Source organism: Hasllibacter halocynthiae, assembly GCF_003003095.1.
Classification (GTDB): Bacteria; Pseudomonadota; Alphaproteobacteria; order Rhodobacterales; family Rhodobacteraceae; genus Hasllibacter; species Hasllibacter halocynthiae.
In genome coordinates, this window is sequence record NZ_PVTT01000001.1 from 987,875 (window position 1) to 1,097,628 (window position 109,754).

The 109,754-nt window shown below is 72.9% G+C and carries 103 protein-coding genes and 1 tRNA gene (2 of these 104 running past the window's edge); 32 read left to right on the forward strand and 72 right to left on the reverse strand.

Going from position 1 to position 109,754, the window contains the following annotated elements; genetic code table 11:
* A protein-coding gene (locus BCF33_RS05015) for a lysophospholipid acyltransferase family protein (RefSeq protein ID WP_106159783.1) crosses the window boundary here: on the forward strand, positions 1-710 show its 3' portion. Its footprint begins 160 nt before the window's first position; only the last 710 of its 870 coding nucleotides appear in the window; its start codon lies beyond the left edge, outside the window; it ends in the stop codon at positions 708-710.
* Here the strand turns inward: BCF33_RS05015 and BCF33_RS05020 are convergent.
* Positions 707-1,387 carry a DUF1223 domain-containing protein gene (locus BCF33_RS05020; protein ID WP_106159784.1) on the reverse strand — a complete coding sequence of 227 codons (681 nt, stop codon included), beginning with the start codon at positions 1,385-1,387 and terminating at the stop codon, positions 707-709. The genes BCF33_RS05015 and BCF33_RS05020 overlap by 4 nt on opposite strands.
* A gap of 215 nt (positions 1,388-1,602) precedes the next feature.
* Between BCF33_RS05020 and acnA the strand changes: the two genes are divergently transcribed.
* Complete coding sequence (gene acnA / locus BCF33_RS05025; RefSeq protein ID WP_106159785.1) at positions 1,603-4,395, forward strand: aconitate hydratase AcnA; 2,793 nt, start codon at positions 1,603-1,605, stop codon at positions 4,393-4,395.
* 73 nt (positions 4,396-4,468) lie between these two features.
* On the opposite strand, the gene ccmD is transcribed toward acnA, so the two are convergent.
* Genes ccmD through yajC form a run of 9 tightly spaced genes read right to left on the reverse strand, consistent with a single transcriptional unit; the run spans position 4,469 to position 10,757 of the window.
* A complete protein-coding gene (ccmD, locus tag BCF33_RS05030; protein WP_106159786.1) occupies positions 4,469-4,597 on the reverse strand; it encodes a heme exporter protein CcmD in 129 nt (42 codons plus the stop codon).
* Positions 4,597-5,325 carry a heme ABC transporter permease gene (locus BCF33_RS05035; protein WP_106159787.1) on the reverse strand — a complete coding sequence of 243 codons (729 nt, stop codon included), beginning with the start codon at positions 5,323-5,325 and terminating at the stop codon, positions 4,597-4,599. Before BCF33_RS05035 ends, ccmD begins: the two co-directional genes overlap by 1 nt.
* A 31-nt stretch (positions 5,326-5,356) precedes the next feature.
* Positions 5,357-6,013: a heme exporter protein CcmB gene (gene ccmB / locus BCF33_RS05040; RefSeq protein ID WP_106159788.1), complete on the reverse strand. Its 657-nt coding sequence runs from the start codon at positions 6,011-6,013 to the stop codon at positions 5,357-5,359.
* Complete coding sequence (ccmA, locus tag BCF33_RS05045) at positions 6,010-6,627, reverse strand: heme ABC exporter ATP-binding protein CcmA (protein WP_106159789.1); 618 nt, start codon at positions 6,625-6,627, stop codon at positions 6,010-6,012. Before ccmA ends, ccmB begins: the two co-directional genes overlap by 4 nt.
* 29 nt (positions 6,628-6,656) lie before the next feature.
* Positions 6,657-7,010: an Mth938-like domain-containing protein gene (locus BCF33_RS05050; RefSeq protein WP_106160220.1), complete on the reverse strand. Its 354-nt coding sequence runs from the start codon at positions 7,008-7,010 to the stop codon at positions 6,657-6,659.
* A gap of 33 nt (positions 7,011-7,043) precedes the next feature.
* A complete protein-coding gene (locus tag BCF33_RS05055; RefSeq protein ID WP_106159790.1) occupies positions 7,044-7,787 on the reverse strand; it encodes a sulfite exporter TauE/SafE family protein in 744 nt (247 codons plus the stop codon).
* Positions 7,780-8,751, reverse strand: coding sequence for a protein translocase subunit SecF (gene secF, locus BCF33_RS05060; protein ID WP_106159791.1), 972 nt, complete (start codon positions 8,749-8,751; stop codon positions 7,780-7,782). Before secF ends, BCF33_RS05055 begins: the two co-directional genes overlap by 8 nt.
* Before the next feature lie 4 nt (positions 8,752-8,755).
* A complete protein-coding gene (gene secD / locus BCF33_RS05065; RefSeq protein ID WP_106159792.1) occupies positions 8,756-10,426 on the reverse strand; it encodes a protein translocase subunit SecD in 1,671 nt (556 codons plus the stop codon).
* A 4-nt stretch (positions 10,427-10,430) separates the two neighbouring features.
* Positions 10,431-10,757, reverse strand: a complete 327-nt coding sequence (gene yajC / locus BCF33_RS05070; protein ID WP_106159793.1) for a preprotein translocase subunit YajC — start codon at positions 10,755-10,757, stop codon at positions 10,431-10,433.
* A 124-nt stretch (positions 10,758-10,881) separates the two neighbouring features.
* On the opposite strand from yajC, the gene serS reads away from it, so the two are divergent.
* Together serS and BCF33_RS05080 are read left to right on the forward strand one after the other, a co-directional pair.
* Positions 10,882-12,186: a serine--tRNA ligase gene (gene serS / locus BCF33_RS05075; RefSeq protein ID WP_106159794.1), complete on the forward strand. Its 1,305-nt coding sequence runs from the start codon at positions 10,882-10,884 to the stop codon at positions 12,184-12,186.
* Between the two features lie 45 nt (positions 12,187-12,231).
* Positions 12,232-12,942 (forward strand): hypothetical protein, encoded by a 711-nt coding sequence (locus BCF33_RS05080; protein WP_106159795.1) that lies wholly within the window; start codon positions 12,232-12,234, stop codon positions 12,940-12,942.
* Here BCF33_RS05080 and der read toward each other — a convergent pair.
* From der to BCF33_RS05095, 3 genes are all read right to left on the reverse strand, one after another.
* Positions 12,939-14,390 carry a ribosome biogenesis GTPase Der gene (gene der / locus BCF33_RS05085; RefSeq protein WP_106159796.1) on the reverse strand — a complete coding sequence of 484 codons (1,452 nt, stop codon included), beginning with the start codon at positions 14,388-14,390 and terminating at the stop codon, positions 12,939-12,941. The genes BCF33_RS05080 and der overlap by 4 nt on opposite strands.
* Positions 14,391-14,976: 586 nt before the next feature.
* Positions 14,977-16,290 carry a PQQ-like beta-propeller repeat protein gene (locus BCF33_RS05090; RefSeq protein ID WP_106159797.1) on the reverse strand — a complete coding sequence of 438 codons (1,314 nt, stop codon included), beginning with the start codon at positions 16,288-16,290 and terminating at the stop codon, positions 14,977-14,979.
* Positions 16,291-16,343: 53 nt separating this feature from the next.
* The gene (locus BCF33_RS05095) at positions 16,344-16,943 is read right to left on the reverse strand and encodes a hypothetical protein (RefSeq protein WP_106159798.1); all 600 of its coding nucleotides are present in this window, start codon (positions 16,941-16,943) and stop codon (positions 16,344-16,346) included.
* Positions 16,944-17,159: 216 nt separating this feature from the next.
* On the opposite strand from BCF33_RS05095, the gene BCF33_RS05100 reads away from it, so the two are divergent.
* The 3 genes from BCF33_RS05100 (at position 17,160) to BCF33_RS05110 (ending at position 23,628) form a co-directional block, all read left to right on the forward strand.
* The gene (locus BCF33_RS05100; protein ID WP_106159799.1) at positions 17,160-18,533 is read left to right on the forward strand and encodes an efflux RND transporter periplasmic adaptor subunit; all 1,374 of its coding nucleotides are present in this window, start codon (positions 17,160-17,162) and stop codon (positions 18,531-18,533) included.
* Positions 18,530-22,522: an efflux RND transporter permease subunit gene (locus BCF33_RS05105; protein ID WP_106159800.1), complete on the forward strand. Its 3,993-nt coding sequence runs from the start codon at positions 18,530-18,532 to the stop codon at positions 22,520-22,522. Before BCF33_RS05100 ends, BCF33_RS05105 begins: the two co-directional genes overlap by 4 nt.
* Before the next feature lie 182 nt (positions 22,523-22,704).
* Positions 22,705-23,628: a calcium-binding protein gene (locus BCF33_RS05110; RefSeq protein WP_106159801.1), complete on the forward strand. Its 924-nt coding sequence runs from the start codon at positions 22,705-22,707 to the stop codon at positions 23,626-23,628.
* Between the two features lie 33 nt (positions 23,629-23,661).
* Here the strand turns inward: BCF33_RS05110 and BCF33_RS05115 are convergent, their stop codons facing one another.
* The 4 genes from BCF33_RS05115 to BCF33_RS14445 all read right to left on the reverse strand — a co-directional run bounded on the left by BCF33_RS05115 (position 23,662) and on the right by BCF33_RS14445 (position 28,519).
* On the reverse strand, positions 23,662-25,428 hold the full coding sequence (locus BCF33_RS05115) for an ABCB family ABC transporter ATP-binding protein/permease (RefSeq protein ID WP_170073285.1): 1,767 nt from the start codon (positions 25,426-25,428) through the stop codon (positions 23,662-23,664).
* A gap of 164 nt (positions 25,429-25,592) precedes the next feature.
* On the reverse strand, positions 25,593-27,488 hold the full coding sequence (locus BCF33_RS05120; protein ID WP_146132784.1) for a LysM peptidoglycan-binding domain-containing protein: 1,896 nt from the start codon (positions 27,486-27,488) through the stop codon (positions 25,593-25,595).
* A 203-nt stretch (positions 27,489-27,691) separates the two neighbouring features.
* The gene (locus BCF33_RS05125; RefSeq protein ID WP_106159804.1) at positions 27,692-28,294 is read right to left on the reverse strand and encodes a superoxide dismutase; all 603 of its coding nucleotides are present in this window, start codon (positions 28,292-28,294) and stop codon (positions 27,692-27,694) included.
* Positions 28,295-28,384: 90 nt separating this feature from the next.
* Positions 28,385-28,519 carry a hypothetical protein gene (locus tag BCF33_RS14445; protein ID WP_281260002.1) on the reverse strand — a complete coding sequence of 45 codons (135 nt, stop codon included), beginning with the start codon at positions 28,517-28,519 and terminating at the stop codon, positions 28,385-28,387.
* A 118-nt stretch (positions 28,520-28,637) separates the two neighbouring features.
* On the opposite strand from BCF33_RS14445, the gene BCF33_RS05130 reads away from it, so the two are divergent.
* Positions 28,638-28,901 (forward strand): hypothetical protein, encoded by a 264-nt coding sequence (locus BCF33_RS05130; RefSeq protein ID WP_106159805.1) that lies wholly within the window; start codon positions 28,638-28,640, stop codon positions 28,899-28,901.
* Between the two features lie 13 nt (positions 28,902-28,914).
* On the opposite strand, the gene BCF33_RS14000 is transcribed toward BCF33_RS05130, so the two are convergent.
* Positions 28,915-29,058, reverse strand: a complete 144-nt coding sequence (locus BCF33_RS14000; protein WP_158259350.1) for a hypothetical protein — start codon at positions 29,056-29,058, stop codon at positions 28,915-28,917.
* 5 nt (positions 29,059-29,063) lie between these two features.
* Positions 29,064-29,237 (reverse strand): hypothetical protein, encoded by a 174-nt coding sequence (locus BCF33_RS14005; protein WP_158259351.1) that lies wholly within the window; start codon positions 29,235-29,237, stop codon positions 29,064-29,066.
* 155 nt (positions 29,238-29,392) lie between these two features.
* Here BCF33_RS14005 and ruvX point away from each other — a divergent pair, with 155 nt between their 5' ends.
* Both ruvX and BCF33_RS05140 read left to right on the forward strand, forming a co-directional pair.
* On the forward strand, positions 29,393-29,860 hold the full coding sequence (gene ruvX, locus BCF33_RS05135; protein WP_106159806.1) for a Holliday junction resolvase RuvX: 468 nt from the start codon (positions 29,393-29,395) through the stop codon (positions 29,858-29,860).
* A complete protein-coding gene (locus tag BCF33_RS05140; RefSeq protein ID WP_106159807.1) occupies positions 29,857-30,084 on the forward strand; it encodes a DUF1289 domain-containing protein in 228 nt (75 codons plus the stop codon). Before ruvX ends, BCF33_RS05140 begins: the two co-directional genes overlap by 4 nt.
* Here the strand turns inward: BCF33_RS05140 and BCF33_RS05145 are convergent.
* From BCF33_RS05145 to BCF33_RS05270, 27 genes are all read right to left on the reverse strand, one after another.
* Positions 30,081-30,890, reverse strand: a complete 810-nt coding sequence (locus tag BCF33_RS05145; protein WP_106159808.1) for a sulfite exporter TauE/SafE family protein — start codon at positions 30,888-30,890, stop codon at positions 30,081-30,083. The genes BCF33_RS05140 and BCF33_RS05145 overlap by 4 nt on opposite strands.
* 37 nt (positions 30,891-30,927) lie before the next feature.
* Positions 30,928-31,893: a tRNA dihydrouridine(20/20a) synthase DusA gene (gene dusA / locus BCF33_RS05150; RefSeq protein WP_106159809.1), complete on the reverse strand. Its 966-nt coding sequence runs from the start codon at positions 31,891-31,893 to the stop codon at positions 30,928-30,930.
* Positions 31,894-31,974: 81 nt separating this feature from the next.
* The gene (locus BCF33_RS05155; RefSeq protein WP_106159810.1) at positions 31,975-32,982 is read right to left on the reverse strand and encodes an ABC transporter substrate-binding protein; all 1,008 of its coding nucleotides are present in this window, start codon (positions 32,980-32,982) and stop codon (positions 31,975-31,977) included.
* Positions 32,979-33,803, reverse strand: coding sequence for an ABC transporter permease (locus BCF33_RS05160; RefSeq protein WP_106160221.1), 825 nt, complete (start codon positions 33,801-33,803; stop codon positions 32,979-32,981). The genes BCF33_RS05155 and BCF33_RS05160 overlap by 4 nt, the downstream gene beginning before the upstream one ends.
* Positions 33,804-33,811: 8 nt before the next feature.
* Positions 33,812-34,816 (reverse strand): ABC transporter permease, encoded by a 1,005-nt coding sequence (locus tag BCF33_RS05165; protein ID WP_106160222.1) that lies wholly within the window; start codon positions 34,814-34,816, stop codon positions 33,812-33,814.
* A 196-nt stretch (positions 34,817-35,012) separates the two neighbouring features.
* Positions 35,013-35,786, reverse strand: coding sequence for an ABC transporter ATP-binding protein (locus BCF33_RS05170; RefSeq protein ID WP_106159811.1), 774 nt, complete (start codon positions 35,784-35,786; stop codon positions 35,013-35,015).
* Positions 35,783-36,445, reverse strand: a complete 663-nt coding sequence (locus BCF33_RS13885; protein ID WP_146132785.1) for a hypothetical protein — start codon at positions 36,443-36,445, stop codon at positions 35,783-35,785. Before BCF33_RS13885 ends, BCF33_RS05170 begins: the two co-directional genes overlap by 4 nt.
* A gap of 193 nt (positions 36,446-36,638) precedes the next feature.
* On the reverse strand, positions 36,639-38,102 hold the full coding sequence (gene hydA, locus BCF33_RS05175) for a dihydropyrimidinase (protein ID WP_106159812.1): 1,464 nt from the start codon (positions 38,100-38,102) through the stop codon (positions 36,639-36,641).
* A gap of 132 nt (positions 38,103-38,234) precedes the next feature.
* Complete coding sequence (locus BCF33_RS05180; RefSeq protein WP_106159813.1) at positions 38,235-38,507, reverse strand: hypothetical protein; 273 nt, start codon at positions 38,505-38,507, stop codon at positions 38,235-38,237.
* The gene (locus tag BCF33_RS05185; protein ID WP_106159814.1) at positions 38,494-38,787 is read right to left on the reverse strand and encodes a hypothetical protein; all 294 of its coding nucleotides are present in this window, start codon (positions 38,785-38,787) and stop codon (positions 38,494-38,496) included. Before BCF33_RS05185 ends, BCF33_RS05180 begins: the two co-directional genes overlap by 14 nt.
* Positions 38,788-38,921: 134 nt before the next feature.
* Positions 38,922-39,236 (reverse strand): hypothetical protein, encoded by a 315-nt coding sequence (locus BCF33_RS05190; RefSeq protein WP_106159815.1) that lies wholly within the window; start codon positions 39,234-39,236, stop codon positions 38,922-38,924.
* A complete protein-coding gene (locus BCF33_RS05195; RefSeq protein ID WP_106160223.1) occupies positions 39,236-40,498 on the reverse strand; it encodes a Zn-dependent hydrolase in 1,263 nt (420 codons plus the stop codon). The genes BCF33_RS05190 and BCF33_RS05195 overlap by 1 nt, the downstream gene beginning before the upstream one ends.
* An 83-nt stretch (positions 40,499-40,581) precedes the next feature.
* Positions 40,582-41,889: an NAD-dependent dihydropyrimidine dehydrogenase subunit PreA gene (gene preA, locus BCF33_RS05200; RefSeq protein WP_106159816.1), complete on the reverse strand. Its 1,308-nt coding sequence runs from the start codon at positions 41,887-41,889 to the stop codon at positions 40,582-40,584.
* Between the two features lie 17 nt (positions 41,890-41,906).
* Positions 41,907-43,328 (reverse strand): NAD(P)-dependent oxidoreductase, encoded by a 1,422-nt coding sequence (locus tag BCF33_RS05205; RefSeq protein ID WP_106159817.1) that lies wholly within the window; start codon positions 43,326-43,328, stop codon positions 41,907-41,909.
* Positions 43,329-43,383: 55 nt separating this feature from the next.
* Complete coding sequence (locus tag BCF33_RS05210) at positions 43,384-44,229, reverse strand: metal ABC transporter permease (protein ID WP_281260003.1); 846 nt, start codon at positions 44,227-44,229, stop codon at positions 43,384-43,386.
* Positions 44,226-45,062, reverse strand: a complete 837-nt coding sequence (locus BCF33_RS05215) for a metal ABC transporter permease (RefSeq protein WP_106159818.1) — start codon at positions 45,060-45,062, stop codon at positions 44,226-44,228. The genes BCF33_RS05210 and BCF33_RS05215 overlap by 4 nt, the downstream gene beginning before the upstream one ends.
* 67 nt (positions 45,063-45,129) lie before the next feature.
* Positions 45,130-46,014, reverse strand: a complete 885-nt coding sequence (locus tag BCF33_RS05220; RefSeq protein ID WP_281260004.1) for a manganese/iron ABC transporter ATP-binding protein — start codon at positions 46,012-46,014, stop codon at positions 45,130-45,132.
* Positions 46,011-46,877, reverse strand: coding sequence for a metal ABC transporter substrate-binding protein (locus BCF33_RS05225; RefSeq protein ID WP_106159819.1), 867 nt, complete (start codon positions 46,875-46,877; stop codon positions 46,011-46,013). Before BCF33_RS05225 ends, BCF33_RS05220 begins: the two co-directional genes overlap by 4 nt.
* A 31-nt stretch (positions 46,878-46,908) precedes the next feature.
* The gene (arsJ, locus tag BCF33_RS05230; protein ID WP_106160226.1) at positions 46,909-48,162 is read right to left on the reverse strand and encodes an organoarsenical effux MFS transporter ArsJ; all 1,254 of its coding nucleotides are present in this window, start codon (positions 48,160-48,162) and stop codon (positions 46,909-46,911) included.
* Entirely contained in the window at positions 48,159-49,139 is a 981-nt protein-coding gene (locus BCF33_RS05235; protein ID WP_106159820.1) for a glyceraldehyde 3-phosphate dehydrogenase NAD-binding domain-containing protein, read from the reverse strand. The genes arsJ and BCF33_RS05235 overlap by 4 nt, the downstream gene beginning before the upstream one ends.
* Positions 49,140-49,203: 64 nt before the next feature.
* A complete protein-coding gene (locus BCF33_RS05240; RefSeq protein WP_106159821.1) occupies positions 49,204-50,109 on the reverse strand; it encodes an ABC transporter permease in 906 nt (301 codons plus the stop codon).
* A gap of 4 nt (positions 50,110-50,113) precedes the next feature.
* Complete coding sequence (locus tag BCF33_RS05245; RefSeq protein ID WP_106159822.1) at positions 50,114-51,475, reverse strand: ABC transporter permease; 1,362 nt, start codon at positions 51,473-51,475, stop codon at positions 50,114-50,116.
* The gene (locus BCF33_RS05250; protein ID WP_106159823.1) at positions 51,472-51,759 is read right to left on the reverse strand and encodes a DUF1330 domain-containing protein; all 288 of its coding nucleotides are present in this window, start codon (positions 51,757-51,759) and stop codon (positions 51,472-51,474) included. Before BCF33_RS05250 ends, BCF33_RS05245 begins: the two co-directional genes overlap by 4 nt.
* A gap of 84 nt (positions 51,760-51,843) precedes the next feature.
* Positions 51,844-52,929, reverse strand: coding sequence for an ABC transporter substrate-binding protein (locus BCF33_RS05255; RefSeq protein WP_106159824.1), 1,086 nt, complete (start codon positions 52,927-52,929; stop codon positions 51,844-51,846).
* Between the two features lie 60 nt (positions 52,930-52,989).
* Complete coding sequence (locus BCF33_RS05260) at positions 52,990-54,108, reverse strand: ABC transporter ATP-binding protein (protein WP_245883758.1); 1,119 nt, start codon at positions 54,106-54,108, stop codon at positions 52,990-52,992.
* 167 nt (positions 54,109-54,275) lie between these two features.
* Positions 54,276-55,337 carry a Gfo/Idh/MocA family protein gene (locus BCF33_RS05265; RefSeq protein WP_106159825.1) on the reverse strand — a complete coding sequence of 354 codons (1,062 nt, stop codon included), beginning with the start codon at positions 55,335-55,337 and terminating at the stop codon, positions 54,276-54,278.
* Entirely contained in the window at positions 55,334-56,047 is a 714-nt protein-coding gene (locus BCF33_RS05270; protein WP_106159826.1) for a GntR family transcriptional regulator, read from the reverse strand. The genes BCF33_RS05265 and BCF33_RS05270 overlap by 4 nt, the downstream gene beginning before the upstream one ends.
* A 60-nt stretch (positions 56,048-56,107) precedes the next feature.
* On the opposite strand from BCF33_RS05270, the gene BCF33_RS05275 reads away from it, so the two are divergent.
* The 8 genes from BCF33_RS05275 to BCF33_RS05310 all read left to right on the forward strand — a co-directional run bounded on the left by BCF33_RS05275 (position 56,108) and on the right by BCF33_RS05310 (position 64,371).
* Positions 56,108-57,262, forward strand: a complete 1,155-nt coding sequence (locus BCF33_RS05275; RefSeq protein ID WP_106159827.1) for an LLM class flavin-dependent oxidoreductase — start codon at positions 56,108-56,110, stop codon at positions 57,260-57,262.
* Entirely contained in the window at positions 57,259-58,155 is an 897-nt protein-coding gene (locus BCF33_RS05280; RefSeq protein WP_106159828.1) for an aldo/keto reductase, read from the forward strand. The genes BCF33_RS05275 and BCF33_RS05280 overlap by 4 nt, the downstream gene beginning before the upstream one ends.
* Positions 58,152-58,622: a flavin reductase family protein gene (locus tag BCF33_RS05285; RefSeq protein ID WP_106159829.1), complete on the forward strand. Its 471-nt coding sequence runs from the start codon at positions 58,152-58,154 to the stop codon at positions 58,620-58,622. The genes BCF33_RS05280 and BCF33_RS05285 overlap by 4 nt, the downstream gene beginning before the upstream one ends.
* A gap of 79 nt (positions 58,623-58,701) precedes the next feature.
* Positions 58,702-59,358, forward strand: a complete 657-nt coding sequence (locus tag BCF33_RS05290; RefSeq protein WP_106159830.1) for a TRAP transporter small permease — start codon at positions 58,702-58,704, stop codon at positions 59,356-59,358.
* A gap of 55 nt (positions 59,359-59,413) precedes the next feature.
* Entirely contained in the window at positions 59,414-60,898 is a 1,485-nt protein-coding gene (locus tag BCF33_RS05295) for a TRAP transporter large permease (RefSeq protein WP_106159831.1), read from the forward strand.
* Between the two features lie 29 nt (positions 60,899-60,927).
* A complete protein-coding gene (gene dctP, locus BCF33_RS05300; protein ID WP_106159832.1) occupies positions 60,928-61,986 on the forward strand; it encodes a TRAP transporter substrate-binding protein DctP in 1,059 nt (352 codons plus the stop codon).
* Positions 61,987-62,192: 206 nt separating this feature from the next.
* The gene (locus tag BCF33_RS05305) at positions 62,193-63,410 is read left to right on the forward strand and encodes a type 2 periplasmic-binding domain-containing protein (RefSeq protein ID WP_245883729.1); all 1,218 of its coding nucleotides are present in this window, start codon (positions 62,193-62,195) and stop codon (positions 63,408-63,410) included.
* Between the two features lie 130 nt (positions 63,411-63,540).
* Positions 63,541-64,371: a manganese catalase family protein gene (locus BCF33_RS05310; protein ID WP_106159833.1), complete on the forward strand. Its 831-nt coding sequence runs from the start codon at positions 63,541-63,543 to the stop codon at positions 64,369-64,371.
* 53 nt (positions 64,372-64,424) lie between these two features.
* Here the strand turns inward: BCF33_RS05310 and BCF33_RS05315 are convergent, their stop codons facing one another.
* Genes BCF33_RS05315 through BCF33_RS05355 form a run of 9 tightly spaced genes read right to left on the reverse strand, consistent with a single transcriptional unit; the run spans position 64,425 to position 73,991 of the window.
* Positions 64,425-65,429 carry a UDP-glucuronic acid decarboxylase family protein gene (locus BCF33_RS05315; RefSeq protein WP_106159834.1) on the reverse strand — a complete coding sequence of 335 codons (1,005 nt, stop codon included), beginning with the start codon at positions 65,427-65,429 and terminating at the stop codon, positions 64,425-64,427.
* Positions 65,430-65,433: 4 nt separating this feature from the next.
* On the reverse strand, positions 65,434-66,237 hold the full coding sequence (locus tag BCF33_RS05320; protein WP_106159835.1) for a TIGR04290 family methyltransferase: 804 nt from the start codon (positions 66,235-66,237) through the stop codon (positions 65,434-65,436).
* Positions 66,234-67,289, reverse strand: a complete 1,056-nt coding sequence (locus BCF33_RS05325; protein ID WP_106159836.1) for a CgeB family protein — start codon at positions 67,287-67,289, stop codon at positions 66,234-66,236. The genes BCF33_RS05320 and BCF33_RS05325 overlap by 4 nt, the downstream gene beginning before the upstream one ends.
* Positions 67,289-68,374, reverse strand: coding sequence for a CgeB family protein (locus BCF33_RS05330; RefSeq protein WP_106159837.1), 1,086 nt, complete (start codon positions 68,372-68,374; stop codon positions 67,289-67,291). Before BCF33_RS05330 ends, BCF33_RS05325 begins: the two co-directional genes overlap by 1 nt.
* Positions 68,371-69,459, reverse strand: a complete 1,089-nt coding sequence (locus BCF33_RS05335) for a CgeB family protein (RefSeq protein WP_106159838.1) — start codon at positions 69,457-69,459, stop codon at positions 68,371-68,373. The genes BCF33_RS05330 and BCF33_RS05335 overlap by 4 nt, the downstream gene beginning before the upstream one ends.
* On the reverse strand, positions 69,459-70,538 hold the full coding sequence (locus BCF33_RS05340; RefSeq protein ID WP_106159839.1) for a glycosyltransferase: 1,080 nt from the start codon (positions 70,536-70,538) through the stop codon (positions 69,459-69,461). Before BCF33_RS05340 ends, BCF33_RS05335 begins: the two co-directional genes overlap by 1 nt.
* On the reverse strand, positions 70,535-71,824 hold the full coding sequence (locus BCF33_RS05345) for a TIGR04295 family B12-binding domain-containing radical SAM protein (protein ID WP_106159840.1): 1,290 nt from the start codon (positions 71,822-71,824) through the stop codon (positions 70,535-70,537). The genes BCF33_RS05340 and BCF33_RS05345 overlap by 4 nt, the downstream gene beginning before the upstream one ends.
* Positions 71,821-72,894, reverse strand: a complete 1,074-nt coding sequence (locus BCF33_RS05350) for an NAD-dependent epimerase/dehydratase family protein (RefSeq protein WP_106159841.1) — start codon at positions 72,892-72,894, stop codon at positions 71,821-71,823. Before BCF33_RS05350 ends, BCF33_RS05345 begins: the two co-directional genes overlap by 4 nt.
* The gene (locus BCF33_RS05355) at positions 72,891-73,991 is read right to left on the reverse strand and encodes an NAD-dependent epimerase/dehydratase family protein (protein WP_106159842.1); all 1,101 of its coding nucleotides are present in this window, start codon (positions 73,989-73,991) and stop codon (positions 72,891-72,893) included. Before BCF33_RS05355 ends, BCF33_RS05350 begins: the two co-directional genes overlap by 4 nt.
* A gap of 119 nt (positions 73,992-74,110) precedes the next feature.
* Between BCF33_RS05355 and BCF33_RS05360 the strand changes: the two genes are divergently transcribed.
* Positions 74,111-74,701: a hypothetical protein gene (locus BCF33_RS05360; protein ID WP_106159843.1), complete on the forward strand. Its 591-nt coding sequence runs from the start codon at positions 74,111-74,113 to the stop codon at positions 74,699-74,701.
* A gap of 44 nt (positions 74,702-74,745) precedes the next feature.
* On the opposite strand, the gene BCF33_RS05365 is transcribed toward BCF33_RS05360, so the two are convergent.
* The gene (locus tag BCF33_RS05365; RefSeq protein WP_106159844.1) at positions 74,746-75,249 is read right to left on the reverse strand and encodes a tetratricopeptide repeat protein; all 504 of its coding nucleotides are present in this window, start codon (positions 75,247-75,249) and stop codon (positions 74,746-74,748) included.
* Here BCF33_RS05365 and BCF33_RS05370 point away from each other — a divergent pair.
* Together BCF33_RS05370 and selD are read left to right on the forward strand one after the other, a co-directional pair.
* Complete coding sequence (locus BCF33_RS05370) at positions 75,248-76,543, forward strand: cytochrome-c peroxidase (protein ID WP_106159845.1); 1,296 nt, start codon at positions 75,248-75,250, stop codon at positions 76,541-76,543. The two genes, BCF33_RS05365 and BCF33_RS05370, sit on opposite strands and share 2 nt — an antisense overlap.
* A 310-nt stretch (positions 76,544-76,853) precedes the next feature.
* On the forward strand, positions 76,854-79,007 hold the full coding sequence (gene selD / locus BCF33_RS05375) for a selenide, water dikinase SelD (RefSeq protein ID WP_158259352.1): 2,154 nt from the start codon (positions 76,854-76,856) through the stop codon (positions 79,005-79,007).
* Between the two features lie 354 nt (positions 79,008-79,361).
* On the opposite strand, the gene mnmH is transcribed toward selD, so the two are convergent.
* From mnmH to BCF33_RS05410, 7 genes are all read right to left on the reverse strand, one after another.
* Positions 79,362-80,435 carry a tRNA 2-selenouridine(34) synthase MnmH gene (gene mnmH / locus BCF33_RS05380; RefSeq protein ID WP_106159847.1) on the reverse strand — a complete coding sequence of 358 codons (1,074 nt, stop codon included), beginning with the start codon at positions 80,433-80,435 and terminating at the stop codon, positions 79,362-79,364.
* 9 nt (positions 80,436-80,444) lie between these two features.
* Positions 80,445-81,227: an NAD(P)-binding protein gene (locus BCF33_RS05385; RefSeq protein WP_245883759.1), complete on the reverse strand. Its 783-nt coding sequence runs from the start codon at positions 81,225-81,227 to the stop codon at positions 80,445-80,447.
* 2 nt (positions 81,228-81,229) lie between these two features.
* Positions 81,230-81,814, reverse strand: a complete 585-nt coding sequence (locus BCF33_RS05390; RefSeq protein WP_245883730.1) for a pyridoxamine 5'-phosphate oxidase family protein — start codon at positions 81,812-81,814, stop codon at positions 81,230-81,232.
* Between the two features lie 70 nt (positions 81,815-81,884).
* Positions 81,885-82,901 (reverse strand): lipocalin-like domain-containing protein, encoded by a 1,017-nt coding sequence (locus BCF33_RS05395; RefSeq protein ID WP_106159849.1) that lies wholly within the window; start codon positions 82,899-82,901, stop codon positions 81,885-81,887.
* Positions 82,901-85,318 (reverse strand): FtsX-like permease family protein, encoded by a 2,418-nt coding sequence (locus tag BCF33_RS05400; protein WP_106159850.1) that lies wholly within the window; start codon positions 85,316-85,318, stop codon positions 82,901-82,903. Before BCF33_RS05400 ends, BCF33_RS05395 begins: the two co-directional genes overlap by 1 nt.
* A 202-nt stretch (positions 85,319-85,520) precedes the next feature.
* On the reverse strand, positions 85,521-86,174 hold the full coding sequence (locus tag BCF33_RS05405) for an ABC transporter ATP-binding protein (protein WP_106159851.1): 654 nt from the start codon (positions 86,172-86,174) through the stop codon (positions 85,521-85,523).
* 106 nt (positions 86,175-86,280) lie between these two features.
* Positions 86,281-86,353, reverse strand: a tRNA-Thr gene (locus BCF33_RS05410).
* 142 nt (positions 86,354-86,495) lie between these two features.
* Here BCF33_RS05410 and BCF33_RS05415 point away from each other — a divergent pair.
* The gene (locus BCF33_RS05415; RefSeq protein ID WP_106159852.1) at positions 86,496-87,380 is read left to right on the forward strand and encodes a hypothetical protein; all 885 of its coding nucleotides are present in this window, start codon (positions 86,496-86,498) and stop codon (positions 87,378-87,380) included.
* Positions 87,381-87,427: 47 nt separating this feature from the next.
* Here the strand turns inward: BCF33_RS05415 and BCF33_RS05420 are convergent, their stop codons facing one another.
* From BCF33_RS05420 to BCF33_RS05430, 3 genes are all read right to left on the reverse strand, one after another.
* Complete coding sequence (locus BCF33_RS05420) at positions 87,428-87,946, reverse strand: RSP_2648 family PIN domain-containing protein (protein WP_106159853.1); 519 nt, start codon at positions 87,944-87,946, stop codon at positions 87,428-87,430.
* Positions 87,943-89,118 carry an RSP_2647 family RNA methyltransferase gene (locus tag BCF33_RS05425; protein WP_106159854.1) on the reverse strand — a complete coding sequence of 392 codons (1,176 nt, stop codon included), beginning with the start codon at positions 89,116-89,118 and terminating at the stop codon, positions 87,943-87,945. The genes BCF33_RS05420 and BCF33_RS05425 overlap by 4 nt, the downstream gene beginning before the upstream one ends.
* 62 nt (positions 89,119-89,180) lie before the next feature.
* Positions 89,181-89,774 (reverse strand): DUF6778 family protein, encoded by a 594-nt coding sequence (locus BCF33_RS05430; RefSeq protein ID WP_106159855.1) that lies wholly within the window; start codon positions 89,772-89,774, stop codon positions 89,181-89,183.
* A gap of 187 nt (positions 89,775-89,961) precedes the next feature.
* Here BCF33_RS05430 and edd point away from each other — a divergent pair, with 187 nt between their 5' ends.
* Positions 89,962-91,758 carry a phosphogluconate dehydratase gene (edd, locus tag BCF33_RS05435; RefSeq protein WP_106159856.1) on the forward strand — a complete coding sequence of 599 codons (1,797 nt, stop codon included), beginning with the start codon at positions 89,962-89,964 and terminating at the stop codon, positions 91,756-91,758.
* Between the two features lie 78 nt (positions 91,759-91,836).
* Positions 91,837-92,463 (forward strand): bifunctional 4-hydroxy-2-oxoglutarate aldolase/2-dehydro-3-deoxy-phosphogluconate aldolase, encoded by a 627-nt coding sequence (gene eda / locus BCF33_RS05440; protein ID WP_106159857.1) that lies wholly within the window; start codon positions 91,837-91,839, stop codon positions 92,461-92,463.
* Here eda and BCF33_RS05445 read toward each other — a convergent pair.
* Both BCF33_RS05445 and BCF33_RS05450 read right to left on the reverse strand, forming a co-directional pair.
* The gene (locus BCF33_RS05445; protein WP_106159858.1) at positions 92,460-92,732 is read right to left on the reverse strand and encodes a hypothetical protein; all 273 of its coding nucleotides are present in this window, start codon (positions 92,730-92,732) and stop codon (positions 92,460-92,462) included. The two genes, eda and BCF33_RS05445, sit on opposite strands and share 4 nt — an antisense overlap.
* Positions 92,733-92,741: 9 nt before the next feature.
* Positions 92,742-95,369, reverse strand: coding sequence for a [protein-PII] uridylyltransferase family protein (locus BCF33_RS05450; RefSeq protein ID WP_106159859.1), 2,628 nt, complete (start codon positions 95,367-95,369; stop codon positions 92,742-92,744).
* Positions 95,370-96,215: 846 nt separating this feature from the next.
* Between BCF33_RS05450 and BCF33_RS05455 the strand changes: the two genes are divergently transcribed.
* The 4 genes from BCF33_RS05455 to BCF33_RS05470 all read left to right on the forward strand — a co-directional run bounded on the left by BCF33_RS05455 (position 96,216) and on the right by BCF33_RS05470 (position 98,395).
* Complete coding sequence (locus tag BCF33_RS05455) at positions 96,216-96,638, forward strand: DUF2852 domain-containing protein (protein WP_106159860.1); 423 nt, start codon at positions 96,216-96,218, stop codon at positions 96,636-96,638.
* A gap of 64 nt (positions 96,639-96,702) precedes the next feature.
* On the forward strand, positions 96,703-97,149 hold the full coding sequence (locus BCF33_RS05460; protein ID WP_106159861.1) for an RDD family protein: 447 nt from the start codon (positions 96,703-96,705) through the stop codon (positions 97,147-97,149).
* 71 nt (positions 97,150-97,220) lie between these two features.
* The gene (locus BCF33_RS05465) at positions 97,221-98,048 is read left to right on the forward strand and encodes an arginyltransferase (protein WP_106159862.1); all 828 of its coding nucleotides are present in this window, start codon (positions 97,221-97,223) and stop codon (positions 98,046-98,048) included.
* The gene (locus tag BCF33_RS05470; RefSeq protein WP_106159863.1) at positions 98,045-98,395 is read left to right on the forward strand and encodes a VOC family protein; all 351 of its coding nucleotides are present in this window, start codon (positions 98,045-98,047) and stop codon (positions 98,393-98,395) included. Before BCF33_RS05465 ends, BCF33_RS05470 begins: the two co-directional genes overlap by 4 nt.
* On the opposite strand, the gene BCF33_RS05475 is transcribed toward BCF33_RS05470, so the two are convergent.
* From BCF33_RS05475 to BCF33_RS05485, 3 genes are all read right to left on the reverse strand, one after another.
* Positions 98,392-100,746 carry a TRAP transporter large permease gene (locus BCF33_RS05475; protein ID WP_106159864.1) on the reverse strand — a complete coding sequence of 785 codons (2,355 nt, stop codon included), beginning with the start codon at positions 100,744-100,746 and terminating at the stop codon, positions 98,392-98,394. The two genes, BCF33_RS05470 and BCF33_RS05475, sit on opposite strands and share 4 nt — an antisense overlap.
* A 16-nt stretch (positions 100,747-100,762) precedes the next feature.
* Positions 100,763-101,653: a TRAP transporter small permease subunit gene (locus tag BCF33_RS05480; protein WP_106159865.1), complete on the reverse strand. Its 891-nt coding sequence runs from the start codon at positions 101,651-101,653 to the stop codon at positions 100,763-100,765.
* Between the two features lie 86 nt (positions 101,654-101,739).
* The gene (locus tag BCF33_RS05485; RefSeq protein ID WP_106159866.1) at positions 101,740-102,822 is read right to left on the reverse strand and encodes a TRAP transporter substrate-binding protein; all 1,083 of its coding nucleotides are present in this window, start codon (positions 102,820-102,822) and stop codon (positions 101,740-101,742) included.
* Between the two features lie 263 nt (positions 102,823-103,085).
* On the opposite strand from BCF33_RS05485, the gene BCF33_RS05490 reads away from it, so the two are divergent.
* A complete protein-coding gene (locus tag BCF33_RS05490; protein WP_106160230.1) occupies positions 103,086-104,516 on the forward strand; it encodes a cache domain-containing protein in 1,431 nt (476 codons plus the stop codon).
* Positions 104,513-105,175 carry a response regulator gene (locus BCF33_RS05495; protein WP_106159867.1) on the forward strand — a complete coding sequence of 221 codons (663 nt, stop codon included), beginning with the start codon at positions 104,513-104,515 and terminating at the stop codon, positions 105,173-105,175. The genes BCF33_RS05490 and BCF33_RS05495 overlap by 4 nt, the downstream gene beginning before the upstream one ends.
* Here BCF33_RS05495 and BCF33_RS05500 read toward each other — a convergent pair.
* Entirely contained in the window at positions 105,172-106,122 is a 951-nt protein-coding gene (locus BCF33_RS05500) for a YihY/virulence factor BrkB family protein (protein ID WP_106159868.1), read from the reverse strand. The two genes, BCF33_RS05495 and BCF33_RS05500, sit on opposite strands and share 4 nt — an antisense overlap.
* A 352-nt stretch (positions 106,123-106,474) precedes the next feature.
* On the opposite strand from BCF33_RS05500, the gene BCF33_RS05505 reads away from it, so the two are divergent.
* Positions 106,475-108,250 carry an acetolactate synthase 3 large subunit gene (locus BCF33_RS05505; protein ID WP_106159869.1) on the forward strand — a complete coding sequence of 592 codons (1,776 nt, stop codon included), beginning with the start codon at positions 106,475-106,477 and terminating at the stop codon, positions 108,248-108,250.
* A 174-nt stretch (positions 108,251-108,424) separates the two neighbouring features.
* Positions 108,425-109,754: the 5' portion of a BCCT family transporter gene (locus BCF33_RS05510; protein ID WP_106159870.1), read on the forward strand. The gene runs 386 nt beyond the window's last position; 1,330 of the gene's 1,716 nt are visible here — the first part of the coding sequence; the start codon lies at positions 108,425-108,427; the stop codon falls past the right edge of the window.

Here is a 109,754-nt window from a genome sequence, read left to right on the forward strand (position 1 = left end):
ACCTCGACCTCGCCTGGCCCGAGCTCTCGCCGCACGAACGCGCGCGCATCGTGCGCGAGGTGCCAGACAACGCCGGCCGCACCATCGCGGAGACTTACGCCGGCGCGCCCTTCCTCCGCCGGGTCCGCGACCTGCCCCTGACCGGCCCCGGCGCGGACGCGTTGGAGAGAGCGCGCGCCGAGGGCCGGCCCGTAGTCGGCGTCACGGCGCATCTGGGCAACTACAACGCCGCCCGCGCGGCGATCGCCGGGACGGGATGGGACTTCGCCGCCCTCTACCGCCCGATGCGCAACCCCTACGTGGAGGCGCACTACAAGGCCGCGATGGAGAGCATCGCCGGACCCGTCCATCCGCGGGGGCGGCAGGGGATGGCGGCGATCATCCGGCACCTGAAGGCCGGCGGGTTCTTCGCGATCCTCGCGGACCTCCACGTCTACGACGCGCCGCTCCTGCGCTTCTTCGGCCGCCCGGCGCGCACGTCGGTCGCGGCGGCCGAGCTGGCGGGGCGGCACGGCGCGCTGCTCGTCCCCTTCTACGGGATCCGGCAGCCGAACGGCCTCGACTTCGAGGTGCGGATCGGCGCCGAGGTGCCCGGCGGGACGCCCGAGGCCCGGATGCAGCACCTCAACGACGACCTCGAGGCGCTGGTGCGCGAGGTGCCGGGGCAGTGGTTCTGGGTGCACCGCCGCTGGAAGGCGGCGGCCCGCTAGCCGGCGACCGCCGCCGCCACGATCCGCCCGGGCCCCGGCTCCTGCAGGAGGAGGACGACCCGCCCCTCGGGCAGCGGCATCTCGTGGACCAGCGGCTCGGCGGCGTCCCAGGCCCCGAGCGTCTCGAACGACGTCACGATGTTCGAGTAGCCCAAGGTGTGCCCGGCGTTCTCGCCCTCCAGGATCGCCACGGTCCGGCCGGGATCGACGCGCGCCATGTGCAGCCGGTAGCGGCCCTGCCCGCCATGGGCCGTCACGCGCAACGTGCCGCCCGACGCCTCGGCGTCCAGCGCGACGGGGCTGGCCTCGGCGGCGGCGGCGCGGATGGCGGCCATGACCTCGCCGGGGCGGTTGCCCGCGACCGCGTGCGTGCCGTTCACGATCATCTGGGGCGTGTAGACCATCTGCCCGCCATGGGCGTGGGCGTAGGCGCGCTGGCGGTCGCCGTTCGCAGGAAGGGCGAACCGGTCTTCCCATCCGATGTAGTCCCAGTAGTCCACATGAAGCGCGAGCGCGACGATGTCGGGGTCGCGCCCCAGCTCGGCCAGCATGGCGTCGGCCGGCGGGCAGGCGTTGCATCCTTGCGAGGTGTAGAGCTCGACCACCACGGGGACGTCGGCGCGCGCCGAAGGGGCGAGCGCGGCGCAGAGCGTGGCGATCAGGGCGATGCGGCGCATGGGCGGGTCCGTCGTCTAGGCTGTCGGCCGCCGCGGGAAGGGCGCGGCGCAGGGGCGCACCATGGCCGCGCCCGCCCGCGGCGTCCACGTCCCCGCCGTTCACAAGCCCGCGCGCGATGCGTCAACGCCGCCGGGCCCCTGCCCTTTCCCTCCGCGGGCCGCGGGCGTAGGGGGTGGCGCGAAAATCCCCCCATCCCGGCAACGAGGAGAGGCAGATGACGGTTCAGGTCGGACAGGACAGCACGAGGGTTCGGCGCGAGCTGGAGGTGGGCGGCTCCACCTACGCCTACTACTCCATCCCCGCCGCCCAGGAGGCGGGCCTCGGCGACTTCGAACGGCTGCCCGCCGCGCTGAAGGTCGTGCTGGAGAACATGCTGCGCTTCGAGGACGGCAAGACCGTCACGACCGACGACATCCGCGCCTTCGCCCAGTGGGCCGAGGGCGGCGGCAAGCACCCGCGCGAGATCGCCTACCGCCCCGCCCGGGTTTTGATGCAGGACTTCACCGGCGTGCCGGCGGTCGTGGACCTCGCCGCGATGCGCGACGGGATCGTGGCCCTCGGCGGGGACGCCGAGCGGATCAACCCGCTGAACCCCGTGGACCTCGTGATCGACCACTCCGTCATGATCGACGAGTTCGGCAACCCCCGGGCCTTCCAGCACAACGTCGAGCGCGAGTACGAGCGCAACATCGAGCGCTACCAGTTCCTCAAATGGGGCCAGGGCGCGTTCGACAACTTCCGCGTGGTGCCCCCCGGCACGGGCATCTGCCACCAGGTGAACCTGGAATACCTCGCCCGCACCGTCTGGACGGATACCGACCAGAACGGCGCCCCGATCGCCTATCCCGACACGCTGGTCGGCACGGACAGCCACACCACGATGGTGAACGGCGCCGCCGTCCTCGGCTGGGGCGTCGGCGGGATCGAGGCCGAGGCCGCGATGCTGGGGCAGCCCATCTCCATGCTGATCCCGGAGGTGGTGGGCTTCAAGCTGACCGGCACCGTGCCGGAGGGGACGACCGCGACGGACCTCGTCCTCAAGGTGGTCGAGATGCTGCGCGGGCACGGCGTCGTCGGCAAGTTCGTCGAGTTCTACGGCGAGGGGCTCGACCGCCTGCCGCTGGCCGACCGCGCGACCATCGGGAACATGGCGCCCGAATACGGCGCGACCTGCGGCTTCTTCCCCATCGACGGCGAGACGCTGCGCTATCTCGAGCTGACGGGCCGCCCCCGCGAGACGGTCGAGCTGGTCGAGGCCTACGCCAAGGCGAACGGCATGTGGCGCGGGGCGGACTACGATCCGGTCTACACGGACACGCTGCATCTCGACATGGGCGACGTGGTTCCCGCCATCTCGGGCCCGAAGCGCCCCCAGGACCACATCCCCCTGAAGGACGCCGCGAAGGAGTTCGGCAAGTACGTCGAAGGGCAGCGCGCCGCCCCCGACACGACCGAGCGCGCCCAGGCCCGCTGGGAGGCGGAGGGCGGCCAGCCCGAGCCGCGCGAGGTTCCCGGCGACGCGGGCCATCACCGCAAGGGCTACCTGACCCTCGACGGCGTGACCGAGCAGCTCCATGACGGGTCCATCGTGATCGCCTCGATCACGTCCTGCACGAATACGTCGAACCCCTACGTGATGATCGGCGCGGGCCTCGTGGCGCGCAAGGCGCGCGAGCTGGGGCTGAACCGCAAGCCGTGGGTCAAGACCTCGCTCGCGCCGGGCAGCCAGGTGGTCTCCGCCTATCTCGAGGCCGCCGGGCTGCAGGACGACCTCGACGCGATCGGGTTCAACCTCGTGGGCTACGGCTGCACGACCTGCATCGGCAACTCGGGGCCCCTGGCGCCCGAGATATCGGAGGCGATCCACGACTACGACCTGATCGGGGTCTCGGTCCTGTCGGGCAACCGCAACTTCGAGGGGCGCATCAGCCCGGACGTGCGGGCCAACTACCTCGCCTCGCCGCCCCTCGTGGTGGCCTACGCGCTAGTGGGCGACATGAACGTCGACATCACCACGCAGCCGCTGGGCAAGGACAAGGACGGGAACGACGTCTTCCTCAAGGACATCTGGCCCGACCAGCAGGAGATCGCGGACCTCGTCGAACGGACCGTCACCCGCGAGGCCTTCCAGGAGAAGTACGCCGAGGTCTTCGAGGGCGACGAGAGGTGGCGCGCGGTCGAGACGACCGATTCCCTCACCTACGACTGGCCGGCCTCTTCGACCTACGTGCAGAACCCGCCCTACTTCCAGGGGATGGACCAGAGGGCCGGCACCATCGACGACGTCGAGGGCGCGCGCATCCTCGCCATCCTGGGCGACATGGTGACGACCGACCACATCTCGCCCGCGGGCTCCTTCAAGGAGACGACGCCCGCCGGCCGCTACCTGACCGAGCGGCAGGTCCAGCCGAGGGAGTTCAACTCCTACGGCTCGCGCCGGGGCAACCACGAGATCATGATGCGCGGCACCTTCGCCAACATCCGCATCCGCAACGAGATGCTCGATGGCGTCGAGGGGGGATACACCCTCGGGCCGGATGGCGGGCAGACCTCGATCTTCGAGGCCGCGATGGCCTGGCAGGAACGGGGGACCCCCCTCGTCATCGTCGCGGGCGAGCAGTACGGCGCCGGCTCATCGCGCGACTGGGCGGCGAAGGGCACCGCCCTCCTCGGGGTGAAGGCCGTCATCGCGGAGAGCTTCGAGCGCATCCACCGCAGCAACCTCGTGGGGATGGGGGTCATCCCGCTGGAGTTCACGGGCGGCGACACCCGCACCTCGCTGGGCCTTACGGGGCAGGAGAGCTTCGACATCACCGGCCTCTCGGCGCCGGACGTGAAGCCCCTGTCGGACGTGCCCTGCACGATCACCTACGCGGACGGCTCGACGAAGGGGATCACGCTGAAGCTGCGCGTCGATACCGAGATCGAGTTCGACTACATCCGCAACGGCGGCGTGCTGCACTACGTGCTGCGCAACCTCGCCCAGCAACCCGTCGCGGCGGAGTGACGGCCAGGGGCGAGGCCCTCGAACGGACCTCGCCCCGCCGCCCTTCGGGACGCCGGACCTCCGCGATCGGCGGCTAGCGTTCCTCGTCCCGCTTGGCGGCGCGCGCCTGCCATAGCGTGACCGCGATCAGCGCGCCGAGGATCGCGCCGCTGGCCCCGTAGGCCAGCAGCACCTCGGCCGCGTACTTACCCAGTTCGGGCATCAGGCGACCCGCGTCCGCAGCATCCGCGCGCGCGCGCGGCGCAGGCGCACGTGCATCCGCGCCCGCGTCAGCACCAGCGCGAGGAACAGCAGGCCGAAGCCCGCCATCGTCGTGACGAGGGGCAGCCAGAACACGTCGGCGATGTTCTCCTCCGCGTCGAGCGAGAGGGTCGCGCCCTGGTGCAGGCCCTGGTTCCAGAAGAGGACGGCATAGCGCGAGAGGATCGCGAACACGCCCCCCACCAGCGCGAGGACGGAGGTCAGGTCGGCGGCGGCGTCCGGATCCTCGATCGCCTGCCAGAGCGCGATGTAGCCGAGGTAGAAGAGGAAGAGGACGAAGAAGCTGGTCAGCCGCGGGTCCCAGACCCACCAGGTGCCCCACATGGGCTGGCCCCAGACCGCCCCCGTGACGAGGCCCACCACCGTCATCACGGCCCCCACGGGCGCCGCGGCGCGGGCCACGAGCGCGGACACGTGGTGCCGCCGGATCAGCCAGATCAGCGAGGCGACGACCATCACGAACCAGCCGTTGATCGCCATGAGGGCCGACGGCACGTGCAGGTAGATGATCTTCACCGTCGATCCCATGCGGAAATCGTCGGGCGTGAAGAAGAACCCCCAGACCAGCCCCCCGACGACCAGCAGCGCCGCCCCGCCCCAGAGCCAGGGCAGGAGGCGCCCGGTCCAGCCCATGAAGCGCACGGGGTTGGCGTATTCCCAGATCGACATGGTCCCCACCTAATCCGCCGAGGCCCGCCGCTCAACGCAAGTTCACGCGAAGCGCCGCGGCGGCCGCCAGGGGCATCAACGCGACGCAGCCCAGGCTGACCGCCCCCAGCAGCATCAGCGGCGTGGCCGGGTCCGCCCCGCGCGCCGCCCGGCCCGCCGCCTCGGCGCCGAAGATCAGCGTCGGCACGTAGAGAGGCAGCACGATCAGCGCCATCAGGAGGCCGCCCCGCTGAACCCCCGCCGTGAGCGCGGCGCCGAACGCCCCGATGAAGGACAGCGCAGGCGTGCCGATCCCCAGCGAGAGGGTCAGCACCCAAGCCCCCTGCCCCGGAAGCGAGAGCAGCACGCCGAGCACCGGCGCCAGCAGCGCCAGGGGCAGGCCGGTCACGATCCAGTGCGCCGCGGCCTTCGCGGCCACGGCCCCCTCCAGCGGCAGGGGCGCGACGGCCAGAAGCTCCAGCGTGCCGTCCGCCGCGTCGAGCGCGAGCAGCCGGTCGAGCGACAGGAGGCATGCGAGCAGCGCGCCCAGCCACAGCACGCCCGGCGCGATCCGCGCGAGGAGCGGGGTCTCCGGCCCCACCGCGAAGGGGGTGAGAACGGCGAGGATCGTGAAGAAGGCCAGCGCCAGCCCGAAGCCGCCCCCCGCCCGCACCGCAAGGCGCAGGTCCCGCAGGAGAAGCGCGATCACCAGCGCTCCTCTGCGCCGGTCGGCACGGGGGCGGGCACGAAGGGCCCAAGGTCCAGCTCGCGCGCGCCGGCCACGGGCAAGTGCGAGGAGAGGAGCGCAGCGCCCCCGCCCGACAGATGGCCCGCGAGCAGCCCCTCGAAGAGGGCGACGGACACCGCGTCGAGCGTGACCGTCGGCTCGTCTAGGATCCAGAAGGGCCGCGCTAGGAGCGGCAGCCGCGCCAGCCCCGCCCGCCGCCGCTGCCCGGCCGAGAGGTCGGCGGCGGCGCGATCCTCCAACCCCGCGAGGTCCAGCGCCGCGAGCGCGCCGACCAAGTCCTGCCGTCCGCCGGGCCGGCCATGGACGCGGGCCCAGAAGGACAGGTTCTCGGCGACGGTCAGGGACGGCTTCAGCCCGTCGAGATGGCCCGCGAAGGCGACAGCGTCGGGATCGACCTCGATCCGCCCCGCCTCGATCCGCCCGAGGCCCGCGACCGCCCGCAGGAGGGTGGTCTTGCCGATCCCGTTGCGGCCCCGCAGCACAAGGGCCTCGCCCCGGCCGACGCGGAACGAGACACCCTCCAGCATGCGGGCGAAGAGGCCCCTTCGGAGGGCGAGGTCCGTGACGGTCAGCATCGCGGGCCGGTGGACCCGATCCGGACCCCTCAGTCCAGAGGCATCAGCGCGACGCCGACGCGCCGCCCCTCGCCCAGAAGGACGTTGTAGGTGCGCGCGGCCTGCGGCGAGGCCATGACCTCGACCCCGACGCCAGCCTTCTCCAGCGCGGCGCGGAAGTCGTGGGGCGCATGCGCGATCCGGGCGCCCGTCCCCAGCAGGAGCACGTCGATGATCTCGGCCGCCGCCAGGAAGGGGGCCGCGTCGCCCGGCGTCCAGCGCGCGGGACCCGTCGGAAGGATCAGCACGGCGCCGTCCCAACGCCGCGCGCCGATGGTCCAGTAGGTCGGCCCGTAGCCGTCCACGGGCACGCCGGACGAATAGGTGACTTCGTTCAGGTTCATCGCCATGCCGCCACAGCTAGGGCCCGCGCCCCGCTAGACGAGCGCCGGCAGCCCGGTCATCGCGGCGAGGGCGGCGGCGACCAGCGCCGCCGCCTGCCAGAGGTCGGCCCGCCGGCGGCGCAGCGCCTGACCCAGCAGCGTCCCGGCCGTCAGGACCGGCAACGCGAGAAGGCCGAGGAGGACCGCCCGTTCGGTCAGGAGGCCGCCCCCCGCGAGCAGCGCCAGCATCAGCCCGTTGAGCATCGGCAGGGCGAGGGCGACGCCTTCGCGCGTTCCCCGGGGCTCGCCCCGGCAGCCGAGGCGGACGAGGGCGACGACCGGGGCGGCCATGCCGAACGCCCCCCAGCTCGTCCCGGCGAGGGTGCCGAGGAGCGCGCGCGACCAGCGCCCGTCCGGCAGGCGGTAGCGCAGTCCCATGCCCAGCGCGACGACCGTAGCCACCCCGAGGACGCAGACGGCGGTCCGCAGGAGGTAGGGCTCCGCGCTGACGAGGATCGGCAGCCCCACCACCATTCCGAGGGCGCCGCAGGCGAGGATCGAGACGGTCGTGCGCCGGTCGGCGGCCGCGGCGTGGCGCGGCGCCGAGGTGGCGAGCGTGCCCAGCGCGGCGATGGTGAAGACCGTCACGGCCTCGACCGGCGGAAGGTGGATCATGGCGAGCGGAAGGAACACGAGCGCGGCGCCGAAACCCGCGATCCCCAACCCGATCCCCGAAACCGCCCCCGCCGCGAGAAGCACGCCCGTCCCCGGCGCGAGGAGGAGCCCGAGGTCAGGCATCCGCGCCGAACTGGGTGCCCGCCGCGGGTCCGTCCGCGGGCGTGTCCCAGTCGCGCTTCACCCCCAGCCAGAGCAGCGCCGCCGAAGCGACGAAGATGGACGAGTAGGTCCCCACGATCACCCCCCAGGTCATCGCGAACACGAAGCCGCGGATCACGTCGCCGCCGAGGACCAGCAGCGAGATCAGCGCGAGGAGGGTGGTTGCGGAGGTCATGAAGGTACGGCTGAGCGTCTCGTTGATGGAGAGATTCAGAACGTCCTTCAATGGCATTTTCTTGTACTTGATGAGGTTTTCCCGAACCCTGTCGAAGACGACGACCGTGTCGTTCAGCGAGTATCCCACGATCGTCAACAATGCCGCGATGATGGCCAAGTCGAACCTGATCTGCAGCTCGGAGAAGATGCCGATGGTCAGGATCACGTCGTGGACGAGGGCGATCACCGCGCCCACGGCGAACTGCCATTCGAAGCGCAGCCAGATGTAGACCAGCACCGCCCCGATCGCGAGGACGACCGCCAGTGCGGCCGTCTGCACCAATTCGCCCGAGACCTTGGGGCCGACCGATTCGACGGCGCCGAAGGTGATGTCGGGCCGGACCTCGCGCAGCGCGTCCTGCATGGCGGCGACGGTGGCGCCGGAGATCGCCTCGTCGCCCTCCTGGACCTGGACGCGGATCATGGCGACGTTCCGCTCCTCGCCGAAGGCGGGGTCGAACACCTCCGAGATGGAGACGTCGCCCAGGCCCAGGGGCTCCAGCGCGGCGCGGTACTCGGCCACGTCCACGGCGCGGGGGGACTCGGTGCGGATCGTGGTGCCGCCCTGGAAGTCGATGCCGTAGTTCAGGCCCTGCACGAGGAACGAGCCGAACGCGAGCACGATCAGGAAGGCCCCAATGCCGAGCCACAGCTTCCACCGGGAGAAGAAGTCGAACGACGTGCTCTCGGGAACGAGGCGGAGTCTCATGGCGCTATACCTCGATGGTGCGCGGGCGGCGCCGCTCGAACCAGGTGACGATCAGCAGGCGTGTGACGTAGATCGCCGTGAAGACGGACGTCACGATCCCGAAGCCCAGCGTGATGGCGAACCCCCGCACCGGGCCCGAGCCCATCGCGAAGAGGATGACGGCCGTGATGAAGGTCGTCACGTTCGCGTCCACGATGGCCGACAGCGCCTTCTCGTAGCCCAGCTCGATGGCGCGGGCGGGACCCTTCGCGGTCTTCAGCTCCTCGCGTATGCGCTCGAACACGAGGACGTTGGCGTCCACCGCCATCCCCACGGTCAGCACGATCCCCGCGATGCCCGGCAGCGTCAGCGTCGCCCCGACGAGCGACAGCAGCCCGAAGAGCAGCGCGATGTTCAGGATCAGCGCCACGTTCGCGAAGAGGCCGAAGAGGCCGTAGGCGAGGGCCATGAACACCAGGACGAAGGCGAAGGCGACCACGGTCGCGATGCGGCCGGCGTCGATGCTGTCCTGGCCCAGCTCGGGCCCGACGGTCCGCTCCTCGACGAAGTCCAGCTCGGCCGGGAGGGCGCCGGCGCGCAGCAGCACAGCGAGGTTCGTCGTCTCCTCGACGGTGAACCGGCCGGTGATGATGCCCGAACCGCCCGGGATGTGGGAGATGATCTCCGGGGCGGAGACGACCTCCTCGTCGAGGACGATCGCGAAGAGCTGGCCGATGTTCTCGAGCGTGTAGTCACCGAAGATGCGCGCGCCCGCCGGGTTGAACTGGAAGGAGACGGCGGGCTCGCCGTTCTGGTCGAAGGCCGGCTGGGCGTTGGTCAGCTGCTCGCCCGTGACGACGGGCGTGGCCTCCAGGAGGTAGAAGAAACCTTCCTGCCGGGGGTCGGCGGAGGGGAGGAACAGCTCCCGCGGGCCGGGCCTGACGTCGGTGTCGGTGGTGCGGCGCAGGACCGGGTGGAAGGTCAGCTGCGCCGTCGTGCCGATCAGCTGGCGCAGCTCCTCCGCGCTGCCGAGGCCGGGCACCTGGATCAGCACGCGCCGTTCGCCCTGGCGCTGGATCGTCGGCTCGCGGGTGCCGACCTCGTCGACGCGGCGGCGGATGATCTCGACCGTCTGGCGCATGGTCTGCTCGTCGACGGCCTGCCGCTCGGCCTCCGAGAGGGTGATGGTCAGCACGTCGCCGGCGCCCGTGACCTCGATGTCGCGCGCGGCGCCCCCCGTCAGCGAGGCGACGGGCCGGGCGAGGCTGCGGGCGATCGCGACCGCGCGGGCCATGCCCGCCTCCTCGGCGATGCGGATGCGGAGGGCGTCGCCCCCTTCGTCGATGCGGCGGATCGGCCCGACCTCGGCGCGGGCCTCGCGCAGAAGGTCCCGCAGCTCGGGCCAGAGGCCGTCGAGGCGCGTCTCGTACACGTCCTCGAGCCGCACCTCGGCCAGGAGGTGCGCCCCGCCCCGCAGGTCGAGCCCGAGGTTCACGAGCCCCGAGGGCAGGAAGTCCGGCCAGAGCGCGGCGTCGCCCTCCAGCGCCGGGGTCGCGACGCCCTCGCGCTCCATCAGGAGGCGGGCGTCGTTCGCCTGCTCGACCCGGCCGTAGAAGACGTTGGGCAGCGCGAGGACGACGCCGATCGCGACCGTCAGCCAGATCAGCCAGCGCTTCCAGGGCTCGATTCGGATCATCGGCTCACTTCGCCGCCGGCTCGGTCTTGGAGAGGACCTGCTGGATCGTGGGGCGCATCACCAGGACGCGCACGTCCTTCGCGATCTCGACCTCGACCTCGGCATCGTCCTCCTTCACGCGGGTCACCTTGCCGACGACGCCGCCCCCTGTGACCACCCGGTCGCCCCGGCGCAGCGCCGCGACCATGGCCTGATGGTCCTTCAGCCGCTTCTGCTGGGGACGGATCAGGAGGAAGTACATGATCCCGAAGATCAGGACGAGCGGGATGAGCGAGCCTAGGGCGCCGGCGCCCCCCCCGGCGGCCTGCGCGTAGGCGGGCGTGACGAACATGGCGGAAATCCCCTGTCGAGCGGTCCGTGGTCCTTTATTGGCAGCCCCCTTCGCCCGCAAGCGCGCCCGGCTTCAAATGCGCGCGGGGGGCCGGTAAGGGGCGCCCGAGCATCAGGAGGCCCCCATGCACGACATCCGCGCCGTCCGGCAGGACCCAGAAGGCTTCGACGCCGCCCTCGCCCGGCGGGGGGAAGGGCCGGTGTCCGCCGAACTCCTGGCGCTGGACGAGGCGCGGCGCGGGGCGATCCAGGGGGCTGAGGCGGCGCTGGCGGATCGGAACGCCGCGTCGAAGGAGGTCGGGAAGGCGAAGGCCGCGGGCGACGAGGAGGGGTTCGAGCGCCTTCGCGCCCTCGTCGCCGCCAAGAAGGACGAGATCGCGACGCTCGAGGTCGAGGCCAGGACGGCGGACGAGGCCCTGGCCGCCCGCCTCCTGGAGCTGCCGAACCTGCCCGACCCTCGCGTTCCCGACGGCGGCTCGGAGGAGGACAACGTCGAGCTGCGCCGCTGGGGCGCCCCCCGCGATATCCTAGCCGCGAGGGAGCATCACGAGATCCCCGCCGTCGTCTCCGGCGAGAACGGGCCCGGCATGGACTTCGAGACCGCCGCGAGGATGTCCGGCAGCCGCTTCGTGCTGCTTCGCGGGGCCGTCGCGCGGGTGCACCGGGCGCTGGCGCAGTTCATGCTGGACGTGCAGACGGGCGAGAACGGGCTGGAGGAGACCATGACCCCCGTCCTCGTCAACGACGCGGCGATGCTGGGGACGGGACAGCTGCCGAAGTTCGCCGAGGACAGCTATCGCACGGAGGAGGGAAAATGGCTGATCCCGACCTCGGAGGTGACGCTGACGAACACGGTCGCGGGCGACGTGCTGGCCGAGGCCGACCTGCCCCGGCGGCTCTGCGCCCATACCCTGTGTTTCCGGTCCGAGGCGGGCAGCGCCGGGCGGGACACGGCCGGGATGCTGCGCCAGCACCAGTTCGAGAAGGTCGAGATGGTGTCGATCACCCATCCGGACGCGTCGCGGGGCGAGCTGGACCGCATGACCGGCTGCGCCGAAGGCATCCTGGAGCGGCTGGGCCTGCCCTACCGCACGGTCGTGCTGTGCACCGGCGACATGGGCTTCGGCGCCCGCCGCACCCACGACATCGAGGTCTGGCTGCCGGGCCAGGACGCCTATCGCGAGATCTCGTCCTGCTCGGACATGGGCGACTTCCAGGCCCGCCGGATGAACGCCCGCTTCAAGCCGGCGGCGGGGGGCAAGCCGGCTTTCGTCCATACCTTGAACGGCTCGGGCCTCGCGGTGGGGCGCTGCCTGATCGCGGTGCTGGAGAACGGGCAGGAGGCGGACGGCTCCGTCACCCTGCCCGAGGCCCTGCTCCCCTGGCTGGGCGGGAAGGGCCGGATCACGGCGGACGGGGTGCTGGAATAGGGGCCGCGGGACGGACCGTTCGGCCTTCTGGCGCGTAGGGGTGGCATGACCTTGCGCGCCGCCCTCGTCCTTCTGCTCGCGCTCGCTTTCGCGATCTCGCCGCTCTTCAGCGATTTCAGCGGGTTCGACCCCGCGCTCTATCCCGTTCCGCAGGAGGACCCGCCCGTCCAGCCCGCGGGGATCGCCTTCTCGATCTGGTCGCTCATCTACCTCTGGCTCGTCATCCACGGGGCCTTCGGCCTCTGGAGGCGGCGCGAGGATCCGGTCTGGGACGCGGTGCGCTGGCCCCTGATCGGCTCGCTCGCGGTGGGGGTGCCGTGGCTGGCGGTGGCGGGCGCCTCCGCGATCTGGGCGACGGCGATGATCTGGGCGATGCTCGTGCTCGCGGTCTGGGCGCTGATGCGCGCGGACCGGCGGGATCGCTGGCTGCTCGCGCCGCCGATCGCGATCTACGCGGGGTGGCTGACGGCGGCGTCCTGCGTGTCGGTGGGCCTGATGCTGGCGGGGTGGGGCGTCACGTCCGAGACGGTAGCCGCATGGATCGGCCTCGCGCTGGCGCTGACGGTGGCCGGGCTGGTGCAGACCGCGAAGCCCTGGGCTTGGGAGTACGGCGCCGCGGTCGTCTGGGCGCTGTTCTGGGTGGTGGTGAAGAACGCCGCCGGCCCCCTGTCGGTCGCGGTGGTGGCGGGGCTGGGGGCGCTGGCGGTGGTGGCGCTGGCCTGGTCGACGAGTCGCCGGGCGGCGCGGACGGCCTAGCGCCCCTCGTCCGCGCGGCCCTTGCCCAGATGCTTGCGAAGGCGGCTGGGTGTGGACTTCTTGCGGTCCTTGTAGGGGTTCTTGTCGCCCTGCCCGCGCAAGGTCAGGCGGATGGGCGTGCCGGGCATGTCGAAATCCTCGCGCAGGCCGCCGACGAGGTAGCGGCGGTAGCTCTCGGGCACCTCCTTGGGAATCGAGGTCATCACCACGAAGGCCGGCGGGCGGGTCTTCACCTGGGTCATGTAGCGCATCTTGATCCGCCGCCCGCCCGGCGCGGGGGGGGGATGCGCCTCGGTCATCCCGGCGAGCCACTGGTTCAGCCGGGCGGTGGGGACGCGGCGGTTCCAGACGTCATGCGCCTTCAGGACCGCTTGAAGAAGCCGGTCCAACCCCCTGCCCGTCCTAGCGGAAACGGTGACGAGCGGCGCACCGCGCAGCTGCGGCAGGAGGCGGTCCATCGCCTCCTTCAGATCGGCGAGCCGGGCCTGCCGGTCCTCGACCGCGTCCCATTTGTTCACCGCGACGACGACCGCCCGCCCCTCGCGCTCGGCCAGGTCGGCGATGCGGAGGTCCTGGCTCTCGAACGGGATGTCCGCGTCGAGGAGGACGACGACGACCTCCGCGAAGCGCACCGCGCGCAGGCCGTCGGAAACGGACAGTTTCTCTAGTTTCTCCTGCACCTTGGCGCGCTTCCGCATTCCCGCGGTATCGAAGATGCGGATCGGGGTTCCGCCCCAGTCGGCGCGCACGGATATGGCATCGCGCGTGATCCCGGCCTCCGGCCCGGTGAGGAGGCGATCCTCGCCCAGTATCGCGTTGATCAACGTCGACTTTCCGGCGTTGGGCCGACCGACGACTGCGATCTGCAGGGGCCGCGAATCGGTCGGGACGCGGGGGGCGTCGTCGTCGCCATCCTCGACCGCGACGTCTGTCTCGGCCTCGTGGGAGACGTGCGCGTCGACGAGGGGCTGCAGCGCGGCGAGCAGCTCGCCCATCCCCTCGCCATGCTCTGCCGAAAGCTCGATCGGATCGCCCAGGCCCAGCGCGTAGGCTTCGAGCGCGCCGGCGGCGCCCTTCGCGCCCTCGGACTTGTTGGCGCCGAGAAGGACGGTCTTCCCGGACTTCCTCAGCAGGTCGGCCAGCGCCTCGTCCACGGGGGTGACGCCGGCGCGGGCGTCGACGAGGAAGAGGGCGGCGTCGGCCTCGGCGATGGCACGCTCGGTCAGGGCGCGCATGCGGCCCTGGAGGCTGTCGTCGGTCGCCTCCTCCAGCCCGGCGGTGTCGACGACGGTGAAGCGCAGGTCGCCAAGCCGCGCCTCGCCCTCGCGGAGGTCACGGGTCACGCCGGGCTGGTCGTCCACCAGGGCGAGACGCTTGCCGACGAGCCGGTTGAAGAGGGTCGACTTGCCCACGTTGGGCCGTCCGACGATGGCGAGGGCGAAGGGCATGGCGCGCCGCTTAGGCAAAGCCGGGGGGCAAGGCAAATCCCGTAGCGCACGGCGCATTGCGCCGGGGCGTTCAGGGCCCTTTCTTTTCGGTCATGTCACACGGTTACGCTGCGAGGCCCGCTGTTTCCCGATTTCCAGCGCGCAATCCCGACGCACGGTAACGGTCCGTCAACACATCCTCCTTATCATGGGCGCTAAGACGGAGGTGCGAGGCAGGATGCTGCGACGAAGCGGCCCCATCGCCGGCCCCGGAAGGGGCACGGCCGCGCGGGAAGCGCGAGGAAGCATCGGCGGCGACGCCGGTGACCGGGAGGGGTATGGCCTGCGGCCGCGACGGGACGGCCCGAACGTCTCGCCCCAGGCGGTGGCGGTGGCTCTGGTCGGACCGGATCCCCTTGCGGGTGGGCGCGGCCGCGCGACGTGGATCGTGGCGGCGGCCGCCGTCGTGCCCGCGACGCCGGCCCGCTGCATCCTCGCCATCGATGCGGTGCTGCGGCGCCTGCCGGTCACGGTGCGCCGGCTTGCAGGCCGTACCCTCCACGCACGACCGGGCGGCAGGCGGGCCGGGCGGCGCCGCGCGCGCCCGTCAGCGGAACGCGTTGAGCACCCCGTCCCGTCCCACGACGTAGAGGGTGCGGCCGGCGACCGTGGGCTGCGCGGCCGCGCCCGACGGGATCGCGACCTGCGCCGAGATCGCCCCCGTGGCCGGGTCGAGGCCGCGCAGCAGCCCGTCCGATCCCGCGACCCAGAGGCGTCCGCCGGCGAGGACGGGGCCGAAATGCGCGACCTCGCCCACGCGCCGGTCGGGACGTCCGGCGGGAATCGGCCCCGGCAGCTCGGTGGACCAGATCGGCCGGCCCGTGGCGCGGTCGAGGCGCACGGCGCGCGAATCGTCCGTGACCGCGAAGACGCTGTCGCCCGCGACGGAGAGGGGGCCGGCCGCGCCCTCGCGCGCGGTCCAGAGCGGCTCGCCCGTGGCCGGGTCGAAGGCGCCGAGGCGTCCCGAGACGTTGCCCGCGAAGATCGTCCCTCCGGAGAGGACCGGCGCGCCGGCGATGTCGGTCAGCGCGGCGTAGGCGGTGCCCGTGCGCGCCCCGGCGAGCGTGCGGGCCCAGCGCTGGGTGCCGCCTTCGCGGAAAGCCGCGACGAGCTGGGTCGAGCGGTAGGGGAAGACCACGAGGTCCTGCGTCACCAGCGGCGCGGGCGCGTGCGTGCGCCCCGAGACATCCGAGACCCCCGCGAGCGTCCAGAGCACGCGCCCCGTGGTGGCATCCACGGCCCAGCCGACCGCGTCGCGCGCGGCGACGTAGACGATCCCGCCGCGCGGGGTCGGCGCGCCCGTGGCGGCCGCCTCGACGTCCTGGCGCCAGAGCTCGCGCCCCGTGGCGGGGTCGAGGGCGTGCAGCCGCCCGTAGCCGGTCGTCACGAAGAGGCGCCCGTCCGCGAAGGCGACGCCGCCGCCCGAAGCCTGCCCCGGCGCGTCGGCGGGGGGCGTCAGCTCGGTCCGCCAGAGCGGCTGGCCCGTGGCCGAGACCGCGGAGACGGCGCTGATCGAGTCCTGCGCGAAGATCCGGCCGCCGGCGACCACGGGCGCGGCGGTGATGACGTGCCGGCGGTCGTTGGCGGCGCCGATCGGCGCCCGCCAGGCCAGTCGCGGCGCGGGCGAGAGGGCGGCATGCCCGGCGTCGTGCTCGGGGCCGCAGCCGATCATGGGGCAGTCCGCGCGGGCGACGGGCGGAGGCGCCGCGAAGGCCCGGGGGCCGAGCTGGGTCGCCGCCGGCGCGTCCTCGGGGCGGATCGGCTCGCGCTGACCGGCGAGCAGGGTCTCGCGCTCCGCGCAGGCGGCGAGGGCCAGGACGGCCAGGAGGGCGGCACGCCGCCCGGCTGCAATGGCCCTCATCCCGCTCCCCCGGTCTTCCCGTCCGTACCGCCCCCAGGCCGCGCGCATGGGCCCTACAGCCCCTCGGGCGTGCCGCCCAGCGCGACGATGGCCTGCGCCGCCCGCGTACGCAAGTCCGCCGATGCCTCGGCGTCCACGAGGATCGCCTGCAGGCGCGTCAGGGCCGTGGCGGGGTTGCCCGCGGCGGCGTCGGCATAGGCCAGCCGCTCCTCCGCGAGGAGGCGGTAGGGCGCCCCGGGCGCGGCGGCCGACAGCAGGAGGTCGTCCACCATCGGGTCGCCCGGCGCCGCATCCGCAAGGCGGATCGCCGCTAGGTCGCGGTAGAGCGCCGGCTGCGCGGGATCGGCCGCGAGGGCGCGCAGCGCGCCCACGTCCCCCGCCCCGCCCGCGAGGAGGAGGGCGACGGGACCGTCGCCGGCCGCCTCGCGCAGGCGGGCGGGGTCGCCGCCGTCGATCGCGGCGGCGAGCGCGTCGCCGCGCGCCTGCATCGCGGTCTGGTCGCGGGCCTTGCGCCATTCGTTCCAGGCGGTGCCGCCGACGATGAGGAGGATGACGAGCACCGCGACCGGCGCCCAGCGCCGCATCGCCGCGAAGAGGCGGTCGCGCCGCAGCTCGTCGGTGACCTCGTCGATGAAGCCGTCGCTCTCGCTCATGGGGCCCTCTCTCGCGCGTCCGGGGGTGCCCTATCGCGGGCACGAGGGGGGGAAAAGGGCCGATGGGCGGGCTTGGCGCTTGACTCAGGCGGGTCGGACCCGCCATCTGGAACTGAACCGAACGGTTCGATATCACCCGTCGGACCGCCGGGGCGCTGCACCTGCGACCGTGCGCCGCGATGCGAAGTGCCGCCCTGGGCGGCGAAGGATACTTGAATGCGATTGATCTCCGTCCTGCTGGCCCTCGCGGTCTCGGTCACGCTCTACGCGTTGGTCTTCGAGCGCGACCGGCTCGTCATGCTGGCGTCGCGCGGGGACGCGGCCGAGGCGGAGATCCCCGTCGCGGCCGTGGCCGATCCGGAAGCCGGGGCGCCCCCCGAGGCGGGGACGGCGCGCCTGGCGGTCGTGGCGGCCCGGATCGAGGCGGAGCCCGTGCGCGACGCGGTCCTCCTGCGGGGGCAGACGGAGGCGAGCCGGCAGGTCGAGGCGCGCGCCGAGACGTCCGGCCTCGTGGTGTCCGAGCCGCTCCGGCGGGGCGCGGAGGTGCGCGCGGGCGAGGCGCTGTGCGCGCTGGACCCCGGCACGCGGCAGGACGACCTGGAGGAGGCGCGCGCCCGCCTGGCGGAGGCACGCGCCCGCCTGCCCGAGGCCGAGGCGCGGGTGCCGGCGGCGCAGGCCCGCCAAGCCGAGGCGGCCGGCCAGGTCCTGGCCGCGGAGGCGGGGCTGATCGAGGCGCGCGCCCGCCTGCGCGAGGCCGAGATCAACGCCAACGCCGCCGAGCGCCTGTCGGAGGGCGGGTTCGCGGCCGACACGCGGGTCGCCAACGCGGAGGCTTCCCTCGAGTCGGCCCGCGCCGGCGTGATCGCCGCCCAGGCGCAGCAGGAGGGGGCGGCGGCCGGCGTGACGGCGGCCGCCGCAGACGTGGACGGGGCGGAGGCCGCCGTGCAGAGCGCGCGCGCCGGCATCCAGGCCGCGCAGGCCTCCGTCGCCGCCGCCGAGCGCGAGCTGGAGCGGCTGGTCATCGAGACGCCCTTCGACGGCCTGCTGGAGACCGACACCGCCGAGCTGGGCGCGCTGCTTCAGCCGGGCGCCGTCTGCGCCACGGTGCTGCAGCTCGACCCGATCAAGCTGGTGGCCTTCCTGCCCGAGACCGAGCTGAACGCCGCGCGCGTGGGCGCGCGGGCCGGCGGCCGGCTGGCCACCGGCGAGCGGGTGGAGGGCGAGGTCGCCTTCGTCGCCCGCAGCGCCGACCCCGCGACCCGCACCTTCCGGGTCGAGGTCGAGATCCCCAACGAGGACGGGCACATCCGCGACGGGCAGACGGTGGAGCTGGTGATCGAGGGCGACGCACGGGCCGGGCACCTGATCCCGCGCTCGGCGATGACGTTGGACGACGACGGCGCGCTCGGGGTGCGGCTGAACGTGGACGGGATCACCCGCTTCGCGCCGGTCGAGATCCTGCGCGACGAGCGGGACGGGGTCTGGGTGACGGGCCTGCCCGACACGGCCGAGGTCATCGTCACCGGCCAGGAATACGTGCGCGACGGGGTGCCGATCGACGTGACGTTCCGCCAGGGGGCGATCCGATGACGGGGATGGTCGACTGGGCGGCGAGCCGGGCGCGGATGGTGCTGGCGTTCATCGCCCTCTCGCTGCTGGTGGGGGGCTTCGCCTACGCCGCGCTTCCCAAGGAGGGCGAGCCGGACATCGAGATCCCGGCGGTCGTCATCTCGCTGCCCTTCCCCGGCATCAGCGCCGAGGACGCGGAGGAGCTGCTGATCCGCCCCATGGAGCAGGAGCTGGGCGAGATCGACGGGCTGGACACGATGACCAGCACCGCCGCCGAGGGCTACGCCAACATCGTGCTGGAGTTCGAGTTCGGCTGGGACAAGACGGCCGTCCTCGCGGACGTGCGCGACGCGATGCAGAAGGCCGAGGCCGACTTCCCCGACGGCTTCGAGCAGTACACGATCGACGAGTTCAACTTCTCGGAGTTCCCGATCGTCATCGTCTCGCTCTCCGGTGCGGTGCCGGAGCGCGAGATGCTGCGCCTCGCCGAGGACCTGCAGGAGCGGCTGGAAGGCCTCGACGCGGTGCTGGAGGCCCCGCTCGCGGGGCATCGCGAGGAGATGGTCGAGGTCGTGATCGACCCGCTCCGGCTCGAATCCTACAACGTCACCGCCGCCGAGCTGGTCGCCGTGGTGCAGAACAACAACGCCCTCGTCGCGGTGGGCGCGCTCGACGGGCCTTCGGGGTCGAACGCCCTGAAGATCGACAGCGCCTTCGACGGGGTCGAGGACATCTACGACCTGCCGGTCAGCACGAACGGCGACCGGACCGTGACGATGGGCGACCTGGCCGACATCCGCCTGACCTTCGAGGACCGCGAGGGCACCGCGCGCTTCGACGGCGACACCACCGTCGCCGTGCAGGTCGTGAAGCGGAAGGGCTTCAACCTGATCGACACGGTCGCCCTGATCCGCGAGGAGGTCGCCGCCGAGGTCGCCGGCTGGCCCGAGGAGCTGCGCGACGCGCTGACGGTCAGCGTCTCGAACGACCAGTCGCGGCAGGTCCGTTCGATGGTGGCGCAGCTGGAGGGGTCGGTGCTGACGGCCATCGCGCTGGTGATGATCGTGGTCCTCGCCTCGCTGGGCCCGCGCTCGGCGCTGCTGGTGGGGTTCGCGATCCCGACCTCGTTCCTCCTGTGCTTCGCGTTCCTCGCGGTGATGGGCGTCTCGATCTCGAACATCGTGATGTTCGGGCTGATCCTCGCGGTGGGGATGCTGGTGGACGGCGCCATCGTGGTGGTCGAGTACGCCGACAAGCGCCTGAAGGAAGGCGCGGGGCCGATGCAGGCCTACACGGACGCGGCCAAGCGAATGTTCTGGCCCATCGTGTCATCGACCGCGACGACGCTGTGCGCGTTCCTTCCCATGCTCTTCTGGCCGGGCGTGCCGGGGGAGTTCATGGGCATGCTTCCGGTCACGCTGATCTTCGTGCTGTCGGCGTCGCTGGTGGTGGCGCTGATCTACCTGCCCGTCATGGGCGGGGTCGCCGGCCGGCTGAGCCGCGTCTTCGACCGCGGCGCGACGTTCCTGCGCGGCGTCCTGCCCTGGATCGTGCGGGCGGCCCTGGTGCCCGTGGCCCTCTATGGGGTGTTCGTGGGCGCCATGTCGATCCTGAACCCGTCCTACGTGCTGGGCGCGCTGGCCCCCGGCGGGATCGCGGGCGTGGCGGTCGGCGGCGCCCTCTTCTGCGCGGCGTCGGCCGCGGCGGCGGTCGTGCTGGGATCGGCCCGGATCGAGCGGGCGCCCCGGCGCATCCGCGCAGGCCATCGCCGCACCGTCTTCGGCGCCTTCATCAAGGGCATCGCGGGCAACCCGGTCATGCCCGTCGTCACGGTCGGCGTGGTGATCTTCTTCGTCGTCTCGGTGTTCGGCTACTTCGGGGAGAACAACAACGGCGTCGAGTTCTTCGTCGAGTCCGAGCCCGAGCAGGCCATCGTCTACGTGCAGGCGCGCGGCAACCTCTCGCTGGAGGAGCAGGACGACCTCCTGCGGCAGGTCGAGGGCGTGGTCCTCGCGGAGGAGGGGGTCGACAGCGCCTTCGCCTTCGCCGGCGCGGGCGGGCTGAACGCCAACACCGGCGGCGCGGGCGGGCCGCTGGACGCGGTGGGCCAGGTGCAGATCGAGCTGGTCCCCTGGGAGGACCGCGCCGCCTTCGCCGCCTCGGGCGAGACGGAGCTGACCCTGGAGGAGCTGGACGGCGACCGCGTGCTCGCGCGGCTGGAGGGGGAGTTGGCGCGCATCCCCGGCATCCGGTTCGAGGTGCTGAACCTCGCGCAGGGGCCGGCCTCGGCCAAGCCGATCCACCTGCGCCTCATGGGCGAGGACCTGGGCGTGCTGGAGGAGGCGGCCGACATCGTGAGCGCGCGCTTCGCCGCCACCCCGGGCGTCGTGCGGCTGGAGGACACGACCCCCCTTCCCGGCATCGACTGGCAGATCGACGTGGACGTCGAGGAGGCCGGGCGCTTCGGGGCGGACGTGCAGACGGTGGGCGCGATGGTCAGCCTGGTCACGCGGGGGCTGTTCCTCGACACGATGCGGGTCCCCTCCTCGGACGAGGAGATCGAGATCCGCGTGCGCCTGCCGGAGGAGGACCGCCTGCTGAGCACGCTGGACACGCTGAAGGTCCGCACCCCCGAGGGGCTGGTGCCGCTGGCGAACTTCGTGACCTACCGGCCGGTGCCGCAGCTCGGCCTCATCACGCGGGTGGACGAGGCGCGCTACTACGACGTGAAGGCCGACGCGGCGGACGGGCTGTCCATCGTGAAGGTCGTGCCCGCCGCGGGCCCCGGGGACGCCGAGGCCCCGCCGCCCGTGGACGTGGGCTTCGGAACCGAGTTGACCGAGGAGGAGGCCCTCGCCCGCGGGGGCGCCGACTGGGCGCTCGCGGTGCCGGGGGGCGGCGGCCTCCTCGGAGGGGGCGGCCCGGACGTGCGCTACTTCGCCTTCGACGAGGTGACGATCCCCGGCGGCCTGGGGGCGGCGGCGGACCTTCTGGGCGAGCCCGCCGACCTCGCCGTGGCGCTACCCGAGGGGCTGCCGGTCGGCGCGGTATCGGCCGTGGAGCCAGCCGACGGGACGGACGTCGAAGCGGTCGTCGTCAACCCGAACGAGCGGATCGCCGTGCTGACCGACTGGCTGGAGACGGACCCCCTGCCCGCGGGCGTGACCTGGGAATGGACCGGCGACCAGGAGGACCAGGCCGAGAGCCAGGCGTTCCTCTCCTCGGCCTTCGCGGCGGCGCTGGGGCTGATGTTCATCATCCTGCTGGCGCAGTTCAACAGCGTCTACAACGCGGTGCTGGTGCTGCTGGCGGTGGTGCTGTCGACGGCCGGGGTCCTGATCGGGATGCTGGTGATGGACCAGGCCTTCTCGATCATCATGACGGGCACGGGGATCGTGGCGCTGGCCGGGATCGTGGTGAACAACAACATCGTGCTGATCGACACCTACCAGGACTACTCGCGCTACATGCCGCGGGTGGAGGCCATCGTCCGCACGGCCGAGGACCGCATCCGTCCGGTGCTGCTGACGACGATCACCACCATGGCGGGCCTGGCGCCGATGATGTTCGGCCTGTCGCTGGACTTCATCGGGGGCGGCTACTCGGTCGATTCGCCGACGGCGCTGTGGTGGAAGCAGCTGGCGACGGCGGTGGTGTTCGGCCTGGGGGTCGCGACGGTGCTGACGCTGGTCTTCACCCCCGCGATGCTGGCGCTGCGGGTCTGGGCGTCTGCCTATGCGGTGGGCATCGGCCGACTGATCGCCCGGCTGGGCGGCGGCGCGGCGGCGCGGGACTGGGCGCTGCGGCGCGCGGCGCGCCGGGTGCCGAAGGGTCAGGAGATCGTGTGGGACTGGGGCGACGAGGCAGCCCCCGCGGCGGCCGAGCCCGAGCTGCCCTTCGACCCGCCGCCGGTGACGGGGCCGGACGACCGGGTGATGCCGCTGGCCGTGGTCGGGGACGATTCGTCCCGGCGGCAGGACTACCCACGGCCCCTGAGGGCGGCCGAATAGGGAACCCGCGGGCGCAGCTGGACGCGCGCAGAGCCGGGGGATTCGGCCCCGCGCGTTTCCAAACCAGCAACATCCTTCGGCACGGAGGTCGCGTCGTATCCCGGGCCCGAACCATCCGACCTGCAGGCTTGCAACGGGTACGGGACGCGCCGATGGTTGGCCCTCATGTTCAGAGGACCCCCATGGAACTTCTCCTTCTCCTGATCCTGCCGCTCGCGCTTCTGCCTCTACTGGGAGGAGACGACGACGATGACGACCGGACGGCCGGTGGCGATGGCGGCGGAGGCGGAGGCGGAGACGAAGGCGGGGGCTTGGATGAGGACGATTCCAGCATCGGCCGAACCGTGATCGAAGGCACGGCCGGGGGTGACGAGATCACCGACGACACGGGGCGCGACCTTCTCGTCAATGCGGGCGAGGGCGACGACGTCATCGACATCGGGGCGGGGAACGACCGGGTGTTCGCCGGCTTCGGCGACGACGAGGTGATGTCGGGCGCGGGCGACGACGAGGTGTTCCTGAGAGGCGGCGACGACCGCTGGGTGGACGATCTCCGCGAGGGTCCGGACGGGACCGTCCTGGCGGATCCCGAGGGGGACGACCTCGTGCGCGGAGGGGACGGTGAGGACGTCCTCGTGAGCATCGGCGGCGAGGACAGGTTGACAGGCGGCCAAGGCAAGGACGTCCTGAACGGGATCGAGGTCGTCTTCGGCGACATGAACGGACAGGACCTGCGCGGCGCGCCGGACGAGCTGAACGGCGGGTTCGGGAACGACGTCCTCTTCGGCGACGACGGCGATTCGCTGACGGGCGGCGAGCAGAGCGACACGTTCCTCGTCATGCGCCCGACGGGGCCGGGCGAGGAGCTGGTCGTAGTGGAGGACGCGGAGCCGGGCGAGGTCGTGGTGCTGGAGGGCACGCCGGACGGCCCGCAGGACGTGTGGCTGCGGAACAACGGGGACGGCGGCGTGACGGTGGCCTTGGGCGACACCGACATGGCCGTCCTGGCGAACCGGAGCGTCGAGGACGTGAACGGAAAGGTGTCCTTCTTGGTGATGAGCTTCGAGGATCTCCTCGAGGCGGCGGAGCTTTCCACGGCAGCGTAAGGCGGGCGGTAAGGCCGCCCGGCGGGGCGCCTCTCAGACGCCCTCCTCCTCCTCCGCCGCCTGGCGGTGCCACATGGCGGCGTAGCGGCCGCCGCGGGCGAGGAGGGCGTCGTGCGTCCCCTCCTCGACCACCACGCCGGCCTCCAGGACCACGATGCGGTCGGCGTCCACGATGGTGGACAGGCGGTGCGCGATGGTCAGCACCGTCCGGCCCTTGGACGCCTCGCGCAGCTCGGCCTGGATCTGCTGCTCGGTCCCGGTGTCGAGGGCGCTCGTCGCCTCGTCGAGGATGAGGATGGGCGGGTCCTTCAGGAGGGTCCGCGCGATGCCGACGCGCTGCTTCTCGCCCCCCGAGAGCTTCAGCCCCCGCTCGCCCACGGGGGTGTCGTAGCCTTCGGGCAGCGTGGCGATGAAATCGTGGAGGCGGGCGGCGCGGGCCGCGCGCTCGACCTCGGCGTCGGAGGCGCCGGGGCGGCCGTAGGCGATGTTGTAGCGGATCGTGTCGTTGAAGAGGACGGTGTCCTGCGGCACGACCCCGATCGCCGCGTGGAGCGAGGTCTGCGTGACCTCGCGCACGTCCTGCCCGTCGATGCGGACGGCGCCGCCCTGGACGTCGTAGAACCGGAAGAGAAGCCGCGCGATGGTCGACTTGCCCGAGCCGGAGGGCCCGACGATGGCGACGGTGCGACCCGGATCGACCCGGATCGTGACGCCCTTCAGGATGGGCCGGCGGGGGTCGTAGCCGAAGCGCACGTCGTCGAGCGCGACGGCCCCGCCCTTCACCCGCAGCGGCCGCGCGCCCGGCGCGTCGGTGACGTCGGCCGGGTGGTCGAGGAGGCCGAACATCTCGCCCATGTCGACGAGGGCCTGGCGTATCTCGCGGTAGACCGTGCCGAGGAAGTTCAGCGGCATGGTGATCTGGATCATGTAGGCGTTGACCATCACGAAGTCGCCCACCGTCAGCGCCCCGCGCGAGACCCCGATGGCCGCCATGATCATCACGGCGACGAGGGCGACGGTGATGATGACCGCCTGGCCCGTGTTCAGGATGCCGAGGGAGACCTGCGTCCGCACGGCCGCGCGCTCGTAGCCGCGCATCGCGTCGTCGTATCGCCCCGCCTCCCACGCCTCGGCGCCGAAATACTTCACCGTCTCGAAGTTCAGGAGCGAGTCGATGGCCTTCTGGTTGGCGTCGGTGTCGCGCTCGTTCATCTCGCGGCGGATGCGGACGCGCCATTCGGTCACGGCGAAGGTGAACCAGACGTAGAGGGCGATCGCCCCGAACACGACGGCGAGATAGGCGAAGTCGAACAGCACCCAGAGGATGATCCCGACGAGCAGCAGCTCGAGGATCAGGGGCGCGATGGAGAAGAGCAGGAAGCGCAGGAGGAAGTCGACGCCCTTCACCCCCCGCTCCATGATGCGGGAGAGGCCGCCGGTGCGCCGGGTGACGTGGTAGCGCATGGAGAGGGCGTGGATATGCTCGAACGTCTCGAGGGCCATGCTGCGCAGCGCGCGCTGGCCCACGGGGGCGAACACCGCGTCCCGAAGCTGCTGGAGGCCCACGTTGAGCAGGCGCGTCACGCCATAGGCGACCGTCAGGCCGACCGCGCCGATCCCCAGCGCCCAGGCCGGGTCGGGCGCGTCCGCCGTCAGCGTGTCGACGGCCGCCTTGTAGAAGAGCGGCGTCGTCACCGCGACGAGCTTGGCGAGGACCAGCGCGGCGAAGGCGACGACGACGCGGCGCTTCACCCAAGCCTGCCCGGGGGGCCAGACATAGGGAAAGACGCGGGCGATGATGGCCCAGCCGCCGCTCTCGCCCGCGGGGACGGGAACGGCGGGCGCCGCGCCGGGGGCAGCGGAATCGTCCGACCCCCCCTCGGGGGGCTTGCTGGCGGTGACGTCGGCCAAGGGACGCTCCTTCGGGGTGAAGGGCACCACCTAGGCCCGCGGGATGGGGAACGCTAGTCCGGGGGGGTCCCGGCGGGCAGGTCCGGGACCGTGAAGACCTGGCCGGGATAGATGAGGTCGGGGTCGCGGATCTGGTCGCGGTTCGCCTCGAACACGGCGGTGTAGCGCAGGCCCGAGCCGAAGCGCCGCTCCGCTATGCCCCAGAGGGTGTAGCCGGGCTGGACGGTGACGATCCGCGCGCCCTGCCCTTCGGCCGCGGCCTGCAGCGCGAGCGCCTCGTCCGTCTCGCGGAGGAAGGGCGTCTGCGCCCGCGCGGTGACGGACCCCGCCGCGTCGAGGCGGTCGGCGCGCAGGACATAGGTGCCGGGATCGATCGCGGGCAGCGAGACCGACCAGTCCCCCCGCGGCGTCGGCGTGGCGTCCGCGACGGCGCGCCCGTCGAGATAGAGGCGCACCGCCCCCTCGCCGCCGCCGGCCCGCCCCGAGAGGCGGACGTCCCCGCCCGCGCCGTAGCTGATGGCGTCGATCGCGACCCCGGCGGGCGGTTCGGGCGCCTGGAGGACGCGCAATCCGTCCGCCTCGGCGAGGAGAACACGCGGCGCCTCGGTCTGCGCGGCGGGCGGCAGGGACGGGTCCGGCGTCGCCGCGCCTTCGGGGCCGACGGGGCCGGCCATGGCGGATGCCGGGGCTTCCCACGCCGCGGCGCCGAAGGGGTCGGCGGGGACGGACGTGGCGGCGCCCGCCATCGTGGCGCCCGGCGCCATCGGGGCGGGGGGCGCGGCAGCGGCAGGCGCGGCGGCACCCGGCGCGGGGGCGACCGGCGGCGTCCGAGGGACGGCGCCCCCGCCGGCGACGACTTGCGAGGTGGCGCCGGGTGAGGGAGATCCCGCTTCGGCGGAGACGATGCCCGCGGGCGCCGGCGCCTGAGGCGCGGCGCCTCCTGTCGCCGGGGTTGCGGCCTGGGAAGACGTCGCGGCACCGTCCGCGTCCGGGCCGGGGACGCCGGCCGATCCCGGCGCGGCGGACGGATCGGAGAGGAGCGCGACCCCGGATGACGCTGGGGACGACCCCGGCGCCGGTGCGCCTGCGGGGTCGCCCGAGGCCGCCGGGGGGTCTTCGTCCGCGACGGGCAGCCGCGCCGCGAGGGCGGCCGGCGGGGGGAGCGGCGGTGCCCCGGCCGGCGCCGCGGCCGCGCCGGGCGGGGATGGGGCGATCCCGGACCGGGCCCCTGTCGCGCCCGGTCCGGCGGTATCCCCCGAAAGGACCGGGCTGTCCTGCGACCGCCGCGACCCAGCCGTCTCCGCCGCGGGCGCGGCGGCCTCGGGGATCGGGGGGGGCGGCCGATCCGGGGCGCCCGCGACCCGTGCGTCCGGCGGGGCGGCCGTGCCCATGGCGGGGGCGTCCGCCACCGGCGCCGAGGGACCTTCGGCCAGGACCACCCGCGCCTCCGGGGCGGAGGCGTCCGCCGTGGGGGGCGGCTGGACGATCACCGTCTGCCCCGATGCCGTGGCCACCCCGTCCAGCTCCGCCAGGAGGGAGAGGGCGGAGGGGCCGTCCAGCGCGACATCGTCCAGCGTGGCGAGGAAGGTTCCGTCCTCCTCGGCGAGCACGACCGCCAGCACGAGGTCGCCGGAGCGGATCGCGACGCGGGCGCCGGGCCGCGCGCGCCCTGCCACGAGGGCGGAGCCGTCCGCCTCGATCCGAACGAGGTCGAAGCCGGGCGCGTCGGGATCCGCGGGGGGGTCGGCGGGCGGCGCTTCGGTGGGACCCGCCCGATACGCCGGCGATGCGTCCGCGCCGGCGCTGACCGGCAATGCGTCCGCGCCGGCATCGGCCATGGGTGGCGCCCCGGCCGGGGCGCGCGCGTCCTGCCGCCCGGCGGCCCACCAGCCCATGACGAGCAGCATGGCTAGGGCGGCGGCCCCGGAAGCCATCGTGCGCGTCGTCATGCCCATGTTCCATCGTTCGGACGCCCCGCGCCCGAACCTCCGTCAGGTCCCCATCCCCTGCCTAGCGCGCAGCGGACGCTAGGTCAAAGCGCGGACCGTCCGCCCAGCTAGCAAGGGGCTGGGCGGGGCTCCGCGTCAGGCGCCGGGGCGGGCAAGGCGCGCGGATGCCTTTGCCCGCCCCGCCGCCGGGGCTCGGCGTCGCGCTACATCCGCGAGGCGACGTTCTCCCAGTCGACGAGGTTGTCGAGGAAGTTCTGCAGGTAGGCGGGGCGCTTGTTGCGGTAGTCGATGTAGTAGGAATGCTCCCACACGTCGCAGCCCAGGAGCGCGGTCTGCCCGAAGCAGAGCGGGTTCACGCCGTTCTCGGTCTTCGTGACCTTCAGCGCGCCGCCCTCGTCCTTCACGAGCCACGCCCAGCCCGAGCCGAACTGCCCGGCGCCGGCGGCCGCGAACTCCTCCTTCATCTTGTCGACCGAACCGAAGGACTCGATCACGGCCGATTGCAGCTCGCCCGGCATGCCCTTGGAATCGGGCGACATCATCTCCCAGAACTGGTTGTGGTTCCACATCTGCGAGGCGTTGTTGAAGAGGCCGGACTGGGCGACGGCGCCCTTCTCGTAGGTGCCGCGCACGATCTCCTCGAGGGGCCGCCCCTCCCACTCGGTGCCTTGGGCGAGCTTCGCGCCGTTGTCGGCATAGGCCTTGTGGTGGAGGTCGTGGTGATACTCCAGCGTCTCCTTCGACATGCCCTTGGGGGCGAGGGCGTCGTGCGCGTAGGGCAGGTCGGGAAGGTCGAAGGCGGCCATGAGGCGTCTCCCTTTGGGTTGCGTCCGGGCCAGACCTGTCCCGCGCCCCCGGGCCCGTCAAGCGTCGCGCGGTCCCGCCGGCACCGGCGGTCAGTAGTCGAAGAGGACGACGGGCTCGGGCACGGTGTCGTCAGCGAGGTAGAGGCCGCTCGTCAGCCAGAGGACGAGCAGCAGGACCGCTGCACCGGCCAAGGCGCCGAGGATGCGGGGATAGGGAATTCGCATGTCGCCCCTCCGGTCTGTGGCGGGACTACGCACGAAAGGGGGATGGGTTCATTTTTGTGGACAGAGGGGGAACACCGAGTTAAGAACGAAGGCGGAACATCTCGCGGAGGGGTTCAAGATGAGGAACATCGGAAGCTACGCGGACCTTCTCGCCGGGGCGCTGGAGGGCGCGCGGACCCTGCAGCGTCATGCGGACGCGAGGGCAGAAGGCGCCGCTCGGGCCTACGCGGCCCGCCCCGAGCAGGGCACGCGCGAGCGTCTCCGCATGGCGGAGATCGCCCGTGCGGCGGCACGGTGCGAGGCCGCCGAGCTGGAGGAGGCGCACCCGTTCCCGGAGCTCATCGAGGAGGACGAGGCGCCGTTCCCGGAGCTCGTCCACTGAGGGAAGGACGGGGTCAATCCTCCGTCACCCCTTCGAGGATCTCGCCCTCGCCGACCGCTTCGACGGCGGGCTCGCCGAAGGTGACGACGCCGAGGGCGATGGCGGCGCCGAAGGCGACGGCGCCGAGGATGGCGATGATGAGGAACGTTCGAAGCATGGCGCCTACTCCGTCGGGACGATGACGACGTCGTCGCCGGCGGGGTCGACCACGACGGGCTCGGGGTCGGGCCGTAGGCCGTCGAAGAGGAAGTCGAGGAACTCGAACGTGCCCCAGAAAGCCAGGACGAGGATGATCGCCACGATGACGAGGGCGACGATGGCGATGCGCTTGAGCACGTGAGGGAACCTTCCCGCGGGTGACTGTCCCGGCCCCAACCGGCCTTGCGCTGCCGGGTTCCCGCCGGAGCCGGCGGCGCGTCGCGCGCGCCTTCCCCGACCGGTGGCGCGGCGGCACCTCGCGGCCGGGCCGGAAAGCGCCTATCGGCCCTTCCATGATCTGCGAGACCGCCGAAGAGTTCGCCGCCCTCCTGCCCCCGGCCGGGGCCCTGATCGGGCTGGACCCGGGGACGAAGACGATAGGCGTCGCGGTGTCGGACGGGCTACGCTCCGTCGCCTCGCCGTTGGAGACGATCCGCCGGACCAAGTTCACGCCGAACGCGGAGCGCATCCTCGTGCTGGCGCAGGGGCGCGGCGTGGCGGGGATCGTGATCGGCCTGCCGCGCAACATGGACGGCACGGAGGGGCCGCGGGCGCAGGCGGCGCGGGGGTTTGCGCGCAACCTCGGGCGGCTCGCCGCCCTGCCGCTGGCCTTCTGGGACGAACGGCTGAGCACGGTCGCCGCCGAGCGCGCGATGATCGAGGCCGACACCTCGCGCGCCAAGCGGGCCGAGCGGATCGACAGCGTCGCCGCGAGCTATATCCTGCAGGGGATGCTGGACCGGCTGAGGTACATCGGATGACCACCGTCTGGGAGCGCGACGAGATCGAATCGCCCTGCGTGAAGGTCTGCCTGATCCACCCCGCGGAGGGGCTTTGCACGGGCTGCCTGCGCACGCGGGACGAGATCGCCGCCTGGTCCCGCATGACGCCGGAGGCCCGGCGGGCGGTGATGGACGAGCTGCCCGGCCGGGCGCCGCGGCTGCGCCGGCGCCGCGGCGGGCGCGCGGCGCGGGTGAAGGGCTAGGCCCCCGTCAGCGCCTCGAAGAGCATGTTCGCCGCCACGAGCAGCAGGAAGACCGCGAAGACGCGCTTGAGCGGCCTGGGGTTCATCCGGTGCGCCAGGGCGGCGCCCAGCGGCGCGGTCAGCAGGGTCATGACGATGGTCAGCGCGAAGGCCGGGGCGTTCACGCTGCCGACCGTCCAGGGCGGCGCCCCGGCCGCGGGCGCGAGGAGGAAGCCGATCACGGACGGCACCGCGATGACCACGCCGAAGCCCGCCGCCGTCGCGACCGCCCGGTGGATCGGCATGCCGTAGAGCGTCATCAGCGGCACGCCGAAGCTGCCGCCGCCGATGCCCATGAGCACCGACAGGAAGCCGGTCGCCGCACCGTAGCCCGCGCGCGGCGCGCCGGTCGGCATCGCCGCGCCCAGCGAAAGGCGGCCGGTGCCCAGCGCCATGTAGGTCCCGACCAGCAGCCCCAGACCCCCGAAGGCCAGCTGGAGCGCCCGGGTGTCGAGCGCGGTAGCCGCCAGCATCCCCCCGATCGCCCCGGCGACGATCCAGGGGGCGAAGCCGCGCAGCACCCCCCATTCGACCGCGCCCTTGCGGTGGTGCGACTGGAGCGAGCGCAGCGAGGTCACGATGATCGTCGCGAGCGAGGTGGCCACGCAGATCCGCATCAGATCCTCGCCGCCGTAGCCCAGCGCGCGGAAGGCATAGAAATAGGCCGGCACGAGGACGATCCCCCCGCCGACGCCCAGAAGACCCGCGAGCAGGCCCGCGAGCGCGCCGATGAGGAGGATCGCGATCGCGAAGAGGATCAGTTCCATCCGCGCCCCCTGCCCCGGCGCCGCGACGCGGGCAAGGTCAGGCGACCTCGGACGAGACGGCCGAGAGGGCTTCGTGCACGAGGCCCTCGTCCGCGCCGGGCCTGCTGGCGCCCTCGGACAGGACGCGCTTCCAGCGGCGCGCGCCCGGCTGCCCGTGGAAGAGGCCGAGCATGTGGCGCGTGACCGAATGCAGCCGTCCCCCTTCGGCCAGATGGGCGCGGATGTGGGGGATCATGGCGAGGGCCGCCTCTTCACGCGCCGGGCCAGCGGCACCGCCCTGCAGCACGTCGGCGCCGGCGAGGACGTCCCAGGGGCGGTGATAGGCGGCGCGGCCGATCATCACGCCGTCCATCCCGGCGCCGAGATGGGCGCGCGCCTCATCCAGCGTCGCGACGCCGCCGTTGATCCAGAGGTCGAGGTCCGGGAACTCCGCCCGCATGGCGTGGACGAGGGCGTGGTCGAGGGGCGGGACCTCGCGGTTCTCCTTCGGGGACAGGCCCTTCAGCCACGCCTTGCGGGCGTGGACGGTGACGCGGGCGGCGCCGGCCCCACGCACGTGCCGGATGAAGTCGGGCAGGACGGTGGCGGGGTCCTGGTCGTCGACGCCGATGCGGCACTTGACCGTGACGGGCACGCCGCAAGCCGCCATGGCCTCGACGCAGCGCGCGACATGGGGGGCGTCCTTCATCAGCACCGCGCCGAAGGTGCCGGATTGGACCCTGCCCGACGGGCAGCCGCAGTTCAGGTCGACCTCGTCGAAGCCCGCCCCGGCGCCCATGCGCGCGGCCTCGGCCAGCTCGGCGGGGTCCGAGCCGCCGAGTTGGAGGGCATGGGGACGCTCGCCCCCGTGGCGCAGGAGGTGGGACGCGCCGCCCCGCACGAGGGCCGGCGCGGTCACCATCTCCGTCACCAGGAGCGTTCGCCTCGACAGGATGCGGTGGAACGCCCGGCAGTGCCGGTCGGTCCAGTCCATCATGGGGGCGACGGCGATCCGCGGGGTCATGCGCCGCCATCTAGGGGGCGGCGCGCCCGAACGGAAGCGGGCGCGGGGGACGTCCGGCCCCTGCGCCCGCCGCCCCGCGGATCACATCTCGCCGGCGGCGTCCGTGACCTGCGCCGTCCACGCCCCCTCGGGCGCGGCGGTGATCACCGGGTCCGAGCCGCCCGCCAGCAGCGTGTCGACCGTGCGCTGGTAGGCCGCCTCGTCCAGCGCGCCCCCCTGCGAGGTGTCCACGAGCTTGGCGATCTCCTCCATCATGGCGAGTTGGTGGTCGTAGGTCTGGGCGCCGGTCTCGTCGTAGTCGATGATGATCTCGGCGGCCTCCTCGGGGTTCTCGACCGCCCATTCCCAGCCGCGCATCGAGGCGCGCACGAAGCGGGCCAGCTTGTCGACCATCTCGGGGTCCTCGAGGTTCTCCTCGAGGGTATAGATCCCGTCCTCGAGGGTCGCGACGCCCTGATCCTCGTAGAGGAAGGTCGTCAGCTCGTCCTCCGCGACGCCGGAGGCGAGGACCTGGTTGTACTCGTTGTAGGTCATGGTCGAGATGCAGTCGGCCTGCCGCTGAAGCAGGGGATCGACGTTGAACCCCTGCTTGAGGACGGTGACGCCGCCTTCGGCGCCTTCCTCGGTCGGGATGCCCTCCTGGCTCATCCAGGAGAGGAAGGGATACTCGTTTCCGAAGAACCAGACGCCGATCGTGCGGCCCGCGAAGTCCTGCGGCCCCTCGATCCCCGTGTCGGCCCAGCAGGTCAGCATCAGCCCCGACGAGGTGAAGGGCTGCGCGATGTTCACCACGGGCACGCCCCGCTCGCGCGCGGCCAGGGCCGAGGGCATCCAGTTCAGCATCACGTCCGCCCCGCCGCCCGCGAGGACCTGGGGCGGCGCGATGTCGGGCCCGCCCGGCAGGATCGTGACGTCGAGGCCCTCGTCCTCGTAGTAGCCGTTCGCGAGCGCGGCGTAGTAGCCGGCGAACTGGGCCTGCGTGACCCACTGGAGCTGCAGCGTCAGCTCGTCGAGGTCCTGCGCGGCGGCGGGCGCGGCGAGGCCGAGGGCCAGGGTTGCGGCGACGGTGGTGGTGAGCAGACGGGTCATGGGCGACCTCCCCTTTGCGACGGATGCCAGAAGCAGAGCCGTTTCTCGATGAGCGCGACGATACCGTAGAACGCCGATCCCGCCAGCGCGGCGACCGCGATCTCGGCCCAGACCATAGGGAGGTTCAAGCGCCCGACCTCCGTGGAGATGCGGAAACCCATCCCGACGGTCGGGCTGCCGAAGAATTCGGCGACGATGGCGCCGATCAGCGCCAGCGTGGTCGCGATCTTCAGGCCGTTGAAGACGAAGGGCAGCGCGGAGGGCGCCGCGAGGTATCGCAGGCGCTGGCCGGGCGAGGCCCCGTAGGTGGCCATCAGGTCGCGCTGCATGGGCTGCGTGTCGGCGAGGCCCGCGACCGTGTTCACGAGGACGGGGAAAAATACCATCGCGACGACCACGGCGGCCTTCGACTCCCACCCGAAGCCCAGCCACATCACGAAGATCGGCGCGGTCCCGACGATCGGGAGGGCGGCGAGGAAGTTGCCCACGGGCAGGACGCCCCGTCGCAGGAAGCCGGAGCGATCAATGACCAGCGCGGTCAGCAGGGCCGCGGCGCAGCCGATCGCCCAGCCGGACAGCGCGCCCTTCACGAAGGTCTGCACGAAGTCCGCCCAGAGGGTCGGGACATTCGCCGAGATCGCCGCCCCGATGGCCGTGGGCGCCGGCAGGATGACCTGGGGCACGCCGAAGAGGCGGACGGTCATCTCCCACAGGATCAGGAGGGCCGCGCCGAACAGCACCGGCGCCAGCCACCGCCCGAAGGACCGCCCCGCGACCCAGACGTTCGCCCCCCAGAGCGCCGCCCACACGCCGAGGATCATCGCGCCGCTCACCGCCGCAGTCCCATCCGGCCGAGAACGCCGCGCTCGATCCCCCCGATCGCCGCGACCAGCAGCGCCGCCGCGATGGCCGCCGCGAAGAGGGCGGACCAGATCTGGATGGTCTGGCCGTAGTAGCTGCCCGCGAGGAGGCGCGCGCCCAGGCCGCGGACCGCGCCGGTGGGCAGTTCGGCCACGATGGCGCCGACGAGGGCCGCCGCCACCCCGATCTTCAGCGAGGCGAAGAGGTAGGGCGCCGAGGCCGGCAGCCGCAGGTGCCAGAGGATGCGCGCGCCGGACGCGCCCCAGGTCCGCATCAGGTCGAGGTCGGCGGCGGACGGCGCGCGCAGGCCCTTGGCCATGCCGACCACGACCGGGAAGAAGGAGAGGTAGGCGCTGATGATCGCCTTGGGCAGCAGCCCCTGGATGCCGACCGAGTTCATGACCACGATGATCATCGGCGCGATGGCCAGGATCGGGATGGTCTGCGAGGCGATGGCCCAGGGCATGACGCTGAGGTCCATCACGCGGGAGTGTACGATCCCGACGGCCAGCGCGACGCCCAGCAGGCTGCCGATCGCGAAGCCCAGCAGCGTTGGCGCCAGCGTCAGGCCTGCATGGAGGATCAGCGAGCGGCGCGAGGTGACGGGCGCGAGGCAGTCCTCGTGCACGGCCCAGGTCCGGCCGAACAGCTCCAGCCGGTCGCGCTCGCGCTCGGCGGGGCCGCAATCGGCGCCGAGGGCGAAGGTGCTCGCCCACATCTCCCCCGCGACCTGGTGGGGGGCGGGCAGGCGCGGCCGCTCCTGTCCGTAGGCGCCGGCGAGGGCCGTGCCGGGCGCCAGCGCGACGAGGGAGAGGCCGCCCATGTCCCGCCGCTCGGCGGCGGAGACGTCGAACGCGGCGCCCGCCCGCTCGGCGTCCGTGACGGACTGCGCGGCGTTCATCGGGATCGCCGCGAGGTACCAGATCGCCAGCAGCCCCGCGACCACCGCCAGCACCGGCCCCGCCGTCCCCATCATCCGCCGCACCAGAAGCCCGACCCGAAGCGACCGCCCGATCCCCGCGCCGGGGGCGGAGATGGGATGGTCGGTCACGTGCGCGCGCGCCTTCTCGTCCCGCCGGGGAATCCGTCCCGGCCGGAATGGCGCGCATGGGCCCCGCCGGAGGACCGGGGGCGGGCTCTCAGTCCGGTCCCGAAGCAGCGCCGAAGGATCATGCCGCCTCCATCCCCTCGCGCAGCCCTTCGCGAACGCGGTGGGCCACGGCGAGGAACTCGGGCGTGTCGCGGATATCGAGGGGGCGCTCGCGCGGGAGGGGGGAGTCGATGACGTCGGCGATGCGGCCCGGCCGGGGGCTCATCACGACGATCTTGGTGGAGAGGTAGACCGCCTCGGGGATCGAATGGGTCACGAAGAGGCAGGTCTTGCCGGTCCGGGCCCAGAGGGCGAGCAGCTCCTCGTTCAGGCGGTCGCGGACGATCTCGTCGAGGGCGCCGAAGGGCTCGTCCATCAGGAGGATGCCCGCGTCGAAGCTCAGCGCGCGGGCGATGGAGGCGCGCTGCTGCATCCCGCCCGACAGCTGCCAGGGATACTTGTTCGCGAAGCCCGAGAGCTCGACCAGGTCGAGCACCCGCTCCATCCGCTCGCGCCGCTCGGCCTTGGGGTAGCCCATGATCTCCAAGGGCAGGGTGACGTTCCGGCCGATGGTGCGCCAGGGGTAGAGCCCGGCGGCCTGGAAGACGTAGCCGTAGGCGCGCGCGCGGCGGGCCTCGTCGGGGGTCATGCCCTGGACCTGAAGCTCGCCCGCTGTCGGAGTTTCGAGAGCCGCCACGCAGCGCAGGAAGGTGGTCTTCCCGCAGCCGGAGGGGCCGATGAAGGAGACGAACTCCCCCGCCTCGACGGTCAGGTCGATGCCCCTGAGAGCGTGGACCGGACCGTCGGCGGTCTGGAAGGTGAGGTCGAGGGAGGTGGCGGAGATGGTGGTCATAGCCCAAATGCCTTTACGAAAGCGTCTGCGACTGAAGAGAGTTTCTCGGCCACGATCTGCCAATTCGTGACACTCGCGAGAAGCGAAGTTCCGAGCCCAACGCCAACCGCCTTCGTTGCGCTGGAAGAAAGTTCTTCTAGCCTTGTAGCCACCCATTTCCTTATTGCGAGGGACAGACCGGCCACCTTCTCCTTCATCTCCTGAATTAGAGTAGTGTCGGGTGTCTCTACGCACACTAAGTCGCTCGCATGGGTCAATACTTCTGCTACGGACTGCGCTAGATCAGCCGGTGGTGATACCTGCTCGGGCGGACCATTATGTCCGATCCCGATGATTAGGTCGTCAGCATTCGAGATCGCAGGATTGCCTTCGGCAAGTTCCAATGCGATCGAAGCCTCTTGGAGGGCTCGACGCACCTCGGACCTGCCCCGGCCATCTTCGTTAGAAAAATCATCGCCGCCGTCGCGCAAGATACGATAATCTGCATCTAAAATTGTACCAATCTGACTTTCAGGAGTGAGCGTGACTCGGTTGATGCGAACCGCACAGAGTAGGCCGTTCGTATTCTTCCAAAGAACAACTTCGCCTTCTCTTGGGGTTCTCACTCGAGAAGAAAAATCGGCGTTTTGCACAATATGACTGGTCACTTCCTCGATCAATGTACCGTCCCGAGCTACGGAAACACCATCGATGTTGAGGCCATCACGATACGCATGTATCGAGCCAGAGCCTGCCCTCGTCCACCTCGTATCGAATGACCAAATACTGGAGCCAAGTAGTATCCGCCCGTTATAATTTCGGTAATCGACTGAGAATCTACCCTGGTCCTCGGAAAACGAAGGGCCATTCACACTAAACCCCCGCCGGGATGTTCATCGGGTCCCGCTCGATCTTCCTCGGGGTGTTCAGGGCCTTCCATTTGCTCAACGCCTTCGACGCCGAGGCGTAGGCCGGGCGGCGCACGAACTTGCCCCTGCCGGGCTTCGGCTGGCTGTTCTGACCCCAGGACCAGATCACCTCGCCGCGGGACAGGGTGAAGCGGGGCTGGGCCTTCATCTCCATGCCCTCGAAGACGTTGTAGTCGATGATCGACTTCTGGGTCGCGACCTCGACCGTCTTGGTGATGGACGGGTCCCAGACGACCAGGTCGGCCTCGGCCCCCACGGCGACGTGGCCCTTGCGGCCCGCGATGTTCAGGATGCGGGCGATGTTGGAGGAGGTCACCGCCACGAACTCCTCCGGCGTGAGGCGCCCGGTCTCGACCCCGCGGGTCCAGAGCATGCCCATCCGCTCCTCCAGGCCGCCGGTGCCGTTGGGGATGCGGGTGAAGTCGTCTACGCCCATGCGCTTCTGCTCGTCGCTGAAGGCGGCGTGGTCGGTCGCCACCACCTGGAGCGAGCCCGCCGCGAGCCCCGCCCAGAGCCCGTCCTGATGGTCCTTCGAGCGGAACGGCGGGCTCATCACCCGGCGGGCGGCGTACTGCCAGTCCTTGTCGAAATACTCGGTCTCGTCGAGCGTCAGGTGCTGGATCAGGGGCTCGCCGTAGACGCGCATCCCCTTCTGGCGGGCGCGGCGGATGGCTTCGTGCGCCTGCTCGCAGGAGACGTGCACGATGTAGAGGGGCGTGCCGGCGGCGTCGGCGATCATGATGGCGCGGTTCGCGGCCTCGCCCTCTACCTCCGGCGGGCGGGAGAAGGCGTGGCCCTCCGGGCCGGTGATGCCCTCGGCCATGTACTTCTCCTGCAGGGCGGCGACCACGTCCCCGTTCTCGGCATGGACGAGGGGCAAGGCGCCCAGCTCGGCGCAGCGGCGGAAGGAGGCGAACATCTCGTCGTCCTCGACCATCAGGGCGCCCTTGTAGGCCATGAAGTGCTTGAAGGTGTTGATTCCCCGGTCCTTCACGACCGCCTCCATCTCCTCGAAGATGGACTCCGACCAGCCGGTGATCGCCATGTGGTAGGAGATGTCGGTGCAGATCTGGTCCTTCGATTTGCGGTCCCACTCGTCGATCGCGTTCAAGAGGCTGCCGTCCTCGCCCGGCAGGCAGAAGTCGACCAGCATCGTGGTGCCGCCGGCGGCGGCGGCGAAGGTGCCGCTCTCGAAGGTCTCGGCGGCGGTGGTGCCCATGAAGGGCATCTCGAGGTGGGTGTGCGGGTCGATCCCGCCGGGGATGACGTAGGCTTCGGACGCGTCGATCACCTCGTCGCCCGCGAGGTCCGTGCCGATCTCGGCGATGCGCTCGCCCTCGATCAGGACGTCGCCGCGGAAGCTTCGCTCGGCGGTGACGATGGTGCCGCCCTTGATGACCTTGGACATTGCCGCCCCTTCCCTTGCCTTCGGGCGCAGCGTGGCGCGGGGGCGGGGGTCGCGCAAGGGTGCAGGCGCCGAGGCGGCCCCCCATCGGTGCGGCAGGGCCCGCCGGACGGGCGTCGGGCCGGAAGGTGGGGGCTACGCCTCGGGCGCGACGATCACGGGCTGGCCCAGCTCGATCGGCGGGCGCGGGTTGCAGTAGACCTCGACCCGGCCGCGGCGGACCGGGACCATGCCGTCGGCCGTCCGGACGTAGAGGCATTCCTCGCGGATGCGGACGTCATCGGCGGTGGCATCCGCGGGAAGGTAGCGCAGGACGTCGTCGGGCAGACCGTCGACGGGGGCGAAGGCGCCCGGGCCGTCCGCGCACGCCATCAGGAGCGGCAGCACGAGGAGGCTAGCGCAGCGCACAGACCTGCACCTCCGTCGCCGGGTCGATCACGGGCCGGACGGTGCGCATCGCGGTGAAGTAGAGACACCCTTCCGGATCGGCGAGCAGCGGCATCCCCCGCGCCTCCGCCGGGATGCGCCCGGTCAGCGCAGGCGGCGCGACCTCCAGCTCGACGAAGTCGGCGGGCACGGGCTGGCAGGCCGCCGCCACGCCCAGCGCCAGGACGCCGGCGGCGCGCCCCCACGGCGCGCGGGCGCCGGGACGGCGCGAACGGAGGCGGTCGGGCTGGGCGGGGCGCATGGCATGGTCCTTCGCGGCGGAATCGCCCGGGGAAGGAACCGGATGGGGCGGCTGGTGTCCAGCGTGATGCCGCCGCGTCCACCGGGAGCGAGGACTGAGGGCACCGCTCTAGCGGCGGATCCATAACCTTCCTATCAGCCTTCATAGAGCCGAACGGTCTCCGTGTCGTCGAAGAGAGAGCGCGCTCTCTCGATCGCCGCGGCCGTGAACTCGCTAGCCGTCTCGATGTCCTTCGCCACTGCTCTGACCTCTGCGTACGCAAGACCCCATTCGCCCACTGAGAGGAAGCGATCTGCATGTCCAAGGGGTAGGTTTGGGTAGTCGCCGCGAAGGCAGATCACGAGGTCGATGATCGCATCCTGACACTGCTTCTCTATCGGATCACAGGCCGATCCGCCGGGAAGCCGGCTGACCCCGTTCGCGGCGACCACCTTCGACCAATCGGCCATCAAGCCGCCACCTCCGCCACCTCCAGGACGGCGTGCAACAGAACGTCGGTCCCGGCCTGCGCCCACTCCTTGCGGATCTCCTCGGCCTCGTTGTGCGAGAGGCCGTCGACGCAGGGGCACATGATCATCGCCGTGGGGGCGACCTGGTTGATCCAGCAGGCGTCGTGGCCGGCCCCGCTGACGATGTCCATGTGCGAGTAGCCCAGCCGTTCGGCCGCCTGGCGGACGATCCCGACCAGCCGCTCGTCGAAGGCGGGCGGGTCGAACTGGCCGACGATCTCGGCGGCGAACCCGACCCCCAGCGCCTCGCAGAGCTTCGGCGCCTCCTCCATCAGCCGGTCCACCATGCCGTTCAGGCGGTCCAGCTCGTGCGAGCGGAAGTCGATGGTGAAGACGACGCGGCCGGGGATGATGTTGCGGCTGTTGGGGTGGACGTCGACGTGCCCGATGGCGCCCACGGCGTTCGGCGCGTTGCTCATCGCGATCTCGTGGACGAGCTCGGTGATCTGCGCGAGGCCCCGGCCCGCGTTCCGCCGCATCGGCATCGGGGTCGAGCCGGTGTGCGACTCCTTCCCCGTCACCGTGCATTCGATCCAGCGCAGGCCCTGGCCGTGGGTGACGACGCCGATCTCCTTGCCCTCCGCCTCCAGGATCGGGCCCTGCTCGATGTGCAGCTCGAGGAGGGCGTGCATCTTGCGGCCGCCGACGGGCTCGTCCCCGCGCCAGCCGATGCGGTCCAGCTCGTCCCCGAAGCGATTGCCTTCGGCGTCGGTGCGGTCCTCCGCCCAATCCTGCGCGTGGACGCCCGCGAAGACGCCGGAGGCCAGCATGGCGGGGGCGAAGCGCGTCCCCTCCTCGTTGGTCCAGTTTACGACGGTGATGGGATGCTTCGTCCGGATTCCGAGGTCGTTCAGCGTGCGGATCACCTCCAGCCCGCCGAGGACGCCCAGAACCCCGTCATAGCGCCCGCCCGTGGGCTGCGTGTCGAGGTGGCTGCCCACATAGACCGGCAGCGCGTCCGGGTCGGTGCCGGGGCGGGTGGCGAACATGTTGCCGATCCCGTCCAGCCCCATCTCGCAGCCCGCCGCCTCGCACCAGGACCGGAACAGCGCCCTGCCCTTCGCGTCGTCGTCCGTCAGCGTCTGGCGGTTCGACCCACCTGCCACCCCAGGCCCGATCTCGGCCATCTCGTGGATGCTGTCCCAGAGACGGTCGGCGTCGATCCGCATGTTCCGGGCGGGGGCTGTGCTTCCGTCGGCCATCTGGTTCTCCATGCCCCGAATGCGCTTCGGGGCCTTCGCTATCGATGTCGTCCCCGGCAGGCCGGGGGCGGCGGGGCCGGCGGCTACTCCGCCGCGACCTTCACGCTCGGGTTGTTGGGGTGGGTCGTCCAGTCCGCTGGCTCCGCCCGGACCTCGCGGCCCGTGCGGGGATCGATCGTGCCGGGGGCGAGGCGTTCCATGGTGATGCAGCCTTCGACCGGGCAGACGTCCACGCAGAGGTTGCAGGCCACGCATTCGGCGTCGATCACGCTGAAGGTCCTGTCGGGCGAGACGGCGATGGCCTGGTGGGACGTGTCCTCGCAGGCGGCGTAGCAGCGGCCGCACTTGATGCAGAGGTCGGGATCGATCCGGGCCTTGGTCACGTATTCGAGGTTCAGGCGCTGCCAGTCCGTGACGTTCGGCACCGCGCGGCCCGACACCTCCATGGGGGAGACATAGCCTTTCGCGTCCATCCAGTCCGACAGGCCCTGCGTCATCTCCTTGATGATGCCGAACCCGTAGGTCATCGCCGCCGTGCAGACCTGAACCGTGCCGGCGCCGAGGGCCAGGAACTCGGCCGCGTCGCGCCAAGTGGTCACGCCGCCGATGCCGCTGATGGGGATGTTCCCGCATTCGGGGTCGCGCGCGATGTCGGCGACCATGTGCAGCGCGATGGGCTTCACCGCCGGCCCGCAATAGCCGCCATGCGTGCCCTTGCCGTCGATGGTCGGCTCGGGCGCCATGTCGTCGAGGTCGACGGAGGTGATCGAGTTGATCGTGTTGATGAGGCTGACAGCGTCGGCCCCGCCCTTCACCGCCGCCCGCGCGCTGTGCCGCACGTCCGTGATGTTGGGTGTCAGCTTCACGATCACCGGCATCCGGGTGTGCTTCTTGCACCAGCGGGCGACCATCTCGACGTATTCGGGGACCTGGCCCACGGCCGAACCCATGCCCCGTTCGCTCATGCCGTGGGGGCAGCCGAAGTTCAGCTCGATCCCGTCGGCGCCGGTCGCCTCCACGCGGGGGAGGATCGCCTTCCAGGCGGCCTCCTCGCACGGGACCATGATCGATACGATCATCGCCCGGTCTGGGAAGTCGCGCTTGACGGCCTTGATCTCGCGCAGGTTCACCTCGAGCGGGCGGTCGGTGATCAGCTCGATGTTGTTGAGGCCGAGGAGGCGGCGGTCCGCGCCGTAGACCGCGCCGTAGCGGGGGCCGTTCACGTTGACGACGGGCGGCCCCTCCTCGCCCAGGGTCTTCCAGACGACCCCGCCCCAGCCCGCGGCGAACGCGCGGCGGACGTTGTACTCCTTGTCCGTGGGCGGGGCGGAGGCCAGCCAGAACGGGTTGGGGGAGCGGATGCCGATGAAGTCGGTGGTGAGGTCTGCCATGGTCGCGCCTCCTCCTCTCAGCCGTGGGTTCCGGGGTGCGGGGTCTCGCCGTGAGGCGGGGCGTCGATGCCGCGCAGGGGCTCGGCCACGAGGGCGCCGGTGCGGGCCGGGGCCGCGGCCATCAGGACGGCGTGGATGTCCTCGGCCGCGTCGCGGCCCTGCGCCACCGCCGTGACCGTCAGGTCGTCGCCCGCGGGCGTGCAGTCGCCGCCGGCCCAGACGCCGGGCAGCGAGGTGCGCCCCCGCGCGTCCGCCGCGATCTTGCCGCCGTCCGTCTCCAGCCCGTCGGGCAAGCCGTCGGCGACCTGGCCGATCGCGCGCAGGAGCTGGTCGCAGGCCAGGCGCAGCACCTCGCCCGTGGGCTGCATGTCGTCGCCGACCCGGTCGACGATCAGCTCGGCGACGGCGCCGTTCCCCACGATCTCGCGCAGGACGGCCCGGTCGAGGATCCGCACGCCCTTCGAGGTCGCGAGGTCCTGCTCCCAGCGGGAGGCGGGCATGCGGTCCTGCGCCCGGCGGTAGAGGATCGTGACCGTCCCGGCCCCCAGCAGCTTGGATTGCACGGCGGCGTCCACCGCCGTCATGCCGCCGCCGACCACCACCACGTCGCCGCCCACCGGCAGCGCGCCGAGGTCCGAGGACTGGCGCAGGTCGGCGATGAAGTGCACCGCCTCGCCCTGCCCGGCCTTGTCGTCGCCGGGCCCCTTCCAGGCGCGCGTCCCGCCGAGGCCCATGCCGAGGAAGACGGCGTCGAACTCGCCCCGCAGCGTGTCGAGGGAGATGTCGCTGCCCAGCCGGTGCTCCTCGCGGATCTCGATCCCGCCGATCCGCAGCAGCCAGTCGACTTCGGCCTGGGCGAAGCCGTCCGGGGTCTTGTAGGCGGCGATGCCGTACTCGTTCAGCCCGCCGGGCTTGGGCCGGGCCTCGAAGATCACGACGTCGTGACCCCGCATCGCCACGCGGTGCGCGCAGGAGAGGCCGGCGGGGCCCGCGCCGACCACCGCGACGCGGCGGCCGGTGGATGCGGCTCGCTCGTAGGGATGGACCCCTTGGGTCATCAGCGTGTCGGTGGCGTAGCGCTGCAGGCGCCCGATCTCGACCGGCCTACCCTCGGCGGCCTCGCGGACGCAGGCCTCCTCGCAGAGGGTCTCGGTCGGGCAGACGCGGGCGCACATCCCGCCGAGGACGTTCTGGTCCCAGATCGTCTTGGCGGCGCTTCCCGGCTGGCCCGCCTGGATCTGCCGGATGAAGAGGGGGATGTCGATCGCCGTCGGGCAGGCCGTGATGCAGGGCGCGTCGTAGCAGAAGTAGCAGCGGTCGGCGGCCACCCGCGCCTCATGCGCGTCGTAGAGCGGGTGGAGGTCGCCGAAGTCGCGCTCCAGCTCCTCGGGCGTGCGGCGCCCGGACTTCCAGCTGCCTGCCTGCGATCCATCGGCCATGTGCGTCCTCCTCCCGCTGGGGAAAGCCTCGCACGTCGCGGATTTTTTGCAAGCCTCAGGTGCGGGCGCGGATGGTCGCGCGCACGAAGGCCGCCACGAATGTCAGCGTCAGCAGGAGCACGATGGTCGGCGCCGGCGCGCTGTCGATGAAGAAGCTGAGGTAGACGCCCAGCACCCCGGCCACGACGGAGATCAGGGTCGCGACCGACAGCATCGCCCCGAGGCGCCGCGTCACGAGAAAGGCGATGGCGCCGGGCGCGATCAGGATCGCGATGGCCAGGATCAGCCCGACCGCCTTCAGCGCCGCCACCACCGTCGCCGACAGCGCGGCCAGCAGCCCGTAGCGCAGCGTCCGGGTCCGAAGGCCCACGGCCCGCGCCTGCACCGGATCGAACGCCACCAGCGCGAGATCCCGCCAGGAGAGGAGGATCCACGCCGTCACGACCACCGCTATCCCCAGCGCCGTCCAGAGGTCCACGGGCAGGATGCCCAGCATGTCGCCGAAGAGGATATGGTCGAGGTGAAGCTCGGTCCGGACGGCGGCGTAGAGCACGATCCCGATGGCGAACATCCCCGAGAAGACGACGCCCATCACCGTGTCGCGCTTGACGCGCGCGTTCTCGTCGATCCATCCGACGAGCAGGGCGCAGCCCATCCCGGCCACGAAGGCCCCGATCGTGATCCCCGGCCCCGCCGCGAAGGAGAGGCCGAACGGGATGCCCGCGAGATAGCCGATCACCACGCCCGGCAGCACCGCGTGGCTGACCGCGTCGCCCATCAGGCTGAGGCCCTGCAGCACCATGAAGCACGACAGCAGCGCGGCCGGCACCGCGACGATGGCGGCGATCAGCATGGCGTCAGCCATGAAGGGAAGCTGGAAGGGAAGGAGCAGCTCGCTCACGACCGGGCCCTGCGGCGGGCGGCCAGGAGGCCGTGCACCGGCGCGAAGAGGAAGGCCAGCGCGAAGATCGTTGTCTGGAGGACGACGATCACCCCCCCCGTCGCCCCGTCGAGGAAGTAGGAGAGGTAGGCCCCCGCCGCCGACGTCCCGGCCCCGATCGCGACGGCGAGCGTGACGAGGCGTCCGAACCGGTCCGTCAGCAGATAGGCCGTCGCGCCCGGGGTCACGACCATCGCGATCACGAGGAACGCGCCCACCGTCTGCAGCGCGGCCACCGTGGACGCGGCGAGCAGCGCGAAGAAGAGGACGCGGTAGGCCCCCGTGGGCAGGCCGATGGAGCGGGCGTGGGCCTCGTCGAAGAAGACGAGCACGAAGTCGCGCCACTTCAGCAGCAGGATCGTCATCGTCACCCCTCCGATCGCCGCGAGCTGCGCCGTGTCCGCCGGCGAGATCGCCAGGACGTTGCCCAGCGTGATCGTCTGCACGTCCACCGACGCGGGCGAGAGCGAGACCATGAAGAGGCCGAGCCCGAAGAAGGAGGTGAAGATGAGGCCGATGATCGCGTCCTCGCGCAGGCCCGTCCGTTGGTTGAGGAAGAGCATCGCGCCCGCCGCCATCCCGCCGGAGAGGAACGCGCCGATGGCGAAGGGCAGCCCCAGGATGTAGGCCCCCGCGACGCCAGGCACGATCGAGTGGGCCAGCGCGTCGCCGATCAGCGACCAGCCCTTCAGCGTCAGGAAGGCCGAGAGGAAGGCGCAGACCGCGCCCGTCAGGGCCGACACCCAGATGGCGTTCACCATGTAGCCGTAGGAGAAGGGCTCGAGCAGGCTCATGCGCCCTCCCCCCTCCGGGCGGCGGCGCGGGAGGGCGCGCGCGGCGACCCCGGGTGCGGGGCGCGGGTCACTCGCCGTCCTCCGCATCCGCCCGGGCGTGCTCGTCGTCGTAGAGGACGAGCGGCCGCTCGTCGTCGGAGATCACCGTGACGCGGCGCGCGTCCTCCTCGTGGTCGTCGTGAAGGTCCGCGCCCTCCAGGACGAAGTGGCGCAGCACGCCGCCGAAGGCCTCGGCGAGGTTCTCGCGCGTGAAGACGAGGTCGGTCAGCCCCGCGGCGAGGACGGTGCCCCGCACCATCACCACCCGGTCGCAGAACGCGGGGACCGAGCCGAGGTTGTGGGTCGAGACCAGCATCACGCGCCCCTCCGCACGCAGGTCGCGCAGCAGGTCCACGATCGCGTCCTCCGTCTTCACGTCGACGCCGGTGAAGGGCTCGTCGAGGAGGATGACCTTCGCCTCCTGCGCCAGGGCGCGGGCGAGGAAGACGCGCTTGCGCTGCCCGCCGGACAGCTCGCCGATCTGGCGGTCGCGGAACTCGGACATGCTGACCCGTTCCAGGGCGGCGTCCACGGCAGCCCGGTCGGCGGCCGAGGCGCGGCGCAGGAAGCCCATGCGGCCGTAGCGCCCCATCATGACGACGTCCTCGACCAGGACGGGAAAGGCCCAGTCGACCTCCTCGGCCTGGGGGACGTAGGCGACGAGGTTCTCCTTCAGGGCCTTGTCCACCGGACGGCCCAGGATGCGGATCGTGCCGTCGCGGGCGGGCAGAAGGCCCATGATCGCCTTGAAGAGGGTCGACTTGCCCGCGCCGTTCACCCCCACGAGGGCGGTGATGGTCCCCTCGGGGATCGCGAAGGAGGCGTCGCGCAGCGCGACGAGGCCGTTGCGATACGCGACGGTCAACCCCTCGACGGCGATCCCCTCGCGCGTGCCGGGGATGCTGTCCTTCACTCGGACAGGCCCCCGGCGATGGTGCCGATGGTGACGCGCAGGAGGTCGAGATAGGTCGGCACCGGCCCGTCCGCCTCCGACAGCGAGTCGACGTAGAGGATGCCGCCGTACTCGGCCCCCGTCTCGCGGGCGACTTGAAACGCGGGCTCGGGCGGGACGGTGGATTCGGAGAAGACGGCCGGCACGTCGTTCGCCCGCACCGTGTCGATCACCGCCCGCATCTGCGAGGGCGAGCCCTGCTGGTCTGCGTTGATCGGCCAGATGAACGCCTCGTTCAGGCCCAGGTCGCGCGCGAGGTAGGAGAACGCGCCCTCGGAGGTGACGAGCCAGCGCCGCCCTTCGGGAAGCGCGGCGATCGCGTCCACCGCCTCGCCCACCGTCTCCTCGATCTCATCGACGTAGGCGGCGGCGTTGGCGCGGTAGTACTCGGCGTTCTCGGGGTCCGCCTCGGCGAACGCCTCGGCGATGTTGTCGACGTAGACGCGCGCGCCTTCCAGCCCCATCCAGGCGTGCGGGTTCGGCCGCCCGTCATAGGACCCGCCCGAGATCGAAATCGGCTCGATCCCCTCGGAGACCTCGACCGCGGGGACGTCGCGCAGATTGCGAAAGAAGCGATCGAACCACAGCTCGAGGTTCATGCCGTTGTAGAGGATCAGGTCCGCGTCCTGCACGTCGAGGATGTCGCGAGGCGTGGGCGAGTAGCCGTGAACCTCCGCCCCCGGCCGGGTGATCGAGGCGACCTCGGCATGCTCGCCGCCGACCTCGCGGGCCATGTCGGCGATGACGGTGAAGGTCGTTGCGACCTTTATGTCCGCGGCTGCCGGCGTGGCGAGCAGGGCGGTGGCGAGAAGCGTTCTGATCATGGATCACTACCTGCGAAGCGTTCGCAAGAAGTCAAGTGGATTGCGAACGCTTCGCGAGTTCGGGCAGGCGGCGGGCGGCCGTCATGGACAGCAGCGACAGGACCGCGGCCGCCGACAGGCACGCCGGCAACCCGCCCCACGCGTAGGCGAGGCCCGACGCCGCCGTGCCGATCAGGCGGCCTGCGGCGTTGGCCATGTAGTAGAAGCCGACGTCCATCGTGATCCGCCCCTCGCCTGCGAAGGCGAGGATCAGGTAGGAATGCAGGGACGAGTTCAGCGCGAACGCCACCCCGAACGCCAGGAGCGAGAGCAGGACCAGCGGCACGCGCCACCCCTCCGGCGCCACGCTGGCGAGGACGGCGAGGCCCGTCACGACCGTGAGCACCCGCGCCCAGTCCACCGCCATCGCGGCGATCTCGGCCACGGACCTGCCCCGCGCGCGCAGGATCGCGGGCGCGAAGCCCTGCACGGCGCCATAGCCCACGATCCAGAGGGCCATGAACCCGCCCGTCACGAAGAAGGCCGATCCGCCGCCGATCACGGGGGCCAGCGCCTCGACCAGGAAGAGGGGCAGGCCGACGACGAACCATGCGTCACGCGCGCCGAAGAGGAACATGCGCGCCAGCGACAGCCCGTTGACCGCGCGCGAAGGGGACAGGACTTGCCGGAACCTCGCGCCCCTGCTCGCCCCCGGCAGCCCCGGCGGCAGGAGAAGGACGACCGCCACCAGGATCGCCCCGAGCCCCGCCGCCATCGCGAGAAGCGCCGGCACGAAACCCGCCGCCGCCAGCGACGCCGCGCCGAGGAAGAACCCCAGCCCCTTGATCGCGTTCTTCGACCCGGTCAGCGCCGCGACCCACCGGAAGAGCGCCCCCTCCCCCGCCAGGGCCTTCACGGCGGACTTCGCGGCGGTCTTCGACAGATCCTTGGCCACCCCCGACAGGCCCTGCACGGCCATCACGTAGGCGACGGAGACCCCGACCGCCCATGCGGGGTCCAGCGCCGCCAGCGCCAGCAGCGCGGCGACCTGGATCGCCAGCCCCGCCTTCAGGGTCGCGGCCAGCCCGAACCGCGTCCCGAGGAACCCCGCCGCGAGGTTAGTCGCGACCCCCGCGATCTCGTAGAGGAGGAACAGCCCGGCGAGTTGCAGCGGCGTGAACCCCAGGGTGTGGAAGTGCAGCAGGACCAGCATCCGCAGGGCGCCGTCCGTCAGCATGAACGCCCAGTAGGCCGCCGTCACGGCCGCGAAGGCGCGCAGGGGCGCGCCCTCGGCCCCGGCGCTCAGAGGACCATCTCCACCAGGTCGGCGAGGCGCGCGGAATACCCCATCTCGTTGTCGTACCACGCGAAGAGCTTCGCCTGCGTGCCGCCCGTCACCCGCGTCAGCGGCCCATCCACCACGGCGCTGCGCCGGTCGCCGGTGTAGTCCGCGCTGACGAGAGGCCGATCCTCGTAGCCCAGGATGCCTGCCAGCGGCCCCGCCGCGGCCTCGCACAGGACGCCGTTCACCTCCTCCACGGCAACCTCCCGCTCCAGCTCGAAGGTCATGTCGGTCAGCGAGCCCTCCGTCACCGGCACCCGGACCGCCAACCCGTCGAGCCGCCCTTCCAGCGCCGGGAAGATGCGCCCGATCGCCTTGGCCGAGCCCGAGGAGGTCGGGATGAGCGAGTGCATGGCCGAGCGCGCGCGCCGCAGGTCTTTGTGCGGCGCATCCACGATCGTCTGCGTGTTCGTGACGTCGTGGATCGTCGTGTAGGAGCCGTGCCGGATGCCGAAGGCCTCTTGGACGACCTTCACCACGGGGGCGAGGCAGTTGGTCGTGCAGGAGGCGCCCGTCACCAGCCATTCGCCGCCATAGGTCCCGTGGTTGACGCCGAAGCAGATCTCCGGCGCGCCGCCGTCCTTCACGGGGGCCGAGAGCACGACCTTGCCCGCCCTGCCTCGATAGGGGGCCAGCTGCGCCTGGGTGCGGAACATGCCCGTGCAGTCCACCGCGACATCGACCCCGTCCAGGGGAAGATCCTCGATCCGGCGGTGGGCCGTGACCGGCACCCGGTGCCCGTCCAGCACGAGGGCGTCGCCGACGGTCCCGACATCGCCGCCCCACCGGCCCTGGACGCTGTCGAACTCCATCAGGTGGGCGAGGGCCCGGGCGTCGCCGGCGACCTCGTTCACGCCGGCAATGGCACCCGCATGGCCACGGTCCGCCAACTCGCGCAGCACCAGCTTCCCGATCCGGCCGAAGCCGTTCAAGAGGATCATCCCGCCCCTCCGTTCCGTCCGCCCGCCGGATGCCGCGGCATCCGGCGGGACGCACGTGAAGGTTTCATGACGGGGTGATGCCCCGCATCCGCTCGCCCCGCCGGCGCAGCAGCTCGACGGTGGTCAGCAGTGCGATCGACACGGCGACGAGGATGGTGGCCGCGGCCAGGATGGTGGGGGAGATCTGCTCGCGGATGCCGTTCCACATCTGGCGCGGGATGGTCTGCTGCTCGAAGTCCGCGACGAAGAGGACGACGACCACCTCGTCGAACGAGGTCACGAAGGCGAAGAGCGCGCCGGAGATCACGCCCGGCAGGATCAGCGGCATCGTCACCTTGAAGAAGGTCCGCCGGGGGTTCGCCCCCAGCGACGCCGCCGCCCGCGTCAGCGACTGGTCGAAACCCACCAGCGTCGCGGTCACGGTGATGATGACGAAGGGGATGCCGAGGACGGCGTGCGCCATGATGATCCCCGGATAGGTGTTGGCGAGGCCGGTCGCCGAGTAGAAGAAGAACAGGCCCGTCGCCGAGATGATGATCGGCACGATCATGGGCGAGATCAGGATCGCCATGATGGGGCCCTTGAACGGCATCTCGGGCCGCGACAGCCCGAGGGCGGCGACCGTTCCCAGCACCGTCGCCAGCAGCGTCGAGGCGATGCCGATGATGAAGCTGTTCTTCGCCGCCCGCACCCAGGCGGCGTTGTTCCACATGTCCGACCACCAGCCGGCCACCGCGTTCGGCGCGTTCATCCCCTGCTCGAGCAGCCGCTCGTACCAGCGCAGCGAGTACCCTTCGGGGTCGAGGGACAGCATCTTCTGGGTGAAGGTGAAGTAGGGCTCGGCGTTGAAGCTCAGCGGGATGACGACGAGGATCGGCGCGATCAGGAACAGGAAGATCAGCCCGCAGATGACGAGGAAGACGTAGTGCCACACCTTCTCGAAGGTGGTGGCGTGCGACGGAAGGGCCATGCGTCTATCCCAGCTTCAGGTTGTCGATGCCCACGAGCCGGTCGTAGAGCCAGTAGAGGATCAGCACCCCGAACAGCAGCAGCGAGGCAAGCGCCGCGCCCAGCGACCAGTTCAGGCTGTCGAGGATGTGGAAGGCGATCAGGTTCGAGATGAGCTGCCCGTCCGCCCCGCCCACCAGCGCCGGCGTGATGTAATAGCCCACCGCGAGGATGAACACGAGGAGCGCGCCCGCCCCGATCCCGGGGATCGTCAGCGGCAGGTAGACCCGGCGAAACGCCGTGAAGGAGTTCGCGCCCAGCGACCGAGCCGCCCGCATGTAGGAAGGGTCGATCGGCCGCATCACCGAATAGAGCGGCAGCACCATGAAGGGCAGCAGGATGTGCGTCATCGCGATGACCGTGCCCATCTGGTTGTACATCATCTGGATGCGGCTCCCGTCCCCGATGATGCCGGCCGCCACCAGCCCGTCGTTCACCACCCCCTGCGACTGCAGCAGCACGATCCACGACGTCGTCCGCACCAGCAGCGACGTCCAGAACGGCAGGAGGACGAAGATCATCAGCAGGTTCGACTTGGCGAGCGGAAGCGTCGCCAGGAGGTAGGCGACGGGAAACCCCAGCAGCAGCGTGGCCCCGGTGATGACGAGGCTCAGCACCAGCGTCTTGCCGAAGAGGTCGCGGTAGATCGCCCGGTTCTCGTTCACGGGGACGATGTCGCCCTGCGCGTTCCGCTCGAGGTCCACGGCGGCGAGGTAGAAGTTCAGCGTAAGCGGCGAGGAGGCGCCCCGCATCGCGGCCCAGAGGGCGGGGTCGGCCCAGTCCTCGTCCACGTCGAGGATCGCCTCCATGAAAGGCGGCCGAAGGTCGTCCGCGCGCCGCGCCGTCTTCGTGAAGAGCGAGCGGGTGCCCGGCACCTCGTAGTTGATGCGCGTGCCGACCGAGCCTTGCGCGCGCAGCTCGCGCAGCTGCGCCATGTCGGCGGCGAGGGCGGCGAACGCCTCCTCGTTCGCGGGGGTGCCGGGGGGGTTGGCGTCGAACCAGCCCCCGAGGTTCTGCATGATCGGCGTGCGGGTGCCGGTGGCGAAGTTCTCGTGCACGACGAAGCCGTCGTTCCAGATCGACTGCTTCAGCAGGTTGCCGATCGGGAAGAGGAACGTGACCAGCACGAACAGCAGGAGCGGCGCGACGAGGAGGAAGGCCCGCCGGCGGTTCACCCGCTCGGCCCGCTGCAAGGCGGCCTTCAGCGGCCGCCCGTCGGCGGCCCGCAGCGGCGCGGTGCCTGTCGGGGCCACGCCCCCGCCGACGGCGGCCACGGCGGCGTGGGGATCGAGGGGCGAGGCGCCCCGGCTTGCGGCGGCGTCGGTCATGCGCCCTCCACGAGAAGGATGTCGCTTTCGGCGGTGCGCCAGCGGATGCCCGCGACCTCCTGATAGGCGGGGTCGTCATAGGCCGCGCGCGCCGCGTCGAGGGACGGGAACTCGATCACCACGTGGCGGTCCTTGAACGCCCCCTCGCGCACGTCCGACGCGCCGCCCCGCACGAGGAAGCGCCCCCCGTGCCCTTCGAGGATCGGCGTGTCTCGCTCGACGTACTCGCGGTAGGCGTCCGGGTCCGTCACGGTGATGTGGCCGATGATGTAGCCCTTGGGCATGTGGTCGGGTCCCCGGCGATGCGGTGCGGGCCGCGCGGGCCCGGATGGAAGGGGCGCCCCCGGAAGGGCGCCCCGGGGGTCACGTCACTGGTTGAGCCAGGCGTTGAAGCGCTCGTTCAGCTCGGTGTCGTTGTCGGCCCAGAACTCGTAGCCGTTCACGAGGCTGTTGCTCATGTTGGCGTCGGCCGTGGGCATGTGCGGCGCCATCTCGGTCTCGCCGTCCTGGTAGAGCCCGACGAGCGGGTTCGACGACGCGCGCGCCGGCCCGTATGAGATGTACTGCGCCTGGTCGGCCAGCCGCTGGGTGTCCGTGGCGAAGGCGATGTAGGCCATCGCGGCGTCCGGGTTCGGCGCGCCCTGCGGCACTACGAAGAGGTCGAAGTCCAGGATCTGCCCGTCCCAGAGGATCTCGAAGGGCTGCCCCTCGCCCACCGCGGCGTTGAAGATGCGCCCGTTGTAGGCCGTGGTCATCGCCACCTCGCCGTCGGCCAGCAGCTGCGGCGGCTGGGCGCCGGCCTCCCACCAGATGACGTCGTCCTTGATGCGGTCCAGGACGGCGAAGGCGCGGTCCACGCCCTCGTCGGTCTCGAGGGTGTCGTAGACCTCGTCCGCGGGCACGCCGTCGGCCATCAGCGCCATCTCGAGGTTCGCCTTCGCGCCCCGGCGCATGCCGCGGGTGCCCGGGAACTCCTCGACGTTGAAGAAGTCGTCGATGCTGTCGGGGGCGTTCTCGACGTTGTCCGTGTTGTAGGCGACGACCGTGGACCACACGATCGAGGGGACGGCGCAGTCCGTGATCGAGCCCTGGATGAAGTCCTCCTCCGCGGGGGTGCCGTCGGGCGCGGCGGGCAGGATCGAGGGGTCGATCTCCATCAGGAGGCCCTCGTCGCAGAGGCGGATCGCGTCGGAGTACTCGACGTCCGCGACGTCGATGGTGACGTTGCCCGCCTCGACCTGCGCCTTGATGGGCGTCGCGGGGTTGTCGGCGTCGACCATCGTGACGTTGACGCCGGTCTCCTCCTCGAAGGGCTTGTTGTAGGCCTGCTCCTGCGAGGTGCCGTAGGCGCCGCCCCAGGACATGACCGTCAGGTCGCCCGACACGTCGGACTGGGCCGCCGCCGCGAGAGGCGCGGCCACGAGGGCGGTGGAGAGGATCAGCTTGGTCTTCATGGTGGTAGGCTCCCGTTGGTGGTTCGGTTCTACGCCGGGGTTGCCCCCCCGGTCGTTCTCTCAGACGCGGTCGAGGGCGCGGGCGTCCCGCGGGTCCCATCCGATGCGTATCCTCATGCCCGGCGACAGCCTCTCCTGGTCGAGGCTGTTGCGGCACTTCATGACGAAGCCCTCGTCGCCGGCCACGCGCAGGCGCGTGCGGTAGGTGTCGCCCATGTAGACGAACTCCAGCACCTCGGCCTCGACCGTATGCTCCATGCCGGCGGTCACCTCCGGCTTGAACTCGACCCGCTCCGGCCGGACCGAGACCAGCGTCGCCTCGCCGGGCTCCGACACGTTGACAGGCGTCGCGTCGATCACGCTGCCATCCTCCAGCCGGACGGTGCAGGCGTCGCCGGCAATGGTCTCGACGGTGCCGGGCAGCTTGTTGTTCTCGCCGATGAACTGGGCGACGAAGCTGTTCTGCGGCCGCTCGTAGAGCTCGTCGGGCGGGGCGAGCTGCTGGATCACGCCGTCGTTGAACACCGCCACCCGGTCCGACATCGTCAGCGCCTCGGTCTGGTCGTGCGTGACGTAGACCGTCGTGATCCCGAGCTGATGCGCCAAGTTCGTGATCTCGAACTGCAGCGTCTCGCGCAGCTGCTTGTCGAGGGCGCCGAGCGGCTCGTCCATCAGCACCAGCTCCGGCTCGAAGACGAGGGCGCGGGCCAGCGCGATCCGCTGCTGCTGCCCGCCGGAGAGCTGGGCGGGGCGGCGGTCGGCGAAGTCCTCCATCTGGACCATCCCGAGGGCGCGGCGGATCTTCTCCTCGCGCTCGGACCTGCCCATCGACCGCACCTCGAGCGGGAAGGCCAGGTTCTCGCCCACGGTCATGTGAGGGAAGAGCGCGTAGTTCTGGAACACCATGCCGATCCCGCGCCGGTGCGGCGGGATGTCGTTGATCGACCGGCCGGCCAGCCTGATCTCGCCATGGGTCGCCGTCTCGAAGCCCGCCAGCATCATCAGGCAGGTCGTCTTGCCCGACCCGGAGGGGCCCAGCATGGTCAGGAACTCGCCCCGCGGCACGGCGAGGTTCAGGTCCTTCACGACGAGCGTCTCGCCGTCATAGCTCTTCTGCACGCGGTCGAACACGACGAAGGGCTCGTCCGTCGCGGCCTCCGGCCGGATGTCGGTGGCGATCTCGTTCAAGCGGTCGTCCCTTCCCTGCCCCCCGCGACCGCGTTCCCGGCCTTCGGGGGAATACCCTCGCGCCGGAGTGTCGCGTCCCCCGTCGCGGATGACAAGCGGATCGTGGCGCGCCGCCCCGCCCGCGGCCCGGCTGCCCGCGAACGCGGCGCCGGCGAGGGCTAGAGCACGACCGCGCGTCCGGTCCGCGCCGATTCCTGCGCCGCGTGGCCCATGCGAACGGCCCACGCCCCGTCACGCGCGGTGACCTCGACCGGCCCCTTCCCCAGCGCGGCCCGCGCGAAGCGCTGGTGCTGGTAGAAGGTGGCCCCGTTGTGGTCGCCCGCCTCCAGAAGGTCCTCCGGCACCGGCACCTTGCGCTTGACCGGCCCCCGCGGCTCGCGCGGGCTCTCGGTCAGCACGGGCACGGGGGGCTTGCCCAGCCGCTCCGGCCAGAACCGCCCCGGTCCCACGACCTTCGCCTCCAGCATCCCCTTCGGGCCGAAGGCCGCCAGCCGCTCCTGGAACTTCGAGCCTTCGGCGAACATGCACAGCTCCAGCATGGCGCGCGCGCCGCCGCGGAAGTCCACGATGACGTAGGCGTTGTCCCAGACGTCCGCCTCGCCCAGCCGGTTCACGTCCTGGCCGGCGCTCGCCATCACCCGCACGGGATCGTCCCGCAGGATCAGGCGCATCAGGTCGAAGAAATGGCAGCACTTCTCGACCAGCGTCCCGCCCGAGCGGGCGTTGCTCCGGTTCCAGCGGCCCACCTTGTCGAGGAAGGGGAAGCGGTGCTCGCGCACGGACAGCATGCGGATGCCGCCCGTCGCCCCCCCGACCCGGCCCAGGAAGGCGGCGACGGGCGGCATGTAGCGGTACTCCATCGCCACCCAGATCGGCGCGGGATAGCCTTCGGCCAGCCGGGCGACCGCGTCCGCGTCCGCCGGATCGGTGTAGAGCGGCTTCTCCATCAGGATCGGCAGCGGACGGCGCGCGGCGACCTCGGCCAGCTGGGCGGCGTGCAGGTCGTTGGGCGTCGCCACCACCAGCGCGTCGATCCCGGGAAGCATCTCGTCCAGCGAGGCGCAGCGCCGCGCGGCCGGCAGCAGGCCCCGGGCGCCGGCGGCCATCCCTTCGTCCGTCTCCACGAAGGCGACCGTCTCGGCGTCGTCGAGGAGGGCGATGTTGCGGATGTGCTCCTGCCCCATCATCCCGGTGCCGAGGATGCCGTAGCGAAGGGTCATGCGGGGCCTTTCGGTGGCGCCGTGCGGGCGGCGCGGTTGACGTAGTGGGCGAGGGACGGGTCGAAGGAGGTGACCGAGACCTCGACCACCGCGCCGCCCGCCCAGGACCGGCGCAGCACCCGGCCGCACCGGCCGGCGCCCAGCCCGGCCCATCCGGGCATGTCGCCCAGCGTCACCCGGTCCTCGACCCGGGTGACGAAGACCGACAGCTGCGCCCCGTAGCTGAGGTAGAGGCTGTCGCCGAGCTCCTCGGCCCGCGGCCGCCCGCACGCGGCGTCGAGCCAGATCTCCTCGGCCGCGACGTGCAGGCCGCCGATGCGGCGCAGGCGGCGGATGCGAGTCGCGGACCCGAAGGGCGCCCCCTCCGGCGCCCGGCCCTCCGCGACGTCCAGCAGGTCGGCGCCCGGCATCCCCGGCACGCCGTCGGCCCGCTCCAGCCGGAAGAGGCCGTAGACCTCGCGCCCCAGCCCCGCATGGCGCACGTAGTTGCCGCTGCCCTGCCGCCGCTCGAGCAGGCCCCGCCCTTCGAGGTCCGCGAGCGCGCGCCGCAGCGTGCCCACCGCGACGCCCATAGCGGGCGCCATCTCCCGCTCGGGCGAGAGGCGCGCGCCGTCCGCGAGGCGCCCGGCGGCCATCTCGGCGGTGATCTGGGCGGCGACGACCTGCCAGAGCGGCGGGTCGGCGGAAGGGGGCGGGGCTTCGTCCGGCATCGAACCTCTATCGATTGATACAGGATTGATGCACCGGCTTCGCGCTGCTAGTCCACCCCCATGAGCATCGTCCCCGTCACCTCCCCCGACCTTCGCGGCGCCGAGGTCTCGTGGTTCGCCGCGCTCTGCTCGGACGACTACGCGCAGCTCGGCGTGCCCGACGGCGCGCTCCGCTCCTCGTGGGCGCACTGCCGCGACATCGGGCTGGAGGCCGAGGCCCAGGGCTTCCGCAACATCCTGTGCCCGTCGAGCTATCAGGTCGGGCAGGACACGCTGTCCTACGTGGCGGGGATGGCCCCCCTGACGGACCGGATCAACTTCCTCGCCGCCATCCGCTGCGGCGAGATGCAGCCCGTCATGCTGGCCCGCACTGTCGCCACCCTCGACCACATGCTCGAGGGGCGCCTGACGCTGAACGTCATCTCCTCCGACTTCCCGGGCGAGACCGCGCCCTCCGAGCACCGCTACAGGCGCTCCGCCGAGGTGGTCGAGATCCTGAAGCAGGCCTGGACCCGCGACACGATCGACTTCGAAGGCGAGGTCTACTCGTTCTCCGGGCTCTCCACCGATCCGGCGAAGCCCTACCAGACGGGCGGCCCCCTCCTCTACTTCGGCGGCTACTCCCCGCCCGCGCTCGATCTTTGCGCCCGGCATTGCGACGTCTACCTCATGTGGCCCGAGCCGAAGGAGGAGATCGCCGGCCGCATGCGCGCCGTCGCCGAACGGGCCGAGGGATACGGCCGCACCCTCGACTACGGCCTGCGCGTCCACGTCATCGTCCGCGACACCGAAGCCGAGGCGCGCGAGTACGCCGAGCACCTGACCGCCGCCCTCGACGACGAGTATGGCGCTCTGATCCGCGGCCGCGCGCACGACTCCACCTCGCTGGGCGTCGCCCACCAGGCCCGCGCGCGCGAGCTGGCCGACCGGTTCGGCTACGTCGAGCCGCACCTCTGGACCGGCGTGGGCCGCGCCCGGTCGGGTTGCGGGGCCGCGCTGGTGGGATCGGCGGACCAAATCCTCTCCGAGCTGGAGGCGTACCGCCGCATGGGCATCCGCGCCTTCATCCTCTCGGGCTACCCACACCTGGACGAGGCCCGCCATTTCGGCCGCCTCGTCATGCCGCATCTCGACACGGCGTCCCTGCCGCAGGCATACGGCCGCGTGCCGAGCAGCGTGCCGGCGACGCCCCTCGGAACCGGAGACCGCCGATGAGCACCCCCCGCACGACCCTCGGCGACGTCGAGATCAGCCGCATCGTCTACGGCATGTGGCGGCTGGGCGAGGCGGCCGACACCTCGCCGGCGCACGTCCGCGCGAAGGTCGAGGCTTGCCTCGAGCAGGGGATCACCACGATGGACCAGGCCGACATCTACGGCGGCTACCGGGCGGAGGCGATCCTGGGCGCCGCCCTGAGGGAGGACCCCGCCCTGCGCGACCGGATCGAGGTCGTCACGAAATGCGGCATCCTCGTCGATGCCGGTCGCCACGCGGGGCATGTCCGCGTCAAGCACTACGACACCACGCGCGAGCACGTCCGCGCCTCCGTCGAGGCGTCGCGCGCGGCCATGGGCATCGACGTGATCGACCTTCTGCTGATCCACCGCCCCGACCCCCTCATGGACCACCGCGAGACGGGCGAGGCCCTCGACGAGCTGGTGGACGGCGGCACCGTACGCGCGGTCGGCGTCTCCAACTTCCGGCCCTGGGACGTGCAACTCCTCGAATCGGCGATGGAGAACGAACTGGTCACCAACCAGATCGAGCTGTCCCTGAACGAGCTGGCCCCCTTCACCAACGGCGACCTGGCCTTCCACCAGCGCCGGCAGGAGCCCGTGATGGCCTGGTCGCCCCTGGGCGGCGGCGCGCTGATGACCGGGAACGGCCCTGTGCAGGCGGTGATGGACGAGATCGCGGAAGGCGCCGGCGTGGACCGCGCCGCAGTGGCGGTCGCCTTCCTCCTGCGCCACCCGTCGGGGATCGTGCCGGTGCTGGGGACCAACGACCTCGGCCGCATCCGCGCCGCCTCGGGCGCGCTGCGCGTCGACCTCGACAGGCAGGACTGGTTCCGTCTCTACGAGGCCGCGCTCGGCCGCGAGGTCGCTTGACCTTCGACGCCGGCGCCTTCCGCGACGCCCTGGGGCGCTTCCCCACCGGCGTCACGGTCGTCACCTGCCGCGACGCGGAAGGGCCGCTCGCCATCGTGGCCAACAGCTTCGCCTCCGTATCGCTCGACCCGCCGCTGGTGCTCTGGTCGCCCGCCAAGGCGTCGCGGCGCCACGACGCGTTCGTCGCCGCGCCCCGCTTCTCGATCCATGTGATCGCCGCGGACGACAAGGACGAGGCGCTGGCCTTCGTGCGCGACGGCCGCGCCTTCGGCCCCGGCTGGGAGACGGGCGAGGACGTGCCGGTCCATCCCGGCACCCTCGCCCGCTTCGACTGCGCGCGCCACGCCGCCCATGACGGCGGCGACCATACGATCGTCGTGGGCCTGGTGACGGACATCCATGCCCGCGACGGGGACGCCCTGATCTTCGATCGCGGGCGCTACGGAAGGTTTGCGCCGGAACCCTGAGGGGGTCAGGCTCGCGCTGCGGCCCGGACGGAAGATTCGGCTGCCGCGCAGGGACGAAGGAAAGGGGGAGGAAGCCGCGATGCCGGTGATCCTGGGGCTGCTCGCCCCGCTGGAATGGGTGCTGACGCGCGTCCTCCGGCTGTGCCGGACCCTCGCCCTCTTGGCGCTCGGGATCATGGTGTGCGTCGTGCTCTACTCGATCCCGATGCGCTACCTCCTGAACGACGCGCCGGCTTGGGCGAACCAGCTCACGCTGTTCTTCATGATCTGGATGACGGGTCTGATGGCCCCCGTCGCCTACCGCCAGGGCGGCTTCGTCGCCATCGACATGCTCGAGCGGGCGCTGCCCGGCCGCCTGTCCACCCTCCTGGTCCTCGCGCTGACGCTGGCCTCGCTCGTCGTCCTCGCAGCCGCGCTGCCGCACGCGACGGCGCACGTGCAGTCGGGCTGCCTCTTCCGGTCGGCGACCCTCTGGCTGCCCTTCACGCTGGAGCTGGCGATCCCCCTGCCCGGCGAGGCGGCGCTGACGCTCTGCTCGGGCGACGGCTGGGCCTTCGGGTTCGAGGCAGGCTGGACGAAGATGCCGAACGCGCTGACATACATCGCGCTGAAGATCGGCCTCGTCCTCCTGATCCTCGTGAACGTCGAGATGGTGCTGCGCCACCTTGCCACGCTCCTCGGCGGCGCCGACCGCCTCGCGCCGCTGCCCGTGACCGACGCCCCGGTGGCCGAATGACGCGCCCCGCCCCTCGCCCCGTCCCTCCCCCCCGGCCCGGCCAGGAGGGTACGCCATGCTGATCTGGTTCCTGCCCCTCTTCCTGCTGATCCTGATGCTGGGGATGCCGGTCGTCTTCGCCCTGCTCCTCGCGCCGGGCGTCATGCTCTGGGCGGACGGATCCTCCCGCGACCTCGCGATCATGTACCGCAACGTCTTCAACGGGATCGACGTCTTCCTCCTCGCCGCGCTGCCCTTCTTCATGCTCGCGGGCGAGATCATGAACCGCGGCGGCATCACCGCCCGCATCGTCGAGTTCTCCCAGGCGTTCATGGGCCACCTGCGCGGCGGGCTCGCGCACGTGAACATCCTCTCCTCGATCCTCTTCGCGGGGCTCTCGGGCTCGGCCGTGGCGGACACCTCGGCCCTCGGCTCCACGCTCATCCCGGCGATGGAGAAGCAGGGCTACACCCGCCGCTTCGCCGCCGCGATCACCGCCGCCTCCTCCGTGATCGGCCCGATCATCCCGCCCTCGGGCATCATGATCATCTACGCCTCCGTGATGGAGCAGTCGGTCGCCGCCCTCTTCCTCGCGGGGATCGTGCCCGGCATCCTCGTCGGCGCGGGGCTGATGGTCATGGTCCGCCTCCTCGCGGACCGCTACGACATGCCCCAGGCCGAACGGATCGTCGCCCGCGACCAGAGCGTCGGCGCGGCCGAATGGTGGACCTCCTGGGTGATCGCGCGCGCGGTGATCGGCGGCCTGATCGCCCTCCTCCTCACCCTCGTCGCGGACCGGATCGCCCCCGGCACCCTGCCCTGGTGGGGCGCGTGGCTGCTCGGCGCGGCCCTCGCCCACGTCCTCCTCGGCGCGTGGAAGCGGCGCATCAGCCACGACTTCCGCGTCGTCTGCAAGCGCGCGGCCGCCCCCCTCCTGACGCCGATCATCATCCTGGGCGGCATCCTCGGGGGCGTGTTCACACCGACGGAGGCGTCGGCCATCGCCGTCGCCTACGCCCTCTTCGTCGCCTTCTTCGTCCTCCGCTCGATGCGCCTTTCGGACCTCTCGGGCGTGCTCGCCCGCTCGGCGATGGCCTCGGCGGCGGTCCTCCTCCTCGTGGGGGCGGCGGTGGCCTTCAAGTCGGTCGTCTCGCTCTCCCAGGCGCCGCAGATCATGACGGACTACATCCTGGCGCTGTCCCAGAACCCGCTGATCCTCCTCTTCCTCATCAACCTCCTCCTCTTCGTCGTCGGCATGTTCCTCGACGCGGGGCCGGCCATCATCATCCTCGGCCCGATCCTCGCGCCCGTCTTCACCGAGCTCGGCGTCGACCCCGTCCACTTCGCCATTATCATGTCCGTGAACCTGACCGTGGGCCTCGCCACGCCGCCCATGGGCCTCGTCCTCTTCGTCGCCTCGACCGTCTCGGGCGAGAAGGTCGAGACGATCTCCAAGGCCATCCTGCCCTTCCTCGCGATCGAGGTCGCGGTGATCTTCCTCATCACCTACGTGCCGGCGATCTCCTTGACGGTGCCCCGTCTCGCCGGCTTCCTGAACTGACCAACCGGGCCATAAAGGGAGGGACCCGAATGCTGACCACCACCATCAAGGGCTTGGCCGTCGCCGCGCTGGCGCTGACGCCGATCGCCGCCGCCGCGCAGGAGTACACGCTCCGCGCGACCGCCAACTCGAACGAGAACGACGAGGACTACGACGGCCTGATCGTCTTCAAGGACTACGTCGAGGCCGCCTCCAACGGCGCCATCGAGGTCGAGATCTTCATGGGCACCCAGCTCTGCGCCAACGGGACGGAATGCCTGCAGGGCGTGGCCGACGGCTCGATCGACATCTACGTCACCACCTCGGGCGGCGCGGCGGGCATCTTCCCCTACGTGCAGATCTTCGATCTGCCCTACCTGATGGCCGACGACCGCATCGCGGAAGAAGTGCTGACCGCCACCGACCTCGTGCCCGAGCTGCGCGCCCGCGCGCTCGAGGACAGCGGCGACGCCATCCGCATCATGACGGTGGGCAACACCGGCGGCTGGCGCAACTTCGCCAACACCCAGCGCCGGATCGAGACGCCGTCCGACATGGAGGGGCTGTCCATCCGCACCGTGGTCGCCGACCTCCCGCAGGAGCTGGTCCGCGCGCTGGGCGCCTCGCCCACCCCCATCCCGTGGCCCGAGCTGTTCACCTCGTTCCAGACCGGCGTGGTCGAGGGATCGAAGAACGGCATCACGGACATCATGGGCATGCGCTTCCCGGACGCGGGGCTGCAATACGTGACGCTGGACCGGCACGCCTACATGGCCGCCATCTGGGTGATGAACAACGAGACGTTCATGTCCATGCCCGAGGATCTGCGCCGCGTCGTTGTCGACGGGTTCGCCCAGCTCCAGCAGGCGACCTTCGCCTCGCCCAAGCGCAAGTCGATCCAGGCCTACGAGGACTTCACCGCCGGTGGCGGCGACCTCTACGTCCCGACCCCCGACCAGGTCGCCATGTTCCAGGAGGCCGCGCAGCCCGTCTATTCCTGGTTCGAGGAGAACGTCGACGGCGGCGGGGACATCCTCGCCATCTTCCGCGACAGCATCGCCCAGGCCGAGGAGACGATCGGCGCCCGGCGCGAGGCGGACCTGAACTAGTCCCGCAAGGGACGGGGGCGCCCGGCAAGGGGCGTCCCCGACCGCGCGCGCCGGTTAACAAGAATTGACCGGCCCCGCGACAATCCCCGGCCATAATCGGGACAGACCTTCGAATCAGAAACGAGTGGGAAGGCGACCCCGCCCCTGCCGCCCCCCGGGGGGGCATGGCGGGCGCCGCCGATCGAGGTCGAAGGGGACCGGGGACGATGGGCATCATCAAGGACTGGACCGCGGGGACGGGCTCGGCGCTGGCCGGCGCGGGCCTGCTGGCGGGCATGGCCGGCGTCGCGGCGGCGCAGGACGTGACCCTCCGCATGAAGGGCAGCGAGGACATCGTCCTCTCCGGCGAGCTGGTCGAGCACGACGAGGAGAGCTACACCATCTCCTCCACGCTCGGCCCGCTCACGGTCGAGCGCGCGGCGTTCGACTGCATTGGCGAGGGATGCCCGGACGGCGGCGTCGAGGCCGCGCAGGACGGCCCGGTCGTCTGGGACGTGTCGCTCTGGGGCTCGCGCCGCGCCTTCACCGAGCACGTCGAGAAGCTGGCCGAGCTGGTCGACGAGCGCACGAACGGCGAGTTCACCCTGAACATCTCCTATGGCGGGCTCGCCCCCAGCCGAGAGAACCTCGACGGGATCGCCGCCGGCAGCTTCGAGATGGCGCAGTTCTGCGCCGGCTACCACCCCGAGAAGAACCCCTCGATCACGGTGCTCGAGCTGCCCTTCCTCGGCATCGACTCGATCGAGGAGGAGCTGGCCGTCTCCCGGGCGATCTATGCGCATCCGGCCGTGCAGGACGATCTGGCGCGCTGGAACGCCACCCTTCTGATGCCGACGCCCCAGCCGCAGTACAACATCGTCGGCGTCGGCCAGCCGCCGACCTCGCTCGGCTCGTTCCGCGGGATGACCATCCGCTCGGCCGGCGGCGTCGGCCGCGCGATCGAGGCCTTGGGCGCCGAGGCGCAGACGATCCCCGCGCCGCAGGTGCGCGACGCCCTCGCCGACGGCAGCATCCAAGCGGTCGCATTCGCGCCCCACGCCCACATGAGCTTCGGCACGATCGACAGCGGCAGCTGGTGGACCACGAACCTGAACCCCGGCACCGCGAACTGCCCCGTCGTGGTGAACAGCGAGGCGCTCGAGGCGCTGTCCACGTCGAACCGGGTCGCGCTCGTCTCCTCCGTGGACGAGGCGCTCGAGCACTTCGTCGAGAACTACGAGGGCGCGACGATGGACGCCTGGGGGCCGGCGCTGGACAGGAACTTCATCATCCAGATCACCCTGCGCGACGACATCCTGCAGGCGATCGGCGACGCGGTGGCCGCCCCCGCCGCCGAGGCCTGGATCGAGGAGAACGCCGCTCGCGGCCTTCCCGCGCGCGAGCTCTACGACCTCGTGACCGCGACGATCGAGGCCCAGCGCTAAGGCCGCGCCAGCGGGGGCCCGCAGACCCCCACGCGCCGCCGCCCGGCGGGTTTTCGGGCCCGCCCCCCCTGCCGGCGCGGCCCGGCGCCCTAGCTCACCCTCCGCACACACGAACGGAGGGCCAAGCGCCATGTTCTACCATTCCGGCAAGCTCCAGTACGAGGTTCGCTGCGACAGCCCCAACCCGGTCTTCGCCAAGTACCTCCAGCAGGCCATCGGCGGCATCGAGGGCGAGATCCGCGTCGCCATGCAGTACTTCTTCCAGGCCATGGGCGCGCGCGGGAACCCCAAGTACCGCGACATGCTGATGATGACCGCCACGGAGGAGCTGAGCCATATCGAGTTCCTCTGCCACGCCGTCGCCCTGAACCTCGAAGGCGCCCCCCTCACCGAGCGCGAGGCCGCGGCCAAGCTGAACCCGGTCGTCCACGCGATCATGGGCGGGCTGAACCCGCGCCACGTCCTTTCCTCGGGCCTCTCGGCGATGCCGGTGAACGCCAACGGCATCCCCTTCGACATGAGCCACATCTACGCCAGCGGGAACATCGCCGGCGACATGATGGCCAACGTCACCGCCGAGGCGACGGGCCGCACGCTGGCCTCGCGCCTCTACAACATGACGGACGACGCCGGGATGAAGGACATGCTATCCTTCCTGATCGCGCGCGACACCATGCACCAGCAGCAATGGCTCGCCGTGATCGAGGACCTGGGCGGCATCGAGGCGACCATGCCGATCCCGAACTCCACCCCCGAGGAGCACGAGAACCTCGAGCATTCCTACTACTTCCTGAACACCTCGCTCGACGAGCCGACGCCCCAGGGCGTGTGGACGAACGGCGGGCCGACCATGGACGGCCGCGGCACCTTCACCGCCCGCGACAAGGCCGAGCCGATGGGCCAGAAGCCCGACCTCGGCAAGGCGCGCGAGCATTCGGGCGCGCAGAAGCAGCAGATGTGACCCCTCTCCGGGGGGCGGGCCGCCGCCCCCCGGACCCCGCGGACGGGGCGCCGTCAGTGCGGCGGCTGGGGAACGAGGTCGGGCCCCTGCCGGCCCCAGCGGTGCATTCCGGTCGGCGCGGCTTCGGGCGGCGCCCCGGCGAAGGCGCCCATCGTCCGGCGCAGCCCCTCCTCCAGGTCCACGCGGGGCGCGAAGCCCAGCGCCTCGCGCGCCAGGGCGATGTCGGGCCGCCGCCTGACCGGGTCGTCGATCGGCAGCGGCGCATGCCTGATGCCCGCGCCCCCGCCCGCCAGCGCGATCACTCGGCGCGCCACCTCCAGGATCGAGATCTCGGCCGGGTTGCCCAGGTTCACGGGCCCCGCGAACCCCGCCGGGGCGTCCAGCACCGCCATCACCCCATCCACCAGGTCGTCCACGTAGCAGAAGCTGCGCGTCTGGCTTCCGTCGCCGTAGACGGTCAAGGCGTTCCCCTCCAGCGCCTGCCGGACGAAGTTCGACACCACGCGGCCGTCATGCGGGTGCATCCGAGGGCCGTAGGTGTTGAAGATGCGCACGACCTTCGCGTCCAGCCCGTGATGCCGGCGGAAGTCGAAGACCAGGCTCTCGGCGCAGCGCTTGCCCTCGTCGTAGCAGGCGCGCGGCCCCGTGCACGAGACCGCGCCGTGATAGCCCTCCGGCTGGGGATGGACGCCGGGGTTGCCGTACACCTCCGAAGTCGAGGCCTGGATGAGGCGCGCGCCGCAGGCATCGGCCAGGCGCAGCATGTTAAGCGTGCCGTTCACGCAGGTAGTCGTCGTCCGGACCGGATCGCTTTGATAGGCCTTGGGGCTGGCCGGGCAGCCGAAGTTCAGCACCGCGTCGCATTCCAGGGCGATCGGCTCGGCGATGTCGTGGCGGATCAGCCGAAAGCCCGGATGCCCCTCCAGATGCGCGAGGTTGGCCATCCGCCCGGTCGAGAAGTCGTCGACGCAGACCACCTCGTCGCCCCGCTCGAGGAGGCGGTCGCACAGATGGCTGCCGAGGAAGCCGGCGCCTCCGGTCACCAGGATGCGTGCCATGGGGTCACTCCTTCTCGCTTGCGTGCGTGCGGTGCGTCGCCGGCAGCCCCGCGGCCGAGCGGAACTCCCCCTCTTCGGCCGGCCAGACGGCGGCCGCGGGATCGCGGCGGCAAAGGTATATCTCGTGCCCGGGGCGCGCTTCGATCCGGAAGCCCGCCGATCGGAGCATCGCGCAGATGCCTGCGTGGTTCGGCGCCCACCAATTCGTCGGATCGTCCGCGAACCGGCCCTCGATGAAGGCCATGAACGGATGGTCCCGCCGGGTCAGGCGGTCGCGCTCCTCGAAGTCGAAGGGCGGCGCGGGCGCCTCGCCCCCCTCGCCCGTGTCGGCGGTCAGCGTCTGGAACACCATCAGCCGCGGCTCGACCCGCGCAAGCGCGTCCAGCGCCAGCAGCGGATAGCGCAGGTGGTAGAACACCCCCATGAACAGCACGAGGTCGAAGCGCTCGCCGCTGCGGGCCAGATCGTAGACCTGCTGGCGGCGGAAGGTCACGGGCAGGCCCATCCGCCCGGCCGCCCAGGCCGCCTGGCGCAGGTAGTGCGGGTCGAGGTCGATCCCCGTCACCTCCGCGCCCCGGCGGGCCAGCTCGAAGCTGTAGAAGCCCGCGTTGCAGCCGATGTCCAGCGCGCGCCAGCCGGAGAGGTCGGCGGGAAGGTGCGGCGCGATCTCGAGCCACTTGAACCGCGGAAAGTCCCCGAAGCGGTGGTCCGGCGCGGTCTGGACGCCGCCGGGCAGGTGCAGGTTGTGGAACCACGGCCCCAGGGCCGCGGGGTCGTCCGTGGCGGGGACGTCGATCGCGTCCTTCATGCGGCTTCCTCCAGAAAGGCTTCCAGCTCGGCGGCGCGCGCGTCCGACGAATGGCGCGCGCGCACGATCTCGCGGGCGGCACGGCCCATCGCCGCGCGGCGGGTGGCCGGCAGGTCCAGCGCGGCCTCCACGTCCCCGGGCCCGCGCGCGATCACGATGGCCTCGCCCTCGGGCAGCAGCGCGTCCAGCCCCTCCCACGCGTCCGAGACGATGGGCGTGCCGCAGGCCCCCGCTTCGAACAGCCGGACGGAGGGCGACCAACCCGCCGCGACCATGTCCGCGCGGGTCACGTTCAGCGTGAAGTCCTGGTCGTTGTAGAAGCCCGGATGCCGCGCGGGGGGCAGGTGGTCGATCCGCTCGACGCCCCGGGGCCAGTCGATGCCGCCGGGATATTGCGGCCCGGCCACCACGAAGGCGCCGCCCCGCCGGCGCGCGGGCTCCAGCAGCAGCGCGTCGAGGACCGGCTGGCGGTCTTCGCTGTAGGTGCCCAGGTAGCCCAGCTGCCACCGCCGCCGCCCTTCGCGCGCCTCCGGCCGGTAGCGCGCCGCGTCCACCGAGCAATAGAGCGCCCGCGCCCGCGGCGCGCCGAGGTCGCGCTCGATCCGGCCCAGCGTCGGCCCCCCGGTGAACGAGAGGTAGAGGTCGAGCCCCGGCACCTGGTCGGGGCGGATGTAGTGGTCCGCCCGCCCCATCCGCGACAACGTGATCGGCGTGTCGATGTCGTAGAAGGCGACCGTGCCGCGCGCGGTGTCGCGCACCCAGTCCAGCACCTCGGGCCCCCGCTGCACGTAGGATCCGACGATCACCGCGTCCGCGTCCGCGACCTCGCCGGCGAAGCGCGCGCGAAGGTCCTCGGGATCGGCGTAGAGGGCCAGCCGCGCGAAGTCCGGCTCGGTCAGATCGCGGTGGGGGGCGTACCACGGCACGTCCTGCTCGAGGAACAGCACCTCGTGCCCCCGCCCGTGCATCCCCCGCAGGAGCGAACGGAACGTCGTCGCGTGCCCGTTCCCCCAGGACGACGACAGCGAGAGGCCGATCACCGCGAGGCGCATCAGGCCACCGCCCGTCCGGCCAGGGCGGCCTCCAGCCGCGCCTCGACCTCGGCGGCGCGCCGCTCGTAGGTGTGGTCCCGCAGCGTCCGGCTCCGCGCGGCGGCGCCGATCCGGGCGGCCCGTCCGGGCGTCAGGCCCTCTAGCGCCTCGGCCACCTCCGCGCCGTCCCGCGCGACCAGCACCTCGCGTCCGGGCGCGAGGAACGCGTCCAGCCCCTCCCAGGCGTCGGTGATCAGGCAGGCCCCCGCCCCCGCGACCTCGAAGACGCGCGTGGCCGGCGAGTGGCCGTTGGCCGCCATCGACTCGCGCGAGACGTTCAGGACGGCCAGCGGCGTGCAGTTGAACGCGTTGTGCTCGCGCGTCGAGACGTGGCCCAGCAGCCGGACGTTGCCCGGCAGGTCCTTGCCCTCCCACCCCGACCCGCCGAGCAGGAAGTCCCTGCCCGGCAGCATCGCGGCGGGGCGCAGGAAGAACTCCTCCACCCGGGCCTCGCGGTCGGGCAGGCGGTTGCCGAGGAAGGCGAGGCCGGCGGCGAAGCGCGGCTCCGGCGCGGCCGGGTGGTGCGTCTCGGGGTCGAGCGCGTTGTAGACCGGCACGCAGTCCTGCGCGCCCAGGGCGCGGTAGCGTCCGATCACCGGATCGCCCCCGCCATAGGTCAGCACGAGGTCGAGGCGCGGCAGCCAGGCGCGGAGCGGATCGGATGGGTCTGCCTCGAGCCCTGCGAGCGTCGCCGGCGCGTCCACGTCCCAGTAGAGGCGCAGCGCCCCCGGCCGCGCGGCGGACCAGACGGCCTCCTGTATCTCGGCGTCCAGTACCCCCACGCCCGAGCACTTGATCACCGCGTCGAACTCCGCCGCGCGGGCCGCGACCGCGCGCAGGCCCGGCGCGTCCGGCTCCCAGACCACGACCTCGCACCAGCCCGGGGGGTCGATGTCCGCGCGCTCCTGCCGGCCGAAGGCGCGCGGCTCGAAGAAGGCGACGCGGTGGCCGCGCGCGTGAAGCGCCCGGATCACCCCGCGATAATAGGTCGCCGCCCCGTTCCAGACCGCCGACAGCAGGCTCGAGCCGTGGAACGCGATCCTCATGCCGGCACCCCCCGCAGCTCCTCCGCGACGGCCAGAAGCTCGTCCGCGCGGTGGCCGCAGGTGTGGCGGGCGCGGATCGTCTCCAGCCCGCTCCGTGCCAGCGCGGCCGCCAGCGCGGGCTCCGCCAGGACGCGGCGCAGCGCCTCCTCCGCCTCCCGGCCCGAGCGGACGCGCAGGAAGTCCCCCTCCCTGAACAGCCCCTCGGAATCCTCCCACGGGGCCGAGATCAGGGGGATTGCGCAGGCCATCGCCTCGAACGGGCGGATCGTGGGGATGCCGGGCAGGCTTTCTGCGTAGAAGCGCCGCGGGACGTGGACGGTGACGCGGTGGCGGGCGAAGACCTCCGGCGCCTCGGCGTTGGGCAACCAGCCGCGATACTCCGCCCCCAGCCCGGCCAGCCGGGCCCGCGCGGCGGCCGGATAGCGCACCCCGTGCACCGTCAGCGACAGCCCCAGCCGCTCCACCGGGCCGAACAGGTACTCCTCCAGCTCGGCCGTGCGCTCGTCGTCGCCCCAGTTGCCGATCCACGCGACGTCCGCCTCGGCCGCGCGCGGCAGCGGCCGGAACAAGCGGATGTCGGCGGCCTCGTGCCATACCCAGGCCCGCCGGCCCCAGCCGCGGGCCCGGTAGACCTCGCGCACCGCCTCGCCGAAGGCCAGCACCCCGTCATAGGCGGACAAGTCGTAGCGCCCCATCGCCGCGGGGTTCGAGACGGCCCTGTGATGCGTGTCGTGGAACAGCAGCGCGAACCGCCCGCCCGCCGCCCGCGCGCGCCCCAGCGCCGCGACCAGCGCGGGCTCGTTCCACTCGTGCACGACGACGAGGTCGGCGTCCTGCGCCGCCGCGACGGCCTCCTCGGGCCGCGAATAGGTGCGGGCGGTCAGCTCGGGGAAGGTCCGGGCGAAGCGCGCTTCGGCGCCCGGCGCGTCGGCCCGCAGATGGGTCCGGCTCCAGCCGCCCTCGGGCTCCAGCGCCAGGGTCTCGTGGCCCCGCGCCTCCAGCTCGCGCAGCACGCCGCGCAGGAAGTGGGCGTTGCCGTGGTTCCAGCACGAGACCAGCGAATGCGTGAGGTAGAGGACCCGCATCACGCCGCGCCCCGGCGGGCGGGGGCGATCCGCCGCAGCAGCGCGTCATAGGCCGCCGCCTGCCGGTCCGGCGTCAGCGCCGCCGCCCGTGCCCGCGCCGCCGCGCCCAGCCGCGCCCGCGCCCCGGGGTCGCCGATCAGCCCCGCCAGCGCGGCGTGCAGCGCCTCCGCGTCGCCGGGCGGATGGAACAGCGCGGCGCCGTCCCAGAGCTCCCGGAAGGGGGGGATGTCCGACAGGACCAGGGGTCGCGCCAGCCCCGCCGCCTCCAGCACCGCCAGCCCGAACGGCTCGTAGAGCGAGGGCGCCGCGAAAATCCCCGCCTCTCCCATGCAGCCCGCCATCGCCGCCGCGCCCAGCGTTCCGGCCGGCCGCAGATGCTCGAACGCGGCCCTGCCGCCGCCCGGCGCCGCGTCCGCGCCGGCCACCCGCACGGGCCAGCCGAGCCCCCGCGCGGCGCGGTCCAGCACCGCCATTCCCTTGCCCTCGTCCCAAAGGCGCCCGGCGGCCAGGACGAAGCCCTCGCCCGCGCCGGGCGCCCTCTGGGGAAGGGGCGCGCCGTTCGGGATCGCCTCCGGCCGGGCCCGAAGGTCGTGCGCCGCCGCGAGCGACGCCGCGAAGGCGCGGGTCGGGGCGACGGCCGCGCCCGCGGCGCGGATGCCCTCGCGCACCGCGGCGCCGTGCCAGCGCCATCCCGCGGGCTCGGGGGCGCCACGCACCCCGCGCCACCACGTCGCGACGGAGGAATGGGCCACCGCCACGACCGGCCGGTCCCACTCCGCGCCGCCGAAGGCCGGCTGGTTCAGTATCACCGCTTCGGCCCCATGCTCGCGCGCCGCCGCCCGAAGCGCGGCGCGTCCGGCCGCCAGACCCGCCGCCCCCCCTTCCGCCCAGTCCAGGGGGCCTTCCGTCTGGAACAGCGCGATCCCCGCGACCTCGCGCCGCTGCGCCATGCTCGGGACGGGGCCTATCGTGGCCAGCGCGGGCGCCCAGCCCAGCCGCGCCAACCCTTCCCCCAACGTCGCCGAGAAGCGCCAGACCCCGCCCACGCAATCGGTGGTCAGCAGCACGCGCCTCGTCATCGCGCGGCGCCCCCTTCCAGCGCCTCCAGGGGCAGCGGCCGCGCCTCCTGGATGTCGCTGAAGCGGTCGAACTGCCGCAGGTAGTGCGCGTGCGCCCGCTCCCAGGCGCGGTCGTCGGGCAGCCCGAACAGCTTCCGGTAGTCCGGCGAGGATGGATAGGGATAGAGCGGCACGGGATCGTTCGCCCAGACCCCCGCCTCGCGCATCCGGTCGCGCCAGCGGCGCAGCTCCTCCGCCTCGTCCGCGTCGACCTCGATCAGGTTGGCCTGCACGAAGGGCACGTGCCGGCGCGCGATCAGCAGCTTCTCGGTCAGGTCCTCGGTGGTGACGCGGCAGTCCTTGTCCAGCGCGGCGCGCCCGGCCTCGGTGATGCTCTCCACGCCCGCCTCGATGGACACGCACCCCGCGCGGCCCAGCTGCTCGATCATCGCGGGCTTCCAGATGTCGAGGCGGGTCTGGACCCCGAACTCCAGCCCCAGCGGCTCCAGCGCGTCGAGGAGCTGCCGCCAGGGCAGGAAGATCTCGTCGATGAAGTAGAGATAGCTCGCCCCCTGCTCCTTCAGGCGCCCGATCTCCTCCATCAGCAGGCCGAGGTCGCGGCGCCGATAGCCGTCGCGGAAGTCGATCTTCGCGCAGAACGAGCAGTGGTATGGGCACCCGCGCGAGGCCTCGACTTCCGCGCCGGGCCCGGCGGCCTGCGTGCCGAAACGGTGGTGGTGGTGGCCGTGCCGGGCGATCCAGGCGTCGGGCCATTCCAGCGGCGGCAGGTCCGAGAAGCGCGTGGCCCGCGGCCCGCCGTTCACCTCGATCCCGCCCCCGTCGCTGCGGGCGACGCCCGCGACGGCGGCCGGGTCGGCGCCTCCGGCCAGCTCGACCACGGCCTCCTCGCACTCTCCCAGGACGCCCAGGTCGCAGCCCAGCTTGCGCATCGCCGCCACCGGCGTCGCCGATACGTGCGGCCCCACCGCGACCGTCGCCCCGCCCCGACCGCCGAGCGCGTCGAGGAACTCGCGCGGCACCCGCAGCTCGGGCTGGGCGCAGCGCCAGAACAGGTAGGTCGGCGCCGTCGTCACAACGGTCATCGCGGGCGCAAAGGCGGCGACGCGCCCCGCCGCGCCCTCCATGTCAAGCCCGTCGAGGGCCCCGTCCAGCATCAGCACCTCGTGCCCCGCGCGCAGCAGCAGCGCCCGCGCGGCGCCCAGCTCGATCGGCAGATGCTCGTCGCGGCAGCCGAAGTAGATCGAGCCGTCGAAGCTCCAGGGCGGGTTGACCAAGGCGATCTTCATGCGGCCGTCTCCTCGTCGGGGCGGGCGGAAAGCGTCTCGAGCCATGCGGCGAGGTCGCGAAGCCCGTCCCGCCAGCCGATGCGCGGCCGCCATCCGGCGGCGTCGCGCAGGCGGGCGGTGTCGGCGACGAACCAGCGCTGGTCGCCCGCGCGCACCGGCTCGTGCCGCAGGCGGGCGGGGCGGCCCAGCAGGGCCTCGGCGGCCTCCAGCAGCTCCAGCAGGCTGACGGCGTTGGCGGGCCCGCCGCCCAGGTTGAAGGCCCGGCCCCGCGCGGCCGCCGGCGCGGCGAGCAGCGCCAGGTAGGCGTCCACCGCGTCGGCCACGTGGCAGACGTCGCGCACCTGCCGCCCGTCGCCGTAGAGGGTGATCGCCTCGCCCCGCAGCATCCGCAGCAGGAAATGCGCGACCCAGCCCTGGTCCTCCGTGCCGAACTGGCGCGGCCCGTAGATGCAGCTCATGCGAAGGACGCTGGCGGTCAGGCCGAACTGGCGCGCGTAATCCAGCACGTACTGGTCCGCCACGCCCTTCGAGCAGCCATAGGGCGTGTGAAGGTCCAAGGGCTGGTCCTCGCCCGCGCCCTCGGCGGCCAGGCGCGGGTCCGCGGGCGCCCACCGGCCGCCCTCCTCGCGCCAGCCCCAGCGGGCGAAATCGCCATAGACCTTGTTCGTCGAGGCGAACACCAGCGGCGGCGGGTCGGCGCGGCGGCGCAGCGCCTCCAGCAGGGCGAGCGTGCCGGCCGCGTTGACCCCGAAATCCGCGACCGGATCGGCGAGGCTCGTCGTCACCGCCACCTGCGCGGCCAGATGGATCGCCGCCCCCGCCCCGTCCGCCGCGTCCTCCAGGGCCCGCCCGTCGCGGATATCGGCCACGACGGCGCGCACCCGCCCAGGATGGCGCGCGACCAGCCAGTCGAGGTTCCGCGACACGCCCGCCCGCGACAGGTCGTCGAGGACGATCACCTCGCGCCCCGCCCCCGCGATCCGGTCCGCGAGGTTGCACCCGACGAAGCCCGCCCCGCCCGTGACGAGGACGGCCCCCTCCGGGAAGCCCTGCGGCAGCGGCGCGCTCATGCCACCAGCCCGCGCGCGCGGAGCTCCTCGGACGCGCGCTCCACCCGGTCCTCGGGCCGCTGCCCGGCCACCCATTCGGCCATCTCCGGCAGCGCCTCGGCGAAGGTCCGCCGGGGCTCGAAGCCCAGCGCCCCCCGCGCGAGGGCGATGTCCGCGAAGCAGTGGCGGATGTCGCCGGTGCGCGCCTTGCCCGTGATCTGCGGCGCGAGGTCGGGTCGCCCCAGCGCCGCGGCCGTCGCCTCCGCCACCTCCGCGACCGAGACCGACCGCCCGCTGCCGACGTTGATCGTCGCGCCGGCCGCCTCCGGCCGCTCCATGGCCAGCCGGAAGGCCCGCGCCACGTCGTCGACATGGACGAAGTCCCGCCGCTGCCGCCCGTCCTCGAAGACCATGGGCCGCTGCCCGTTCGCGATCCGCGAGGCGAAGATCGCCAGCACCCCCGTATAGGGATTCGAGAGCGCCTGCCCCGGCCCGTAGACGTTGAAGAGGCGCAGCGCGACGGATTCGATCCCGTAGGCGCCGGCGACGATGTGGGTCATCCGCTCCTGCGCGAACTTGTTCAGCGCATAGACCGAGGCCAGATCGCAGGGCTTGCCCTCGGGCGTGGGCACCGGCGTCAGCGCCTCGCCCTCCGGGCCGACCGGGTCCCAGCCCCCGCCCCGCCGCGCGGGGGGAAGGGGCCGGCCCCCCGGCCCGACATAGAGGCCCTCGCCATAGACGCTCATGGACGAGGCGGTGACGACGCGCCGCGGCCGGCCCGCCTCCGGCGCGTCCGTGATCGCCTGGAACAGGACGGCGGTGCCCAGCTCGTTCACGGCGGTGTAGCGGTCGATCTCGTACATGCTCTGGCCGACACCCACCTCGGCGGCGAGGTGGAACACCCCCTCCACGCCCTCCAGCGCGCCGCGCACGGCATCGAGGTCGCGGATGTCGCCGCGGACGATCTCGGCGCCCTCGACCTCGGGCGGGGGGCGCCCTTCCGCGCCGTGGACCTGCGCGATGAGGGGGTCGAGTATGCGGACCCGCTCGCCCGCGTCCAGAAGCTGCCGTGCGAGCTTCCGCCCGATGAACCCGGCCCCGCCCGTGATGAGATGCATCGGCTTCCCCTGCGGTTATCCGTCACACGCCCCGTCCTAGTGGAACAGGATCATCCCCGATCGGGTTCCGCGCCAGCCCCGCTCTTGCCAGCGGCGGATAGGTGCCTAGCATCCCCGGCATGATCCTCTTCCCCCCCGAGATCGCGTTCGAGGCGTGCACCCTCCGCATCGTCGACAGCCCGCACGACAAGCACGTTGAGACGGCGTTCCGGGCGGACGGCGCCACCGCCCGGGCCGACGTCCCTTGGGGCGACGCCGACCACATCGCGGCCGCCTGGAACGCGGGCTACGGGGGCGACCAGTGGCGCATGGTCGTCGAACACGAGGTCGGCCACGCCTTCATGGCCGAGGCGCGCGGCCTGCCCCATTCATGGTCCGTCTGGGCCGCCGCCCACGGCCGCGGCGGCAAGAGCAACAGCAGCGAGTGGCCCGCCCGCATACGCGAGGAAGAGCATCTCGTCGTCGCCCTCCAGCGCTACGCGAACCGCGGCATCCGGGACGAGTTCGACGCCCTGGGCCAGGCGTTCGGCAAGGGGCTTCCGGCCCTGGCCCAGCGCTTTGTCCGCCTCGTCCGCCCCTGGCTGCGCGAGGGCTACGACGAGCCCTACATGGACGCCGCGCCGCATCCCCCCGCCGTCGCGCCCGCCGCGCCTGCCGAACCTCCCGCGCGGGGGAAGCCGCAGGCGGGAAACGGCGCCGCCGGGGCCTAGGGACCGGCCGGCCCGCCCTGCCCCCGCGCCCGCCCGGCGCCCCTTCAGCGGAACGGATACATCCAGCCCCGGTAGTCCCCGACCAGCGCCTGCGCGCGGGCGATCTCCTCCAGGGTCATCTTCCTGACCACCTCCTCGATCGAGATGGCCGCGTCGGGGTCGCCCCCGATGGTGGACAGGGCGTACCACAAATAGGCGCGCACGGGGTCGGGCGCCGGCATCCCGATCCCTTCCTCGTAGTACCAGCCCACGCCCGACTGGGCCCCCGGATGGCCCTTCATGGCCGACCGCAGGTACCACTCGAACGCTCGCTCGCGGTCCTGCTCGACCCCCAGGCCCAGGGCGTACATCACGCCGATCAGCTCCTCGGCGTCGGCGTTGCCCGACCGTGCGTAGAGGCGCAGCTCCGCCATCGCCTCTTCCCAGCGGCCCGCGTCCATCAGGTCGCGCGCCGTCTCGACCTGCGCGGCGGCCGGGCCCGCCAGGATCGCGAGGGCCAGCGCCGCGGGCTTGAGTGCGCGCGCGATCCGGCCGAACCTCTCCTCCATGCTGCGCCTCCTCTCCCTGATCCTCGCCCTGCCCGCCGCGGCGCAGGACCTGCCGCCGCCCGTGGATCCGGCGGACTTTCCGGACCACCCCGCCCCCCTGGTCGAGCTGGGCCGCCTTCTCTTCCACGACCCGATCCTCTCGGGCAACCGCAACATCGCCTGCGCGACCTGCCACGCGGCCGACCACGGCGGGGGCGACGGCCTCTCCCTCGGCATCGGCGAGGGGGGCGCGGGCACCGGCCCGGACCGCACCGCCGAGGGGATCGAGAAGCGCATCCCCCGCAACGCGCCGGGCCTCTGGAACCTCGGGCATCGCGACGTCTCCGTCCTCTTCCACGACGGCCGGCTCGAGGCGTCCGACATCTTCGGCAACGGCTTCTCCTCCCCGGCCGAGGAATGGCTGCCCGGCGGCCTCGACTCCATCCTCGCGGCGCAGGCCCTCTTTCCCATGACCGCCCGGTTCGAGATGGCCGGCTCGCCCACCTCGGGCGAGGTGGGGGGCGCGGTGAACGACCGGATCGACGCCGCCTGGCCCATCCTCGCCGCCCGCGTCTCGGCGGTTCCGGACTACTTCGCCATGATCCGGGACGCCTTCCCTGAGGTCCGGGGCGAGGCCGAAGTCACGGCCGTCCATCTCGCCAACGCCCTCGCCGCCTTCATGACCGTCCAGTTCGAGAGCCACGATTCCCCCTTCGACCGGCACCTGCGCGGCGAGCCGGGCGTCCTCGCCCCCGAGGCGGCCGAGGGCATGGCCCTCTTCTACGGCCGGGCGGGCTGCGCCGCCTGCCACTCCGGCACGCTCCTGTCGGACCAGGGCTTCCACGCCCTCGGCCTGCCGGCCTTCGGGCCGGGGCGCACCCGGACGTTCGACCCGATCCCCCGCGACGTGGGCCGCATGGCCGAATCCGACCGCGCCGAGGACGCCTACCGGTTCCGCACGCCCATGCTCCGCAACGTCGCGCTGACCGCGCCCTACGGGCACAACGGCGCCTTCCCGACGCTCGAGGGGATCGTGCGCCACCATCTCGACCCGGCCGCCTCCCTCGCCCGCTGGCAGCCGGAGGACGCCGCCCTGCCCCCCGCGCCCCGCATCGCCGCGGTGGACTTCGCGATCCGGCAGGACGCGCGCGAGATGGCCCGCCAGGCCGCGGCCCTTGACATCGCGCCCGCACCGATGACGGACGCGGAGGTGGACGCCCTCGTCGCCTTCCTCCACGCCCTCACGGGCGAGACGGCCCGCGCCCTTCCCCTCGCCGCCCCCGAGACGGTCCCCAGCGGCCTGCCCCCCGGCTGAAGCACGGCCGGCGCCCGGCCGGAGCATCGGCCGCGCCCGCAGGCGGCGCGGGGGCCGGTCCGCGGGGCGGAACGCCTTCCGACCGCACCCCCCGGGGCCCGCGGCGCGGCACGCGCCGCCACCGGCCCGTCCCGACCCGCCCCATCGGGCGACCCCCCCGCCGGGCCCGACGACCACCGCGGGGCGGGCAGCCATGGCACAGCCGGGCACCCCCGCGCCCGGCCCCCGCGGGCACCCCCGCGCCCGGCCCTTGCGGGCACCCCCGCGCCCGGCCCTTGCGGGCACCCCCGCGCCGCGCCATCCCGCCTCGATGGAGACGCTCCCCCTCACCCGCGACCTCGTGCTCGTCGGCGGCGGCCACGCGCACGCGCTCGTCCTGCGCCGCTGGGGCATGGACCCCCTGCCCGGCGGGCGCCTCACGTTGATCGACCCCGGCGCGACCACCGCCTATACGGGGATGCTTCCCGGCCTCGTCGCCGGCCACTACCGCCGCCCCGAGACCGAGATCGACCTCGTCCGCCTCGCCCGCTTCGCCGGGGCGCGCCTGATCCGCGCGCGCGCCGCCGGGATCGACCGGCAGGCCCGGCGCATCGCCGTCGAGGGGCGGCCCCCCGTCGCCTACGACGTCGCCTCCTTCGACGTCGGGTTGACCGGCGCCATGCCGGACCTTCCGGGCTTCGCCGACCACGGCCACCCGGCCAAGCCCCTCGGGCCCTTCGCCGACGCCTGGGCCCGCTTCCTGCCCGGGGGCGGGCCGGCCGCCGTCCTCGGCGGCGGGGTCGGCGGGGTCGAGCTGGCGCTCGCGATGCGCCACGCCCTGCTCGCGCGCCACGGCCGGGCCGAGGTCGCCGTGATCGACGCCGGCCGCGCCCTCTCCGGCATCTCCCCGAAAGCCGCCGCCGCCCTTCGCGAAAGGCTCGCCCGGGCCGGCATCGCGCTTCACGAGGGCGCCGCCGCCATCCGCGTCGGCCCCGGCGCCGTGACCCTCGCAGGCGGGCGCGAGGTGCCGTCCGCCTTCACCGCCGGCGCCGCGGGGGGCCGTCCCTGGCCGCTCCTGGGCGGTCTCGGCCTCGCGCTCGAGGATGGCTGGCTCGCGGTGGACGACCGCCTGCGAACCTCCGACCCGCGCGTCTTCGCCGCGGGCGACTGCGCCTTCCTCGCCTACGCGCCCCGCCCAAAGGCCGGGGTCTACGCCGTGCGCGCCGCGCCCGTCCTCGCCGCGAACCTTCGCGACGCCCTTCGGGGGCGCGAGCCGCGGCGCCGCTTCCGACCCCAGCGCAGCTACCTCAAGCTCATCACCCTCGGGGCGCGCGAGGCGGTCGCCGACAGGGGCGGGCGCGCCGTCACCGCCGCGCCCGGCGCCCTCTGGCGCTGGAAGGACCGGATCGACCGGCAATTCATGGCCCGCCTCTCGGACCTCGCCCCGATGCCGCGCCCCAGGGCGCCCCGCGTCGCCGCCGCAGGCCTTGCGGAGGCCCTGGCAGGCGCGCCGCCCTGCGGGGCCTGCGGCGCCAAGGTGGGCGGCGCGACGCTTGCGGCGGCCCTCGCCGCCCTTCCCGGCACGCGCCGCGAGGACGTCGAGACGCCCCCCGGCGACGACGCGGCCGTGCTGCGCGTGGGCGGCGCCCGGCAGGTGCTGACGACCGACCACCTGCGCGCCTTCACCCTCGACCCCTGGCTGATGGCGCGGATCGCCGCGCTCCACGCTCTAGGCGACGTGCGGGCGATGGGCGCCGCGCCGCAAGCCGCTCTGGCGCAGATCACCCTGCCCCGCCTCGCCCCCCGGCTCGAGGCCGAGACCCTGCGCGAGGTCATGGCCGGCGCCGCCTCCGCCCTCGTGCCCGCCGGCTGCGCCATCGCGGGCGGCCACACGACCCAGGGCCCCGAGATGCAGATCGGCTTCACCCTCGCCGGCCTCGCGGACCGGCCCGTGACGCTGGCGGGCGCACGGCCCGGCGACGCGCTGGTGCTCACCCGTCCCATCGGCTCGGGCACGATCCTCGCGGGCGAGATGGCGCTGGCCGCCACGGGCCCCGAGGTCGCCGCCTGCCTCGACCTCCTCTCCGCCGACCAAGCGGCCGAGGCCGAGGCCCTGCGCGACGCCCGGGCGATGACCGACGTGACGGGATTCGGCCTGCTCGGCCATGCGGCCGCCATGGCCGCGGCCTCCGGCGTCACGCTTCGCATCGACCTCGAGGCGGTGCCGCTGATGGACGGCGCGCTGCGGCTGGCCGAAGGGGGGACCCGCTCCTCCCTCTTCGCGGCCAACGCCGAAGGGATGGCCGGCCGCGTTCTGCGGCCCGAGGGCGCGCGCTCGGACCTCCTCCTCGATCCGCAGACCGCGGGCGGCCTGCTGGCCGCCGTCGATCCCGCCGCCGTGCCGGCGCTGCGGGCCGCGATCCCCCATCTCGCCCAGATCGGCGGGGCCACGGCCCCGGACGGGTTCGACGTCCGCGTCCGCTGACCGGAAGGCCCACGCGCGGACCCGGTCCGGCGCGGCGGCCGGCCGGCCGAAGCCCCGCCACCCGGCAAGGCGAACCGGACCCGCCGGAGGAATCGACCCGGGAGCCGGCCCGGGAGCTGGCTCGTCGCCGCGCGGGCCCCGCGGCCGATCCGGCGGACGCACCCCGCCGGGCCGTCCGCCCGAAGGGCCCCGCACGCGGGCCCGGATCGCCCGCCCGGGGCGGCCATGACCACCCCGGCGATGGTGCCGGTTCGCAAGCGCATGCCAGCCCCCTTCGCATCACGGGAACAGGTCTAGCAGGCCCGGATTAACGGAAGGTGAAGTCACCGTGCGATATCGGTATGCCGCCTAGCATCAAGGCCTTGCACCGCCTTCTTCGAGCATTCGCATTACTGCCCCGGCGGTCTCGGCCACGTCCCCCGGCCCGGCGCCGCGCAGGGCCGCCGTGCCGAAGGGCCGCGCGTCGCGCCGCATGGCGCCGCGCGCGTAGCGGGGATCGTAGTGCCGCTCGATCAGCTCCAGCGCCAGGGGCTCGAACGCCCCTGTCCGGGCCAGCGCGGTCCACCGCTCCACCGCCTCGCCGCCGGCGATCCGCCGAAGCTGCCCCAGCCGCCCCTCCAGCGCGGGAAGGTCCGCCGTCAGGTCGCGATAGGCCCGCGCCAGATAAGCCGCCCGCACCTCCGGCGCGGCCTCGATGCGGATGCGCGGCGCCTCCCGCATCGCCTTCCACAGCGAGGGCGGCACCGCGATGTCCCCGACCTTCGAGGACTCCGCCTCGACCAGGACCGGGCGGGCGGGGTCCATCCGCGACAGCGCGACGGCCAGCCGTCCTTCGAACGCCTTCTGGCCGGGCTGCCCGCCTTCCCGCGCGCCGAGGACGCTGCCGCGATGGTTCGCCAGGCCCTCCAGGTCCAGCACCTGCCCGCCCCGGCGGGCGACCTCCGCCAGGATATCGGTCTTGGCGGTTCCCGTGTTGCCGTCCAGCACGACCGGCCGGACCGGCAGCGCCGCCTCGTAGAGCATCCCCTGCACCCTGCGCCGCCAGGCCCGGTAGCCCCCTTCGACGACCGAGACGCGCCACCCGACCTCCGACAGGATCACCGCGAACGCCCCCGAGCGCTGGCCCCCCCGCCAGCAGTAGACCAGCGGCCGCCAGCCGCCGTCCCGGTCCGCCAGCGGCCCCTCCAGGTGCCGGGCGGCGTTGCGCGACAGCCACGCCGCGCCCACCCGCCGGGCCCGGAACCGGTCCACCCGGGTGTAGAGCGTGCCGACCTCCGCCCTCTCCGCGTCGCTCATCGCGGGAAGGGAGATCGCACCGGGAAGGTGGTCCTCCGCGAACTCCGACGGCGAGCGCACGTCGATCACGTCGTCGAACGCCCCCGATGCCAGGGGGTCGATCCCCTCCAATGTCCAGCGCTCCAGCGGCATGCCCGCCCCCTAGCGCCCCAGCACCGCGTCCGCCATGGCGAGGCCCGAGCGGATCGCCAACGCCGCGCCGTCCGCGATCCCGGTCCCCAGGCACCAGTCCCCCCCGACCAGCACCCCGCCCGCCTCGGCGAAGGGCGCGCCGAACCCGCCCGCGGGATGCGCGTGGCGCCAGCGATGGGCGGCGACCTCGGCATCGTCCGGCAGGCCCAGCCGAGCGGCCATGCGGGCGGCCATGACAGGCTTCTCCTCCTCCAGCGCGGCGCGGCTCTCCTCCTCGGCCATGTGGACGGCGACGGCGCCAGGCGGCGCGTGGCCCAGGATCCAACCCCTCGGAAGGGCTTCCGGAGCCAGATCCGTCCCGCGGGCGATCAAGGTCCAGCGCGGCGCCATCGGGGCCTCCGGCACCCCCGGCCCCAGAAGCGCCCGCGCCTGCGGCCGGGGCAGGGTCGAGACGACGCGCCCCGCCTCCATGCCGCCCCCGTCCCAGCGCAGGCGGCCCCCCGCCTCCACGCCGGCGACCGGGGTTCCCAACGTCGCCTCCAGCGGCGCGGCCAGGACGTCGACCGCGTCCTCCAGCTCCTCCGGCAGGGGCGGCAGCAGCGCCCGCGCCTCCGGGGTCAGCGCGGGCAGGCCGTGGTTCACCGCCACCCCGCCCGCGCGGGGCCGCCGCACCGCCGCGCGCCCGCCGGGCCGCCGGCCCTTGTCGACGAGGCGCACCGACAGGCCCGCCTCGGCGAGGCGCCGGCCGCAGGCCAGCCCCGCGAGGCCCGCCCCCAGGATCGCGACGTCCACCCTCAAGGCGCCAGCCACCGCCCCGCCCAGCCGTCCGCGCGCCGGAACAGCGCCCGCCGGTGCGGCCGCTCGCCCAGGACCACGGCGTCGATCTCCTCCACCCGGCCGAGGAGGACCCCGAACCGCTCGCGCGCCACGGTGGCCTCGTGGTCCCGCCAGTGCCCGATGGGCGTGCCCGGCGGGGGCTCGCCGCCGTAGTTCAGCCGCCCCTCCTGTGGGATGCCGCGCCAGCGCTCCTCCACCTCGCGGCCCGAGAGCACCTCCACCTTCATCCGCAGCCGCACCTGAAGCTGCACCTTCCGGTCCCAGACGTGCAGCGCCGCGCGGGGGTCGGCGCGCAGCTCCGCGACCTTGTCGCTTCCCAGATCGGTGTGGACCTCGACCTCTCCCGCCGCGCGGTCGGCGCGCCGCAGCCCCACGGTCCGCGCCTCCGGCCCCGCGGCCGAGATCGTCGCCAGCACCGGATGCCGCGCCGCCGCGCGGGCGTCGTGCACCCCACGCGCCAGCCGCTCCCAGACCTTCGCGTGAAGGCCGTCCAGCTCCGCCGCCCAGGGGAAGCGGTCCCCGTCCGGCCGATCTGCGCTCACCGGCGCGGCCCAGTCGAGGGCCGGCTTCCCCTCGCTGCATTGCCGAGCGGTCCGGGCGTCCCCGGCCCCGTCATTCATACCCCGTCATCTCCAGATAGCCCCGCCCCTCGTGCGTTCCCTCGAACCGCAGCGGGCCTTCCCAATAGGGGACCGAGACGCCCATCCAGGCGTCCTCGTTCAGCGGGACGGTCCGCACGTCCACCCCTTCGGCGGGCAGCTCGACGCGCCATTCCACGGGCACGTCGCGGCCCGCGACCTCGGCCACGCGCAGCGGCGTCACGCGCAGCGCCCCGTCCCCGTAGGGCGTGGGCGTCCCGTCCGCCTCGATCCAGGTGGCGGAGGTGTAGTCGCCGCCGCCCCGCAGGCGGAACCCCATCATCCGCTCGCCCCCCTCGAAGGACAGGCTGAACCAGTCCCACCCCGTCTGCCCCTCCGAAAGGGGTTGGGAGGACCACTCCCGGTCCAGCCAGGCGTCCCCCGCGACGGCGACCGGGCCCGACGGCAGGTCGATGACCCCCTCGGCCCGGTAGAAGGGCTGCGAGTAGTAGTGCGAGGCCTGCCCCTCGGCCGACTTGACCGAATAGCCCAGCGCCCCCTGCAGGACGAACGGCCCCTCGGCCACGAGGTCCAGCGCGAACCCCGCCTCGGGCCCGCGCGCGGTCATCGTGACGTCGGACAGCGACGGCCCCTCCATGGACCATTCGTCGATCCAGGCGCGGAACGGCTCGGCCTCGACGCCGGCCAGCCCGACCCCGCCCCGCGCGAAGCGTTCGGCCGCGAAGTGGCGCTCGGGCGTGGTGATCCCGGCATGGCCCATCCAGACCTGCGCGTCCGCCTCGCCAGGCGCGAGGGCGGAGCGGAACAGCGTCCACTGAACCCCGTAGTCCCGCCCGTCCTCGCCCGTCAGAGTGGCGGTCACGTACCACCATTCGATCCGGTAGTCCGAATGCGGTCCGTGGTCCCGGGGGAACGCGATCGCGTAGTCCGGGTCCGGCAGCGCGAACCCTTCGGCATCCGTGCCGAGGCCGGCGAAGCCCTGCGCGAGGGAGGTCGCCGGCAGCAGGACCAGAAGGCAGATCAGGCGCATCACCGCTCCTGTACGAAGACCGCGATCAGCGCCCGCGGCGGCAGGGTCGCCAGCCGCCGCGCGGGCCAGGCCGCCGCCAGCGCGGCCGCCAGCAGCGCCGCCCCACCGAGGACCATCCAGTCGCCGGGGAACACCCGCATGGGAAGCCGCCATCCGAACGCCTCCACGTTCACCACCGCCAGCAGGACCCAGGCCAGCGCCAGCCCCACGGGAAGGGCCAGCACCGCCGTGATCCCCGCCAGCATGACCGATCTCAGAAGCTCCAGCCAGCCCAGCCGCCGCCGCGTCACCCCAAGGGCCCAGACCGGCGCCAGCTGCGGCAGCCGCATCGCCGCCAACGTCAGCAGCGAAGCCAGCATCGCGAACCCCGCCACCGACAGCGTCAGGACGTTCAGCGCGGCGGTGACGGCGAAGGTCCGGTCGAACACCTCCAGCGAGAACGCCTTGATCCCCGCCTGATCGATCACCGCCTCCGGCGGCAGGCCGAACTCGATCAGCGCCGCGCGCAGCCCCTCTGGGTCGCCTGTGCGCAGCCCGAAGCGGAAGACGGGCGCGTCAGGGTAGCGCCGGGCGAGGTCCGCCTCGCCCGCCATCGCCTGCGCGGCGGGGTTGCCATAGTCCGAATAGACCCCCGCGACGCGCGCCTCCCACCCCTCGGCCAGCGCCACCGCGTCGCCGACGCCGAGGGACATCCGCCGCGCCGTCTGCTCGTTTATCAGGACCTCGCCGCGCTGCAGCCGGTCCCAGACGTCCGGCGCGGCCTCGAGCAGCGGCCAGTTGTCCCGGTAGGTGGCGTGGTCGCGCACGCCGTAGATCTCGCCGGGGACGCCGCCGATGCGGGTGGGCACGGACCAGATCGGCAGGATCGCCTCCGCCCGGGGCGCGAGGAAGGCCTCGATCTCCTCCGCCTGCGCGGGGTCGCCCGCGGTGATGTAGAGCTCGGCCGCCAGCCGCTGGTCCAGCCAGCCGGTGAACGTCCCGCGGAACGAGCCCACCATCGTCGACACGCCTACGTTCGCGGCGAGCGCGAGGAGCAGCGCCATCAGCGCGAGGCTCAGACCGGGAAGCTGCTGGCGCGTGTCGGCCATGAACCATTCCGCCTGCGGCCCCCGGACGAGGCGCGCGCCCCAGGCGAGGGTCAGGGACAGCACCGGCGGCAGCGCCAGCGCGGCCCCGAGGAGGAGCGCGCCGAGCGTCACGAACCCCGCGACGAGGCCGTCCGCCGCCCAGGCCACCGCCGCCGACAGCGCGAGCAGCCCCGCGGCGGCCGCCCCCTGCCACAGCGCGGTCCGGCCCGAGGCCCGCGCCCAGGCGCGCGGCTGTCCGGCCGCGAGCGGCGGCAGCCGCCAGAGCTTCCACAGGGCCGAGACGCTGGCCAAGAGGGCCCCCGCCACCGCGATCCCCAGGCCCGAGAGCGCCCAGGCCGGCCTGAGGGAGAGGCCGCCGTCCACCTCCGCGCCGTAGAGCCCCTCCAGCGTCGCGGCCACGCCGGGCAGCAGCGCGGCCGCCACCGCCCAGCCCAGCAGCACCCCCGCCGCGCCCGCCACCAGCGACAGGACGACCAGCTCGCCCGCGGCCAGGGCGACAAGCGTGCCGCCCGGCACCCCCAGCGCGCGCAGGGTGCGGAAGGCGGGGCGGCGCTGCTCGAAGGCGAGGGCGACGGAAGACTGCACGATGAAGAGGCCGACGGCGAAGCTCAGCAGGCCGAAGGCGGTCAGGTTCAGGTGGAAGCTGTCCGTCAGCCGCGCCACGTCGCCCCCGTCCGACACGACGCGCAGCCCGCGCGGCAGCGGCGTCAGCGGCTCGGGCCCCGCCGGCGAGAGGTCGAGCCGGTCGAACCCCTCGCGCCCCAGCGCGTCGAGGGCCAACGTCCAGTCGGCCACGACCTCGCCCGTCCCCGCGGCGGCGGAGGGCACGAGGGCCACCTCCCGCCCGCCGAGGACGGCGCGCCGTCCCAGGGCGGCGACCGCCTCGGGCGAGACCAGCGCCGCCTCGCCCCGCAGGAAGGCCAGGGGGTCGACGCCGTCCTCGGCCTCCGTCGCGGCGCCCTCGCCCGCACGGCCGCCCGCCTCGCCCCCCCCGGCGAAGGGCCCCGCGCCGCCCGCCGTCAGCCCGTCGATCCCGACGAGGCGCACCCCTTCAGCGATCTCGCCCTCGACGACGGGCGTGACGGGCCAGCCCGCGCGGCGCATCGCGACCCACGTCTCGGGCGGGATTGGCCCGGTCCCCACGATCCGTCCGCCGCCCGCGCCCAGCGCCTCGGACGCCTCCGCGTAGGAGGCGCGGGCCTCGGCGTTGATCGCCTGCACCCCGGTCCACAGCGCGGTCGCCAGCGCGAGCCCCAGGATCAGCGTCGCGAGCTGCAGGGGCCGCCGCCGCCAATGCGACAGCAGCGCGGAGAGGACGGCCCCCCTCATCGCCCGCCCCTGGGCAAGCGCCTCCGCCCCTCCCGGCCCTCGGCCCTCCAGGCCCGTCCGGGCCGGGGCGGCGCCGCCCCGATCGGGCCCCCCGGGACATGTCCGCCCACTGGGGGGAAAGGGCCGCGCCGCGGCCATGACGGGCCCCGGACGGCCCCGGCGCAGGCCCCGGCACGCGCGCCGGGGCGGCGCGGCCCGGACGTCACGTCGCCACCCCGCCCTTCAGGTGCACGCGCCGGTCCATCCGCCCCGCCAGCGTGGCCGAATGCGTGACCACCAGCAGCCCGGCCCCCGTCTCCCTGACCAGCGCCAGCATCTCCTCCATCACCGCGGCGCCCGTCGCCTCGTCGAGGTTGCCGGTCGGCTCGTCGGCGAGGATCAGCGCCGGCCGCGCCGCGAGCGCCCGCCCGATGGCCACCCGCTGCTGCTGCCCGCCGGAGAGCTGCTCGGGGTATTTCGAGAGATGCGCCGCGAGGCCCAGCCGCTCGGCCAGGGGGGCGACGTCCGCCTCGCGCCCGGCGAGGCGCGCCTGGAAGGCGAGGTTCGCGCCCACGTCGAGCGAGGGGACGAGGTTGAACTGCTGGAAGACGAGGCCGATCCGCTCGCGCCGCAGGGTCGCGCGCGCCCGCTCGCCCATCGCCGAGACGTCGCGCCCCTCGACCGCGATGCGGCCCGCGTCCGCCTCGTCCAGCCCGGCGGCGAGGTTCAGCGCCGTGGACTTGCCCGACCCGCTCTCGCCGGTCAGGGCCAGCGTCTCGCCCGCGGCGAGCGTCAGGTCGAGGCCGCGCAGCACGGGCACGGGAACGCCGTCCTCGCCCGGATAGGCCTTCTCGACCCCCGCCATCTCCAGAAGCATGCCGGCCCCCTCTGCCGCCCCCCGAGGGCGAGCTAGCGCCGGGCCGCCGGCGGGCCAGCGCAAGCGGCCCGGCCTCGATGGCGACCCCGCCCGAAGCCCCGCGCGGTGCCGGCGGAGGGACTCGAACCCCCGGCCCCCTGATTACAAATCAGACGCTCTACCAGCTGAGCTACGCCGGCGCCGCGTCCCTCCCCTAGCGCCCCCGGCCGTGCCGCGCCAGCCGGCCCGGCGGCGCCGGTTCCCCTCGCGCGGAGGGCGGGCTATCTGCGCGCGGCGGGGGGGCGAGGGCCCCGCGGGAGCAACCAGCGGAGACGGGCCGGCATGCAGGTCGCCTTCCACATCGGCGCGCACTGCACGGACGACGACGGTCTGCGCAAGGCGCTGGAGCGCAACGCCGACGCCCTGGCCGCGCGCGGGACCGCCGTGCCGCCGCCGAATCGGTACCGCACCCTCATGCGCGAGACCGTCGAGCGGCTGGACGGCCGCCCGCCCGCGCCCGAGACGGCCCGCGCCCTGCTGGACTCGATCCTCGGAGGGGGCGAGGCGGCGCGCCCCGAACGCCTCGTCCTCGCGAACGAGAACTTCTTCTGCACGATCCCCCGCATCTTCGCCGGCGGCGCCTGGTACGCGGGTGCCGGGGACCGGACGAAGGCGCTCGCCTCCCTCTTTCCCGGCGCCCGCCCCGAGCTCTTCCTGGCGCTCCGCAATCCGGCGACGGCGCTTCCGGCGATCAAGCGGCGGGCGCCGGACATGGACTACGCGACCCTGATGCACGGCACCGACGCGACCACGCTGCGCTGGTCGGACCTCGTGCGCCGGCTGCGCGCCGCGATGCCGGACGTCCCCCTCACCGTCTGGTGCAACGAGGACACGCCCGCGATCTGGCCCGACCTGCTGCGCGCGCTGGCCGGCGTCCCCTGGGACGAGCCGATGGCAGGCGACAACGTCCTCCTCAAGCAGCTCCTCTCGCCCGAGGGGATGGGCCGCTACCGCGCCTACCTGGCCAAGCACCCCCCCGCGTCCGCGGCGCAGCGGCGACGGATCATCGGCGCCTTCTTCGACAAGTTCGCCCTTCCCGCCGCCACCTGGGAGGATGCCGACATCCCCGGCTGGACGGACGAGACCGTCGAGACGCTGACCGCCATCTACGACGAGGACGCATGGGAGGTCGCGAACATGGACGGCGTGACCTTCCTAGGGGCCTGAGGGGGCCCGAAGGGGGCCCCCGGCCCCCCAGGGCGCGCGGGACACCCTCAGCCCAGCGCCTTGCCCAGCCTCGGCAGGCGCGCCTTCTTCATCAGCCCGCGCATCGTCCAGCCCGCGTCGTCCATCGCCCGCGCGCGCGCCAGCACGGCCGCGCAGACCCCCCGGACGGCGTCCGGCGCCTCGTGCAGCAGCTCGACCATCAGCCCGTCGGGGTCGCGCCGCACGACGCCCTGCGCGCTCAGCACCCGCGTGGGGAAGTCCCTGAGGTTCATCGTCACCAGGACGTCCGCCCGGCCCGCGACGGCCGCCGACAGCACGTGGACGTCGTCGGGGTCGGGCAGCACGACGTCCAGGGGCGCCGGCTCGACCATGGCGCCGGGATGGATCGCCCGGGCCGCCGCGATCTCGCCGGTGGCGTCCTCGCCCCGGCGCAGGGCGGCGCGGCGCCACTCCTCCAGAAGGCGCGCGGACCACAGCGGCGTCAGCAGCCCCTCCCCCGCCGCGCCGAGCAGCACCTCGCGCATCACCGTCGGGTAGAGCACGTTGGCGTCGAGCAGCGCCCTCATGCCAGCCGAAGGAACAGCGCCTTCAGGTAGCCCGTCCCCGACAGCATCGGATGGACGGGATGGTCCGGCCCCGCGAACCCCGTCCGCAGGATCGCCGCCGCCCGCCGCGCCTTGCCGACCCCCCGCAGCGACGCGGCGCGGAACGCCTCGAGGTCCGCCGCGTGCGAGCACGAGCAGAGGCCCAGCACGCCCCCCGGCCGGACCAGCGGCGCGGCGAGGAAGGCGATCCGCTCGTAGGCGCGCAGGCCCGCCTCGCGCGCCGCCTTCGAGGGGGCGAAGGCCGGCGGGTCGCAGATCACCGTGTCGAAGGCGCGCCCCTCGGACCGCAGGGCGGCGAGCGCGTCGAACGCGTCGGAGCGGATCGTCTCGACCGTGCGGCCCATCCGCGCCGCGCCCCCCTCGGCCAGCGCCAGCGCGGCGGCCGAGGCGTCGACCAGCGTGGCCCGCTCCGCCCCCCCGGCCAGCATGGCGAGGCCGAAGCCCCCCACGTGGCTGAAGGCGTCCAGCACCTCCGGCCCGGCGACGGCGGCGGCGAAGCGGTGGTTCTCGCGCTGGTCGTAGAAGAGGCCCGTCTTCTGCCCGCCGACCAGGTCGGCCAGGTAGACGGCGCCGTTCATCGGCACCTCGACTGGCCCGTCCACCCGGCCGCGCACGACCTCCAGCCGGTCGGGCAGCCCTTCGGCGGCGCGGGCGCGGGCGGTGCCGTTCACGACGACGCGCTCGACGCCCAGCCCCTCCAGCGCGGCGATCACGGCGCCGAGCCGCCCGTCGATCCACGCGGCGTTGGGCTGGATCGCGGCGGCGTCCCCGAACCGGTCCACGATCAGCCCCGGCAGCGCGTCGCCCTCCGCGTGGACCAGCCGGAAGAAGGGCCGCTCGAAGAGGCGCGCGCGCAGCGCCGCCGCCCGCTCGATCCGCCGTGCGATCCAGGCGTCGTCGACGGTGGCGGCCGGATCGCGGTCCAGCACGCGCGCGGCCAGCCGCGCCTCCGGCGCCACGGCGACCGTGGCCAGGGGCGCGCGGGTCGCGTCCTCCAGCGTGGCGATCGTGCCGGGGGCGAGGGACCGCGCGCGGCGGTCCAGCACGAGGTCCTGCGGCCCGAGGAAGGGCGCGCCGCGGCGGATGCGCGCGACGTCGGCCTTGGGGCGCAGTCGGATCACGGGACGGTCCATGACGGCCCCCGTGACATGCTGCGGCGGGCGGGGAAAGCCCGCGGGCCGGCGCGCCGGGCGGATCAGGCCGGCGGAGGGGCGACCCCGCGGGCTAGCTCCCCCACCAGCGACCGGGCGAGGGCGTCGATCACGCGGACCCTCTGGGTCCGCCCCCGCTCTTCGGCGCGCAGGGCGGTCAGCCCGCCATGGCCGCGGATCGACGCGTCGACGCGCCGCGTCTCCAGCACCGCGCCGGTGGCCGCGTCGCGCAGCGTCAGGTCGTAGATCATGTTGTGCACCCCGCCCACGGTCAGGCGCGCGCGCGGGCTCAGGCCGTGGAACCGCACGACGGACACCTCCGCGAGGACCGGCCGCCCCTCCGGGCCCGCCAGCCGCTCCGCCGTCGCCGCCGCCTCCTCGAAGAGTGCCGCGACCTGCGCCCGGCGGTCCCCGTAAGGATCGCCATGCCAGACGATGTCCGCGCCCGGATAGTAGCCCTCGGAATCGCTGACCCTCAGCGCCTCGGGCACGGCGACCGAGAACCCGGCCAACGAGGCCGCCGCGCGCGCCGGCGCCTCCCCCTCCGCCGGGGCCGTCATCCGCCCCCCCGGGGCGCACGCGGCAGTCGAGACGAGGCAGAGCGCGACCATGCTGGCGCGCAGGAGACGGACGGACATCGGGCTGCACCTTCGCTGCGGATCCTCGCCGCGTCATACCCGCGAATGGGGCGGCCCTCCGGCGACCGGATGGCCATTTTGATCCGTGCCGTTCGCCGCGGGCGCGGGACCCCGCGCGCCCGTCCCGCCATCTTGACCGTTACCGCTAACGGGCGTAGCGCCCGCCCGACCCCCGAGGAGCCTTCCCATGCCGCTCGACCCCCGCATCAGGGCCGTCACCGACCGCATCCGCGCCCGCTCCGACGGGACGCGCGGGCCCTATCTCGACCGGATGCGCGCCGCCGCCGCGGACGGGCCCGTGCGCGCCCACCTCTCCTGCGGCAACCAGGCCCACGCCTATGCCGCCATGCCCGACAAGGCCGCGATGGCCGAGGGGCGCGCGCCGAACCTCGGGATCGTGTCGGCCTACAACGACATGCTCTCGGCCCATCAGCCCTACGAGGAATGGCCCCGCCGCATCCGCGACCTCGCCCGCGCGCGCGGCGCCACCGCCCAGATGGCGGGCGGCGTGCCGGCGATGTGCGACGGCGTCACCCAAGGCCAGCCGGGGATGGAGCTTTCGCTCTTCTCGCGCGACGTGATCGCGATGGCGGCCGGGGTCGCCCTCTCGCACAACTGCTTCGACAGCGCCGTCTACCTGGGCATCTGCGACAAGATCGTCCCCGGCCTCGTGATCGCCGCGGCCACGTTCGGCCACCTCCCGGCGGTGTTCCTGCCCGCCGGCCCCATGCCATCGGGCCTGCCCAACGACGAGAAGGCCGCCGTCCGCAACCGCTTCGCCGAAGGGAAAGCGGATCGCGCCGAGCTGATGCGCGCCGAGATGGCGTCCTACCACTCGCCCGGCACCTGCACCTTCTACGGCACCGCCAACACCAACCAGATGCTGATGGAGTTCATGGGCCTCCACCTGCCCGGCGCCTCCTTCGTGAACCCCGGCACCCCCCTGCGCGACGCCCTGACCGAGGCCGGCGTGGCCCGCGCCCTCGAGATCACCGCGCTCGGCAACGACCACCGCCCCGCGGGCGAGATCCTGGACGAGCGGGCGTTCGTGAACGGCATGGTCGGCCTGATGGCGACGGGCGGGTCCACGAACCTCGTCCTCCACCTGCCCGCGATGGCCAAGGCGGCCGGGATCGTCCTGACGCCCCAGGACTTCGCGGACGTCTCCGCCGCGGTGCCCCTGATGGCGAAGGTCTATCCCAACGGCCTCGCCGACGTGAACCACTTCCACGCCGCCGGCGGCCTCCAATTCCTGATCGGCCAGCTCCTCGACGCGGGCCTCCTGCACGCGGACGCCAAGACCATCATGGGCGACCTCTCCGCCTACGCACGCGAGCCCGTCCTCCAGGACGGCGCCCTCGAATGGCGCGACGGCCCCGCCGAGACCCAGAACGACCGCATCGTGCGCCCCGCCTCCGACCCCTTCGCCCCCACCGGCGGCCTGCGCGAGCTGAAGGGCACCCTCGGAACGGGCGTGATCAAGGTCTCCGCCGTCGCGCCCGAGCGCCACGTGATCGAGGCCCCCGCGGCCGTCTTCCACGACCAGCTCTCCGTGAAGGAGGCCTTCGCGCGCGGCGACCTGAACCGCGACGTCGTCGTCGTGGTCCGCTTCCAGGGCCCCGCCGCCAACGGCATGCCCGAGCTCCACTCCCTCACCCCGCCCCTGTCGGTCCTCCAAGGGCGCGGCCACCGCGTCGCCCTCGTGACCGACGGGCGCATGTCCGGCGCCTCCGGCAAGGTCCCCGCCGCCATCCACGTCTCGCCCGAAGCGGCGAAGGGCGGCCCCCTGGCCCTCCTTCGCGACGGCGACATCGTGCGGGTGGACGCCGACAAGGGCACCCTCGACGTCCTCGCCGACCTCTCGGGCCGCGCCCCGGCCGAGGCCGACCTCGGGCCGAACCGCCACGGCGTCGGGCGCGAGCTCTTCGACGTCTTCCGCCGCAACGTCGGCGACGCGACCGCGGGCGCGGGATCGTGCGTGTGAGCGCGCCCGCCCCCTGCACCATCGTAGGGCGGGCTCCAGCCCGCCGTCCGGCCATACCGCCCACCGAAAGCCCCGCCCATGACCCCCGATGAGATGTCCCGGGCCACCCGCGCGATCTGCGAGCTGGCCCCCATCGTCCCCGTCCTCGTGATCGACGACGCGGCGGGCGCGAAGCCCCTCGCGGAAGCCCTCGTGAAGGGCGGCCTCCCCGCCCTCGAGGTCACGCTCCGCACGCCCGCGGCCTATGAGGCGATCCGCGAGATGGCGCAGGTCCCCGGCGGCCGGGTCGGCGCCGGCACCCTCCTGACCCCCGAGGACGTCGAGGCGGCCCTCGACGCCGGCGCCACCTTCGGCGTCTCGCCCGGCGCCACGGACCGCCTCCTCGACGCGGCCGAGGCGAACGGCCTGCCCCTCCTGCCCGGCGCGGCCACCGCCTCGGAGGTGATGCGCCTCCTGGAGCGTGGCTACGCCGTCCAGAAGTTCTTCCCCGCCGAGGCGTCGGGCGGCGCGCCCGCCCTCAAGGCCATCGGCGCGCCCATCCCGCAGGTCGCCTTCTGCCCGACGGGGGGCGTGACCCCCGGGAACGCGCCGGGCTACCTCGCCCTCCCCAACGTGCTCTGCGTCGGCGGCTCCTGGGTCGCGCCGAAGGGCGCCTCCGACGCCGAGGTCGAGGCCCTCGCGCGCGAGGCCGCGGCGCTGCTCTAGGGCGGGCCCGGCCCCGCCCGGCCGCCCACCCGCGCCCGCCGTCCTCCGCGGCGCCCCGTCGGCGCCGCCTCCAGGCCCTCGCGCAGGACGGCCGTCATCGGGTGCCCTTCGGCGCCGTGCCGCGCCAGCATGGCGCGGATCGCTTCCGGCGTGGCCTCGGTGGAGAGGGCCCAGTCGAGGAAGATCGACCGGCACTCGGGCGCCTCGATGCGCTCCATGCGGTAGGCCTCCCCGATGAGGCCCTTGGGGTCGAGCGGGTCGCGATACATCCCCGGACGCTACCCCGGCCGTAGCGTGCCGGAAAGGAGGGCCCCGACCGCCTCCGCGCCGCCCTCCCGCGCCCGGCGCAGCCGCTCCGTCAGCGCGGCGAGGTCCGGCGCCCCCCCGACCTCGCAGAGGCGGCGCACCCCGCCCGCGCCCAGCGCCTCCGGCCGCCCGCCCGCCGGGGCCAGCAGTGACAGGATCGCCTTGAGGTCCCGCAGCAGGGCGACCCCTTCCTCCACCGCCCCCGGCGCCGGCACGCCCGCCAGCGCGCAGCCCTGCGCGGCCAGCTCCAGGTCCTGCAGGCCCCCCGGCCCGTCGCGCAGCGCCCAGGGATCGCCCCCCGGCCGCGCCGCGAAGAGGCGCCGGCGCATGTCCCCCAGCGCCTCGCCCACGGTCCCGGCGGGCAGGCCCGGGGCCAGGATCGCCGCGACCTCCGCGCCCAGCGCGTCCTGCAACGGCGCAGGCCCCGCAACCGGCCGCGCGCGCAGGAGGGCCATCCGCTCCCAGGTCCAGGCCTCCTCGCGCTGGTAGCGCGCGAACCCCTCCAGCGAGGTCGCGACCGGCCCCTGCCGACCCGAGGGGCGCAGCCGCGTGTCCGCCTCGTAGAGCCGCCCGTGCTTCATCGGCGCGCCCAGCGCCTGCAGCAGCGTCTGCGTCAGCCGGGCGTGCCACTGCCTCGCCGGCAGGGGCCTGCGGCCGTCGCTCTCGCCGGTCCCCTCGAAGATCACGATCAGGTCCAGGTCCGAGCCCGCGTCGATCCGCCCCCCCCCGAGCGAGCCCATCGCCAGCAGCGCCGCCCCCCGCCCCGGCACCTCGCCATGGCGGCGCACCACGTCCGCGGCGGCGAGCGGCAGCGTCTCGCCCAGCACCGCCTCCGCCAGCGCGGCGTAGCGCGCCCCCGCCTCCGCCGGGGAAAGCCCCCGCAGAAGGTTCACGCCGATCCCGAAATGCCGCTCGGCCTTCCAGCGGCGCAGGCCGATCAGCGCCTCCTCGTAGTCGCCATGCGCCGCGCGCGCGGCCTCGCCCGCCAGGGCGGCGGCGTCCGGGAACGGCCCGAACACGTCGCCCGCCGCGATCCCGTCCAGCACGTCCGCGTTCCCCGCGAGGAACCCCGCCAGCTCCGGCCCCGCGCCCGCGATCTCGGCCACGAGGTCCATCAGCGCCGGGTTCGCCTCGAAGAGCGCGAAGAGCTGCGCCCCCGCCGGCAGCCGCGAGAGGAACCCCTCGAAGGCCAGCAGCGCCGCCTCGGGGTCGGGCGCCGCGTCCAGCCGGTCCATCAGCGGCCCCGCGATGCGCGAGAGGCCGCCCCGCGCCCGGGCCGAGCGCAGCGCGGGATACCCCTCCCACCGGGCCAGCGCGGCGGCGGCGCGCGGCGGCGGGGCGGGCGCCTCCTCCGGGCCGAACAGGGCCGAGGCGACGCGGTGCACCCGCTCCAGGGTGTCGCCGATGCGCGCCCTCAGCCCCGCCACGTCCGTCCCGTGCAGGGCGGCCTGACGCCCCCACTCCTCCGGGGCGCGGGGCAAGGCATGGGTCTGGGCGTCCTGCACCATCTGCAGCCGGTGCTCGGCGTCCCGCAGGAAGCGGTAGTCCTCCTTCAGCGCGGCGGCCTCCTCCGGGCCGATGCGCCCCGCGGCGGCCAGCCGGTCCAGCGCCTCGCAGGTGCCGCGCACCCGCAGGCCTGGGTCGCGCCCGCCATGGACGAGCTGCAGCGCCTGGGCGGTGAACTCGATCTCGCGGATGCCGCCGCGGCCCTTCTTCAGGTCGTGCCCGTCCAGCGACGCCGAAGGGCGCGATGCGCGCACCTTGGCCAGCATCCCGCCCACGTCCTGCAGGGTCGCGTAGTCCAGGCTGCGCCGCCAGACGAAGGGCGCGAGCCGTCCGAGATAGGCCTCCCCCGCCGCGACGTCCCCGGCGCAGGCCCGCGCCTTGATGTGGGCGGCCCTCTCCCAGGACCGGCCGAGCGACTCGTAGTAGCGCTCGGCCGCGTCGAAGGGGATGACGAGGGGCGTGGTCGACGGGTCGGGCCGCAGCCGCACGTCCGTGCGGAAGACGTAGCCCTCCGCGGTGGCGTCCGACAGCGTCCGCAGCGCCCCCCGCGCCGCCCGGATCAGCGCGGCCCGGTCCTCCGCGTAGGAGGGGTCCGCGGGCGTCCCGCCCCAGAGCAGGATCAGGTCGATGTCCGAGGAGTAGTTCAGCTCGCCCGCGCCCATCTTGCCCATGGCGACGGCGGTGATCCGGCGCCCGTCGGACAGCTTGCCGCGCGCCCGCTCCCGCGCGGTCGCCTCCCCGAGGGCGAGGTCCACGGCCCGGTCCGCGAAGGCCGTCAGCGCGCCCGTCGTCTCCTCCAGCGTCCATGCCCCCCCGAGGTCGCAGAGCGCGCAGAGGAGGTGCAGCCGCCGCTTGTCCCGACGCAGCGTCCCGGCCTCGCCCTCCAGCAGGGCGGCCAGGGCGGCCTCCGGCGGGGCGTCCAGCGCCTCGCGCAGCCATTCGCGCTCCCGCCGGGCGAGCTTGCACAGATAGGGCGACGATCCCGCCATGCCCGCGACGAGGTCGGCGGCGGCGCCGTCCAGCCCGTCGGCGGCGGCGCGCCCGGCCTCGGGGTCGAAGGGGCGCGGCGCGCGCGTGATCCGGTCGGAGAGCATGGGTGCGAAAGGCTCACGCGCGCCCCCTCCGGTCAAGGCCCGGCCCCCCCGCGGCAACCCGCGCGGGCCGCACGCGATCCCGCCTTCCTTCGGATAAGCCCCCAGATGGACCCCCAGGCGGGCCTCTGAGCGGGTCTCCGTGCGGGCCCTTTGTGCGGGCCCCAGTGCCGGCCCCAGTGCCGGCCCCAGTGCAGATCTTCAGGTCGGATCCCATGCAGGCCTCCATGCGGGCCCCAGTAAAAGCCTCCGTAAGAGCCCCCGCGGAAGCCTCGGCACGGACTCCCCGCGGCTCCCGGCCGCAGCCCCGGCCGGATGCCACCGCGCCCGCGCCGGCTCCGCCCGCCCCGCCCGCCGCCGCACGTCGTGCCGCGCCCCATGGGGCGCCCGCGGCCGGGGTCGCCGTGGCGGGCACGGCCGCGCGCCGGTCGCGGCCCTCTCCCGCATGGCGAGGCCGCGCGCCTGGCGCACCTCTCCCGTCCGTGCGCCCGAAGGCCCCGCGCGCGGGCCCCGATCGCCCGCCCGGGGGGAGAGGGCTCCCCCCGGCAATGATGGTGGTTCGCAAGCGCACGGCCCGGCCCTCCCCTTCGCCCGAAGGACCCTAGCGGGCCCGGGTTAACGGGGCGTGAACGGCCCGCACGGTGCGCCCGGCGGCGGTTCCCGGCAGATCGGCCCCCGATCTTGCCGTCCCATATGGTCCAGTCTGATCAATAGCATGTCCGGTGTATGTGAAAACACTTCACATCCCCCCTTGTCAGCCGACCCGCGCTTCCCATCTTCCATGATGTGAAACGGTTTCACATCGCCGGGCCGGGCGACAGGATCAGCGGCCAGAGACAGGAGAAGGACATGCACAGCACCACCTATCCCTCCCACGCCGCGCAGACCGCGACCGGCTGGTTCAACAATACCGTGGCCACCATCGACGGCTACGGCCGCGGCGCGTGGATCGCGCTCATGGTCCTCGGCTTCGTGTTCGGCGGCCCGCTCGGCCTCTTGATCCTGGCCTACGTCCTCGTCACCGGCCGGCTCGCCGGCTCGAAGCGGGCGGGCAAGCGCATGATGCGCCGGATGGGCGGCTCGACGGGCAACCTGGCCTTCGACGCCTACCGTGACGCCACCCTCCGCCGCCTGGAGGAGGAGCGCGCCGAGTTCGAGAGCTTCCTCGAGCGTCTGCGCGAGGCCAAGGACAAGGCCGAGTTCGACCAGTTCATGGACCAGCGCGCGAAGGACGCCCGCGACGCCACCCCCACGGACGACGAGCGGAAGTAACCATCCGACCCCCTGGCCGCCGGGACCCTTCCCCGGCGGCCCGACCCATGCCCAGGAGACACCGATGAACCCGGCCATCCGCCTCGACGGCCTGCCCTCCCCCGACGCCCGGCCCGAGCTCTACCGCGACGTGCCAGCCAAGCGCCTCGTGGCCTGGCTGGTGGACGCGGTCATCGTCTGGGGGCTCTGGCTCGTGCTGACGATCCTCTCGCTCGGCCTTCTGGTCTGGCTCCTGCCGTTCTTCGCGGTGCTCGACTTCTTCTACCGCACCATCGGGCTGACCAACCGCTCGGCCACGGTCGGCATGCGCCTCGCCGGGATCGAGATACGGGACCGCCGGGGCGAGCCGCTCGACTTCGGGCAGGCGTTCCTCCACACGGCCGGCTACATGCTCTCGGTGATCACCTTCCCCGTGCAGCTCGTCTCGATCCTCCTCATGGCCGGGACCGAACGGCGGCAGGGCCTGACCGACATGGTCCTCGGCACGGCGGCGCTGAACCTGCGCGGCTGACATCCGGGGTTGGCGGCGCCACGGGCCGGCGCTAGCTTCGCCCTCGGATCGCGAAGCACCCGGGGGGATCCATGCGTCACAGCCTGCCGATCGCCCCGCAGTTCTACGTCACGGCGCCGCAGCCCTGCCCCTACCTGCCTGGCCGGATGGAGCGGAAGCTGTTCACCGCCCTCTCGGGCGACCATGCCGAGGTCCTGAACGACAGCCTGTCCAAGCAGGGCTTCCGCCGCTCGCAGAACGTGCTCTACCGGCCCTCCTGCGCCGAATGCGCGGCCTGCCTCTCGGCGCGGATCCGGGTGGCCGACTTCGCCCCGTCGCGGACCCAGAAGCGCATCCAGAGGCGCAACGCCCACCTCGCCCGCGAGGCGAACGCCCCCTGGGCCACGGAGGAGCAGTTCGCCCTCTTCCGCCGCTATCTCGACGCGCGCCACGCCAAGGGCGGCATGGCCGACATGGACATCTTCGAGTTCGCCGCCATGATCGAGGAGACGCCCATCCGCTCGCGCGTGGTCGAGTACTGGGCCCCCTCGCCCGAGGGGCGCGACCTCGCCGCGGTGTGCCTGACGGACGTGCTCGATGACGGGCTCTCCATGGTCTACTCGTTCTACGACCCGATGATGCGCCGCGCCTCTCTCGGCACGTACATCATCCTCGACCATGTCCGCATCGCCGCCGAGGCGGGGCTTCCCTTCGTCCATCTCGGCTATTGGGTGCCCGGATCGCCCAAGATGGACTACAAGGCCTCCTTCTCCGCGCTGGAGATCTACAAGGGCGGCCGCTGGCAGCCCCTCGGGAACCCCGCACGGCACGACACCGCCGCCCACCCCCTCGCCGTCGAGCCCATCGCCGAGCAGGTGGCCCGCATCGACCTGCCCGACGGCTTGCCCTCCAGGCGATGAAGGTCGCGGCCGTCGCGATCATGGTGCCCTCCTGGGAGGAGGGTCTGACCTTCTACACGCGCGGCCTGGGCTTCGAGGTGGTCGAGGACGTCGCCCAGGGATCCAAGCGCTGGGTCGCCGTCCGCGCGCCCGGCGGCGGGCCGCGCCTCGTCCTGGCCGTCGGGACCGACCGGCCCATGGCCCGCGTGGCCCGCTTCCTCGAGACGGACGACTGGGACCGCGACGCCGGGCGGATCGAAGGGGCCGGCGGCCGCTTCGAGGAGGCCCCCCGGGACGAGCCCTACGGCCGCGTCGCCGTCTGGCGCGACCCGTTCGGCAACCGCTGGGACCTGGTCGCGCCCCGCTAGACCCCGATCAGGTCCGGCACGATCGTGACCACCTGCGGGAAGAAGTAGAGCAGCAGCAGCCCAAGCACCTGGATCAGCACGAAGGGGACGACGCCGCGGTAGATGTCGCCGGTCGTCACTTCCCTCGGGGCGACGCCGCGCAGGTAGAACAGGGCGAAGCCGAAGGGCGGCGTCAGGAACGAGGTCTGAAGGTTCACCGCGATCATGATCGTCACCCATTTGGGGTCCATCGTGCCGCCGTAGATCACGGGGCCGACGATCGGGATGACGATGTAGATGATCTCCAGGAAGTCGAGGACGAAGCCCAGGACGAAGAGGACCAGCATCACGATCAGGAAGACCTGTATCTCGCTGTCGAAGCTTCGGAGGAACGCTTGGATGTAGTGCTCGCCCCCGAAGGAGATCACGACGAGGTTCAGCAGCTGCGAGCCGATGAGGATGGTGAACACCATCGACGTGACCTTCGCCGTCTCGCGCACCACCGGCGGCAGCACCGCCGTCCGCCAGAGGACGAAGCATGCGTAGAGCAGCCCGAACAGCGCGAAGTGATACGCCACCTGCGCCACAAGGAAGGCGACCCACTGCTCGAACGTGGTCTGGCCGACGCCGACCCGCAGGTCGAAGTTCACCCCTGCGAGCAGCATGATGACGAGGGCGAAGGACGCCCAGATGATGATCCGGCCGGTCCGCTGCTCGTCGTGGAGCTTGCGATAGGCGGCCAGCATGATCGCCCCGCCCGCGCCCAGCGCGGCCGCCGGCGTCGGGTTTGTGATGCCCCCCAGGATCGAGCCCAGGACCGCGACGATCAGCACGAGGGGCGGGAAGACAACCCGCAGGAGGTCGTTGCGCGCCAGCCGGGCCCCCGCGGGCCGCATCGCCGCGAAGAGGATCAAGACCGGGATAGCCAGGATCAGCGCCGTGAGCCCCGGCGTGGTCAGCGGCCCGACGGCGACGGCGTCGAGCGCGAGGACCGCGAGCAGCGCGGCCGCGCCGATGGCGATGGGCCGCAGCGGGGCCGCGGGCGCGACGCCGCGCGCGAAGCTCAGCACGATGCCGAAGAGGGCGACGAAGACTGCGATGCCGGTGCCGATGGGGGCGGCGTTGGCGATCTTCAGCTGGAACAGGGCCTGCCGCTGCTCGTCGGTCAGCCGCTCGGCCAGCGTGGCGGCGCCGCTCTCGTTGAGGAGGGCCTGCTGCGCCAGGGCCGCCTCCCAGGCGGGCTGGCCGTGCAGGGCGATCATCGCCTCCTGGCACCGGGCCGACACGTTCGTGCGAAGCGCCGCCTGCTCGGCCGCCGCGCCGAACGAGCCGACGGAGACGTCCTGGCTGCCGACGAGGCCGATCTGCCCGCCGATCACGAAGAGCAGCACGATCCCGACCGGCACGAACAGGAACCAGAGCAGCCCCTCGTTCCGGGTGATGATGCCGCCGCTGGCGCGTCCTGCCTGGACTGGCGGCGCCTTGGCCGGGTTCAGGAGGGCGAAGCCGAAGGCGTAGGCCGCGTAGAGGACGGCCAGCAGGATGCCCGGCAGCAATGCCGCCTGGAACAGCGTGCCCACCGACACCACCGCCGGCTCGCCGAGATAGGTCAGCGCGTCCGAGCAGCCGACCGCCTGCGCCCGCTCCTCCTGCGCGGCGGAGTAGAGGTCGCCCGCCAGCGTGCCGAGCAGGACGATCACGATGGAGGGCGGGATGATCTGCCCCAGCGTGCCGGAGGCTGCGATCACGCCGGTGGACAGCTCCTTCGAGTAGCCCGCCCGCAGCATGGTCGGCAGCGCCAGCAGGCCCATCGTCACGACCGTCGCACCCACGATCCCCGTCGAGGCGGCGAGGAAGGCGCCGACCAGGACGATCGACACCGCGAGGCCCCCGGGCAGCGGCCCGAACACCCGCGCCATCGTGGTCAGGAGGTCGTTCGCGATCTTCGAGCGTTCCAGCACGATGCCCATCAGCACGAACATCAGCACCGCCAAGAGCGTCTCGATCGACTGGCCAGCCAGCACCCTCTCGTTGATGCGGTTCACGATGAACGACACGTTCCGGTCCAGCGCCGTCTCCCAGCCCTGGACGAACACGGGCTCGGTCACGGTGGGCAGGTCGGGGAAGCGGAACTTCGAGATGTTCAGCGGGCTCTCGCCGTCGGCGATCAGGGCGCGGTAGGCGTCCGATCCGGTGTCCACCCGCGCGTGGAGCAGCAGCCCCGACGTGTCGAGCACCGCGATGATCGCGAAGGAGATGATCGCCGCGCCGCCGATGGCGAAGGCCACCGGAAAGCCCGACAGGATCGCCCCGAAGAGCGTCAGGAAGACGATGATCAGGCCGACCTCGACCCCGTCCAGTCCGAATGGCATGTCCCCTGCCCCTTCGCTAGTGGATTTCGGCCGCGCGCGCCGCGTCCTCGTCGCCGATCACGTCGCGGTCGAGGTACCTGTTCGCGGATTCCTCGCCCTCCCGGAACTCGAGGAAGGAGCGGAGGAAGAAGGCGACCGCCTGCACGAAGACCAGGATGGCGAAGGCCAGCAGCAGGATCTTGAAGATGAAGTAGCCGTTGAACCCGTTCGGGCTGAACCCGATGGTCTCGACGTTCCAGCGCACCGCCCGGGCCTTCATCAGCATCCGGTCCAGCGTGTCCGACGCCGAGACGTTCGGCGTGATCAGGTGCCGCCACATGAAGAACCAGGCGTAGAAGTAGACCAGCGCGGCCATGGGCGCCATGAAGAGGAAGGACCCGACCATGTCGATCACCCGCTTGGCGCGGTGCCCGACGGCCGAATAGACGAGGTCCACCCGCACGTGACCGCCCTGCACGAAGGTCCACGACACGCAGAGCGCGACCACGATCGCGTTGTAGAGCTTCAGCTCCTCGCCGTACCAGGAGAGGTCCTGCGTGAACGAGTAGCCGAATGGCGAGATGGTGATCTCGGACACCCGGAAGATGCGCTGGAGCAGGACGATCACGATCTGCTGCAGCACCATGATCAGGCCCGCCCAGGCGGCGACGCGGCCGATCGCGTTGGCGAACCCCTCCATCCCGCGCACGGCGCCCCAGCCGAAGCGGGGCGACCAGACGGTGGCGGCGATCAGGGCGATCACGGCGAAGAGGACGATGCCGAACATCTCGGACGAGGCGCCGTAGTGGATGAAGCGCATCAGCGCCTCGCCGTCCGACCAGTCCGTCCAGGACGGCAGCGCGATCAGCGCGCGCACCACGTTCACGGGCGCCAGGAGGATGTCGCCGAGAAGGCCCCAGGATTCCATGACGTGCCCTTCCTTGTCGCGGCGCGGGACGCGGCGCGGCCGGCCCCCGCCGCGGGGGGCCGGCCGCACTCAGGTGCGGCGGGGCGTCAGCCCAGCACGCGGTCGCGCTGGGAGCGATAGGCCCCCTCGGAACGGGTGATCCAGTTCGAGGAGGAGTTCATCGAGTCCATCACGCTCTCGTGGATGCGCGCGAAGAGCTCGTCGCCCATGTTCTCGTCCAGCACCTCCTGCGAGGCGCGGCCGAAGGCGTTCCACACCTCGTCGGGGAACTCGAGGAGGTTGACCCCCGACGACTGCAGCCGCTGCAGCGCGGCCCCGTTCTCGGAGAGGAACTGCGCGAGGTTCCACTGGTGCGCCTCGGCGGCGGCGATCTCGATGATCTTCTGCTGGGCGGGGGTCAGCTCGTCGAAGACGTCGCGGTTCGTCGCCACCGAGAGGCCCGCGCCCGGCTCGTGGAAGCCGGCGGTGTAGTAGTTCTGCGTGACCTCCTGGAAGCCGGCCTTCTCGTCCGCCCAGGGGCCGATCCACTCCGTCCCGTCGATCGCGCCGGAGGAGAGGGCCTGGTAGACCTCCGCGCCCGGCAGGTTCTGCACGGAGGCGCCGAGCTTGCCCAGCGCCTGGCCGCCGAGGCCCGGCATCCGGAAGCGCAGGCCGTTGAAATCCTCGGGGGAGTTGATCTCCTGCCGGAACCAGCCGCCCGCCTGGGCGCCCGTGTTGCCGCCCAGGAAGGACTTCAGGCCGAAGATCTGGCCCAGCTCGTCGTGCAGCTCCATGCCGCCGTCGTGGTAGTACCAGTTCGCCAGCTCCTGCGCGGTCATGCCGAAGGGCACGGCCGTGAAGAAGGCGTAGCCCGGGTGCTGGCCGACGAAGTAGTAGTCGGCGCCGTGGTACATGTCGGCCTGCCCGGCGGTGACGGCGTCGAACACCTCGAAGGCGCCGACCAGCTCGCCCGCGGCGCGCAGGTCGACGGTCAGCTGCCCGTCCGACATCGCGGTGATGTTGTTCGCGACCCGCTCGGCGGCGTCGTGCACCCCCGCGAGGCCGCGGCCCCAGGTGGTCACCATCGTCAGCGTCCGGTTGCCCTGCGCGTAGGCCGGGGCGGCCAGCGACGCCGCGCCGGCGGCGGCGCCGCCCACGGCGCCCTTGGTCAGGAATGAACGGCGGTCCATGCGGATGTCTCCCTTGGTATGTCTCTCGCCCCCGTGCCTCCGGCGCGGGCGCCGGCAGGGGTCGTCTCGTTGCAGTGCGCGCATACGTGCCCTGCATCGCCGGCGGGCGCCATACCCAACACTACGCAAAAGCGGACCCGGGGCGGGCGGGCGCGGAAGGGGGCCCGCGCCCGCCGCCGGCGTTGCGCGCGGGCCCGTGCGCGTCGCCCGCCGCCGGCGTTGCGCGCGGGCCCGTGCGCGTGGGATAAGGGACCGTGCCCGCCCTGCCCCGCCCCTTCCCCGGCCTGCGCCTGGGCTATGCCGGCAAGCTCGCCCTCGCGGCGGCGCTGCCGCTCGCGCTGGCGGTGGGCGGGATCGGCTGGCTCGTCCTGCAGCAGTCCAGGACCGCCGCCGCGCGCGAGATCGCGGCGCTGGAGGATCAGCTGACCGCCGCCAAGCGCGAGGAGCTGCGCAACTACGCCGCCCTCGCCCGCGGCGCCATCTCCGCGATCCACGGCCCGGCCGCCTTCGACGACGAGGACGCGAAGGCGCGCGCGCTCCAGATCCTCTCCGCCATGACCTACGGGCGCGACGGCTACTTCTTCGTCTTCGACTACGACGGCACCGCCCTCGCCGCCCCCCGCAGGACCGAGCTGATCGGACGCCGCTGGCATGACCTGACGGATACCGAAGGCACGTCCGTCACCGCGCAGCTGATCGACCTCGCGCGGGAGGGGGGCGGCTACCACTCCTTCCTCTGGCAGCGCCCCTCCACAGGCGAGGAGGGGCGCGTCATCTCCTACGTGATCGGGCTGCAGGACTGGCGCTGGGCCATCGGCACGGGGATCTTCGTCGACGACATCCTCGCCGCCGCCGCCGCCGCCCGCACCGAGGCGCAGGCCCGTGTGCGCGAGACGTTCCTTTGGATCGGGGCGATCGCCGCGCTCGCGCTCGGGGCGGTCTTCGCGACGGGCCTCGCCCTCGCCATGAGGGAGCGTCGCCGCGCGGAGGCCGCGCGCCGCGCGCTGACCGGCCGCATCGTCGACGCCCAGGAGGAGGAGCGCACCCGCGTCGCGCGCGAGCTGCACGATTCCATCTCACAGATGCTCGTGGGGGTGCGCTACGCGCTCGACCTCGCCCGGCGGCGGCTCGACCGGGGGGACCCGCGCGCGGCCGGCAGCCTGCGGGACGGGATCGCGGGCCTCGGCCGCGCCACGCAGGAGGTGCGCCGCATATCGCGGGACCTGCGCCCCGGCGCGCTCGACGACCTCGGCCTCGGCCCCGCGCTCAAGTCCCTCCTGGAGGAGTTCGGCGCCCGCACCGGAACGCAGGTGGCCTTCGAGACGGTCGTCTTCCGCAACCGCCTCTCCGAGGAGGCGCGCGTCGCCCTCTACCGCATCGCACAGGAGGCGCTCACCAACATCGAGCGCCATTCCGGCGCGCGGCGCGTCGCCATGAAGCTCCACGGCACCCGCCGCGGCGCGGTCCTGCGGATCGAGGACGACGGCCGCGGCCTCGCCGCCGCACGGTCCGCCGAAGGGCGCGCGACGGGCCTCGGGCTGCGCAACATGCGCGAGCGGGCCGAGCGGCTGGGCGGCACCCTCGCGGCCGGATCGCGCGGGCGCGGCACCACGGTCGAGGCGGTGCTGCCCCTGCGCCATATCCTTCCCGCCGCGGCGCCTTCCGCCGAGGGCCTCCCGGTGGCGGCGGAATGACCGTCTCCGTCCTCGTGGTGGACGACCATCCGATGGTCGCCCAGGGCATCGCCGCCCTGCTCGAGACCTATGACGACATCCGCATCGCCGGAACGCTCCATTCGGGCGCGGAGGCCGTGACCGCGGCGCGCGCGCTGCGGCCGGACGTGATCCTGCTCGACCTGAACATGCCCGGGATGAACGGCCTCGCCGCGACCGAGCTGATCCGCGAGGCCGACCCCCTGGCGCGCATCCTGATCCTCTCCATGCACGACAGCCCCGAATACATCGCCGCCGCCCTCGACCACGGCGCCATGGGCTACGTGCTGAAGGACGTCCCCCCCGAGGAGGTGCGCGGGGCCATCGACGCCGTGATGGCGGGCGGGCAGTACCTCTGCGGCGGCGCGACGGCGGCCCTGCGCCCCGGGACGCCCGGCGGCGCGATCCCCCTCACCGGGCGCGAGCAGCGCGTCCTGCTGGAGCTGGCGCAGGGGCGGTCGAACAAGGCGGTCGCCGGGGTCCTCGGCATCTCGGTCCGCACGGTCGAGACGCACAGGAAGAACATCCGCCGCAAGCTGGGTATCGGCTCGACCGCCGGCCTCACCCGCTATGCGCTGGAGCACGGCGTGCTCCAGCCGGACGGCCGCCGCGGGACGGCGACCGCCGCCCTGCGCCTCTAGGCGTCCGCCTTCGCCTTGCCCAGATGGTCGGCGGGCTCGGCGTCGCGCTCGCCCATGCGCCGGGCCTCGCCCACGGTGGTGTCGTGGCGCGTCTGCGCCTCCGTCTCGGCGTTCAGCTCGGCCCCCATGAGGACGATGTAGGCGCTGATCCACATCCACATCAGCAGCACCACCACCCCGCCGAGCGATCCGAACGTCTCCTGGTACGAGCCGAAGGAGCGGACGTACCACGCGAAGAGGACCGAGCCGATCAGCCACAGCACCGTCGCCGCGACGGAGCCCGGCGTCAGCCAGGCCCATTCCGCGTCGTCCCGCGAGGGGCCGAACCGGTAGAGGATCGCGAGCCCCAGCATCGCGATCGCGGCGACGAGGGGCCAGCGGGCGATCGTGATGACCACGTTGGTCGTCGGCCCCAGCGGCAGGAACTCCAGCACGATGGGCAGCAGCACGATCGCCGCGACCGTCACGAAGAACCCCAGCACGACCCCCAGCGTCAGCGCGAGGCGCACGGCGGTGAACTTGACGAAGCCGCGATCCTCCGTCTCGTCGTAGGCGATGTTCAGCCCCTGCATGGCCGACCGCATGGCCGCCGACGCCGACCAGAGCGACAGGAGGAGGCCGAGGATCGCCGTGAAGCCCAGGCCGGTCTCCTCGCCGGCGATCTCGGTCGCCTGGTCGATCACGATCTCCGCCGCCTGCTGCGGCAGGATCTGCGTCAGCTGCTGGATCTGCCCGGTGATCTCGTTGGGATCGGCCACGATGCCGGCGATCGCCATCACCGCCGCGATGCCGGGGAACAGCGCCAGGAGGCCGTAGAACGCGATCCCCGCGGCGACGAGGCCGACCCGGTCGTTCGCGATCTCGTCCTTCGTCCGCAGAAGGATGTCCTTCCACCCCGCCTTCGATATCTCCGTCGGCTTGGTCGCATGCCGTCCGCGGTTCGCCATCTGCGTCTCCTTCCGTTGCGGGGGGGAACGAACGGCGGGTGGCAACGTTCCGCCGGTTCCGCGTCGCAGGCTCGTTTCGCGGGAAGGCCGCCCCCGCGCGGCTCGTCGCACGGAAGGGCGCCCTGCGGCCACCGGATGCTACGGGTTGACCGCGCCGCCTCCCGTCCCGTATTGATCGGCCACCGCCGACGTCCGGCGGGCGAAAGGCGTGGCATGACCCTCATTCTCCTCGTATCCGCGGCGCGCATGGCCCCCTGACGGGAAGCGGCCCCGCCGCGCCATGCGCCCCCGACCGACCCCGGCGGGGGTTTTTTTATGCCCGCCGATCCCGAATCCCAGACGGACCGAGACGATGACCGACGAGACGAAGGCTTCAGATCAGCACATCACCGGCGCGCAGATGGTGGTGCGCGCCCTCCGCGATCAGGGGGTCGAGGTGATCTTCGGCTATCCCGGCGGCGCGGTCCTGCCGATCTACGACGAGCTCTTCCAGCAGGAGGGCATCCGCCACGTCCTCGTCCGGCACGAGCAGGGCGCCGTCCACGCCGCCGAGGGCTACGCCCGCTCGACCGGCCGGCCGGGCGTCGCCCTCGTCACCTCCGGGCCGGGCGCGACGAACGCGGTCACGGGGCTGACGGACGCCTTGATGGACTCGATCCCCATCGTCGTCCTGACGGGCCAGGTGCCGACCTTCATGATCGGCTCGGACGCCTTCCAGGAGGCCGACACCGTCGGCATCACCCGCCCCTGCACCAAGCACAACTGGCTCGTGAAGGAGGCCGAGACCCTGTCGGCCACCATCCACGAGGCGTTCAAGGTCGCGACCTCCGGCCGTCCGGGCCCGACCCTCGTGGACATCCCCAAGGACGTGCAGTTCGCCTCCGCCCCCTACACGGGCCCCGACATGGTGACGCCCAGGCACCGCATCCCCCGCCGCGAGACCGACCCCGCCATGATCGAGGCCCTCGTCGGCGAGATCGAGCGCGCCGAGCGCCCGATCCTCTACACCGGGGGCGGCGTCATCAACTCGGGGCCCCGCGCCTCGCAGCTCCTGCGCGAGCTGGCGGCCGAGACGGGCTTCCCCGTCACCTCGACCCTCATGGGCCTCGGCGCCTACCCCGCCTCGGGCGAGGCGTGGCTGGGGATGCTGGGGATGCACGGCACGGTGCAGGCGAACTACGCCATGCACGGCTGCGACCTGATGGTGAACGTGGGCGCGCGCTTCGACGACCGCATCACCGGGCGGGTCGACGCCTTCTCCCCCGGCAGCGTGAAGGCCCATGTCGACGTCGACCCCTCCTCGATCAACAAGGTCATCCCGACGCAGATCCCGCTCCTCGGCGACGTCGCGGAGGTGCTGGAGAAGGTGCTCGCCCTCTGGCGGCAGCGCGGGTCGAAGGTGAACCGCGACGCCCTCGCCGCCTGGTGGAGGCGGATCGACGAATGGCGCGCCACCGACTGCCTCGCCTTCGTGCAGGACGGCCCCGTCATCAAGCCGCAGCACGCCCTCTCCCGGCTCGAGGCGCTGACCAAGGGCCACGACCGCTACGTCTGCACGGAAGTGGGCCAGCACCAGATGTGGGCCGCGCAGTACATGGGGTTCGAGGCGCCGATGCGCTGGATGACGTCCGGCGGCCTCGGCACGATGGGCTACGGCTTCCCCGCCAGCATCGGCGTGCAGATGGCGCACCCGGATGCCCTCGTGATCAACGTCGCGGGCGAGGCGTCCTGGCTGATGAACATGCAGGAGATGGGGACCGCCACCCAGTACCGCCTGCCCGTCAAGCAGTTCATCCTCAACAACGAGCGGCTCGGCATGGTTCGCCAGTGGCAGGAGCTGCTCCACGGCGAGCGCTACTCCCAGTCCTGGTCCGAGGCCCTGCCCGACTTCGCCAAGCTCGCCGAGGCGTTCGGCTGGCTCGGCATCACCGTGGACGACCCGGCGGACCTCGACGACGCGATCCGGGCCATGATCGACCACCCCGGCCCCGTCCTCCTCGACTGCCTGGTCGAGAAGCACGAGAACTGCTTTCCCATGATCCCCTCGGGCAAGGCCCATAACGAGATGATCCTGCCCAACGCCGAGGCGCAGGGCCAGATCACCGCGCAGGGCGCCGTCCTCGTCTGATCCCCGCCGCCCCGGCAGGCCCCGGGGCGGCCTCCTCCGCACGGGAGACGCCTCCCGGTGCGGGGGTTTCGCCGGCGCGCCCTTCCCGCTAGGCCGCGCCGGCCCGCCGCCGCCGGATCGTTTCCGCTCCAGCCGGCGTTGGCCGACAACAGCCCCAGCAGGAAAGGCAGCCGCATGGCCGACACCACGCCGCAGGACGTCGACGAGCAGGGGCTGAGGCCGCCCGCCGGCGACGCCGCCCCGATCGAGACCGACTACGAGGTCGGCCAGGACAACATCGAGACGTCCATCGGCCGGGTCGATCTGGACATCCACAACCCCGTCTTCGTGATCTCGGCCGTCTCCGTGGTGGTCTTCACGGCCCTCGCCATGGCGCTCCCCGATCAGGCCGCGGCCGTCTTCGGCACCCTGCGGCCCTGGCTGACGGCGACCTTCGACTGGTTCTTCCTCTCGGCGGCCAACGTCTTCGTCGTGTTCTGCCTCGCGTTGATCGTCTCGCCCTACGGGTCGGTCCGCCTCGGCGGGTCCGAGGCGCGGCCCGACTACGGCTATCCCGGCTGGCTCGCGATGCTGTTCGCGGCCGGCATGGGGATCGGGCTGATGTTCTATGGCGTCTCCGAACCCATGAGCCACTACACCGCCGCCCTGGGCGGCACCGCCTTGGAGGGCGAGGCCCGCACCGACTGGTCCCCCCTCGCCGGCGCATCCGGGAACCAGGCCGAGGCCGCGCGCCTCGGGATGGCGGCGACGATCTTCCACTGGGGCCTGCACCCGTGGGCGATCTACGCCGTCGTGGCGCTGGCGCTCGCGCTCTTCTCCTACAACAAGGGGCTGCCGCTCACGATCCGCTCGGCCTTCTACCCCATCCTGGGCGAGCGGGTCTGGGGCTGGTGGGGCCACGTCATCGACACGCTGGCGGTCTTCGCCACGCTCTTCGGCCTTGCGACCTCGCTGGGGATCGGGGCGCAGCAGGCGGCCTCGGGGCTGACCTTCCTCTTCGGCTCCGGCTCGGCGGAGGAGGGGACGCGCGCCTTCCTCGGGATGCCCTACGGCAACCAGGATCAGGCGGCGAACTCGACCGCGCTCCTCGTGCTGCTGATCGTCCTCATCACCGGCTTCGCCCTCTTCTCCGTGCTCAGGGGCCTCGACGGCGGCGTGAAGATCCTCTCGGAGGTGAACATGGGGCTCGCCGCCCTTCTGCTTCTCTTCGTCCTCGTGGTCGGCCCGACCGGGCTGCTGCTCGCGGGCTTCGGCGACAGCCTCCTGGCCTACCTGCGGAACCTTCCGGCCCTCGCGAACCCCTTCGGACGCGAGGACGTGAACTTCTCGCAAGGGTGGACGGCGTTCTACTGGGCCTGGTGGATCTCCTGGTCGCCCTTCGTGGGCATGTTCATCGCCCGCGTCTCGCGCGGCCGCACCGTGCGCGAGTTCGTGATCGCCGTGCTCCTCGTGCCGTCCCTCGTCTGCGTCCTCTGGATGAGCGTCTTCGGGGGCACCGCGATCT

What these genes read in the sequence shown, in the direction of transcription:
- BCF33_RS05305 (WP_245883729.1), top strand. Translation starts at nt 62,193, where the DNA reads ATGGGCATCATCAAGGACTGGACCGCGGGGACGGGCTCGGCGCTGGCC.
- BCF33_RS05450 (WP_106159859.1), bottom strand. Translation starts at nt 95,369, where the DNA reads ATGCTCTCCGACCGGATCACGCGCGCGCCGCGCCCCTTCGACCCCGAG.
- BCF33_RS05020 (WP_106159784.1), bottom strand. Translation starts at nt 1,387, where the DNA reads ATGCGCCGCATCGCCCTGATCGCCACGCTCTGCGCCGCGCTCGCCCCT.
- BCF33_RS05480 (WP_106159865.1), bottom strand. Translation starts at nt 101,653, where the DNA reads ATGGAATCCTGGGGCCTTCTCGGCGACATCCTCCTGGCGCCCGTGAAC.
- BCF33_RS05460 (WP_106159861.1), top strand. Translation starts at nt 96,703, where the DNA reads ATGAACCCGGCCATCCGCCTCGACGGCCTGCCCTCCCCCGACGCCCGG.
- edd (WP_106159856.1), top strand. Translation starts at nt 89,962, where the DNA reads ATGCCGCTCGACCCCCGCATCAGGGCCGTCACCGACCGCATCCGCGCC.
- BCF33_RS05445 (WP_106159858.1), bottom strand. Translation starts at nt 92,732, where the DNA reads ATGTATCGCGACCCGCTCGACCCCAAGGGCCTCATCGGGGAGGCCTAC.
- BCF33_RS05250 (WP_106159823.1), bottom strand. Translation starts at nt 51,759, where the DNA reads ATGCCCAAGGGCTACATCATCGGCCACATCACCGTGACGGACCCGGAC.
- secF (WP_106159791.1), bottom strand. Translation starts at nt 8,751, where the DNA reads ATGAGACTCCGCCTCGTTCCCGAGAGCACGTCGTTCGACTTCTTCTCC.
- BCF33_RS05365 (WP_106159844.1), bottom strand. Translation starts at nt 75,249, where the DNA reads ATGGAGGAGAGGTTCGGCCGGATCGCGCGCGCACTCAAGCCCGCGGCG.
- BCF33_RS05105 (WP_106159800.1), top strand. Translation starts at nt 18,530, where the DNA reads ATGACGGGGATGGTCGACTGGGCGGCGAGCCGGGCGCGGATGGTGCTG.
- ccmD (WP_106159786.1), bottom strand. Translation starts at nt 4,597, where the DNA reads ATGCCCGAACTGGGTAAGTACGCGGCCGAGGTGCTGCTGGCCTACGGG.
- BCF33_RS05335 (WP_106159838.1), bottom strand. Translation starts at nt 69,459, where the DNA reads ATGCGGGTCCTCTACCTCACGCATTCGCTGGTCTCGTGCTGGAACCAC.
- BCF33_RS05430 (WP_106159855.1), bottom strand. Translation starts at nt 89,774, where the DNA reads ATGTCCGTCCGTCTCCTGCGCGCCAGCATGGTCGCGCTCTGCCTCGTC.
- BCF33_RS05355 (WP_106159842.1), bottom strand. Translation starts at nt 73,991, where the DNA reads ATGCATCTCATCACGGGCGGGGCCGGGTTCATCGGGCGGAAGCTCGCA.
- hydA (WP_106159812.1), bottom strand. Translation starts at nt 38,102, where the DNA reads ATGTCCAAGGTCATCAAGGGCGGCACCATCGTCACCGCCGAGCGAAGC.
- BCF33_RS05280 (WP_106159828.1), top strand. Translation starts at nt 57,259, where the DNA reads ATGAGCACCCCCCGCACGACCCTCGGCGACGTCGAGATCAGCCGCATC.
- BCF33_RS05455 (WP_106159860.1), top strand. Translation starts at nt 96,216, where the DNA reads ATGCACAGCACCACCTATCCCTCCCACGCCGCGCAGACCGCGACCGGC.
- acnA (WP_106159785.1), top strand. Translation starts at nt 1,603, where the DNA reads ATGACGGTTCAGGTCGGACAGGACAGCACGAGGGTTCGGCGCGAGCTG.
- BCF33_RS05165 (WP_106160222.1), bottom strand. Translation starts at nt 34,816, where the DNA reads ATGGGGACGGCGGGGCCGGTGCTGGCGGTGGTCGCGGGGCTGCTGGCG.
- yajC (WP_106159793.1), bottom strand. Translation starts at nt 10,757, where the DNA reads ATGTTCGTCACGCCCGCCTACGCGCAGGCCGCCGGGGGGGGCGCCGGC.
- BCF33_RS05420 (WP_106159853.1), bottom strand. Translation starts at nt 87,946, where the DNA reads ATGAGGGCGCTGCTCGACGCCAACGTGCTCTACCCGACGGTGATGCGC.
- BCF33_RS05110 (WP_106159801.1), top strand. Translation starts at nt 22,705, where the DNA reads ATGGAACTTCTCCTTCTCCTGATCCTGCCGCTCGCGCTTCTGCCTCTA.
- BCF33_RS05310 (WP_106159833.1), top strand. Translation starts at nt 63,541, where the DNA reads ATGTTCTACCATTCCGGCAAGCTCCAGTACGAGGTTCGCTGCGACAGC.
- BCF33_RS05145 (WP_106159808.1), bottom strand. Translation starts at nt 30,890, where the DNA reads ATGGAACTGATCCTCTTCGCGATCGCGATCCTCCTCATCGGCGCGCTC.
- BCF33_RS05485 (WP_106159866.1), bottom strand. Translation starts at nt 102,822, where the DNA reads ATGGACCGCCGTTCATTCCTGACCAAGGGCGCCGTGGGCGGCGCCGCC.
- BCF33_RS14000 (WP_158259350.1), bottom strand. Translation starts at nt 29,058, where the DNA reads ATGCTTCGAACGTTCCTCATCATCGCCATCCTCGGCGCCGTCGCCTTC.
- secD (WP_106159792.1), bottom strand. Translation starts at nt 10,426, where the DNA reads ATGATCCGAATCGAGCCCTGGAAGCGCTGGCTGATCTGGCTGACGGTC.
- BCF33_RS05505 (WP_106159869.1), top strand. Translation starts at nt 106,475, where the DNA reads ATGACCGACGAGACGAAGGCTTCAGATCAGCACATCACCGGCGCGCAG.
- BCF33_RS05370 (WP_106159845.1), top strand. Translation starts at nt 75,248, where the DNA reads ATGCTGCGCCTCCTCTCCCTGATCCTCGCCCTGCCCGCCGCGGCGCAG.
- BCF33_RS05130 (WP_106159805.1), top strand. Translation starts at nt 28,638, where the DNA reads ATGAGGAACATCGGAAGCTACGCGGACCTTCTCGCCGGGGCGCTGGAG.
- BCF33_RS05155 (WP_106159810.1), bottom strand. Translation starts at nt 32,982, where the DNA reads ATGACCCGTCTGCTCACCACCACCGTCGCCGCAACCCTGGCCCTCGGC.
- BCF33_RS05360 (WP_106159843.1), top strand. Translation starts at nt 74,111, where the DNA reads ATGATCCTCTTCCCCCCCGAGATCGCGTTCGAGGCGTGCACCCTCCGC.
- BCF33_RS05050 (WP_106160220.1), bottom strand. Translation starts at nt 7,010, where the DNA reads ATGAACCTGAACGAAGTCACCTATTCGTCCGGCGTGCCCGTGGACGGC.
- BCF33_RS05400 (WP_106159850.1), bottom strand. Translation starts at nt 85,318, where the DNA reads ATGAGGGGGGCCGTCCTCTCCGCGCTGCTGTCGCATTGGCGGCGGCGG.
- BCF33_RS05290 (WP_106159830.1), top strand. Translation starts at nt 58,702, where the DNA reads ATGCCGGTGATCCTGGGGCTGCTCGCCCCGCTGGAATGGGTGCTGACG.
- dctP (WP_106159832.1), top strand. Translation starts at nt 60,928, where the DNA reads ATGCTGACCACCACCATCAAGGGCTTGGCCGTCGCCGCGCTGGCGCTG.
- BCF33_RS05190 (WP_106159815.1), bottom strand. Translation starts at nt 39,236, where the DNA reads ATGGCCGATTGGTCGAAGGTGGTCGCCGCGAACGGGGTCAGCCGGCTT.
- BCF33_RS05170 (WP_106159811.1), bottom strand. Translation starts at nt 35,786, where the DNA reads ATGACCACCATCTCCGCCACCTCCCTCGACCTCACCTTCCAGACCGCC.
- BCF33_RS05345 (WP_106159840.1), bottom strand. Translation starts at nt 71,824, where the DNA reads ATGAAGATCGCCTTGGTCAACCCGCCCTGGAGCTTCGACGGCTCGATC.
- BCF33_RS05215 (WP_106159818.1), bottom strand. Translation starts at nt 45,062, where the DNA reads ATGAGCCTGCTCGAGCCCTTCTCCTACGGCTACATGGTGAACGCCATC.
- serS (WP_106159794.1), top strand. Translation starts at nt 10,882, where the DNA reads ATGCACGACATCCGCGCCGTCCGGCAGGACCCAGAAGGCTTCGACGCC.
- BCF33_RS05240 (WP_106159821.1), bottom strand. Translation starts at nt 50,109, where the DNA reads ATGGCCCTTCCGTCGCACGCCACCACCTTCGAGAAGGTGTGGCACTAC.
- BCF33_RS05405 (WP_106159851.1), bottom strand. Translation starts at nt 86,174, where the DNA reads ATGCTTCTGGAGATGGCGGGGGTCGAGAAGGCCTATCCGGGCGAGGAC.
- selD (WP_158259352.1), top strand. Translation starts at nt 76,854, where the DNA reads ATGGAGACGCTCCCCCTCACCCGCGACCTCGTGCTCGTCGGCGGCGGC.
- BCF33_RS05465 (WP_106159862.1), top strand. Translation starts at nt 97,221, where the DNA reads ATGCGTCACAGCCTGCCGATCGCCCCGCAGTTCTACGTCACGGCGCCG.
- BCF33_RS05470 (WP_106159863.1), top strand. Translation starts at nt 98,045, where the DNA reads ATGAAGGTCGCGGCCGTCGCGATCATGGTGCCCTCCTGGGAGGAGGGT.
- der (WP_106159796.1), bottom strand. Translation starts at nt 14,390, where the DNA reads ATGCCCTTCGCCCTCGCCATCGTCGGACGGCCCAACGTGGGCAAGTCG.
- BCF33_RS05315 (WP_106159834.1), bottom strand. Translation starts at nt 65,429, where the DNA reads ATGGCACGCATCCTGGTGACCGGAGGCGCCGGCTTCCTCGGCAGCCAT.
- BCF33_RS05475 (WP_106159864.1), bottom strand. Translation starts at nt 100,746, where the DNA reads ATGCCATTCGGACTGGACGGGGTCGAGGTCGGCCTGATCATCGTCTTC.
- BCF33_RS05205 (WP_106159817.1), bottom strand. Translation starts at nt 43,328, where the DNA reads ATGGCCGATGGATCGCAGGCAGGCAGCTGGAAGTCCGGGCGCCGCACG.
- dusA (WP_106159809.1), bottom strand. Translation starts at nt 31,893, where the DNA reads ATGACCCCGCGGATCGCCGTCGCCCCCATGATGGACTGGACCGACCGG.
- BCF33_RS14445 (WP_281260002.1), bottom strand. Translation starts at nt 28,519, where the DNA reads ATGCGAATTCCCTATCCCCGCATCCTCGGCGCCTTGGCCGGTGCAGCG.
- BCF33_RS05415 (WP_106159852.1), top strand. Translation starts at nt 86,496, where the DNA reads ATGCAGGTCGCCTTCCACATCGGCGCGCACTGCACGGACGACGACGGT.
- BCF33_RS05245 (WP_106159822.1), bottom strand. Translation starts at nt 51,475, where the DNA reads ATGACCGACGCCGCCGCAAGCCGGGGCGCCTCGCCCCTCGATCCCCAC.
- BCF33_RS05275 (WP_106159827.1), top strand. Translation starts at nt 56,108, where the DNA reads ATGAGCATCGTCCCCGTCACCTCCCCCGACCTTCGCGGCGCCGAGGTC.
- BCF33_RS05330 (WP_106159837.1), bottom strand. Translation starts at nt 68,374, where the DNA reads ATGAGGATCGCGTTCCACGGCTCGAGCCTGCTGTCGGCGGTCTGGAAC.
- BCF33_RS05095 (WP_106159798.1), bottom strand. Translation starts at nt 16,943, where the DNA reads ATGAGCGAGAGCGACGGCTTCATCGACGAGGTCACCGACGAGCTGCGG.
- BCF33_RS05340 (WP_106159839.1), bottom strand. Translation starts at nt 70,538, where the DNA reads ATGACGAGGCGCGTGCTGCTGACCACCGATTGCGTGGGCGGGGTCTGG.
- BCF33_RS05325 (WP_106159836.1), bottom strand. Translation starts at nt 67,289, where the DNA reads ATGCGCCTCGCGGTGATCGGCCTCTCGCTGTCGTCGTCCTGGGGGAAC.
- BCF33_RS05100 (WP_106159799.1), top strand. Translation starts at nt 17,160, where the DNA reads ATGCGATTGATCTCCGTCCTGCTGGCCCTCGCGGTCTCGGTCACGCTC.
- BCF33_RS05160 (WP_106160221.1), bottom strand. Translation starts at nt 33,803, where the DNA reads ATGATCCTCGGCGTGTGGGCGGCGCTCTGGGGGGCGAACGTCTGGGTC.
- BCF33_RS05500 (WP_106159868.1), bottom strand. Translation starts at nt 106,122, where the DNA reads ATGGCGAACCGCGGACGGCATGCGACCAAGCCGACGGAGATATCGAAG.
- BCF33_RS05185 (WP_106159814.1), bottom strand. Translation starts at nt 38,787, where the DNA reads ATGCGCCCCGCCCAGCCCGACCGCCTCCGTTCGCGCCGTCCCGGCGCC.
- ccmA (WP_106159789.1), bottom strand. Translation starts at nt 6,627, where the DNA reads ATGCTGACCGTCACGGACCTCGCCCTCCGAAGGGGCCTCTTCGCCCGC.
- preA (WP_106159816.1), bottom strand. Translation starts at nt 41,889, where the DNA reads ATGGCAGACCTCACCACCGACTTCATCGGCATCCGCTCCCCCAACCCG.
- BCF33_RS05140 (WP_106159807.1), top strand. Translation starts at nt 29,857, where the DNA reads ATGACCACCGTCTGGGAGCGCGACGAGATCGAATCGCCCTGCGTGAAG.
- BCF33_RS05120 (WP_146132784.1), bottom strand. Translation starts at nt 27,488, where the DNA reads ATGACGACGCGCACGATGGCTTCCGGGGCCGCCGCCCTAGCCATGCTG.
- BCF33_RS05350 (WP_106159841.1), bottom strand. Translation starts at nt 72,894, where the DNA reads ATGAGCGCGCCGCTGCCGCAGGGCTTCCCGGAGGGGGCCGTCCTCGTC.
- BCF33_RS05125 (WP_106159804.1), bottom strand. Translation starts at nt 28,294, where the DNA reads ATGGCCGCCTTCGACCTTCCCGACCTGCCCTACGCGCACGACGCCCTC.
- BCF33_RS05255 (WP_106159824.1), bottom strand. Translation starts at nt 52,929, where the DNA reads ATGAAGACCAAGCTGATCCTCTCCACCGCCCTCGTGGCCGCGCCTCTC.
- BCF33_RS05425 (WP_106159854.1), bottom strand. Translation starts at nt 89,118, where the DNA reads ATGGACCGTCCCGTGATCCGACTGCGCCCCAAGGCCGACGTCGCGCGC.
- BCF33_RS05235 (WP_106159820.1), bottom strand. Translation starts at nt 49,139, where the DNA reads ATGATCCTCTTGAACGGCTTCGGCCGGATCGGGAAGCTGGTGCTGCGC.
- BCF33_RS05055 (WP_106159790.1), bottom strand. Translation starts at nt 7,787, where the DNA reads ATGCCTGACCTCGGGCTCCTCCTCGCGCCGGGGACGGGCGTGCTTCTC.
- ruvX (WP_106159806.1), top strand. Translation starts at nt 29,393, where the DNA reads ATGATCTGCGAGACCGCCGAAGAGTTCGCCGCCCTCCTGCCCCCGGCC.
- BCF33_RS05225 (WP_106159819.1), bottom strand. Translation starts at nt 46,877, where the DNA reads ATGATCAGAACGCTTCTCGCCACCGCCCTGCTCGCCACGCCGGCAGCC.
- eda (WP_106159857.1), top strand. Translation starts at nt 91,837, where the DNA reads ATGACCCCCGATGAGATGTCCCGGGCCACCCGCGCGATCTGCGAGCTG.
- BCF33_RS05265 (WP_106159825.1), bottom strand. Translation starts at nt 55,337, where the DNA reads ATGACCCTTCGCTACGGCATCCTCGGCACCGGGATGATGGGGCAGGAG.
- BCF33_RS05035 (WP_106159787.1), bottom strand. Translation starts at nt 5,325, where the DNA reads ATGTCGATCTGGGAATACGCCAACCCCGTGCGCTTCATGGGCTGGACC.
- mnmH (WP_106159847.1), bottom strand. Translation starts at nt 80,435, where the DNA reads ATGCCGCTGGAGCGCTGGACATTGGAGGGGATCGACCCCCTGGCATCG.
- BCF33_RS05270 (WP_106159826.1), bottom strand. Translation starts at nt 56,047, where the DNA reads ATGCCGGACGAAGCCCCGCCCCCTTCCGCCGACCCGCCGCTCTGGCAG.
- BCF33_RS05295 (WP_106159831.1), top strand. Translation starts at nt 59,414, where the DNA reads ATGCTGATCTGGTTCCTGCCCCTCTTCCTGCTGATCCTGATGCTGGGG.
- BCF33_RS05080 (WP_106159795.1), top strand. Translation starts at nt 12,232, where the DNA reads ATGACCTTGCGCGCCGCCCTCGTCCTTCTGCTCGCGCTCGCTTTCGCG.
- BCF33_RS05195 (WP_106160223.1), bottom strand. Translation starts at nt 40,498, where the DNA reads ATGGCCGACGGAAGCACAGCCCCCGCCCGGAACATGCGGATCGACGCC.
- BCF33_RS05395 (WP_106159849.1), bottom strand. Translation starts at nt 82,901, where the DNA reads ATGCGCCTGATCTGCCTTCTGGTCCTGCTGCCGGCGACCTCCCTCGCG.
- BCF33_RS05090 (WP_106159797.1), bottom strand. Translation starts at nt 16,290, where the DNA reads ATGAGGGCCATTGCAGCCGGGCGGCGTGCCGCCCTCCTGGCCGTCCTG.
- BCF33_RS05320 (WP_106159835.1), bottom strand. Translation starts at nt 66,237, where the DNA reads ATGAAGGACGCGATCGACGTCCCCGCCACGGACGACCCCGCGGCCCTG.
- BCF33_RS05495 (WP_106159867.1), top strand. Translation starts at nt 104,513, where the DNA reads ATGACCGTCTCCGTCCTCGTGGTGGACGACCATCCGATGGTCGCCCAG.